The organism is Pseudomonas sp. NPDC089752 (assembly GCF_044748725.1).
Classification (GTDB): domain Bacteria; phylum Pseudomonadota; class Gammaproteobacteria; order Pseudomonadales; family Pseudomonadaceae; genus Aquipseudomonas.
In genome coordinates, this window is sequence record NZ_JBIVGP010000003.1 from 398,615 (window position 1) to 483,713 (window position 85,099).

Sequence of the window (85,099 nt, forward strand, 5' to 3'; positions counted from 1 at the left end):
TTTCCGAAAAGGCCGCGTTCAATCCGAGGACTCAATGGAGTAAGTGATCATGAGCAGCACCCTGATCGTTCAACTGGACATGCGCACCCTCTGCCAGGAGGCCGACATCACCACGGATTACGTGATCGAGATCGTCGAACACGGCATCGTTGAACCGCAGGGGCGAACGCCGGAAGACTGGCTGTTCGACGATCAGGCGCCGCTGCTGGCCAGGCGCGCGGCGAAGCTGCACCAGGAGCTGGAACTGGAATGGGAAGGGGTGGCGCTGGCGCTTGAGCTTTTGCAGGAAGTGCAGCAGTTGCGCAGTGAGAACAGTATGTTGCGCCAGAGGTTGGGCAGGTTCACCCAGCTATGATCGAGCCAGTGCCGGCCTCTTCGCGGGCAAGCCCGCTCCCACAGGTTTTTCACTGCCCTTGAGAACAGTGGTGAGCCTGTGGGAGCGGGCTTGCCCGCGAAGAATCCAACACAGCACTCAGGTGGGTTTGGCGCCGGGATTCAACACCAGTTGCATGAAGGTCAAATCCAGCCACCGCCCAAACTTCACTCCCACCTGCGGCATCTGCCCGGTCACCACGAACCCCAGCCGCTCATGCAGGCGCACCGACGCCTCATTCCCGCTCTCGATGGCCGCCACCATGACATGCTTGCCACACCCCCGCGCCCGCTCGATCAGCGCCACCATCAACTGCGGCCCCAGCCCCTTGCCGCGTTGGTCGCCCCGGATATACACCGAATGCTCCACGGTCTGGCGAAAGCCTTCGAACGGCCGCCAGTCGCCAAACGACGCATAGCCGAGCACGCCGGTGTCATCCACCGCCACCAGGATCGGATATCCCTGTTGCGCCCGAGCCTCGAACCAGGCCTGGCGATTGCCCAGGTCAACGGGGGTTTCGTTCCAGATCGCCGTGGTGTTGCACACCGCGTCGTTGTAGATGTCGAGAATGCCCGGCACGTCGGCGGGCAGGGCGTCGCGGATTTGGTGGCTCATTGCAGCGTCTCACAAGGTCGATGAGTGCAGATTAAATGGTTACCAGCCCGCGTACACCCTCGGCTTGCATGTTCTCGCCACGCCCGCGCTGGATGATTTCGCCACGGGCCATGACCAGGTACTGGTCGGCCAGTTCTTCGGCAAAGTCGTAGAACTGCTCGACCAGCAGGATGGCCATGTCGCCACGCGCGGCCAGGCGCCGGATCACCGCGCCGATTTCCTTGATCACCGAGGGCTGTATGCCTTCGGTGGGCTCGTCGAGGATCAGCAGGCGCGGCCGGCTGGCCAGGGCCCGGCCGATGGCCAGCTGTTGCTGCTGGCCGCCGGACAGGTCGCCGCCGCGGCGCTGCTTCATCTGCTCCAGCACCGGGAACAGCTCGTAGATGAAGGCCGGTACTTCCCGCGCCTCGCGGGCGGAAAAGCGCGACAGGCCCATCAGCAGGTTTTCCTCGACCGTCAGGCGCGGGAAGATCTCGCGGCCCTGGGGGACGTAGGCGATGCCGGCGTGAACCCGTTGCTGCGGTTTGAGCGTGGTGATCGGCTTGCCCTCCCATTCGACGCTGCCTTCGCGGGCCTGCACCAGGCCCATCAGGCAGCGCAGCAAGGTGGTCTTGCCCACGCCGTTGCGCCCCAGCAGGCAGGTGACTTCGCCGACCTTGGCCTCGAAGGACAGGCCGCGCAGGATATGGCTGCCGCCGTAGTACTGGTGCAGGGTGTCGATTTTCAGCATGTGCGCATTCCTGAAAGAGTTGCTGTGCCTGCACCGGCCCTTTCGCGGGGCAAGCCCGCTCCCACAAGTACAGCGCAGAATCTGTGGGAGCGGGCTTGTCCCGCGAAAGGGCCGGCACAGGCAACGAAGATCATCGGCCCAGATAAACCTCTACCACGCGCTCATCCGCCTGCACCTGCGCAAGCGACCCCTCCGCCAGCACACTGCCCTGGTGCAGCACGGTGACATGGTCGGCAATGCTGCCGACAAAACCCATGTCATGCTCCACCACCATCAGCGAATGCGTGCGTGCCAGGCCTTTGAACAGCTCGGCGGTGAACTCGGTCTCGGCGTCGGTCATGCCCGCCACCGGTTCGTCCAGCAACAACAGTTGCGGCTCCTGCACCAGCAGCATGCCGATTTCCAGAAACTGCTTCTGCCCGTGGGACAGCAAGCCCGCCTGGCGCTGGGCCAGGGGCAGCAGGCGCAAGGTGGTCAATACCTCCTCGATGCGCTGGCGTTGCTCGCCGCTCAAACGCGCCGCCAGGCTGGCCCACACCGACTTGTCGGCTTTGAGCGCCAGCTCCAGGTTCTCGAACACCGTCAGCGCCTCGAACACCGTTGGCTTCTGAAACTTGCGGCCAATCCCGGCCTGGGCGATCTGGTATTCGCTCATGCGGGTCAGGTCGAGGGTGTCGCCAAAGAATGCGCTGCCGCTGTCCGGGCGCGTCTTTCCGGTGATCACATCCATCATCGTGGTCTTGCCGGCGCCGTTGGGGCCGATGATGCAACGCAACTCACCGACGCCGATGTACAAGGTCAAGGCATTGAGGGCCTTGAAGCCGTCGAAGCTGACGCTGATGTCTTCCAGGCTCAATACGCCTTTCATGGCTGGCTCCTTTTCTTCAGTAGGCCCACCACGCCTTTGGGCAAGTACAGGGTGACGAGGATGAACAAGGCACCGAGGAAGAACAGCCAGAACTCCGGGAAGGCCACGGTGAACCAGCTTTTCATGCCATTGACCAGGCCGGCGCCGAGCAGCGGGCCGATCAGCGTGCCGCGCCCGCCGAGGGCGACCCACACTGCGGCCTCGATGGAGTTGGTCGGTGACATTTCGCTGGGGTTGATGATGCCCACTTGCGGCACGTACAGCGCACCGGCCAGGCCGCACAGCACGGCGCTGAGCACCCACACCAGCAGCTTGAAGCCGCGCGGGTCGTAGCCGCAGAACATCAGGCGGTTCTCGGCATCGCGCACGGCGGTGAGCAGGCGGCCGAACTTGCTCTGGGTCAGGCGCCAGCACAGGTACAGGCTGGCCAGGAGCAGGCCGACGGTGAGCAGGAACAGCACCGCCCGAGTGCCTTGCGCGGCGATGTCGAAACCGAGGATGGTGCGGAAGCTGGTGAAGCCATTATTGCCGCCAAAGCCGGTCTCGTTGCGGAAGAACAGCAGCATGCCGGCGAAGGTCAGGGCCTGGGTCATGATCGAGAAGTACACGCCCTTGATCCGCGAGCGGAAGGCGAAGAAGCCGAACACCAGCGCCAGCAGGCCGGGCGCCAACACCACCAGGCACATCGCCCAGGCGAAGTGCTGGGTGCCGGCCCAGTACCAGGGCAGTTCGGTCCAGGACAGGAAGGTCATGAACCCTGGCAAGCCGTCACCGGCCGCCTGGCGCATCAGGTACATGCCCATGGCGTAGCCGCCCAGGGCGAAGAACAACCCGTGGCCGAGCGACAGCAGCCCGGCGTAGCCCCAGACCAAGTCCAGGGCCAGGGCAACGATGGCGTAGCAGAGGATCTTGCCGACCAGGGTGAGGGTGTAGGCCGAGACCTGCAATGAATGGTCCGCCGGCAGCAACGAAAGCAGCGGCAGGGCCAACAGCAACAGCACGACGACGGCGCCAATGGCCAGCGTCAGGCGCGGCCCGGCCTTTTGCGAAGCGGTGACAAGCAGTGGCTGGTTCATCAGTCGATTACCCGTCCCTTGAGGGCGAACAGGCCTTGCGGGCGTTTCTGGATGAACAGAATGATCAACGCAAGGATGAGGATCTTGCCAAGCACGGCGCCGATCTGCGGCTCCAGCAGCTTGTTGGCGATGCCCAGGCCAAAGGCGGCCCAGAGGCTGCCGGCCAGTTGCCCGACACCGCCGAGCACCACCACCAGGAACGAGTCGATGATGTAGCTCTGGCCCAGGTCCGGGCCGACGTTGCCGACCTGGCTCAGGGCCACGCCACCCAATCCGGCGATACCCGAGCCAAGGCCGAACGCGAGCATGTCGACGCGCCCGGTGGACACCCCGCAGCAGGCGGCCATGTTGCGGTTCTGGGTTACCGCACGCACGTTCAGGCCCAGCCGTGTGCGGTTGAGCAGCAGCCAGGTCAGCAACACCACCGCCAGGGCGAAGGCGATGATCACCAGGCGGTTGTAGGGCAGTACCAGGTTGGGCAGCAACTGGATGCCACCGGAGAGCCAGGCCGGATTGCTGACCTCGACGTTCTGCGCGCCGAACAGCAGGCGGATGGCCTGGATCAGGATCAGGCTGATGCCCCAGGTCGCCAGCAGGGTTTCCAGCGGGCGCCCGTAAAGGTGGCGGATGATCGTGCGCTCCAGCGCCATGCCGACCCCGGCGCTGACGGCGAACGCCACCGGCAGGGCGATCAGCGGGTAGAACTCGATGGCGCCAGGTGCGTAGCGCTGCAGCAGGACCTGGACCATGTAGGTGCTGTAGGCGCCGAGCATGAGCATCTCGCCGTGGGCCATGTTGATCACCCCGAGCAGGCCGAAGGTGATCGCCAGGCCCAGGGCCGCGAGCAGCAGAATCGAACCCAGCGACAGGCCGCTGAAGGCCTGGCCGAGCAGCTCGCCGACCAGCAGTTTGCGTTTGACCTGGGCCAGGCTGGTTTCAGCGGCCGTGCGCACGGCGGCGTCGGTTTCTGCGTCGGGTTGCAGCAGCGCTTCCAGGCGCGTGCGCGCCACCGGGTCGCCAGTTTCACCGAGCAGGCGCACGGCTGCCAGGCGCACAGTCGGCTCGCTGGCGCCCAGTTGCAGGTTGGCCAGTGCCAGGCCGAGGGCAGCGTGCACGGCGCTATCCGTTTCGCTGGCGAAGCGCCGGTCTAGAAAAGCCATCTGCGCTGGCTGCGCGCTTTTCTGCAGTTGCTGGGCGGCGGCCAGGCGGGTGTCGGTGCTGGCGCTGAGCAACTGGTGGCTGGCCAGCGCGTTGTCGATCAAGCCGCGCAGGCGGTTGTTCAGGCGCACTTTGCGCGTGTCGCCTTCGGCGATGCGGCCTTGGCGCAGGTTTTCCAGCAGCGGCAGGCGCGCGGCGTCGGGCTGCGCCGCCCAGCCTTCGAGCAGGCTTGCTTGTTCGGCGGGCTTGGCGGTGAGGAAGAATTCGCCCTCGCTGGCCTGGGTTGCCAAGGGCAGCAGGAGCAGCAGGGTGAGCAGGAATCTGAGCATGGGGTATCCCTGAAGAACAGAGGTGGCCTTTTCGCGGGCAAGCCCGCTCCCACAGGTACTGCACAGGCCTTAGGGACTACCTGAAACCTGTGGGAGCGGGCTTGCCCGCGAATGGCATCAGTTGCCTTTCACCGCATAATCCGGCCGCTTGTCATTCCCCGGAATGAACGGGCTCCAAGGCTGCGCCCGCAACGGCTGCTCGGTCTCCCAAACCACACTGAACTGCCCATCATCCTGAATCTCGCCAATCATCACCGGCTTGTGCAGATGGTGGTTGGTCTTGTCCATGCTCAAGGTAAAGCCGGACGGTGCTTTGAAACTCTGCCCGGCCAACGCCTCACGCACCTTGTCGACATCGGTGGACTTGGCTTTTTCGGCCGCCTGCGCCCACATGTGGATACCCACGTAGGTGGCTTCCATCGGGTCGTTGGTCACGGCCTTGTCCGCACCCGGCAACCCCTTGGCCTTGGCGTAGGCCTTCCAGTCGGCAACGAACTTCTGGTTGACCGGGTTATCCACCGACTCGAAGTAGTTCCACGCTGCCAGGTGGCCCACCAACGGCTTGGTATCGATGCCGCGCAATTCCTCTTCACCCACCGAGAACGCCACCACCGGCACGTCCGTGGCCTTCAGCCCCTGGTTGGCCAGTTCCTTGTAGAACGGCACGTTGGAGTCGCCGTTGACGGTGGAAATGACCGCCGTCTTGCCGCCCGCAGAGAACTTCTTGATGTTGGCGACGATGGTTTGATAGTCGGCATGGCCGAACGGCGTGTAGACCTCTTCGATGTCCTTGTCGGCCACGCCCTTGCTGTGCAGGAAGGCGCGCAGGATCTTGTTGGTGGTGCGCGGGTAGACGTAGTCGGTACCCAGCAGGAAGAAGCGCCTGGCATTGCCGCCGTCCTCACCCATCAGGTATTCCACCGCAGGAATAGCCTGCTGGTTCGGCGCGGCACCGGTGTAGAACACGTTCGGCGACATCTCTTCACCTTCGTATTGCACCGGGTAGAACAGCAGGCCGTTCAACTCTTCGAACACCGGCAGCACCGATTTGCGCGACACCGAAGTCCAGCAGCCGAACACCACCGCGACCTTGTCCTGGGTCAGCAGCTGGCGGCTCTTTTCGGCGAACAGCGGCCAGTTGGACGCGGGGTCGACCACCACCGGTTCAAGCATCTTGCCGTTGACCCCGCCCTTGGCGTTGATCTCGTCGATGGTCATCAAGGCCATGTCCTTGAGCGACGTTTCGGAAATCGCCATGGTCCCCGACAGCGAATGCAGGATGCCGACCTTGATGGTCTCGGCGGCCTGGATGCTCCAGCTAAGGCCCATCGCCGCAATCGATGCGCTGAGGGTAAAGGCCTTGATCAGACTGCGACGCTTCATGTGCTCTCTCCGCTGAGTTTTTATCGTGTTGGCCAAGCGGGGAGGGCGTTGCAAGGGGTGTGCCGAGTAGCACAAGGGCCGTGATAGAGGGGTTGTGCGAGATATCAGGGCGTAAGGGCGGGCCAGGTTGGTGCCTGCTGAATTTGTGTGCACAGCATTGGGGCTGCAAAGCAGCCCCTGGGTCATCAGCCGTTACGCACAGCCGTGCGCGGATGGCGGCGGCTGCGTACACCTTGGTAGGTCGCTGCCAGCAGCACGAACCAGATCGGCGTGACGATCAAGGCCGAACGGGTATCCGCTTCCAGGCTCAGCAACACCAGGATGAAGGCGAAGAACGCCAGGCACACGTAGCACATGAAACGCCCGCCAGGCATCTTGTAGTTCGAGGCCTGGTGCAGCGCCGCGCGGTTTTTGCGGTACTTGAGGTAGGACAGCAGAATCAGCGTCCAGACGAACATGAACAGCACCGCCGAAACGGTGGTGACCAAGGTAAATGCTTCGACCACATTCGGTACCAGGTAGATCAGCACGGCGCCGAGCAGCAGGCATGCGCAGGAGAAGTACAGGCCGTTGGCCGGCACCGCGCGGCGCGAGAGTTTCTCGAACGCGCGCGGCGCATCGCCTTCCTGGGCCAGGCCGTAAAGCATGCGGCTAGTGGAGAACACGCCGCTGTTGGCCGACGAGGCTGCCGAGGTCAGCACCACGAAGTTGATGATGCTCGCCGCCGCCGGCAGGCCGGCCAGCACGAACAGCTCGACGAACGGGCTCTTGCCCGGCACCACGTCGCGCCATGGGGTCACGGCCATGATCGCGATCAGCGCCAGCACGTAGAACACGATGATGCGGATCGGGATCGAGTTGATCGCCCGTGGCAGGGTGCGCTCGGGGTTCTTCGCTTCGGCGGCGGTGGTGCCGACCAGCTCGATGCCGACGAAGGCGAACACGGCGATCTGGAAACCGGCGAAGAAGCCCATCAGGCCATTGGGGAACATGCCGCCGTCATTCCACAGGTTGGCCAGCTGCGCGGTGCGCCCGCTCGGCGATTCGAAACCGGTGATGACCATGTACAGGCCAGTGGCGACCAGGCCGAGGATGGCGACGATCTTGATCAGGGCGAACCAGAACTCCATTTCGCCGAACATTTTCACGGTCACCAAGTTCAGCGACAGCAGCAGCCCCACGCAGGTCAGCGCGGGTATCCACTGGGGCAGGTCAGGGAACCAGAATTGCGTGTAGGCGGCGATCGCCACCACGTCGGCAATGCCGGTGACCACCCAGCAGAACCAGTAGGTCCAGCCGGTGAAATAGCCAGCCCAGGGGCCGAGCAGGTCGGCGGAGAAGTCGATGAACGACTTGTAGTTGAGGTTCGACAGCAGCAGTTCGCCCATGGCGCGCATGACGAAGAACAGCATGAAGCCGATGATCATGTAGACGAAGATGATCGACGGCCCCGCCAGGCTGATGGTCTTGCCCGAGCCCATGAACAGGCCGGTGCCGATGGCACCACCGATGGCAATCAGCTGGATGTGGCGGTTGGTCAGGTTGCGCTGCAGGTGCTGGTCATCAGCAGGAGGGGAAGAGGTCCGGGTCATTGGCTGCATTCCATTTCGGGTCAGTCTTTTTGTGAAAGCCGACAAGGCTAACACGGGCGTCCCAATTCGTGGCGCGACAGATCGACTCGACATATGTGGAGCAGTTCCGGCCTCTTCGCGGGGCAAGCCCGCTCCCACAGGAACCGCAGCGCTGCGAACTCTGCGGGAGCGGGCTTGCCCCGCGAAGAGGCCGGTAAGGGCAGAGCAGGTGTCAGGCGCTAGCCAGCACGCGGCGCCGCACCACCAGGCTATCCACCACCCACATCACCAGCATCGACACCCCCACCAGCGGGAACATCACGCCCAGCACCAGCATCACCCCGACCGCCGCCTTCCACCGTGGCAGATCATGGCGCAGCGGCGGCACCCCCAGCCCACCGGCCGGCCGGCGCTTCCACCACATCACCAGCCCGCTCACCGAGCCCAGCAGGATCATCAGGCACACCAGCAGAATGATGAGCTGATTGAACGCCCCGAACATCTTGCCTTCATGCAGCATGACGCCCACTTCGGTAGCGCGGGCGACCGGGCTGTAGTCCTGCCAGCGTACGTCGGCCAGGACCTTGCCGGTGTACTGGTCGACATGCAGGGTGGCGTCGTTGCGCGGGTCGTCGGCGAACACGGCGATGGTGTAGACGCCCTCGGCGGTGGTGGGTGCGGTAATGCTGTAACCCGGTTCCACTTGGCGCGCGGTAGCGATGTCTTCGACCTGTTGCAGGCTCACCTGCGGCGCTGCCGGCGCACTGCTCATCATGTGTTGCCCGGCATGTTCGGCATGCGCGCCGGACTGAGGCATCGGCGTGTTTTCCATGGCCCAGGGCACGGTCTGACGATGGGCGCTGTTCAGTTCACCGGCCTGTTGGTCGGACTTGGGCACGTCGTTCCACATGGCGGCCGGAAAGCGGTTCCACAGGTCGGCGTACTGCTTGCCCCAAAGGCCCGTCCAGGTCATGCCGCTGAGCAGCATCAGCAACAGCAGCGCCGAACCCCAGAAGCCGGTCACTGCGTGCAGGTCGCGCCACAACAGGCGACCGCGAGCGTTCATGCGTGGCCACAACACACCGGCACCGTTACGCCCGCGCGGCCACCACAGGTAGAGGCCGGACACCACCAGCACGATGCCCCAGCCCGCGGCCAGTTCCACCAGGCGGTCGCCGAGGGTGCCGACCATCAGCTCGCCGTGCAGGGCGCGCGCCACGGCCTGCAGGTTCTGTTTGGCGTCCTGCTGGCCGAGGATCTTGCCGCTGTACGGGTCGACGAAGACATTCAGCTCGCGTCCGCCGTCATGCACCACGAACTGCGCGCTGCGCTCGGCATCGATGGGCGGCAGGTACTGCGCGACATGGCCCTTGGGGTAGGCCTGGCGCACTTCGTCCAGCATCAGGTCGGCGCCCTGGCGGTGGTGACCGGCTTCGACCACCATCAGGTCACGGTAAAGCAGTGGGTCCAGCTGCGGCTTGAACAGATAGATGATCCCGGTGATTGCCAGCAGGATCATGAATGGGGCGACGAACAGCCCGGCGTAGAAGTGCCAGCGCCAGGCCAGGTTGTAGAAGGACACGCGTGTTCCGCTCATGGGAACCTCCTGTTTGACCAGCTAATGGGCGCGACCGTGGCCGCGCCCGTTGTTGTTGTCAGAAGCTCACATCGACCTTGGTCCAGAAGGTCCTGCCTGGCTCGTTGACCGGCTGTGGATCGCTAGCCGGGTAGCCGAACCCGGCATTCCCGGCCAGGTTCAGGTGCTCGGCGTAGGCCTTGTCGAACAGGTTGTCGACCCCTGCGCTGAGCTTGAGGTTCTTGTTCACCTTGTAGGCACCGTTGAGCGAGAACACGCCGAAACCTGCGCTTTTTTCGTAGTCCTTGCCCACCACGTTGCCCTGGTTCTCGGCAATGCGGTTCTGCGCGGAGACCAGGCGCCACAAGGCACCGGCGCTCCAGGTGTCGCGGCTGTAGGTCAGGCCCAGGCGGCTTTCCAACGGCGGCATCTGCGGCAGCGCCTTGCCGTCGCTGCTGTTCTTGCCCCAGGCGTAGGCCAGCGTCGCGTCGGCTTTCCAGTTTTCCGTCAGCTTGTAGGCGGCGCCCAGTTCGCCACCCATGATGCGGGCGTCGATGTTCTGCGCCTGGGAGGTGCTCATGCCCATCATGCCGGTGCGGTAGTCGAACAGAATGTAGTCGCGAATCTGCCCGACGTAACCCGAGGCCCAGGCTTCCAGGCGCTCGTCGCGGTACTGGATGCCGACGTCGAGCTGGGTGGTCTTCTCGGGCTTGATGCCGTCGAAGGCATTGGCGCTGCCGGGCGGCGCCATTTTCGGCGAGAACAGTTCCCAGTAGTCCGGGAAGCGCTGGGCGTGGCCGAGGCCGATGTAGGTGGTGGCGGGGATGGCCGCCAGGTCGTGCTCGTAACGTACGAAGCCGCTGGGCAGGGTGTCGGCGCGGGTGTCGCCTTCGGTGGCGCTGCCAGCACGGAAGTCGCGGGCCGAGGCACGGTCCAGGCGAGCGCCGGTGATCAGCCGGTCCTCGCCGGTGGCGTACCAGGTCAGCTCGCCAAAGGCGCCGTAATTGTGGAAATCGGCGTCCTTGGTCCACGGCTGGCCCTTGTGCGCGTCCACGCCCATGCCGCCCCGCTGGCGGTGTTCGTTGGTCTGCGCGTCAATGCCGCTGACCAGCTGCACGTCGGCCCAGCGCCAGGTGCCCTTGATGCGCGCGCCCAAGGTGCGGCGGTCGACATTGCTGACCATGGGCATGCCCATCATGCCGCTGCCCGAGGGCGTGCGCAGGCTGTAGTTGTCCATCACGTGGTCGGCGTAGTTGTAGTAGACCTGGGCCTCGACCTTGTCGAGCACCTCGCCGAGGTTGGACTTCTCGAAACGCAGGCCCAGGCTTTCGCGTTTGAATTGCGAGCCGTCCATGCCCCGCCCGGCGTAGCGGGCCTCGCCGTCGCCCTTGCCTGCGCTGAGTTCCAGCAGGGTGTCCTGGTCGGGCGTCCAGCCCAGGGTCACGTCGCCGTTCCATTTGTCCCAGCGCGAGGGCACGGTGTCGCCGTTGCCGTCCTGGTAGTCGTCCGAGCGCGACTGGTTGCCGACGAAGCGGGCGTAGGCCTGGCTGTTGCCGGCGGCGGCGTCGAGCACTTTGTCGAATCGGCCATTGGAACCGGCCAGGAGGCTGGCGTTGACGCGGCTGCCGAGGGTGCCGAACTTCTCCGGTTCACGCTCGAAGAGGATGGTGCCCGCCGAGCCGCCCGGGCCCCAGATCACACTTTGCGGGCCCTTGATCACGGTAAGGCGGTCGTAGGTTTCCGGGGCGATGTACGAGGTCGGTGCGTCCATGCGGTTGGGGCAGGCACCGAGCATCACGCCGCCGTTGGTGAGGATGTTCAGGCGTGAGCCGAACATGCCGCGCAGCACCGGGTCGCCGTTGGTGCCGCCAGCGCGGATGGCCGAGAAGCCGGGGATGGTCTTCAGGTAATCGGCGCCATCGCTGGCCGGTACTGGCTGGCGCGGGTCTTTCGGGTTGGTGACCACGGTCAGCGGCGAACTCGGCGCAATGGCGGTGATCACCGTCGGGCTCAGCTCGGGCGGCGTTGGGTCGTGGCCTTCGTGGCCGGGGTCGGCGGCCAGGGCCATGGGCGCGAGCAGCGAGCCGCACAACGCGGCGAATGTTCCTCGCAGGGAGGTGGCGAAAACAGGGGTGCAGCCAGACATAGTGATTCCAGTCGATCAGTCATGGGTGGGCGCGAAGCGTCCAGGCTCCGTGCAACAAAAGGTGATGTCAGACGCTGATCGAAAGCGGTGGCGCGCGGCTGCGCGCACCGGGGAAGAAGGCCTGCCGGGCATGGCCCTGGTGCGTTGAGAAGGTGTTGAGCGAGGTGGGCGTCAGGTGGCCTGAGCTGAGCGGGCTAAGCGTTTGCGGCAGGGCGGGGCAGTTGAACAGCAAGCTGCAGTAACCGCACTTTTCCCACATCACATGCAGCTGGCCATCGCCTGTGTGGCATTGGGCTGCCTCGCCATGCTGATGTTCCATGGACATTTTCATGTCCATTGGCATGTTCATGCCGGCGTGGTGATCCATCGGCATCGACTGGGAAACCAGTGGGCCGATGAAGATCATCCACATGGCGAACAGGCTCAGCCGGCCGCCACCGACGCGCCTGCGTTCAGGGCGGGTGGTACGGCTGCGGCTGTAACGTGGCAGGGCCATGAGGCGAGCGCCGGTCAGCTAGGGTCAGTGCGCGTGTTCGTGGCCTTGCGGTTGGTCCGCCGGCGGCTGCTTCTGCACGGCGACGTCGACGGTGATGTCGCCGGCCTTTTCGAAATGCAGGGTCAGTGGGAAGCGCTTGCCATCGACCAGCAGGCTGCGGTCCTGGGGTTGCATGAGCATCACGTGGTAGGCGCTGGGGGCGAAGGTCAGGTCCTTGCCGGCCGGTACCGCCACGCTTGGCACTTGCTGCATCTTCATGGCGCCATTGCCGCTCATCACATGCTCGTGCAGCTGTGCATCGGCGGTGATCGGAGTGTCGACGCTCAGCAGGCGGTCATCGGCCTTGCCATTGTTGTGCACGACGAAATAGGCCGCGACGTTGGGCGCGTTTGGCGGCAGCGCCAGCGACCAGGGGTGGGCGATGTGCAGGTCGCCCACGGTGTATTCATGGGCATTGGCGAAGGCGCCGGGCAGCAGCAATGCGGCCACGATAAGAGCTTGCTTGAGCATGGTGTGAATCTCCGTTCGGTTCAGGTTCAGGCAGACAGCGTGATGAACTCAGACCAGCGGAGATGCACGGGGGTTGAGTGCAGGCCATAGTTGGCGCGGCGTTGGTTGATAAGTGGCGAGCGGGGGCGGATGCCCGTGCTGCAGCGTGGGTGGGTTGTGCAGCTGTGGCGGATAGCCCGGCAAGGCCAGCAGCGGGGCGGCGCCGGAACAGCACCAGCAGTGCTGCATGTTGGAATGGTCGTCGCTTTGCGTGCCGAGGTCGATCTTGGCCAGGGCCTGGACATCGACTTTGGCCTTGCCCGCTACGCTCGAACAGAAAGCCCCCCACAGCAGCTGTTCCGCCGGGCCCTTGGGCGCGGCAGAAGACAGCGGCATGGCCAGCAGGTTGAACAGCACTGCAAGGCAGGCTATCCAGGCGATGTGCCGACGTGGGGGCATGGAGAGATCCGGTCAGGAATCGTGGTGGCTATTGTACGGCGGAGTATAGGTAAAAAAGGCGGGGTGCGGTGAAGTGACGCAGGCAGCGAGTGCGCCGCGTACCCAGTGGGAGCGGCTTTAGCCGCGAAGCGAGCGACGCGGTGGATGGTACCGGCATTGCCGGTGTTCGCGGCTGAAGCCGCTCCCACAGGGATCGCGCAGCTTTTTAAGTTTTGTGGAAGACAGTTGCTCCCACTGAGGTTGTGCTTGCCCATAGTTGAGCGCGGCAGTATCAAGCCTTGTTGCGGCCCATCAGGCCTCGGACGGTCTCCTGCAGGTCGGCGGGCAGCACCACCACTTTGGCATTGTTGCTGCTCGCCAGATTCTCCATGGCGCCGACATAACGCTCACCCAGCAGATACATGGCCGGTACCGTTTCGCTGCCCACGGCTTCCTTGACCAGCGAAATTGCCCGCGCCGAAGCCTCGGCCAGGTTGATCTGCGCCTCGGCGTCCAATTTGGCCGATTGCAGGCGCGCCTCGGCTTCGAGGATCGCTGCCTGCTTGGCACCTTCGGCACGGGTCACGTCGGCTTTACGCTCACGCTCGGCGGCGGCCTGGCGCTCCATGGCCATCTGCATGTTCTGGGACGGCTTGATGTCCTGGATCTCCACCGAGCGCACGGTCACGCCCCAGTCTTCGGTCTGCTCGGACATCGCTTCACGCAGGCGCGCCTTGATCTGCTCGCGGCTCGACAGTGCCTCGTCCAGGTCCATGGCGCCGACGATGGCGCGCAGCGAGGTCATGGTCAGGCTGGTGACGGCGAAGGAGAAGTTCTGAACGCCATAGGAGGCCTTCTGCGGGTCGACCACCTTGGCGAAGCACAGGGCATTGGCGACGATCACCGCGTTGTCGCGGGTGATGATTTCCTGCTCCTGCACGTCGAGGATGATGTCTTTGGTTGGCAGGCGGTAGGCGACCACGTCCATGTACGGGATGACGATGTTCAGGCCGGGCTTGAGCGTGCTGTGGTAGCGGCCCAGGCGCTCGACGATCCATTCCTCGCCCTGGGGCACGATGCGCACCCCCTTGAATACGGTGATCAGAACAAACACGGCAAGGGTGCCGACGACGATGAGACTTGTCATGCTGAAAACTTCCTTTTAATGCAGGTCAGGCGCGAATGACCCGGGCGGTATTGCCTTCGATGGCGACGAGACGCACACGCTCGCCGGACGGGATGTCACTGTCGGCCACGCAGACCCATTCCTCGTTGCCGAGGATTGGCTTCTGAAAACGCACGCGGCCTTTCTGGAATTGCGAAACGCTGCTGATCAACAGCCCGACTTCGCCGATCACGCTGTCGGCGGTCCAGCGCACGTCCGGCTGCTTGCGGCGGAACAGCTTGAACCACAGGGCGGTGGTAACGGAGGAAAACAGCACCCACATGAGTACCTGCATATCCAGTTGCAGGTTGGGGGCGGCGAGCGAGATGAGTGAAACCAGCACGGCACCGATGCCGAACCAGATGATGAAGAACGTGGGCAGGACCAGTTCGAGCAGGATCAGCGCGATACCGAAGACCAGCCAGATCCACCATTGCATTTCCATATGAATAAAGCCTTCCAGGGGAGGGGGCTTTGAGTTTAAGGCTGAGGGCGCGTCCATGGCCACCGAGACGTATCTGGCATTAGCGCTAGAAATGTTCAACGGTTGTTGTAGGAAAAGTCAGACTGATTATGTTTGCTGTCCAGGTGTGGACAGCCAATCTTCAACTCGCAAACCGGGAACGCGCATGAACTCACGCAGGTTGTTGGTTATCAGGATGAGCCCCCGCGCACGAGCATGGCCAGCAATCAGCTGATCATAAGGGCCGATCGGTGTTCCAGCCTTTCGATAGGTGTATCGAGCATCTCCTGAGCATTAAAACCCTTCGCGTTCCTGATCGACTGGTTGGTCGCGGCTGGCCACGAAGTCTGGGCTTACATCATCCCCGTCAAACCATGTGTCCCATGATTCTCCGGCGGGCGTAATGATGCGGGCTCGCCCCACTGCAACGATATCCACTCGGGTTACCTCATCGGGAAGGGCGACGGATTTCGGCAAGCGGATGGCCTGGCTGCGGTTGCTTTTGAAGACAGCACCTTGCTCCATGATGGGCCTCCTTGGAAGCGGCAAACTGTGACTGAAATTTAAGCTGAGCGACGTATATGTCAATGGGATATACGCTCGGCCGGCGTGCGATCAGAGGTCAAGGGCGGTGAGCAACTGGCTGGCTTGGGAAAATGCGACGTCAACCTCCGGGAGCATCGGGCGTTGCAAAATCAACACTGGCACTCTACGCTCGCGCGCTATTTCCAGCTTCGGCTCCGTCGCCACGCTGCCGCTGTTCTTGCTCACCAGCACATCGATGTTGCGCCGTGTAAACAGCGCCCGCTCATCTTCGAGATGAAACGGCCCACGCGCACCGATCACTTCGCAGCGATCGGTGCCAGGGCAGGCCTCCAGCGCCCGCAGCGTCCAGAACTGTTCCGGTGGAATCTCCTCGAGGTGCTGCAGCGGTTCGCGCCCGAGGGTGAACAGCGGCCGCCTAAACGGCTTGAGCGCTTCCATCAGCCCGGCCCAGTCGTCCACCTCGCGCCAGTCATCACCTGGTTGCGGCACCCAGGCTGGGCGGCGCAAGGCCCAGCAGGGGATACCGACGGCTTTAGCGGCAACAGCGGCGTTTCGGCTGATCTGAGCCGCATAGGGGTGGGTGGCATCGATCAGCAGCGTGATGCCGGCTTCGCGCAGGTAACTGGCCAGGCCTTCGGCGCCACCATATCCACCAACCCGTACCTGGCACGGCAGGTCCTGCGGCACGCGGCCGATGCCGGCCAGGCTGTAGACATGCTCGGGCCCGAGCTGGCGGGCGATGGCCAGGGCTTCGGTGACCCCACCCAGCAACAGGATGCGCCGGCTCATTGCCAACCCGCCTTGCCGACGATGCCGCCCTGGCGGTCGATGGCGAACACTTCCACCTGGACCTGCGCCGGCACCACGCTGCGGGCGAAGGCCCGGGCATGGGCGCAGACCGCATCACCCAAGGCGATACCGGCAGCGTGGGCCAGCGCCAGGGCTTGCTGGCTGGTGTTGGCGGCGATGATCGCGGCCTGCAGGTCGGCATCGGCGCCGATGTCTGCGGCCCAACCGGCCAGTTGCGGCAGGTCGATGCTGGAATGGCGGCTGTGCAGGTCCATGTGCCCGGCGGCCAGTTTGCTGATCTTGCCGAAACCACCGCACAGGGTCAGGCGGGGGACCGGCACTTTGCGCAGGTGCTTGAGCACGGCGCCGACGAAGTCGCCCATCTCGATCAGCGCGATCTCCGGCAGGCCGTAGACCCGGCGCATGGTGTCTTCGCTGGCATTGCCGGTGCAGGCGGCGATATGGGTGTAGCCATTGGTGTGGGCGACATCGATGCCCTGGTGGATCGAGGCGATGTAGGCCGCGCAGGAGAACGGCCGGACGATGCCGCTGGTGCCCAGGATCGACAACCCGCCGAGGATGCCCAGGCGCGGGTTCATGGTTTTCAGCGCCAGTGCCTCGCCACCCTGTACGTTCACCGTGACCTCGAAGCCGCCCTGGTAGTTGCAGCTGTCGGCCAGCTGCTGCAGGTGCTCGCCGATCATGCGCCGTGGCACCGGGTTGATCGCCGGTTCGCCAACCGCCAGTACCAGCCCCGGGCGGGTGACGGTACCTACGCCAACGCCTGCGACAAAGCGTACGCCTGGCTCATCCAGCAAGCGCACCTGGCTGTAGAGCAGCGCGCCGTGGGTGACATCCGGGTCGTCGCCGGCATCCTTGAGCGTACCGGCCTCGGCGCGCTCGCCGTCGCGGCGGCAGAACTCCAGGCGCATCTGCACCACCTTGCCCTTGGGCAGGGTGATGCTGACGGCGTCGTCGCTCAGTCCGCTCAGCAGCAGGCGCGCGGCCGCAAGGCTGGTGGCAGTGGCGCAGCTGCCGGTGGTCAGGCCGCTGCGCAGGGGGGCGGGTTGTTCGCGGGTTTCCTCACGCATCGAAGGGTTTCACCACGTCGAGCAAGGTGATCGGCAACGCCTGGCGCCAGGTGTCGAAAGCGCCGAGGGGCTGCGCCTGGGCGACATGAATGCGGGTGAGCTCGCCGCCCTGCTGCTCGCGAAAATGCGCCAGGGCCAGTTCGCTTTGCAGGGTCACTGCGTTGGCCACCAGCCGCCCGCCAGGGCGTAGCCGTTCCCAGCACAGCGCCAGCACGCCTTCGCGGGTGACGCCACCGCCGATGAAGATCGCATCCGGGCGCTCCAGCTCGGCCAGCGCCTGTGGCGCCTTGCCGCGCACCAATTGCAGGCCGGGGACGCCAAGGGCATCACGGTTATGTTCGATGAAGCCCTGACGGCCTTCGTCGGCCTCGATCGCCAGCGCTCGGCAGGCCGGATGGGCGCGCATCCATTCGATGCCGATCGAGCCGCAGCCTGCGCCCACGTCCCACAACAATTCGCCGGGCTGAGGGGCAAGACGGGCCAGGGTGATGGCGCGCACGTCACGTTTGGTCAGCTGGCCGTCGTGGCGGAAGGCGTCATCTGGCAGGCCGGGAGTGCGAGCAAGGCGAGGGGCGTCTGCTGTGGCCTGGCATTCGATGGCGACCAGGTTCAGCGCGGCGATCTCGCGGTGAGGCCAGTCATCGGCACTGCCCACCAGCTGGCGTTCGGCTGCACCACCGAGGTGCTCGAACACCTGCAGCCGACTTGGCCCGAAGCCTCGCTCGCAAAGTAGCGCGGCGATGGCGGCAGGGCTGTCGCCATCGTTGCTCAGCACCAGCAGGCGCAGGCCGCTGTACAGGTGGGCATTGAGTGCGGCGATGGGGCGCGCGACCACCGATACCACCTGCACATCCTGCAGCGGCCAGCCCAGACGGGCGGCGGCCAGAGCGCAGGAGGAGGGCATCGACAGCACCTGCATCTCTTCGGCTGGCACCTGCCGCGCCAGGCTGGCGCCGACGCCGAAGAACATCGGGTCACCGCTGGCCAGCACGCACACAGCTTCACCGCGTAGGGCCAGGACCGGGGCCAGGGAGAACGGGCTCGGCCAGTCCTGCTGGGTGGCAGTTACACAGCGGGGCAGCAAGGCGAGCTGGCGCGGGCTGCCGATGATCCGCGAGGCGCCAAGCAACGCGCGGCGGGCCTGTTTGCCCAAGCCGCTGAAGCCGTCTTCGCCGATGCCTACTACTGTCAGCCAGGGTGCCATTTGTTTCTGATCCGCCATTTTTGGGGGGACGCTTCGCGGGACAAGCCCGCTCCCACAGGGTCGATGCAGTACCTGTGGGAGCGGGCTTGCCCCGCGAAAAGGGCGCCGCAGTGATGAATGCTCGACCACCGGTTTTTCATGCCGCCGGACAAAGCAGGCATAATACCGCGCCTTCTACACTCAAGCGCACATTCAGCGATTGCCGGACGCCCCATTGAAGCAGGTCCAAACCCCTACCGTATCGCCCCGTCCCTCGGCCTGCCCGGGGTTGTGGCGCATCGTCGGCGCCCGTGATGGCGGGATCTGCCGGATCAAGCTGCCCGGTGGCCTGCTGCTGGCCGACCAGGCCGATGCGGTGGCAGGCGCTGCCGAGCGATTCGCCACCGGCGTGATCGAGGCGACCAACCGCGGCAACCTGCAGATCCGTGGCATTGGTGACGATCAACAGGGCCTGATCGACAGCCTGCTGGCCGCAGGCCTCGGCCCGCGCGAAGCCGCCAGCGACGATGTGCGCAACCTGATGCTCAGCCCCCTTGCCGGCCTTGACCCGGCGATGGTGCTGGACGTGCGGCCATTGGCCGCACAGGTGCTCGACCTGCTGCAAGGCACCCCGCGCTTTCACCAGTTGTCGGCCAAGTTCGCCCTGCAACTGGACGGTGGCGAAAGCCTTGCGATGCTCGATCACCCCCACGACCTGTGGCTCTCGGCATTGCGCCTGGAGCAGCGCACCTGGCTTGCGTTCGGCCTGGCCGGCTGCCCAGCCGATGGCCAGGTGCTGGGTGCGGTGCCGTTGGAGCAGGGCCTGGCGCTGGTGCGGGCAGTGCTTGAACGCTTTCTCGACCTGGCCAACCCGGAACAGGCGCGTATGCGCCAGCTGCTTGAAGACTGCACGGTGGACAGTTTCATCGAAGGGTTGGGGCTGAGGATCCGCCGCGATGCCGCCGTCCTCGATTGGCGACGGGAAGCCGGCAACAGTCCATGGCTGGGTGCGCTGGAGCAACAGCAGGGCATGGCGCTGGGCGTCGCCCCGCCGCTGGGCCGGCTGACGAGCGACATGCTCCGCGGCGTTGCGCGGGTCGCCCGTGAACAGGGCGATGGCAGCCTGCGGCTGAGCCCTTGGCAGAGCCTGGTCCTGCCCAATATCGCTGGCGCCAGCATTGCCGAGGCGCAACGTGAATTGTCGGCCTTGGGCCTGCTTTGCCACAACCATGAACCCTTGGCCCGCCTGGTCGCCTGCACCGGCAGCAGCGGTTGCGCCAAGGCGCACGGCGAAACCAAGGCCGACGCCGTGACCCTGGCCACCCTGTTGCCCGCTGGCGCCCCTGCCAGCGTGCACCTGTCCGGCTGCCACCGATCCTGCGCCGTGGCCCATGTCGCCCCGGCGACTCTGCTGGCTCGCTCGCCGGGCCGCTATGACCTCTATTTGCGTGACGCGCGCCAGCCGGGCTTCGGAGCCCTGCGCGCCGCCAACCTCACCTTGAAAGAAGCAGGCGCCATGCTCGCCCTGCCGACGGAGCACCTTGATGATTGATTACATCCGCGATGGTCAGGAGATCTATCGCAATTCCTTCCGCATCATCCGTGAGGAAGCGCGACTCGAGCGGATTCCCGCAGACCTCGAGAAACTCGCTGTGCGCGTGATCCACGCCTGCGGCATGGTCGAGGCCATCGATGGCCTGCAGTTCTCCGAAGGCGCTGGTCGCGCTGGGCGTGAAGCCCTGGCCAAGGGTGCGCCGATCCTCTGCGACGCGCACATGGTCGCCGAAGGCATCACCCGCGCACGCCTGCCAGCGGACAACAAAGTCATTTGCACCCTGCGCGACCCGAGCGTGCCTGGCCTGGCCAAGGATGCCGGCAACACGCGCTCGGCCGTAGCGCTTGAGCTATGGCGGCCGCACCTGGAAGGCAGCGTGGTGGTTATCGGCAATGCACCCACTGCGTTGTTCTACCTGCTGGAAATGATCGACGCCGGCGCGCCGAAGCCTGCGCTGATCCTTGGCTTCCCGGTCGGCTTCGTCGGCGCTGCCGAGTCCAAGGCGATGCTTGCCGCCGACAGCCGTGGCGTGCCGTTCGTGATCATGCAGGGCCGTCTGGGTGGCAGCGCGATGGCCGCCGCCGCAGTCAACGCCCTCGCCACGGAGGTGGAATGATGACCCCGCGCGGCCGCTTGCTGGGCCTGGGCGTAGGCCCTGGCGACCCTGAACTGATCACCCTCAAGGCCCTGCGCCTGCTGCGCGAGGCTCCGGTGGTCGCCTACTTCGTGGCCAAGGGCAAGCGTGGCAATGCCTTCGGCATCATCGAGGCGCACCTGCAGCCTGCGCAAACGCTGCTGCCGCTGGTCTACCCGGTGACCACCGAAGCGCTGCCGGCACCTTTGTCGTACGAGCAGGTGATCAGCGACTTCTACGACGAAGCCAGCGTGCAGGTGGCCGAACACCTCGACGCCGGCCGCGATGTGGCGGTGATCTGCGAGGGTGACCCGTTCTTCTATGGCTCCTACATGTACCTGCATGACCGCCTTGCGCAGCGTTACGACGCGCAAGTGATACCCGGTGTCTGCTCGATGCTCGGTGGCGCTTCGGTACTGGGCGCCCCGCTGGTGTACCGCAACCAGAGCCTGTCGGTGCTGTCGGGCGTGCTGCCGGCCGAAGAGCTCAAGCGCCGCCTGGCCGATGCCGATGCGGCGGTGATCATGAAACTTGGCCGCAACTTCCCCAAGGTACGGCAGGTGCTCGGCGAGCTGGGCCTGGACGGGCGTGCGTTGTACGTCGAGCGGGCGACCATGGCCAACCAGAAGATCGTCGCGCTGGACGCGGTCGATCCGCAGTCCTCGCCGTACTTCTCGCTGATCATCGTGCCGGGTGAAAAATGGCAGGGATGAGCATGCACACGGCACCGGCAATCATCGTGCTTGGCGCTGGCAGTCTGGCCACCGCGCAGCGCATCCAGCAGCTGTATCCACAGGCGACCATCCATGGCCTGTCCGGCCGGGTCGAGCAGGCCGACCAGTATTACCAGACGTTCGGCGACACGCTGCGGGCGCTGTACCAGCAGAACACGCCGATCATTGCGCTGTGCGCGGCAGGGATCGTGATCCGCAGCCTGGCCGGCCTGCTCAGCGAGAAAGGCGCAGAGCCGCCGGTGCTGGCGGTGGCCGAGGACGGTAGCGCGGTGGTGCCGCTGCTCGGTGGGTTGAGTGGCGTGAATGTCATGGCCCGCGAGATCGGTGCGGCCCTGGGCGTAGCGGCGGCGATCACCACCAGTGGTGAGCTGCGTTTCGGCACCTGCCTGCTTAACCCGCCCGAGGGTTACGCGCTGGCGGACATCGAGCAGGGCAAGCGTTTCGTTTCCGACCTGCTGGCAGGCGAGGCCGTGCGTATCGAAGGGGATGCACCTTGGCTGGCACAGGCTCAGCTACCGGCCAGTGAATCTGCCCGGCGCACCATTCATGTGGGTTGTGAAGCGCGACCTGGCCGCCGTGACGAGTTGCTGATTCACCCCCGCTCGGTGGTGGTCGCGGTGGATGATTGCAGCACCGGTCTGGTCGAGCGGGTAGGTGATGCACTCTCTGCAGCGGGCATCGCCGAGGCATCGCTGGCCTGCCTGCTGGTCGACGAGCAGGCGATGGCCGAGCCATCTTTGCAGGATGCCGCCCAGGCGCTGGCAGTCGAGCTGCGTTTCGCTGCCAAGGACAGCACGCTAGCCGGCATGGCAGCCGAGGCCATGCCGGATGCCCGGCTGATAGAGCAGCCGGGCCTGGTCATCGCGCTCGCCCCGACCCCGGTCGAGGTCGCGCAGCTTGGGCGCAAGCGCGGTCGCCTCGCCGTGATCGGTCTGGGGCCGGGGGCTGCCGAACTGATGGTGCCGGCAGTCAAGGCGGAGCTTGCGCGGGCGCAGGATATCCTCGGCTATGAAACCTACGTGCGCATGGCCGGCCCGTTCCGCGATGACCAGGTGCAACACTGCACCGACAATCGCGAGGAGATGCAGCGTGCCCGGCATGCCTTCGAGCTGGCGGCTCAAGGGCGTTCGGTGGTGGTGGTCTCGTCGGGTGACCCGGGCGTGTTTGCCATGGCTTCCGCCGTGCTGGAAGCATTGCACGCGTCGACCGACCCGGCCTGGCACCGTGTCGATCTGCAGGTTTTGCCTGGCGTTTCGGCTTCGCTGGCAACGGCCGCGCAGGCCGGTGCGCCGCTGGGGCATGACTTCTGCGTGATGTCGCTGTCCGACAACCTCAAGCCTTGGGCGACCATCGAGCAGCGCCTCGACCTCGCTGCCCAGGCCGATCTGGTGCTGGCCTTCTACAATCCGATCTCACGCGCCAGGCCCTGGCAGTTGGGTGTCGCCCTCGACGTCGTGCGGCGTCACCGCAATGGTGACACGCCTGTAGTCCTTGGCCGTGACATCGGTAGGCCGGGCCAGACGCTGAAGGTGGTCTCTTTAGCCCAACTGCAGCCTGAAATGGTCGATATGCGCACCATGGTATTGGTCGGCTCATCCACCACCTGCGCGTTTGAGCGCGTTGGCGGTGGCACATGGGTTTATACGCCTCGCTGGTATCCGATGCCACGCTGAGCGCGTAGGAAGGGCTTCCCACCAGCCCTGCAGCAGCCCTGAGAGTAGGGTGAAAACGCCTTGATGACTCGCGTCGAGGCCTACTCTCGAGGAGCTGTACATGACGACTGAAATTCGCAGTTCTGGCAACAATACCGCTGCGGTCATCGAGCAATCTTTATTGGCTTTTGGTGCTGGCCTGGACGCAGCGGTGCGGGCGGACATCAAGAACGCGTACCAGTTCGCCTCCCGGGCGGCCAGCCACAGTTTCTCCTCCGAGGGGGAGACCGAGCAGTGGTTCAACCATTTCATAAAGGTGATGCACGATTGCGGTTGGGTGACCTTGATGAAATCGTACGAAATGGAGCGTTCGCAGTCACAATCACTGAAGCTAGGTGCGGTTGTTTACAAAACCATGAAAGTGGTGGGCCAGGCCGTTCTGAGCAATCCATTGACCGACGCGCTGGCCAATCTGGCGGCCGACGCGCTCGAAAGTTTGGGCAAGGTTAACCAGGCCCAGGAAATTTTCACGCGCAACCTCAGGGAGAGAAGGTCGAGCACGGTGGGCTTGGGCGCGTGTATCCAGAACGAGGTTGGGGAAGTCTTCCTGGCCATGAGTGCGATCGACAGCAAGCCGTTTGACGATCATCAGCTCAATAACGTGGTGTTCGAATGGGAAAGCAAGTCGTCGGCGGTCTACAGCGGGGCTGTGGTGTTCGTCTTCAACCGCTTTATTTATGACGTCGTGCGCGACCATATCCGACAGCGGCTGACGGACAGTGCAGTCAGCAACATTCTGGATTACGACATCTGACAAGCCTGCGGGGGAGGCTTGCGGCCTCCTCTCGGACCTGTGTTCCTCGCCCAGGAGGCGTTGATGGATACTGAGAAGTACACGTTATGGCTTGTGTGCGGTGCGGCCCTGTTGATCGATAATTCGCTGACCTTGCAACAGCGTCAAGATGTGCTCGATAGCGTGCTCTATGCGCAACTGCGAGCGGACAAGCGTTCTGCAGGGCGCTGCATCGATCACGGCCAGTGGTTTGCACACTATTGCCGCAGCTTCGACGAGCTGGGGTGGACACGACTGCTCAAGCATCACGAGCGAGCACCCCTCGACACTGCTCCCGCTTCTCTGCCGATGTTGATGCAGCATTGGCTGTTGACGCAGGACGAAACATTGGGGGGCGATATCCACGGCATCGCCCAAGCCTTGGCGGCTGCCTCTGCGCGCAAGCATCTCGCGCGGTTTGTCCAGCCGCTGGAAGTGCGGTTGAACGAGCTGGGTGTGGTATCGAGCGCCGGCGTTCTCGCCTTATGCAGCGCATATTCCAACGCGCGGCCAGCGGCGCAAGCCGACGAGGCTCATGCTGGAACGTGCGAGCTGCGCGGTTGGGTGGGCAGCGTGGACGAAGAAATCTATGCCCTGCAACGGCCAGGTTTGCGTGAATTGATGGAGCGAAGGTGCACCGGTGCGCTGATCACCTATCTTGGCAAGCTGAGTGCGGGAGGTGTGGATGGACAAGCCTAGGGCGTCGGTGGTGGGGGGCAGTCTCGTTTCGTTTCTGCCGGGTATCACTGAGCAGCAGCGTCAGTCCGTGCAGTTGGCCTTGCTGATGGCAGAGCGGGTGACGCGTACCGATCATCGAGATGGATTGGTCCAGGATTGGTATTCCTATTACCGACGGCGTTTACAGTACCTGGGCTGGGATGCTTTGACAGCTGAACAGGTCCATTGGCCGAAGCCTGAGCGCACGGTCATTGTCGACAGGGCCTTGCAAAGGATCGATCAACTCGCAGGGGAGCGGCATACCAGCAGCCTCTCGCTGGCAATTCCAGCGATGTTGGGAAGTGACATTCCGTTGCTGAACTTTGAACAGCGCACCCGCCAGTTGGGCTTGTTCCGACTCATCCCGTGTGCGCCGAGCCGCAATGGCTATGTGGATATGGTTTTGTATCACGAGTCGGGGGAGCGGGAGTTGTTCACCACGGGCTTTCTTGGCAGAGCGGTCGAAACGAAGGTAGTCAAAGCCGAACTGGTACGCTTCAACGTCCGGCTTTTCCAGCAGGAGCATGAAGCCATCGTGCTCGAGAATGTGAAGAGCGTGATGCGAAACGAGATAAGGACGATCCACATCTAGGGTATCAAGTAACCCCTGATCCCGGTGAAGATGATCTGCGCCGCCAGGGCGCAGACGAACAACCCCATCAAGCGGCTGACGATCTGCAGGCCCTGTTCGCCGAGTATCCGCTCGATCCCGTGCGACAAATAGAGGACCAGGCCCACGGTGAAGCTGGCCAGGGCGATGCTGACGATGGCCAGCGCCTTGTCGTCCCAATGCGGCTGGCCTACGCCCATCACCAACAAGGCGCCGATGGTGCCTGGGCCTACCGTCAGTGGGATGGTCAGCGGCACGATGGTAACGTCCTGCTGTACGTTGTCGGCCTGCACCGCGGGCTTGCCCTGGGCCATGCCCAGCGCCGAAATGAACAGCACGCTGCCGGCACCTATGCGGAAGGCGTCGGCGGTAATGCCGAAGATGCCGAAAATCGCTCGCCCGAACAGGTACAGCAGTACGCTGGCGACCAGCGCAGCGAAGGCGACCTTCCAGGCCAGCTGCTTGCGCTCTTTGCTGGAGTAGCCCCGGGTCAGGCTGATGAAGCACGACAGCACGAAGAACGGGCTGAAGAGCACCAGCATCTTCAGGTAGACACTGAACAACTCATGGAGCATGGGCTGGGTCCTTGTAGAAGCAGTACCGGCTACTCGGTATGCAGCGGATCGGTCTTGGCTTCGCGCTGGTTCGCCCAATACTGGATCAACTCGCGCAATTGCGACAACTCCACCGGCTTGGCCATGTGCCCATCCATGCCGGCCAGGCGTGCGCGCTCCTTGTGTTCGGCAAGGATGTGCGCGGTCAGTGCCACCACCGGCGTTCGCTGGCGCTGGTTGGCGATTTCCCAGGCGCGCAGTTGCTGGGTGGCGGAGAAGCCATCGAGCACTGGCATTTCGCAGTCCATCAACACCAGGTCATAGCGCTGGGCTTTCATTGCCTGCAGGGCTTCTTCGCCGTTGCTGGCGGTGTCCGGTTCAAGGTTGAGCTTGCCAAGCATGCCGCGGATGACCTTGGTCGAGATGCTGTTGTCTTCGGCGACCAGTACCCGGAAGTCACCGGGCAGCTCGTGGCTCGGCGCAGGGGCTGGCAAGGACATCGGTATGGTTTGTTCGCGGCCGCGCTGGGCCAGCTCTTCGGCCAGGGTCGTCTTGAGCGTGTAGCCGGCGACCGGTTTGGCCAGGATGCGCTTGACCCCGGCATTGCGCGCGATGACTTTGCTCGGCGCATTACTGATGCCGGTCAGCATCACTACCAGGATGTCGTGATTCAGGCTGGGGTCTTCTTTGATCTTCGCCGCCAGCTGCATGCCGGTCATGCCCGGCATGTTCTGGTCCAGCAGCACTGCATCGAAATAGTCGCGCAGGTGCGCCTTGGTGCGCAGCAGGGCAAGGGCTTCCTTGCCGGAGGGCACCGCGCTGACATTCATGCCCCAGGCGCTGCACTGCTGCACCAGCACCTTGCGGCAGGTGTCGTTGTCGTCCACCACCAACACTCGAGCGTCACGCAGCGGGCCGTCGAGGTCGGCTGGCGGCTGCTCCAGGCGCGATGGGTCGAGCGGGAGGGTGAGCCACAGGGTATTGCCCATGCTGGTGCTGCTCTTGATGCCGAACTCGCCTTGCATGAGGCCGATCAGTTGCTTGGCGATGATCAAGCCCAGGTGGCCGCCGAGCTTGTTGCTGGAAAGGAACTGATGGCTGTGCAACTCGGCCTGCAGCAGTGCTTCGCGCTCGGCGGCGGGCAAGGGCTCGCCGCTGTCCTGGACGGCGATGCGCAAGCGGGGGATTTCACCGCGTTGGTCCAGCGCCACCACCAGCAGGATTTCCCCCTGGTCGGTATTCTTGAGGGCGTTTTCCAGCAAGCTCGAGAGTGCCTGGCGCAGGCGCGTGGGGTCGCCGCTGACGACCCGCGGCACCTGTGGCTGGGTGAAGCTGATCAGTTCGATGTTCTGCTGTTCGGCCTTGGCCCGGAAGATGTTCAGGCAGTCTTCGATCAGGGCGTTGAGGTCGAACTGCACATCGTCCAGTTCGATCTGCCGCGATTCGAGCTTGGAAATGTCGAGGATTTCGTTGATCAGCGTAAGCAGCTCGTTGCCGGCGCTGTGGATGGTCTGCACATAGTCCCGTTGCTTGACCGACAGCGGCGTGCCCAGCAGCAGCTCGGTCATGCCCAGCACGCCGTTCATGGGGGTGCGGATTTCGTGGCTGATCTTGGCCAGGAATTCGGCCTTGGCGTTGATTTCCGCGTCACTGGCGGCCAGCGCGCGGCTGACGCTGAAGCGCTCTTCGCTCATGCGCCGCAGGCGCTCGCTCACTGCAAGGTTGAGCAGCAGGCCGCTGGCCACCGCCAGGCCGAGCAGAATACACAGCAGCCACGGCGTTGAAGTACGGGTCAGGCCGAGCAGCGCGGGCAACAGCAGCAGCCCGCCGAGATTGAACACCATCATCGCCAGGCTGAACAGGCGTGCTGGCGCATAGCCTTTGTACCAGTGGTAGCTGCTGACCAGCAGCATGCTCACGCTGCCCAGGGCCATCAGGGCGTAGGTCATCAGGTTGAGCGGCAGCGTGTCGACGAACAGCAGGATCAACCCGCTGACTGCAGCGACCAGAATCTCGCCCTGCAGCAGGCGGTTGAGCTGTGGCGAATTGCAGGGCGCGAAGAAATGCTGGGTGAAGTACAGCCCGGCCATGCCTGCCAGTACCAGGGTCAAATAGGCTGCCGGGGTTTGCGCACTGTGCCACAGGTGCCACCAGGGCCCGCTGAGGTTGAGCAGGATCAGGCCACTGAGCAGCATCAGGCCATGGTACAGGGCAAGAATCAGAGTGGTGGTGGAGCGGGTATACAGAAAGCGGATCAGGTTGTGCAGGATCAGCATGACCAAGCCGCCGAACAACATGCCGAACAACAGCGGCTGACTATGGTTGGATGCCGCCATGGCTGCGGGTTCAAGGCTGATGGCCGGGCGCAGCTGATGCTCGGAAACCAGGCGCACGTAGATGTCCAGCGTTTGTGGGCTGTTCGGCAGGGGTATCACATGGTCGCTGCCGCGCAGGGTCGGGCTGCCGCCGTCACTGGCTTGGCCGTGGTGCAACTGGCGTAACAGTTTGTCGCCGGCGAGGGCGTAGAGGTCCAGGCGCGAGAGGTCGGGTGCGAAGACCCGCAGCAGTTGCTCCTGATTTCCCGGTTCCAGGCGATAGTGCAGCCAGAGGGCCTGTTCTGCCGGGGCCGCATCGAGGTCGCGCAAGGCGGTCGGGCTGAACTGGCTACGGTAGCGGTCCGAGCGCACATCGCTCAGTTGCAGGTTGGCCTGCTCATCGAGCAAAGCGGACCAGCCTCCGCCTTGATCGGCGTTCGCCGGGAGCAGGCAGAGCATTGTCAGCAAGCTGACGATAAGAGCAGTGGCAATCCGAAGCCGACGCACTACGAGATCCCTTCCAAGCCGATGTGCCATTAACTAACTATGCGCGGCGCGCCAAGTCGAAGGCAAGGCCCCGGTGGGGCCCTGTCGACGAGCCGAATGTCGCATATGCAAGGCGCCGCGGCCATCCGGTAAAGGTTACTTCTGGTGTTCACCGCGCTCGCGAGCGATGGCCCGGTAGCCGATGTCGGTACGGTAGAAGCTACCCTTCCAGCTGACTTCCTTGGCCAGACGGTAAGCCTGCTGCTGAGCGTCGGCAACGGTACTGCCCATGGCGGTGGCGCAGAGCACACGGCCGCCGTTGCTGACGACCTGGCCGTCCTTGAGCGAAGTGCCAGCATGGAACACCTTGCCTTCGATCCTGGCTGCTGCGTCCAGGCCGCTGATCGCGTCGCCCTTGGCGTAGTCGCCTGGGTAACCGCCGGCTGCCAATACCACGCCCAGGCTCGGGCGCGGGTCCCACTGCGCTTCGACCTTGTCCAGGGCCTTGGCGAACGCGGCTTCGATCAGCAGCACCAGGCTCGATTCCAGGCGCAGCATGACCGGTTGGGTTTCCGGGTCGCCGAAGCGGCAGTTGAACTCGATGACCTTGGGGTTGCCCGCCTTGTCGATCATCAGGCCGGCATAGAGGAAGCCGGTGTAGACGTTGCCTTCCTCGGCCATGCCGCGCACGGTTGGCCAGATAACCTGGTCCATCACGCGCTGGTGCACGTCGGCGGTGACCACGGGGGCAGGGGAGTAGGCACCCATGCCGCCGGTGTTCGGGCCGGTGTCCTGGTCGCCGACGCGCTTGTGGTCCTGGCTGGTGGCCATTGGCAGCACGTTGTGGCCGTCGACCATGACGATGAAGCTGGCTTCCTCGCCGTCGAGGAACTCTTCGATGACCACGCGCGAGCCGGCTTCACCGAAGGCATTGCCGGCGAGCATGTCGCGCACGGCGTCTTCGGCTTCCTGCAGGGTCATGGCGACGATCACGCCTTTGCCCGCAGCCAGGCCGTCGGCCTTGATGACGATCGGCGCGCCCTTTTCCTGCAGGTAGGCGAGTGCCGGCTCGATCTCGGTGAAGTTCTGGTAGTCGGCGGTCGGGATCTTGTGGCGAGCCAAGAAATCCTTGGTGAAGGCCTTGGAGCCTTCCAGCTGGGCCGCGCCCTTGGTCGGGCCGAAGCAGTCCAGGCCGCGGCTACGGAACAGGTCGACCACGCCGATGACCAGTGGCGCTTCCGGGCCGACGATGGTCAGGTCGACGTTGTTTTCGGCGAAGTCGGCCAGTTGCTCCAGGGCGGTAACGTCGATGGCGACGTTCTCGCACTTGGGCTCGATGGCGGTGCCGGCGTTGCCTGGGGCAACGAAGACTTTCTCGACGCGTGGGTCCTGGGCGACTTTCCAGGCCAGGGCGTGCTCACGGCCGCCGCTGCCAATGATCAAAACTTTCATGTCAAAACCTCTGTGTGGCGGCGATCCCCGGCCCTTGTAGGAGCGGATTCATCCGCGATTGCGGCGCTGAATCCAGCATCGCAATCGCGGATGAATCCGCTCCTACAGGGCCGGGGATCGGCCTGGTACCTGATTAGTGGCGGAAGTGGCGCATGCCGGTGAACACCATGGCGATGCCGGCTTCATCAGCGGCAGCAATCACCTCGGCATCACGCATCGAGCCACCCGGCTGGATCACGGCGCTGATACCCACTTTAGCCGCATTGTCGATGCCATCACGGAACGGGAAGAACGCGTCCGATGCCATCACCGCACCCTGCACCTGCAGGCCAGCATGCTCGGCCTTGATGGCAGCGATGCGGGCGGAGTTGACGCGGCTCATCTGGCCGGCGCCGACGCCGATGGTCTGGCGCTGCTTGGCGTAGACGATGGCGTTGGACTTGACGAACTTGGCCACTTTCCAGGCGAACACCAGATCGTGTATTTCCTGCTCGGTCGGCGCACGCTTGGTGACGATCTTCAGGTCATCGGCGCTGATCATGCCGATATCGCGGCTCTGCACCAGCAGGCCACCGTTGACGCGCTTGAAATCCCAACCGGCGGTACGCTCGGCTGGCCATTCGCCGCACTCCAGCAGGCGCACGTTCTGCTTGGCCGCAACCACGTCGCGGGCCGCCTGGGAGATTTTCGGGGCGATGATCACTTCGACGAACTGGCGCTCGACGATGGCCTTGGCGGTTTCGCCATCCAGCTCGCGGTTGAAGGCGATGATGCCGCCGAATGCCGACTCGGTGTCGGTGGCGTAGGCCAGGTCGTAGGCCTTGCGGATGCCGCCTTCGTCTTCGGGGACGACGGCCACGCCGCACGGGTTGGCGTGCTTGACGATGACGCAGGCCGGCTTGACGAAGCTCTTCACGCACTCCAGCGCGGCGTCGGTGTCGGCCACGTTGTTGAACGACAGTTCCTTGCCTTGCAGCTGCACGGCGCTGGAGATGCTGGCTTCGCCCTTGTTGGCTTCGACGTAGAACGCCGCGCTCTGGTGCGGGTTCTCGCCGTAGCGCATTTCCTGGGCTTTGACGAACTGGCTGTTGAAGGTGCGCGGGAACTCGCTGCGGCCTTCGGTCGACAGGGTGTCTTTGGCCTGGTCGATGGTGCCCATGTAGTTGGCGATCATGCCGTCGTAGGCGGCGGTGTGCTCGAATGCCTTGAGCATCAGGTCGAAGCGCTGGGCGTAGGTCAGGCCGCCGGCCTTGAGGCCTTCGAGGACGCTGGCATAGTCGCCGGCATTGACCACGATGGCCACGTCCTTGTGGTTCTTGGCAGCCGAACGGACCATGGTCGGGCCGCCGATGTCGATGTTCTCGATGGCGGTCGGCAGGTCACAGCCAGGCTTGGCGATGGTGGCTTCGAACGGGTAGAGGTTGACGGCAACCAGGTCGATCGGCTTGATGCCATGCTCGTTCATGATGGCGTCGTCGGTGCCGCGACGGCCGAGGATGCCACCGTGGATTTTCGGGTGCAGGGTCTTGACCCGGCCGTCCATCATTTCTGCGAAGCCAGTGTAGTCGGCCACTTCCACCGCGTTCACGCCGTTGTCCTTGAGCAGCTTGTAGGTGCCGCCGGTGGACAGGATCTCGACACCGAGCTGCTGCAGCTCACGGGCGAATTCGAGGATACCGGTCTTGTCGGAGACGCTGATCAGGGCGCGGCGGACTGGCAGGCGGGTAGTCTGGTCGGTCATTTCGGGTTCCAATAACGCGGTGGAGTCAGCAAAAAAGGCGTCTCTTCGCAGAGGCCGCCTTTTCTGATTGGGATTCTGGCTTACAACAAGTCGTACTGCTTGAGCTTCTTGCGCAGGGTGCCTCGGTTTAGCCCGAGCATCTCGCTGGCCTTGGTCTGGTTGCCCTTGACGTAATTCATCACGCATTCGAGCAGGGGCGCCTCGACTTCGGAGAGCACCAGGTTGTACACGTCAGTGACGGTCGCGCCTTCCAGGTGTGCGAAGTAGTTGTGCAGCGCCTTCTCGACGCTGTCACGAAGGGTCTGGCCCTCTTCGCTCGGCGTGTTGAGGTGCTGTTTGAGGTTGGCGTTGTCGCTCACGGGCGTTGTTCCACTCACTAATGTCTCGGTCATCATCGTCATGCGGCCACCCCTTGTCCGTCCTCTGTCTCAAGGCTCTGTCGACGTTCGCTGAAATACTCACGAACGTTGGCGCACTGCGCTTGTGTGTCTTCCAAAGCGTTGAACCGGGAGCGAAACTCCTTGCCGCCGGGTCGTGTCGCCAGGTACCAGCCAACGTGCTTGCGGGCGATACGTACGCCCATCACATCGCCATAGAAGGCATGCAGCGCGGCCAGGTGCTCCAGCAGGATGCGTTCCACTTCGTCCAACTGCGGGGCCGGCAAATGCTGGCCGGTCGCTAAAAAATGTTCGATCTCGCGAAAGATCCATGGCCGCCCCTGGGCAGCCCGGCCAATCAGCAGGCCGTCGACCCCGGTGGCGTCCAGCACCGCCCGGGCCTTTTCTGGCGAGGTGATATCGCCGTTGGCGAACACCGGAATGGACACCGCCTGCTTGATGGCAGCGATGGTGTCGTATTCGGCGTCGCCGGTGTACAGGTCGGCGCGTGTGCGGCCATGCACCGCCAGCGCCTGGATGCCGGCCTGTTCGGCGATCTTCGCCACGTTCAGGCCGTTCTTGTTCGCCCGGTCCCAGCCGGTGCGGATCTTCAGGGTCACCGGTACGTCCACCGCGCCGACGACGGCATGGAGGATCTCGTTGACCAATGCTTCATCTCTCAATAAAGCAGAGCCTGCAGCTTTGTTGCAGACTTTTTTTGCCGGGCAACCCATGTTGATATCGATGATCTGGGCGCCCGCTTCGACGTTGGCCCGTGCTGCCGCGGCCATCATCTGCGCATCGCCACCGGCGATCTGTACCGAGCGCGGCTCGGGATCACCTTCGTGGATGCGGCGCAGGCTCGACTTGCGGCTGTTCCACAGGCTCATGTCGCTGCTGACCATCTCCGATACCACCATGCCCGCGCCAAGGCGCTGGCAAAGTGTACGGAAAGGCTGGTCCGTGACCCCGGCCATGGGCGCGAGGATCAGGTTGTTGCGTAGTGTATATGGGCCGATGCGTACCGCCGACATAGGTGTTCCCTGTTGTGGGGCCGAATCATTGGAGTTCGAAAAAGGGTTGGCATGATACCCGCTCTCGGTGACCGGATAAAGATGGATTTGGATAAAATCTGTACAGTTGTCGGCTTATAACCTTTGCGCAGGTTAGCAGGGCCTCTGTGGGAGCGGGCTTGCCCGCGAACACGGGCGAAGCCCGTGCTATCCCGCGCGCTGCCTGCTTCGCGGGCAAGCCCGCTGCCACAAGGTCCGCGGTTATTCCGGCGAGCGGAAGCTGAGGCTGTAGTTCACGGCCTTGGGGCCCGGGTCGAGGATATCCAGGGCAATGTGGATTGGCGTCTGGCTGGGCATTTCGCCGCGCCCGGCCAATTCACCGGAAAGATACTCGCTGGGCTTGAACCGACGGCTGGCGATCAATTGGCCATTGAGGTCGGCGAAGCGCAGCTCCAGCAGCGGGAAGGGTTGAGCGAAGGGTGCGCGGTTGTAGATGATCGCGTCCACGATCAGCGCGCCCTTGAAGTCCGGATGGCTGCGCACCACCAGGTTGCTGCTCTTGATGCGGCCGATGTCGACGCGGGTGGGCACCTCGCAGCCCAGCATCGGGCATAGCTGCTGGAAGATCGGGCGGTACTGGTCCTGGCGGGCCATTTCGTCGAAATGGAACCAGACGTACTGGAACGCCAGCAGGCCAGCGGCCAGCAGAGTCAGCACACCCCATAGCAAACGCTTGGCCCAGTTCGGCTTGGGCTTTTCCCAGTCCAGTTGCAGTGGGTCGTCGACCACGTCGACCAGCGGCTCCTTGCGTGACGGGCGCTCGGCTTTGGCTGCAAGCCCTGGCTCCAGGCGCTCGCCCGGCAGGGGTTCGACAGCGTCATCATCACGCGCCGACAGCTGGATATCGGTTTCGTCGTCATCCCGGGCGCTCAGGCCCTTCTCATGGACGAGTTCGTCGTCCGTTGACAGAGGCTCGTGGAAGTCGTCCGGCTCGTGGTGTTCGGCGGGCCGATGCACGGCAGGTTCTTCATCCAGGTCCAGTTCCAGATTGCCGCCCAGGGTGGGTTCGGTACGATCACCGGGGGCCGGTTCCAGGTCCAGCGGTTCCTGCTCCAGCAGGACTGGTGCAGGTTCGATAACCTCCAGCGGCTCATGATGATCGTCGGTCGCGTTCCCGAACAGCTCCTCACCATGGGAATCGGCGGCGGGCTCGTCGCGTCGTGCCTGCAGCGCATCCGCCGGCGCTACGGGGCGAGGCTCGTCAGGTTTGCCGCGACGTTCGAGGCGGGCCAGCTCCTGGTCCAGGTCGAGCTCATCCAGGGCCTGAGCGGTGGCCGCCCAATCCTCAGGTTCGGCGAGGGGGCGTACGCTGGATGGCGGCTCGGGCACGATGACCGGCTCGACCACCGGTATCGGCGGCACCACAGGCGTCGCGCCCGCGCGGTTTTGCTCAAGCAGCTGCTTCGCCGCATTGAACACCTGCAGGCAATGGCCGCAGCGCACCACGCCGCGTGCCACGCTCAGCTGGTGATGGGTGACGCGAAAGCTGGTCTGGCAATGCGGGCACTGGGTGACGAAACTGTCGGTCATGCGGCGATCCGGGAGCTGTACAGAGAAGTATTCTAGGCCCGCTTAGCGGCGCCGACCACTGATGCGCACCCAGCCGTCGCGCACGACGATAGGGTCCAGCTCGAAGTCGGCGGCGTAGGCAGCGGCCACTTCCTCGCCCTGTTCGGCAAGGATGCCCGAGAGCGCCAGCAGGCCGCCTGGGCGAACCAGGCCGGACAGTTGCGGCGCCAGCGAGACCAGCGGGCCGGCGAGGATGTTGGCGACCAGCACGTCGGCCTGCATGGCCGGCATGTCTTCGGGCAGGTACAGGGCCAGCTTTTCATCGGCGATGCCATTGCGCTGGGCGTTGTCACGCGAGGCCTCGATGGCCTGCACGTCGATGTCGGTACCGACTGCCTCACGCGCACCCAGCAACAGCGCGGCGATGGCGAGGATGCCCGAGCCGCAGCCGAAGTCCAGCACCTGGGTGCCTTCGAGCTGCTGGCCGTCGAGCCACTCCAGGCACAGGGCGGTGGTCGGGTGGGTGCCTGTGCCGAAAGCAAGGCCCGGGTCGAGCAGCAGATTCACCGCGTCTTTCTCGGGCGCTTCGTGCCAGCTTGGCACGATCCACAGGCGCTGGCCGAAACGCATCGGCTGGAAGCCGTCCATCCAGCTGCGTTCCCAGTCCTGATCCTCGATCACCTCGGCCTGGTGCTCAGGCAAATCGGCGCCGGTCAGCAACTGCAGGTGGGCGAATACCGCTTCAGGCTCGGCGTCGGCCTCGAACAGCGCCAGCAGATGAGTATGCGACCACAGTGGGGTGGTGTTGAGGTCGGGTTCGAAGATCGGCTGATCTTCGGCATCCATGAACGTGACCGAGACGGCGCCGACTTCGAGCAGGGCGTCTTCGTAGGTTTCGGCTTGTTCCGGGCTGATGGCCAGGCGTACTTGCAGCCAGGGCATGGCGGGCACCTTTGGTAAATCGACAGGGGCAGCCCGAGGCTGCGCGAAAGGCTGCAAGTTTACGCGAGTGTGGGGGGTTTGTAGAGAAGGGCAGGAGGACCGCGTAGTTCTCATGGCGGGCAAACCCGCCCTCACAGGTTTTCATGCCTGAGCAATATGTATCGCAGTTTGGCGCTTGTTGGTTTCTAGCATGGGATTTCCACGAATTGCTCAGGTGCCCCGCCATGAATGCTGCTGACGCCAATCAATCGCAACAACTGCTGGACCAGTGGAATCAAGTTTTCAAAGCGAACATGCAATCTCAGCCCTCTGTGTTCGAGGTACTGGATGAACAGTTGGCAGTTGAACATCAAACGCTCATCGGCACGCCGATCAACCCAAGCCTGCAGTTAATGTTGCAGGAGGCGGTGTTCGACAGGGCATTCGAAGGATGGCGATCGGGGGCAGATGCCGAGCATCACGAAATGATCGAAATCGTGATCGAGAGTGTTCACGCTCGGCTCATGCATGCCTACGAGGACTATTTGAGGCAGCACTGGATAACCAGGCCATCCGATTTGGCCGAGGGGGCAATTTACGACGCGCGTATTGCTGGCCTGCTGAATGCTCATCTGCAAGATATGCATGAGTTACTGCTTGCCGAGTTGGACAGTGATGCACGACGGATGGGCATTCAGGCACTGGATGAGGCATGGCGCGGTCAGGCGTTGGCTGGCGCCAGGATGCCGTGAAGCGACAGCGTTCGAACTAGCAGGCAATAAAAGAACCCCGGCACATGGCCGGGGTTCTTGTTCATCACGCTAACGCGATCACTCCTGGTTGGCCAGCTTGTGCTCGAGGTAGTGGATGTTGACGCCGCCTTTGCAGAAACCTTCATCACGCACCAGGTCGCGGTGCAGCGGGATGTTGGTCTTGATGCCGTCGACGACGATCTCGTCCAGGGCATTGCGCATGCGCGCCATGGCTTCGTCGCGGTCCTTGCCATAGGTGATCAGCTTGCCGATCAGCGAGTCGTAGTTCGGCGGAACCGAATAACCGCTGTACAGGTGCGAATCGACGCGCACGCCGTTGCCGCCTGGGGCGTGGAAGTGCTTGACCTTGCCTGGGCTCGGGATGAACTTCTTCGGGTCTTCGGCGTTGATCCGGCACTCCAGCGAGTGGCCGCGGATCACCACGTCTTCCTGGCGGATCGACAGCTTGTTGCCAGCGGCGATGCTGAGCATCTCCTTGACGATGTCGATGCCGGTAACCATCTCCGACACCGGGTGCTCGACCTGCACGCGGGTGTTCATTTCGATGAAGTAGAAGCGGCCATTCTCGTACAGGAACTCGAAAGTACCGGCACCGCGGTAGCCGATTTCGACGCACGCATCGACGCAACGCTTGAAGACTTCCTGACGAGCCTTCTCATCGATGCCTGGTGCCGGCGCTTCTTCCAGAACCTTCTGGTGACGACGCTGCAGCGAGCAGTCGCGGTCGCCCAGGTGGATGGCGTTGCCCTGGCCGTCGGACAGTACCTGAACTTCCACGTGACGTGGGTTGGTCAGGAACTTCTCCAGGTAGACCATCGGGTTGCCGAAGGCTGCACCGGCTTCGGTACGGGTGAGCTTGGCCGAGGCGATCAGGTCCTCTTCCTTGTGCACCACGCGCATGCCGCGACCACCGCCGCCGCCAGCGGCCTTGATGATCACCGGGTAGCCGACGTCACGGGCAATCGCCAGAGCGACCTCTTCGTCTTCCGGCAGTGGGCCATCGGAGCCCGGTACGGTAGGTACGCCGGTCTTGATCATCGCGTCCTTGGCCGAAACCTTGTCGCCCATCAGGCGAATGGTGTCGGCTTTCGGGCCGATGAAGGCGAAACCGGATTTCTCCACCTGCTCGGCGAAGTCGGCGTTTTCCGCCAGGAAGCCGTAACCGGGGTGAATGGCGGTGGCGCCTGTCACTTCAGCCGCGGCGATGATCGCCGGGATGTGCAGGTACGAATCTTTGGACGAAGCAGGACCAATGCAGACCGACTCGTCTGCCAGGCCCAGGTGCATCAGTTCGCGGTCGGCCGTGGAGTGCACGGCGACGGTCTTGATGCCCAGCTCTTTGCAGGCACGCAGGATCCGCAGGGCAATTTCCCCGCGGTTGGCGATCAGGACTTTTTCCAGCTTCCCAGTCATCGTTGGCTCTCCGCGAATCAAACGATGGTGAACAGCGGCTGGTCGAACTCAACCGGCTGACCGTCTTCCACCAGGATGGCGTCGATGACACCGCCGACATCGGCTTCGATGTGGTTCATCATCTTCATCGCTTCGACGATGCACAGGGTGTCGCCCTTCTTCACCGACTGGCCAACTTCAGCGAAGTTTGGCGAAGTCGGCGAAGGCTTGCGGTAGAAAGTACCGACCATTGGCGAGCGAACCACGGTGCCTTTCAGGGCAGGTGCAGCAGCGCCAGCTTCGGCAACCGGGGCAGCGGCGGCGGCTGGAGCAGCTACAGGGGCGGCAGCCATCGGCGCCGGTGCGTAGAATTGCTGGGCAGCTGGGGTCTTGCTGTGACGGCTGATACGGACCGACTCTTCGCCTTCCTTGATCTCCAGTTCATCGATGCCAGACTCTTCCAGCAGCTCGATCAGTTTCTTGACTTTACGGATATCCATTAATCATCAACTCCCAAAGGGTTCGGTCAGGGGGCGTAAATTTAAAAACGTATCGATACGTTTCTCTCGAACCCCGGCCCAGGTGGACCAGGGTCTCAATCATCAGGGCTGTGCGTTGGCAGCCAGTTGTTCCAGCGCGGACTCCAGGGCCAGGCGATAACCGCTGGCGCCCAGGCCGCAGATCACCCCTACGGCGACATCGGAGAAGTAGGAGTGGTGACGGAACGGTTCGCGTTTGTGCACGTTGGACAGGTGCACTTCGATGAATGGGATGCTCACCGCAAGCAATGCGTCACGTAATGCGACGCTTGTGTGGGTGAAAGCAGCCGGATTGATCAGGATGAAGTCCACACCCTCGTTGCGTGCGGCATGAATACGGTCGATCAGTTCGTACTCGGCATTGCTCTGCAGGTACTGCAGATGGTGGCCCGCGGCGCGGGCACGTTGCTCCAGGTCCTGGTTGATCTGGGCCAGGGTCATGGCGCCGTAGTGGCCTGGTTCCCGGGTACCGAGCAGGTTCAGGTTGGGGCCATGAAGGACCAGTAGCGTTGCCATCTGCGGATTCCTTGGATTTGTAGGGCAATTCGACACAGCGCGGCGAGTGTGCCGCAAAGCGACGGCAAGTGTCCAGTTCCCGGCAATAGCCAGCACGATGTCCGAGGTTCGCGCGAAAGATGTGACCGAATGATTAATTCCGGTCACTCAAATGGAGAATTTTCCCGGCACGCGGGAAGTTATAGACCGAGTTGGCCGCGCACGCGCGTCAGAATGCTCGCAAAATCGACGGCGTTTATCTCGCCAATCACCCGATCACTGGTCATTTCGCTGCCGTTCGCCGAAAAGAACAGCAGCGCTGGCGGGCCGAACAGTTGATAACGGTCGAGCAGGGTGCGTTGTTCGGCGTTGCTTGCGGTGATGTCGAAACGCAGCAGCTTGAACGCGCCCAGCTGGGGTTGGACCTGCGGTGCGTTGAGCACCTCATGCTCGATGACCTTGCAGCTGATGCACCAGTCAGCGTACCAGTCCAGCAGCACCGGTTGGCCGGCAGCCTTGGCCTGGGCCAGGGCGGCGTCCAGCGCCGCCGGGGTGGTGACGGTCTGCCAGGCATCTGCAGTGGCTGCAGGGCTGGCGCTGCCGGTTGCCAGCGTTGGCGTGGGCAGAGGGCGCAGCGGGTCGCCTTGGCCGTTCAGCGCGCCGTACCAGCAGGCCAGGGCGTAGACCAGCAGCGCCAGGCCGAGCAATTGCGCCAGGCGCTGGCGCGGGGCTTTGACCACGAACTCCAGAGCGCCAAGGAACAGCGCCACACCAGCACTCAGAAAGCCGACCAGCAGCAAGGTCGCCGGCCCCGGCAGCACGCGGCTGAGCAAACCGATCGCCAGGCCCAACAGCAGCACGCCAATGGCGTTCTTCACGGTGTTCATCCACGGGCCGCTTTTCGGCAGCCAGGCCGCGCCGCCCGTGGCCACCAGCAACAGCGGCGCGCCCATGCCCAGGCCCAAGGCAAACAGTTTGAGGGCACCGCCCAGGGCATCGCCGCTGGCGCTGATGTACAGCAGCGCCCCGGCCAACGGGGCCGACACGCAGGGCGACACCAGCAGGCTGGAGAGCACGCCGAGTATCGCCGCACCCAACAGCGAGCCGCCTTTGGTGCGGTGGGCCAGCTTGTCCAGACGACTGTTCAGGGCTTGCGGCAGCTTCAGCTCGAACAGGCCGAACATGGCCAGCGCAAACAGTACGAAGAACAGCGCGAATGGCACCAGCACCCAGGCCGATTGCAGCCGCGCCTGCAGGTTCAGGCCAGCGCCGAACAGGCCCATCAGCGCGCCCAGCACGGCGAAGCTGGCGGCCATCGGAATGACGTAAGCCAGCGACAGAGACAGGCCGCGAAGGCCGCCCACCTGCCCGCGCAGGACCACGCCGGAGAGGATAGGCAGCATCGGCAGCACGCAGGGGGTGAAGGTCAGGCCCAGCCCGGCGAGGAAGAACAGCAACAGCGATTTCCAGTTCCAGCTGGTTGCGCTGTTCGCAACGCCACCCAAGCCATCGATGCTCAGGCGTTGGGTTTCCGGCGGGTAGCACAGGCCCTTGTCGGCGCAGCCCTGATAGCCCACCAGCAAGGTGAAGGCGCGGGCATCGGTACGCGGCAGTTCGATGTCCACTACACCGTGGTACACCTCGACATCGCCGAAGAACTCATCGTGCTTGGCCTCGCCCTTGGGGATGTTCGGCGCGCCGAGGGCGATGTCCGCCGGTTCGGTGCGGAACTGGAAGCGATGGCGGTAGAGGTAATAGCCGTCGGTGGCGACGAAGCGCAGTTTGAGGGTTTGCGCATCGGCCTGGACCAGGCTGAGCTTGAAGGCTTCGTGTACCGGCAGAAAATCTGCGCTGTTGCTCAGCGAGGCGGCGCCCAGGGTGGCGTTGGGGCGGTTGTCGAGCAGGCCGGAGGCGAAGGCAGGGCTGGCCAGCAGCAGGAACAGCAGGAAAAACAGGCGGCGCATGGCGGACTCGCGAGGTGGAACGTGCCGGGCATGATAGCGGAAGTGATGGTCGTTGGGGTTTCGTGTCGGCTGTGCGGGCCTCTTCGCGGGGCAAGCCCGCTCCCACATTTATCGCGTCGGGCACAACATCTGTGGGAGCGGGCTTGCCCCGCGAAGAGGCCCGCACAGGCAACTTCAAACTCTAAAGGCCAGCACCGCTTTTTTCAGTTCACCACCGAGATTCAACAGCTGTTCGCCTTGCTCGCGCCCTTCGCCAATGCGCTGCAAGTTATCTTCACCCAATTCATGAATCCGTTCACTGTGTCCGCGAATTTCACTCACCGCGCCGCTCTGCTGCGCCGTGACATCGGCAATGCGCACCGCCGTCTCGGCAATCGTGCGGATCGCGCTGACGATTTCATCCAGCGCACCATCGGCCGCCTGTGCCTGGTCAGCGGTGGCTTCGGCATGTTCCAGCTGCGCCCGCATACCCGCCACCGACCCGCGCGCCGCCTGCTGCAAACGGTCGATCAACGCCTGGATTTCACCCGTGGCGCCGGTGGTACGTTGTGCCAGTGAGCGGACCTCATCGGCCACAACCGCAAAACCGCGGCCCATCTCACCGGCACGCGCGGCTTCGATGGCGGCATTCAAAGCCAGCAGATTGGTCTGCTCGGCAATCGAGCGGATCACCGTCAGCACTCCGCCGATGGTCGCCGATTCCTCGGCCAACTGTTCGATCATGCGCGCATTGCCCTGCACTTCGTCGACCAGCGCGCGCAGGCCGGACAGGCTCTGGCCGATTACCGTCTGGCCTTGCTCCACGGCGCGGCCGGCGTCGCGGCTGGCGTCGGCGGCGGAACTGGCGTCACCGGCCACTTGCTGGATGGTCGCTTCGAGCTCGCCCAGGGCGTCGCGGATCTGCCCGGTGTCGCCGGCCTGGCGCTCGGCGCCGTCGTGCAGCGCCGCACTCATGCCGGCCAGCGCGTGGCTGCTGCCGGCCACCTGCTCGGCGTTGTGACGGATGGTGCCGACCAGTGCCACCAGGTACTGGCGCAGGCGGTTGAGCGACTCCTGGATGTCGTGCAGCTCGCGGTTGGTCTTGCCCAGGGCGATGGGCGCGGCGAAGTCGCCCTCGGCCCAGCGCGACAAGGCCGGTGCCAGGCCGGTCAGGGTCCGGGTGAGGCGCCGTTGCAAGGTGTCGATGAGCAGGGCGATCAGCAGGATCAGGCCGATCATCAGCCCCTGCATGATGCGCACTTCACCGGCGATCTTGGCGTGCTGGGCCCGCACCTCGGGCTCAAGGCGGGCGATGGCCTGTTGCACGGCGTCGAGACGCTCGCTGGTGCTGGCGGCCAGGGCGGTGCGCCGTTCTATCTGCTCGCGGGTGCGCTGCAACTCGGCGGGGTAGCGGTTGAGCAGGCTCTGAAGCTCGCGCTTGAGGCCCACGGCGACATCTTCCTGCTGTTCGCTGGCCTGGCTTTCCAGGCCCATCATCGCGGCGAAATCGTCGGCGTTGGATTCGGCGGCGCGGGTTACGCCCAGCAGTGGCAGGGCGTCGATGATCTGCGCCTGGGCACGGATAAGCTGCAGTTCGCGTTCAACTTCGTCGGCCAGCTCGGCGCGGCCGCTGCTGATCAGCTTGTCGCGGGCCAGCGACAGCCGGCCCAGGTGCACGCTGGCGTCGAGCAGCGGCAGCAGGTAGCGCGTGGCCTCGGCACTACCGCTGTCGCGGGCATAGCCGGCCAGCTGTTCGAAGTTGGCGCCCAGCTCGCGCTCGGCTTGCAGCAGCAAGGCCTGTGGATCGCCGGCGAGCTTGCCGGCAGCCAGCAGTTCGTTGGCGGTGAAGGCCTGCAGGGTGCCCAGGCTCGGGCGCAGTTTGCCGGCCAGTTCATCCGGCCAGTCGGCCAGCGCCGCCTGCAACTGATTGTTGGCTTCCACTGCCGCCGCGTGACGCAGGGCATCGCCACTGCCCAGGTAAGCCTGGATGTTACGTGCGGCCTGGTTCTGGAACTGCTGCGACAGGCCCAGGTAGCGCTCCATCAATTGATAAGGCCGTTCCAGGGCACGCTGCGACCACCACAGGGTCGCGCCCAAGGCGATACACACGGTCACCAGCAACAGGGTGTTGAAATTGGTCAGCCACTTCAGGCGCATAGCCGCGAACTTCCTGCGGGGGAGTGGAGAGGTAGGTGCCTGAAGTTATTGCGGTTTTGTGACGTGGTGATGACGCCAGTGGCTTGGCGCCATAAAAAAACTGGCAATGTGCCTTCAGTGGGCTAGGGCTCGACTCGCACCACACAGTTGCGCCCGGCATGCTTGGCCCGATACAGCGCCTCATCCGCCGCGCTGGCCATGGTCAAAGCATCGAGTTCCTCGTCCAGCTGCACCACCCCGGCACTGAAGGTGCACTGCAGATCGCCGGGCTGCGCGGGGTAGAGGATTTCGGCAAAGCGCCGACGAATCTCGTCGAGCACCTTGTGCGCGGCGTCCAGCGCCGTATTGGGCATGACGATGGCGAACTCTTCACCGCCGTAACGGCCAATGAAATCGGTCTTGCGCAGGCGCTGCTTGAGGAACAGCGCCAGGCTCTTGATCACCCGGTCGCCCATGGGATGGCCGTGGTGGTCGTTGATTTTCTTGAAATGGTCGATGTCGAGCATGGCGAAGCTCAGGGGCTGGCCCTCCCGGCGCGCACGGAAGCTGCAGTCTTCGAGCAGTTGCAGGATATGGGTGTGGTTGTACAGCCCGGTGAGGCTGTCACGAACCATGCGCGACTTGAGATGGAGGGCGCGGGCGGCACGGTTGCGCACGGTGGTGATCAGATGGCGCGAGCGGATCGGCTTGGTCAGGAAGTCGTCGCCACCTTCGCTCATGGCGTCGAGCTGCTTGTCCAGGTCGTCTTCGGCAGACAGGTAGATGATCGGCACGCTGACGTAGCGGTCGTTGTGGCGGATCACCTTGGCCAGCTCCGGGCCGGAGCAGCCTGGCATGTACATATCGAGGATGATCAGGTCGGGCTGGAATTCGGCCAGTTCCGCCATGGTGGCGATCGGGTCGGTGAGGCTGCGGGTGATCATGCCGGCGCTGCCCAGCACGCGCTCAGCATGCAGCGCCTGGGTGCGCGAGTCGTCGATGATCAACACGCGCAGAGGTTCATGGGCTGTGGTACTGGTGATGGCCTCGAGTTTTTCCAGCAGGCTGGAGGCTTCCAGGGTGCCGGTTAGAAAGGCTTGCCCGCCCGCGCGCACGGCCGCCAGGCGGGTTGGGGTGTCGGTCTCGTGGTGGCTGAAGAACAGCAACGGGATGGGATGCTCACGGCCTTGCTGTGCCCGTGCGGCCAACTGTACGCCGCAGCCAGGCCCGGTGAAATCGACGTCCATGACGATGGCCGACGGCAGTTGCTCGGCCACCGATGCCAGGAACGCGTCGGCACCGCCTAGCGGTTGAACATTCAAGCCAAAGAACTCCAGCTGCTGGGCCAGGCGCTCGGCACGCTCAGGGTCGCGCAGCAGCAGGTACACCGGCTTGCGCGCAGGCCGCAGCGCCACCTGGTCGGGTTGGTCACCCTTGCGCAGGCGGGTTGGCGACAGGCGTTGCAGCAGGTGATCGAGCTCCTGCTTGAGGCGTTCTTGGCTCGGCTCCGCGGCTTGGGTCATGTCCTGACTACTTATTGGTTGGAGATGCAGGTGCAATGATGGCTCTATGCTAGCAGCTCTTTTCCGGGCTGCGCGTGCGCCGTATCAACAAAGCGTTGAAAACGAATATTCAGTTACTGACCGATTGGTCGCTTATGCGTACGGCGGTGTCTGCTTTATAGTGCAGCAACGCGGGCTTGCCGTGGCACCCTGGCGAACGCCTGTGGTCCAAGCCCCTGAACCGTCGTGACTGATTAAGGACAAAGCCATGCTGGACTGGAAAAACCGCGAGGCCAAAGCCGAGCCCCGTGAGCGTGTCGACGGCCGCGGCGCAGCCGCCCGTAGCTACTTGGGCGGCCTTTGGAGCCGTGCCCTGGGGACCCTGATCGGGTTGTACCTGCTGGTCTGTATCGGCCTGGGTTGGTACTGGAGCCAAGAGCCGGAGCTGTTCCCGGTGCAGCAGAGTGCCCAGGCTGCGGCCGAGCGCAATGGCCAGCAGATGGTGATCGGCTACACCACGATCGAAACCCTCAAGACCGTGGCCAATACCCTGCTGAACAAGCCGGGCGGCTACATTTCCAACGACCGCTTCCCGCCGGGCCTGTGGATGGACAACATGCCGAGCTGGGAATATGGCGTGCTGGTCCAGGTGCGCGACCTGTCCCGTGCGCTGCGCAAGGACTTCGCCCGTTCGCAGTCGCAGTCCACCGAAGACGCCGACCTGGCCAAGGCCGAGCCACGCTTCAACTTCGACAACAAGAGCTGGATCCTGCCGTCGAGCGAGTCGGAGTTCGAAGAGGGCATCAAGTCGCTGAGCCGCTACCAGACCCGTCTGGCAGCCGGTGACAAAGGCGCGATCTTCTACACCCGTGCCGACAACCTGAACAACTGGCTGGGTGATGTCGCCACGCGCCTGGGCTCGCTGTCGCAGCGCCTGTCGGCCAGCGTTGGCCGGGTCAAGCTCAACACCAACCTGAAAACCGAGTCGGTGGTTGCTGGCCAGGCGCCGCAGGTGGACGAGGAAGTGGTGGAAACCCCTTGGCTGCAGATCGACAACGTGTTCTACGAAGCCCGTGGCCAGGCTTGGGCGCTGTCGCACCTGCTGCGCGCCATCGAGGTGGACTTCGCCGACGTGCTGGCGAAGAAGAACGCCACCGTCAGCGTGCGCCAGATCATCCGTGAGCTGGAAGCCTCGCAAGAGCCGCTGTGGAGCCCGATGGTGCTCAACGGCAGCGGCTTTGGCATGTGGGCCAACCACTCGCTGGTCATGGCCAACTACATTTCGCGGGCCAATGCTGCGGTGATCGACCTGCGTCAACTGCTGTCGCAGGGTTGAGCATGGCCATCAGCGCCAATGAGGCCGCCCACCGGGCGGCCTCCGACCGTGAACTGGTCGCCTGGGTGGACGCAGCCGATCAGGTACTCGGCGCGCTGCCCAGGGCTGAATTGCGTGAGCGTGGCCTGATCGGCCGTTGTACCTTCATCCTGTTGTTCAACGGCGCCGGCGAGCTGTGCGTGCACCGGCGCACCTTGAGCAAGGCGCTGTATCCAGGCTATTGGGATGTGGCCGCTGGTGGCATGGTGGGGGCGGGCGAGGCGTATGCCGATTCGGCCGCCCGGGAGCTGGCCGAGGAATTGGGGATTGAAGGGGCCGAACTGCGTTTCCATGAGCGGTTTTACTTCGACCAGCCGGACAACCACTTGTGGTGCGCGGTGTATTCGGCGGTGTCCGATGCGCCATTGCGGTTGCAGCCGGAAGAGGTGATCGAGGCCAAGTTCGTCAGCCTTGCCCAGGCTGAAGCAGAGAGCAAGGTATTGCCCTATTGCCCGGACTCGTTGGCGGCATTGCAGCGGTACAAGGCGAGCCTGTAGGAGCGGATTCATCCGCGAGAGGCCGGCCCAGACACCTCCGTTTCATGGCAAGGGCTAGGCCCTTGTTCGCGGATAAATCCGCTCCTACACAACCGCCAGATTTATCGTTACACTGCGCGCCCTTTTCGGGCTGTCGCAGGAACTTGCGGCAGTAGCGCCGCCCCTGCCAGAGTGGGGCTTCGCGGTCGGTCTCCGCACACGGGGTCGACCAGTTTTTGTCCTCAGCACAGAGGAACAAAAGTGGCCAAGAAAGCTTCTTCCTTTTCCGCCCTTGGCGGTCTCGTGTTTTCCACCGATGCCGGTCGGCACTGCCCCGACTGTAGCCAGCCGGTGGATGCCTGCATCTGCAAGCAGCAAACCATCCCCGAAGGCGATGGTATCGCCCGCGTGCGCCGCGAAAGCAAAGGCCGTGGCGGCAAGACCGTGACCACCGTCACCGGCGTGCCGCTGCCGCCCGATCAGCTCAAGGAGCTGGCCGCCACGCTCAAGCGCCGCTGCGGTACCGGTGGTGCCTTGAAGGACGGAGTTATCGAGATCCAGGGCGACCATGTCGAGCTGTTGATCGGCGAGCTGACCAAACAGGGTTTCAAGGCGAAAAAGTCTGGCGGCTGAGGCCGTCGCGCGATTTTTTGCCCAGCGCTTTCTAAACTCGTTCCCGTGGTCAGGGTCTATGCCTGGACACGGATGAATCGTCATTTTCAGCTTTTACACTCGCTCCGCTGCCTGCGGGGCAGTGTCTTCGACTTATCTATAGGGGACTTGAATGTCCGTACGACGCACACGCAAAGACGATGGTAGCCAGTGGACCGTGGCCGACAGCCGCAGTGTTTATGGTATCCGCCATTGGGGCGCTGGTTACTTCGCCATCAATGAAGCCGGGCGCGTCGAAGTGCGCCCCAACGGCCCCCAGAGCGCCCCGATCGACCTGTTCGAACAGGTCGACGAACTGCGCCAGAGCGGCTTGTCGCTGCCGCTGCTGGTGCGCTTCCCCGACATCCTGCAGGACCGCGTGCGCCAGCTGACCGGCGCGTTCGACGCCAACATCGCGCGCCTGGAATACCAGAGCCAGTACACCGCGCTGTACCCGATCAAGGTCAACCAGCAGGAAGCGGTGGTGGAAAACATCATCGCCACCCAGAACGTATCCATCGGCCTGGAAGCCGGCTCCAAGCCTGAGCTGCTGGCGGTGCTGGCACTGGCGCCGAAGGGCGGCACCATCGTCTGCAACGGCTACAAGGACCGCGAGTTCATCCGCCTGGCGCTGATGGGCCAGAAGCTTGGCCACAACGTCTTTATCGTCATCGAGAAAGAGTCCGAAGTGGCGCTGGTGATCGAAGAAGCCGCGGACCTCAAGGTCAAGCCGCAGGTCGGCCTGCGCGTACGCCTGTCGTCGCTGGCGTCGAGCAAGTGGGCCGATACCGGGGGCGAGAAGTCCAAGTTCGGTCTGTCCGCCGCCCAGCTGATTTCCGTGGTGCAGCGCTTTCGCGATGCCGGCCTGGACCAGGGCATCCGCCTGCTGCACTTCCACATGGGGTCGCAGATCGCCAACCTGGCCGACTACCAGCACGGCTTCAAGGAAGCCATCCGTTACTACGGTGAGCTGCGTGCGCTGGGCCTGCCGGTCGACCACATCGACGTCGGTGGTGGCCTGGGTGTCGACTACGACGGTACCCATTCGCGCAACGCCAGCTCGATCAACTACGACATGGATGACTACGCCGGCGTCGTGGTGGGCATGCTCAAGGAGTTCTGCGACGCGCAGGGCCTGCCGCACCCGCACATTTTCTCCGAGAGCGGCCGCTCGCTGACCGCGCACCACGCGATGCTGGTGATTCAGGTCACCGACGTCGAGAAGCACAACGACGACGTGCCGACCATCGAAAACAAGGAAGCGCTGCCCGAGACCGTGCAGTGGCTGGCCGACCTGCTCGGCCCGACCGACATCGAGATGGTCACCGAAACCTACTGGCGCGCGACCCACTACATGGGTGACGTGGCCGCGCAATATGCCGACGGCAAGCTCACCCTGGCCGAGAAAGCCCTGGCCGAGCAGTGCTACTTCGCCGTGTGCCGCCGCCTGCACAACTCGCTGAAGGCCCGCCAGCGCTCGCACCGCCAGGTGCTGGACGAGCTCAACGACAAGCTGGCCGACAAGTACATCTGCAACTTCTCGGTGTTCCAGAGCCTGCCCGATACCTGGGCCATCGGCCAGGTGCTGCCGATCATCCCCCTGCACCGCCTGGACGAAGAACCGCTGCGTCGCGCCGTGCTGCAGGACCTGACCTGCGACTCCGACGGCAAGATCAACCAGTACGTCGACGAGCAGAGCATCGAGACCAGCATGCCGGTGCATGCGCTCAATGAAGGCGAAGACTACTTGCTGGGCGTGTTCCTGGTCGGCGCGTACCAGGAAATTCTCGGCGACATGCACAACCTGTTCGGTGACACCGATTCGGTGAACATCTACCAGAACGCCGATGGCAGCGTTTATCACGCCGGTATCGAGACCCACGACACCATCGAAGACATGCTGCGTTATGTGCACTTGTCGCCGGAGGAGTTGATGACTCATTACCGCGACAAGGTCGCCAGCGCGAAGATCACGGCGCGTGAGCGGACCCAGTTCCTGGATGCGCTGCGGTTGGGGTTGACCCGGTCTTCGTACCTGTCTTCCTGACCGTTCACTAGGGTACAGCGGCGTGTTTACAGACGCCGCTGAACGCTGTGGGAGCGGCTTTAGCCGCGAAGCCGGCCACGCGGTGGATGGCACCGGCTTCGCCGGTGTTCGCGGCTGAAGCCGCTCCCACTGGGGATTTAGCCGATCCAGCGATCCTGTTTTTGCAACCACCACCCCACCCACCCCAACGTCACTGCCCGCAACGCCATGAACCCAAGAAACGCCAACCACAACCCATGGTTGCCAAACCCGCTCATGGCCCACGCCACCGGCAGTGCGATCAGCACTGAAACCAGCATCGCATTGCGCATCTCCCGCGCCCGTGTCGCGCCAATGAACAGCCCGTCGAGCAAGTAACTCCACACCGCCACCAACGGCAACACCGCCAGGTACGGCAGGTACGGGTAGGCCGCCGCACGCACGCTGTCGATATCGGTCTGCAGATCGATGAACAGGTGCCCGCCCAGCAGGAACAATCCGGCAAAGCCCAAGCTTGTAATCAGAGACCAACCACAGGCCACCACCAACGAGCGGCGCAAGGTGTCGCGATCGCGCGCGCCAATGGCGTGACCGCACAGGGCTTCTACGGCATGCGCCAGACCATCGAGGGCGTAGGCGGTAAGCAGCAATCCGTTGAGCAGCAGGGCATTGGCCGCCACGGTGGCTTCGCCGAGGCGCGCGCCCTGCACGGTGATCAGCAGGAACACCAGCTGCAACGCCAGGCTTCGTAGGAAGATGTCGCGGTTGACGGCCAGCAATGGCCGCCAGGCTTGCCAGCGTTTGAGCGCTGCCCAAGCGATCTGCCCAGGGTAAGCGCGCAGAGCGGGACGGGTCAGGGCAAGACCCAGCAGCGCGGCACTCCATTCGGCAATCACCGACGCCCGCGCCGAGCCCAGCACCCCCCAGTCCAGGCCCAGTACGAACCAAAGGTTGAGAACGATGTTCAGCAGGTTGGTGGTCAGCAGAATGGCGAGCGGCGCGCGGGCGTTCTGCGTGCCGAGAAACCAGCCGACCAGCGCGTAGCTGGCCAATGCTGCGGGCAGGCCGAGCAAGCGCGTGTGAAAGAACGCCTCGGTCGATTGCTGCAATGCTTCGCTCGGTTGCATCGCGTGCAGCGCCAGCTGGCTGAAGGGCAGGGCAAGCAGGCCGATGAGCACGGCGAAACCTATTGCCAGCAGCAAGCCTTGCACCAATACCTGGCGCAGCGCGGCACCGTCGGCACGCCCGGCGGCCTGGGCGGCGAAGCCGGTGGAGCCCATGCGCAGGAAGCCCATCAGGCCGACCATGAAAGTGAACAAGGTGGCGCCCACGGCCACAGCGCCAAGCTGGTGGGCGTGGGGCAGGTGGCCGATCACCGTGCTGTCGACCAGCGCCACCAGCGGCACCGAGATATTGGAGAGGATCATCGGCGCCGCCAGCGCCCAGACTTTCCGGTGGGTGAGGCGGTGGCGCCAGTCGGCGGCAATTTGCGACATTTGTGTTCCTGGGATGCGGGTTTCTTACAAACGAATGGCCGCATTGTACCGGCCAGCCAGCGGCCGTTGCGCTATAGTTGCGGCCTCACGTACACGCTGCCAAAGAGTCCCGACTCCATGTTCAACAAAGGATTGTTGCTGGCCTGCGCGCTGGCCCTGCTCAGTGCCTGTGATTCCTCGACGCCGGACAAGCCCGCCGCCACCGAGACACCTGCGGCGAGCGCTGCGGCCGAGGCGCCGGCGCCCAAGCGCGAAGACCCCGCCGTGCTCGCCAAGCGCTACGAGGGGCGCGACCTGAGTGTGCTGGATGTCTCTGAAGTGCAGCTCGACGGTGCCAGCACGCTGTCGGTCAGTTTCTCCGCGCCGCTCGATGCCAAGCAGGACTTCGCCAGCAAGCTGCATTTGGTGGACACCGTCAAAGGCAAGGTCGACGGCGCCTGGGAACTCTCCGACAACCAGATGGAACTGCGCCTGCGCCACCTCGAGCCGCAGCGCAAGCTGGTGCTGACCGTCGACAAAGGCCTGCTGGCGGTCAACGGCAAGCAGCTCGACAGCGAGTCGGTGACCCGCCTGGAAACCCGCGACATGCAACCGACCATCGGCTTCGCCAGCCGTGGTTCGTTGTTGCCCACGCGCCTGGCCGAGGGTCTGCCGGTGATCGCCTTAAACGTCGACAAGGTCGATGTCGAGTTCTTCCGGGTCAAGCCGGAAATGCTCTCGACTTTCCTGGTCAACTGGGGCCGCAACAGCAGCCTGTACTACTACCAGTCCAAGGAAACCCTGGCCCTGGCCGACCTGGTCTACAGCGGCCGCTTCGACCTCAACCCGGCGCGCAACACCTGCGAGACCGTGCTGCTGCCGATCGCCGGGATCAAGCCGCTGCAGGATCCCGGTGTGTACCTGGCGGTGATGCGTGCCTCCGGCACCTACGATTATTCGCAGCCGGCAACGCTGTTCACCCTCAGCGACATCGGCGTGTCCGCGCACCGCTACCGCGATCGCCTCGATGTGTTCGCTCAGGCGCTGGAGGGGGGCAAGGCGCTGAAGGAGGTGAACCTCGAACTGCATGATGACAAAGGCAAGCTGCTGGCCCAGGCCAAGACCGATGGCCAAGGCCATGCCCAACTGCCGATCACGGCCAAGGCCGATACCCTGATCGCGACCCAGGGCGTGCACACCACGCTGCTGCGCCTGAACACCGCTGCACTGGACCTGGCTGAATTCGACATCACCGGCCCGCAGGCCAACCCCTTGCAGTTCTTCATTTTCGGCCCGCGTGACCTCTATCGCCCGGGGGAAACGGTGCTGCTCAACGGCTTGCTGCGCGACCAGGATGGCAAGCCGGTGAAGGCCCAGCCGGTCAGCGTCGAAGTGCGTCGGCCGGATGAACAGGTGAGCCGCAAGTTCGTCTGGGAGGCCGATGCGAACGGCCTCTATCAATACCAACTGCAATTGGCCACTGAAGCGCCGACGGGGGGCTGGCAGCTGCTGCTGGATCTTGGCGGCGGGCGCAAGCAGGTCTACGAATTCCTCGTCGAAGACTTTCTGCCCGAGCGCCTGGCCCTGGAACTCAAGGGCAGCAGCACGCCACTCTCGCCTGAAGAAACCGCTCAGATCCAGGTCAATGGTCGTTACCTCTACGGTGCACCGGCCGCGGGCAACCGCCTGACCGGCCAAGCTTATCTGCGTCCGCTGCGCGAGGCGGTGCCGGCATTGCCTGGCTACCAGTTCGGCTCGGTGACCGAGACTGAACTGAACCAGGACCTGGAGCTGGAGGAAATCACCCTCGACCAGGCCGGCAAGGCCACGCTCGATATCGAAAGCCGTTGGGCCGAGGCCCGTTCGCCACTGCAGCTGACCGTACAGGCCAGCCTGCAGGAATCCGGTGGCCGACCGATCACCCGTCGCCTCGAGCAACCGATCTGGCCCGCCGAGCGCCTGCCCGGATTGCGCGGTTTGTTCGACGGCGAGGAAACCGACAGCGACGGCCCGGTGGAATTCGAGTTCCTGGTCGCCGACCGCGACGGCAACAAGCTCGCGGCTGACGGCCTCAAGGTGCGCTTGGTCCGCGAGCGCCGTGACTACTATTGGAATTACTCGCAGAGCGACGGCTGGAGCTACAACTACAACGAGAAATACCTCACCCAGAGCGAGGAAAACATCAGCGTCAAAGCCGGCTCTACCGCCAAGCTGAGCTTCCAGGTCGAGTGGGGCCCGTACCGGGTCGAGGTGGAAGACCCCGAGACAGGCCTGGTGTCCAGCGAACGCTTCTGGGCAGGTTATCGCGCTCAGGACAATGCCGAAGGCGGCGCGGTGCGACCTGACCAGGTCAAGCTGGCGCTGGACAAACCCGCTTACGCCGACGGCGCGACTGCCAAAGTCACCGTCACCCCGCCGGCCGCTGGCACCGGCTACCTGATGATCGAATCCAGCGATGGCCCGCTGTGGTGGCAGGAAATCGACGTGCCGGCCGAGGGCAAGACCTTCGACGTGCAGCTGGACAAAAAATGGGCACGTCACGACCTGTACATCAGCGCCCTGGTGATCCGCCCGGGTGAGCGCAAGGCCAATGCCACGCCCAAGCGCGCCGTGGGCGTCCTGCACCTGCCGCTGGGCCGCGCGGAGCGCAAGCTTGCGCTCAGCCTGCAGGCACCAGAGAAGATGCGGCCCAAGCAACCGCTGACGGTCAAGTTCAAGGCCGCCAATGCCGACGGCAGCATTCCCAAGCAGGTGCATGTGCTGCTGTCCGCAGTCGACGTGGGCATCCTCAACATCACCGACTTCAAGACTCCCGACCCGTACGCCAGCCTGTTCGGCCGCAAGGCCTACGGCGCTGACCAGCTGGATATCTATGGCCAGCTGATCGAAGCCGGTCAGGGCCGCCTGGCCAGCCTGGCGTTCGGCGGTGACGCGGCCATGGCCAAAGGTGGCAAGCGCCCCAACACCACGGTCACCATCGTCGCCCAGCAGAGTGTGCCGGTGACCCTGAACGAGCAGGGCGAGGGGGAAGCGACGGTCGATATCCCGGACTTCAACGGTGAACTGCGGCTGATGGCCCAGGCCTGGACCGAGGAGCACTTCGGCATGGCCGAAGGCAAGACGGTGGTGGCCGCGCCGCTGATCGCCGAGCTGTCGGCGCCGCGCTTCCTAGCCGGAGGCGATCGCACCAGCCTGGCGCTGGACCTGGCCAACCTGTCTGGCAGCAAACAGCAGCTCAGCGTCGATATCACCACCGAGGGCCAATTGAGCCTGGCGGCGAGCGCACAGCAGGCCGTTGCCCTGGCCGAGGGTCAGCGCACCACGCTGATGATTCCGGTGCAGGCCCAGGGTGGGCTGGGACAGGGCAAGGTACATGTGCGGGTCAATGGCCTGCAGTTGCCCGGCGAAAGCGTGAATGCCTTCGAGCGCGAGTGGACCTTGGGCATCCGCCCGGCCTATCCGGCGATGCTCAAGCACTACCGGGTGGCCCTCAAGGACCAGCCGTGGACCTTGCCGGAAGGCGACCTGGCCGCCTTCGAGCCTGCGGGCCTGGAAGCCAGCCTGGCGCTGTCGAGCCGCCCGCCACTGAACCTGGCCGAGCAGATCCGCGCCCTCGAAGCCTACCCCTACGGTTGCCTGGAACAAACCACCAGCGGCCTCTACCCGTCGCTGTACGCCGATGCCGAAAGCCTCAAGCGCCTGGGCATCAAGGGTGAACCTGCCGACGTGCGCAAGCGCAAGATCGAGATGGGTATCGAACACCTGCTGGGCATGCAGCGCTACAACGGCAGCTTCGGCCTGTGGAGTTCGGACAGCGAAGAGGAATACTGGCTGACCGCCTATGTCACCGACTTCCTGCTGCGTGCCCGTGACCAAGGCTATGGCGTACCTGCCGAAGCGCTGAAGAAGGCCAGCGAAAGGCTGCTGCGTTACCTGCAGGAGCGCAACCTGATCGAAGTCGATTACAGCGAGAACGCCGAGCACACCCGTTTCGCCGTCCAGGCGTATGCCGCGTTAGTGCTGTCGCGCAGCCAGCAGGCGCCGCTGGGCGCGTTGCGCAGCCTGTTCGAACGCCGCGCCGATGCACGCTCCGGTTTGCCGCTGGTGCAACTGGCGGTGGCGCTGGAGAAGATGGGCGACAAGCCGCGTTCGCAGGAGGCGCTGCAGGCGGGGCTGGGCATCAGTCGCAGCAAAGGCTGGATGGCCGATTACGGCAGCAGCCTGCGTGATCAGGCATTGATCCTGGCGCTGCTGCAAGAGAGCAATCTGGCCGGTAACCAAGTCGACCAGCGCCTGTTTGCCCTGTCCGATGAACTGGCGGCCAACCGCTGGCTGTCGACTCAGGAGCGCAACGCGCTGTTCCTCGCCGGTCGTGGCCTGCTTGGCAAGCCGGAGGCACCCTGGAAAGCGCGCCTGGACAGCGCAGGCGAGGTTCGCGAGTTCAACAATGGCGAGTCTGGCATGAAGCTCGAAGGGCCGTTGCTGGCATCGCCGCTGAGCGTACAGAACCAAGGCAGCGAAACCGTTTATCAGCAGCTCACGCTTTCGGGCTACCCACGCCAGGCACCTGCCGCAGGCGGTAACGGCATGGAAATCCGCCGCGAATACCTGGGCATGAATGGCCAGGCCCTGGACCTGCAAAACCTGCGCAGCGGTGACCTGGTCCTGGTGCACCTGGCGCTCAAGGCCAGCGACGCGGTCCCGGATGCCTTGGTCGTCGATTTGCTGCCGGCAGGCCTGGAGCTGGAAAACCAGAACCTGGCGCAGAGCGCCGCCAGCCTGGAAAACGCCAGCAGCGCAGTGAAGCAGTGGCGCGAGTCGATGCAGAACGCCAGTGTGGTGCATCAGGAGTACCGCGATGATCGCTATGTGGCGGCGCTCAAGCTCGACGGCTACGGCACCACCCATCTGCTCTACCTGGCCCGCGCAGTAACCCCGGGTACCTACCGGGTGCCGCCACCGCAGGTCGAGTCGATGTACCGGCCGAACCTGCAGGCGGTGGGCGATGGGCAGGGTGAAATGACGGTCAAGGCACGTTGACCTCGGGCGGGGTGGTCCACTGGGTCAGTGGATCACCCAACTCATCACCCACAGCCCCAGCACCAGCCAGATGATCCCGAGGATGATCGAGGCGCGCATGAAGGCGCGGATCGCCGAGTACAGCAGCATCAGGCCAACGATCAGGGCGAGGATGCTGACCAGCGAGGTGTCCATGCCCAGGGTGCGCGCCAGGCCATCGATGAAGTTGCCGCCGGCGTTGGCCAGCAGGTTGAACAGGCCGCTCAAAGCGTCGACGATGAAGCGGATCAATGAACCCAGTGCCTGGCCCAGCCACTCGAAAAAACCTTCTACATGCATAGTTGCTTCCTGATGAACGAATCGGCGAGTTTGCCGTTCCCAAGCCTTTGGCCATTACCTGGCCAGGTCGGTTCCCGATGCCAAGCTTAGCCCGGCCGCGCACCCGAGCGGGAAGGTTGCTGCGCGCCAGTGTCATCACCCTGGGGGTGATGCTCGGCCTGCTGTGGCTGGCTGACCGCCTCTGGCCACTGCCCCTGCCCACTGACGATCTGGCGCGGGTGGTGCTGGCCGAAGACGGTACCCCGCTGTGGCGCTTTGCCGATGCCGATGGCGTCTGGCGCTATCCGGTCAGCCCGGAACAGGTGTCGCCGCTGTATCTGCAGGCGCTGCTGACTTACGAAGACCGCTGGTTCTACCGCCACCCTGGGGTCAATCCTTTAGCGCTGGTGCGTGCGGCCTGGCTGAACCTGCGCGGCGGCCGGGTGGTGTCGGGCGGCAGTACCCTGTCGATGCAAGTGGCGCGCTTGCTCGACCCTCACGACCGCACCTTGGCCGGCAAACTGCGGCAACTATGGCGTACGGCGCAACTGGAGTGGCACCTGTCCAAGCGCGATATCCTGCAGATCTACCTGAATCGCGCGCCTTTCGGCGGCACCTTGCAGGGTGTGGCAGCCGCCAGCTGGGCCTACCTGGGCAAGTCGCCGCTGCACCTGACGCCGGCCGAAGCGGCGCTGCTGGCAGTGCTGCCGCAGGCGCCCAGCCGCTTGCGACCCGACCGCCACCCGGCGCGCGCCCAGCGTGCCCGCGACAAGGTGTTGCAGCGCCTGGGCGAATATCAGGTGTGGCCCGCTCTGCAGATCAAGGAAGCCGCCGAAGAACCCTTGCTGCTGGCCCCGCGACAGGAGCCGGCCCTGGCGCCGCTGCTGGCGCGCCGGCTGAACACCGCCAACAGCCCGCCGCTGATCCGCACCACCCTCGATGCCTCGTTGCAGCGGCGCCTGGAGGACCTGTTGCTGGGCTGGCGCGCGCGCCTGCCCGAGCGCACATCCGCGGCCGTGCTGGTGGTGGATGCGCAGAGCATGGCCGTGCGCGCCTACCTGGGCTCGATCGACCTGGCCGATGAACGCCGTTTCGGCCATGTCGACATGGTCCGTTCGCTGCGCTCACCGGGCTCGACGCTCAAGCCGTTCCTCTACGGCATGGCCTTGGACGATGGCCTGATTCATTCCGAATCGCTGCTGCAGGACGTGCCGCGCCGCTATGGCGACTACCGCCCCGGCAACTTCTCGATGGGCTTCAGTGGCCCGGTGTCGGCCAGCTCGGCGCTGGCCTTGTCGCTCAACTTGCCGGCGGTGCAACTGCTCGAAGCCTACGGCCCCAAGCGCTTCGCCGCGCAGTTGCGCATGGCTGGCATGCCGCTGGCACTGCCGCCCTTGGCCGAGCCCAACCTGTCGTTGATCCTCGGCGGTGCAGGCAGTCGCCTGGAGGAGCTGGTCGGTGGCTATGCCGCATTGGCGCGGGGCGGCAACAGTGCTCGCATACGCCTGCAACCCCAGGACCCCTTGCTGGAGCGGCGCTTGCTGTCGCCTGGCGCGGCGTGGATCATCCGGCGCATTCTCAGCGGCCAGGCGCGGCCTGATCGTGACCCGCATGCCGAATTGGTGCAGCGCCCGCAACTGGCCTGGAAGACCGGGACCAGCTATGGCTTTCGCGATGCCTGGTCGATCGGCGTCGGGCCGCGTTACCTGATTGGCGTATGGATCGGCCGCCCCGACGGCACGCCGGTGCCTGGGCAGTTCGGCCTGGCTTCAGCGGCGCCGCTGATGCTGCAGGTGCACGACCTGTTGAGCAACCGCGACAGCCAGCGAGGCCTGACCGTCCCGGTCGAGCAGGTCCCGGCCAGCGTCGGCGTTGCCGCGATCTGCTGGCCGCTGGGTCAACCGATGAACCGCCAGGACCCCAACTGCAGGCGCCAGCGTTTTGCCTGGACGCTGGACCGCACCACGCCGCCCACCCTGCAGGCGGCCGATCAACCGCTCGGGCTGGGTTTGCGCGAGAGCGTCTGGGTCAATGCCCAGGGCCTGCGGGTCGACGGCAGTTGCCCAGGTGCCACACCCCGCGACATCGCCTTGTGGCCGGCACCGCTGGAGCCCTGGCTGGGTCGCGTGGAGCGGCGTGCCGCACGCTTGCCGGCGGTGGACCCAAGCTGCCCGCCACAGGTGCCGGCCAGTGCACCACCGCTGTCCATCGTTGGCGTGCGCCCCGGTGACAGCCTGCGGCGCCCCGCCACCAGCAGCGAGCCGCTGCAATTGCACGTGTCGGCACTCGGTGGCGGCGGCCGGCGCTGGTGGTTCCTCAATGGGCAGCCGTTGGGCGAGACCGATGGCCAGGACAGCCTGCTGGTGCGCTTCGACCGCGTCGGGCAGATCGAGCTGAGCGCACTGGATGAAAGCGGAGAAACCGCGCGGGTGGCGTTCCAGGTCAGCGAGTAACCGTTCGACGTTTGCCGGGGCAGCACCTACGCTTGCTGGTGACGGGTGTGACCGGCCGACGCCCCGGCGCCCAAGGGATTGTGGAGCGTCCTATGCGTCCTCTGGTCGTGCCCCTGCTGTTGTTGCTGGCCTGGGCCAGCATGGCCCTTGGCGAGCCGCTGCCCGGCGATACCCGCCTGGTCCTGCACAAAGTGCGCTTCGAGGGTGGCACGGTCTATCCGCTGAGTGAGCTGCGCGAGCATTACCAGCCGCTGATTGGCCACACGATCTCGGTCAATGAGTTGCAGCAGTTTACCGAACGCCTGACCCAACGTTACCAGCGTGACGGCTACCCCCTGTCGTATGCCTACCTGCCGCCACAGGACCTTGCCGATGGCAGGGTGGAGGTGGTGCTGGTGGAAGGGTACGTTCAGGGCTACGAGTTGCTGGGTGATATAGGCCCGGCAGCGAGGTTCATCGAGCAGGTGATGGAGCGTTTGCAAGCTGAGCGGCCAATGACCCGTGAATCGCTGGAGCGCGCCATAGGCTTGCTACAGCGGCTTCCCGGGCTCACCGTGCAGGCTGAGTTGACAGCGGCGCAGGGGCGGGATGAAGCGAACCGCCTCAGGCTCCATGTGCAACGCAAACCGTTCGATGCCGCCTTGGCGTTGAATGAAGGTAGCCGGGATGATCCAGAGGCGCTGTTCACGCTTTCCAGCAATGCCCAGACACGCTATGTCGAACAGTTGACAGCGAGTTTCTTGCTACCCCTCGGTGATGCTCACACGCAATTTCAGCGCCTGGATTACAGCCAGTACCTGGACGCGCAGGGTAGCCAATTGTTGTTATCGGCGGCGCGCTTTCGCAGCGAGTCGGGCACCCGTATTCGGCTGGAAGACGGTACCGATTCGACCGAGCGCCGTAGAGGCGAGCGCTTTTCGCTCGGCCTCGGTCAAGCACTGAGGGTGGCGCCCGATGAGTGGATCAACCTGTCTGGGCGGGTTTACTCGATCACTGAGCATATCCAGTATCGGTCTGGTGCTCTGCGTGACAACGATTCCTATGTTCGCGCGTTGTCGTTCGAGGGCGATTGGCGCCAGGCTGCTGCTCGTCGCCAGCGCATCGTCAGTGCGGGTGTCTACCAGGGCCTGGACTACCTGGGGGCGCGCAGCGATGCCGACTACGACATGGACTTCTTGCGTTTTCGGGTGTCTGGCGTGCAGAGCGATCAGCTGTTCGGCAACTGGCAGGGTGTTGCCTCTGGGGCGCTGTACTGGAGTGACGACAGGCTCCCAGACAGTGAGCGGGCGGTGTTTGGCGGGCAGCAGTTCGGACGAGGTTACCCGCGTGACCAGGCGGCCGGCGACAAGGGCTGGGGGGTGGCTTACGAACTGAACTACAGCATCCAGCGGGGTGGCTGGCTGAAACGGGTGCAGCCTTATGCAGTGCTCGATGCCGCTGAGGCCTGGTACAACGGCGGGCCTTTCGAGGATGCGCACCTCAGTTCGGTGGCGCTGGGGGTGCGGCTGGGCTATGTGGCGCTGGAGGTGGCCAAGCCGCTGGCGGATGTTGCGCTGGATAGCCTGAACCGTGGGCCGCGGGTGATGTTCAGCTTCAGCTATCAACTGGAGTGATATGGCTCATGTCCCCTCGGCGACGCATCTTCTGTGGGAGCGGGCTTGCCCGCGAAGCAGCCGCCGCAGTGGATGGCACGGGCTTCGCCCGTGTTCGCGGGCAAGCCCGCTCCCACAGGGAATAGGCGAGCTTGATAACTTTGCGCAAGTCAGTGGGTGGTGAACCGCTGATGCACGGGCGATGAACTTGGCGTCAGCGCCAGCGCCAGCTGCGTGCGATTGTGCATATGGGTCAGGCGCAGCACTTGCGAGACATAGAGCTTGACCGTGTTCTCGGTAATCCCCAACTCGCAGGCGATCTGGTAGTTGGTCTTGCCCTTGCTCACCAGCCGGGCCACTTCCAGCTGGCGCGGCGACAGTTTCTCGAACGCGGCGGGCAGATCACTTTCGCTTTCTTCGACATCGCCGGCGCGGCGGTGAACGCCTTGGCCGCGGGCTTTTTCCAGGTCCTGATACAGCTCGTCGATGCACCCCGCCAAATCTTGCAGGCGCTGGTTGAGACTGCCCAGATCCCGGAAGTTGGCCTTGCGCTCCAGCAACACCTGCTCTTGACGGCGCACGCCTTCGAGCAGTTCGTCGAGGTCCATGGGTTTCTGGTAGTAGTCGGCAAAGCCCTCGCGCAGGGCGCGGATCACATCCTGCTTCTCCGCACGGCCGGTGAGCATGATCGCTTCGAACATGCGCTGGCGTCCGGCAACGTCCTTCAGCGCGCGGACCAGCTCGATGCCATCGCGCTCGGGCATGTGCAGGTCGCACAGCACCAGGCCAATGGCCTCATCGGCGAGATAGCGTTCAATGGCCTCATCGGTGGAGTGGGCGCGCACGCACGGGTGGCCCTGGCTTTCGAGATACTCGCACAACTGTTCGACGATCAGGGGCTGGTCATCGACCACCAGTACCTTCACCTCTGCGTTTGACTTGTTCACGATCAACTCCCTGTTGTTTGCGGCCCTGCTCCCGGGCCAGACGCTCTGGCAGCTTAACCATAGACGCTGCTGGCCAGCCTGTACAACGCATGTACAAGTTATCGGACAACCGAATTGGTCATTGGATCCATACTGCAGTCAGCAGGAAACCGGCCAGCACGTAGGGAACGAAGGCTTGTTTGTCACCCATTTCTTCGGTCAGCGCCTGCAGGCGCTTCTTTACTTTGGGGTTGGCCAAGGTCCATAGCCGCCGGCGCGTCAGTAACCACAGCAGCACACTGACGCCGGCGCCAATGAAGGTGCCGAGCACGTATTGCGGGCTGGTTGCCAAGGCTAGAGCGCCCATCAGCTTGACGTCATCGGCGCCAAAACGGCCGAGCATGTAGCCGGGCAGGGTCAGCAGCATGACGATCGCCAGTGCCCAGCCAGCATCGCTGGGGTCGGCGCCAATCCAGCTGTGGCCAGTGACGAACAACCAGACCAGGGCTGCTGCGGCGGCGCCCAGGGTCAGCAGGTCGGCGATCTGGCGCTGGCGGATATCTTGTTCAGTGCACAAGGCAAGCCACATCAGGAGAACAATGCTTTGCATTGGCAGGTCGCCATCCCTATTCGTTGAACACGTCTACCCGTTCAGTCAGGTTTCTTTCTCAGGGTAGACGCGATCTGACGAACGGGCTACGCAATGCTACTTGGCCCTGCCTGGTGGGTAATTGGACAGCACCTGGCCTACGGTCTTCTGGATGGCGCTGTTGCGTTCTTCGGGGCTTGGCGGGTAGTTGTTCATGATCTGTTCGGCACTGCCGCGCCAGACCAGCTTGCCATCGCGGCCGTCGAACAGGTCGACCTGGATGGTCGCCACCTTGTAGTCGACGCTACGTGTCTCGTTGTACATCGGCCCGCCCCAGTAGCCGCCCCAATAGCCACCCCAACCACCGCCGTAGTTGGTGGTGATCTGCTGCTGGCGCTGCTCGACGATCAGGTAGGCGCGCACCTTGAGGTCTGCCCTGGCATTGCCCTGGGCCGGGCGCAGGCCGCGCTGGTCGAGCTGGTCGGCGACGGCGGCGCGGATGCGCTGCTCGGTGAGGTCGCTCTTGATGCGTGGATCATCCGGGCGGTATTGCAAGCCCGGCTCTTGCCACGCCCAGCTGCGGTAAGCGGCGAAATCGCGGCTGGCGTCGAAATCCTGCTGGACGTTGTTGCTGGAGCAGGCCGCCAGCAACAACGCGAATGACAGTAGAACGAGGCGACGCAACATGATGGTTCTCCGTGAGTAGTTAACTGGGAGGATAGCCGCTGAGCGCCTTGTTTACCGATTCGCGCAAGGCGCTTTCGCGATCGCGCGGCGAGCCTTTGTCGCTGCCGCTTTCAGCGCTCGCGCTCCACACAGGCTGACCGTTGCGCGCATCGAACAGGTCGATGCGCACCACCATCACTTCAACTTCATAAGTGCGCACGATCGGCACGCTGCCATAGGCGCCGTAGCCGTTACGATAGCCGCCGACACCGACGCCGCCGTAGGGGTACGGGCCGTAGTAGGGATCGTAATAGTCATAGTCGCGCACCTGGCGCAAGCGCCGCTCAAGGCGTATGTCGGCGCTGACCAGCAGGTCGGCGGCGTTGCCCCGGGCCGGGCGCAGGCCATGCTGGTCGAGCGCGCCGCTGACGGCGTCGGCCAGCAGCGCCGGGTCGGCATCGGCCGTGCCGCTGGGCAGTTGGCCGCCACGCCAGCTCCAGCTGCGGTAGCGGCCATAGTCGCGTGGCGCTGCCGGGTAGGCACTGGCGTCAAACGTTGCAGCCGCCTGTGGCGGGGCCGGTGGCAGCGGTCGGCTGCTGGCGACATAGGGATTGCTGCCCTGGCAGGCGCACAGGGCGAGCGGCAACAAGGCCAGGCACAGCAGGCGGTACGGCATGAATTCCTCCCGGCGGGCGGGTCAGCGGGGGCGGCACATCCAGTGCAGGTAGCGGCCGAGCCCGGCAAAGCTTGGGTGACGGCGGTGGGCCAGTTCCATTTCCAGCAGGTCGAGCAACTCGGCCTTGGCCTGGAAGTCCTTGGGCATGTAGTCGTGGAACACCCTCACGCCACTTTCACTTTCGACTTGCCAGATAGGCTCAAGTTGCGCCTTGAGCTCGCGCGGATCAAGCGGTTTCTGTGGCGTGAGGCTCTGCTTTTCACCTTCCAGGCGGTTGCTGCGCAACTTGCGGAAATGGCCCTTGAGCAGGTTGCGATACACCAGCGCATCGCGGTTGTAGAACGCCAGCGACAGCCAGCCGCCGGGTGCGGTCAGCTGGTGCAGCACCGGCAGGATGCTTTCGGGTTCGGCAAGCCATTCGAGCACGGCGTGGCACAGTACCAGATCGTAGGGCTCGGTGAGCTGGCCAAGCAGGTCCTGCCAGGGCGCCTGGATGAACGTGGCCGGCTGGCCGGCTTCGGCGAAGCGCGCCCGGGCACCTTCGAGCATCGGCGCGGCCGGTTCGGCCAGGGTCACATGGTGGCCGCGCTGGGCCAGCCACAGGGCCATGTGGCCAAGCCCGGCGCCGATATCGAGCACACGTAGCGGGCGGTCGGGCAGGGCGTCGGCGAGGTCGGCCTGGAGCACGGCCAGGCGAATGGCACCCTTGGCGCCGCCGTAGATCTTCTCGGCGAAGCGGGTGGCCAGCTCATCGAAGTGACGGTCATTCATTTTGCGAAGCGCCTTTCAGAGTCGGCCAGCTTGGCCCGTACCACTTGCTCCATGTCCAGGCCCAGTTCACTGCACAACAGCAGCAGGTAGAGCACGACGTCGCCCACCTCCTGGCCGGCGTGGGCGAGTTTGTCTGCAGGCAACTGGCGCGATTCGTCCTCGCTGAGCCACTGGAAGATTTCCACCAGCTCGGCCATTTCCACGCTGGCGGCCATGGCCAGGTTCTTCGGGCTGTGGAAGCCGCGCCAGGCGTTGTTGTCACGGATCTGGTGCAGGCGTTGAGTGAGTTCTTGCAGGTTCATCGGGGCTCTCCTAATGCTGCATAGCTTCGGCGGAGGCCTGTTGCAAAGCAAGCGTAATTGGGGCCGCTGCGCGACCCATTCGCGGGGCAAGCCCGCTCCCACAAATACAGCGCGGTCCTTGTGGAAGCCTGTCTTGCTTAAGATTTATAAAGTTGTGCGGTCCCTGTGGGAGCGGGCTTGACCCGCGAAGACGGCCTAAAGCTCAGCCCATCCCCCGACCATGTGCAGCAGTTCGCCGTGCCCATCCAGGCGCAGCTCACCGGCAGGCCCAGCCCCGCTGGCGCTCAGCACCACCTCGGAGGGCAACCGCACCGGCTTGCGGAAATCCACCTCGAAGGCATAGCCACTGTTCGGCAGGTGCCCGCGCAGTGCGGCCAACGCCATGGCCTTGCTCCACATGCCGTGGGCGATCGCCTTGGGGAAGCCGAACAGCCGAGCACTGGCGGCGCTCAGGTGAATCGGGTTGTAGTCGCCGCAGACCTTGGCGTAGCGCCGGCCGACGTCACTGTCGGCGTACCAGCGTGTCGCCTCGGGCAACGGCTCGGGCTCGCGTTCCTCACCTTGTTCGGGCTGGCCGTCGAGCTTCAAGCCGCGCACCAGCATGCGGCTGGTTTCGCGCCACAGCAGACCAAGGCCATCCTCGGCTTCGGTGACCAGGTCAAAGGTCCCGCCCTTGGGATGCGGTTGCAGGTTGTCGGCATGCACCGCGAAGCGCAGCCCATCGATGCCACCCAAGGGGCGCAACACCTCGATGCGGTTGTCCAGGTGCACAAGGCCCAGCAACGGGAACGGGAAGTCGTGGGCCGTCAAAAGCTGCAACTGCAAGGTGAAGGCCATGACGTGCGGATAGGTGCCCGGCAGGCGGCCATCTTCGGTGAAGTGGCAAAGCCGCCGGTACGCGGCGAGGTTGTCGGACTGTACGCGAATGAAGCAGCGCAGACCGTCTGCGGGTAGCGTGTCGCCGCTGATCTTGCGCTTGCTGGCCGCGCGCAGGTAAAGGCTGGCGCGCGAGTCGGGGCTGTGCAGGTCGTGCCAGTGCCGATTCATGTTCATGCCCCCATCAATGCCTGGCCACACACGCGCAGCACCTGGCCGCTGACCGCGCCGGAACCTGGCTGGCTGAGCCAGGCGATGGCCTCGGCGACATCTTGTGGCCGCCCGCCCTGGCCCAGCGAGCTCAAACGCCGTCCGGCTTCGCGCAGGCCCATGGGCATGGCGGCGGTCATGTGGGTCTCGATGAAGCCGGGCGCTACGGCATTGATGCTGCCGCCGCGTTCGGCGAGCTTCGGTGCCCACGCCTGGGCGAAGCCGATCAACCCGGCCTTGCTCGCGGCATAGTTGGCCTGGCCGCGGTTGCCGGCGATGCCGCTGACCGAGGCCAGCAGGGTGATGCGTGCGTCCTCGCCCAGCGCGCCCGCGTCGAACAAAGCCTGGGTGAGCACCTGTGGCGCCTTGAGGTTGACCGCCATCACGGCGTCCCAGTAGTCCGGGGTCATGTTGGCGAGGGTCTTGTCACGCGTGATGCCGGCATTGTGTACGACGATGTCGATGTCGTCGGGCAAGGCTTGCAGCAACTGTGCAGCGGCATCGCCCGCGCAGATGTCCAGCGCCAATGCTTTACCGCCCAGGCGCGCGGCGAGAGCGTCGAGGTCTTGTTGTGCTTGAGGCACGTCCAGCAGCATCACCTCGGCACCATCGCGGGCCAGGGTTTCGCCGATGGCGGCGCCAATGCCGCGCGCGGCGCCGGTCACCAGCGCGCGTCGGCCGGCGAGTGGGCGGGTCCAGTCCTCGACCTGACTGGCGCAGGCTTGCAGGCGCAGGACCTGGCCAGAAATGAACGCACTCTTGGGCGACAGGAAGAAGCGCAAGGCGCCCTCCAGCTGATCATCGGCACCCTCGTCGACATACAGCAGCTGGGCCGTCGCGCCGTTGCGCAGCTCTTTGGCCAAGGAACGGCTGAAGCCCTCCAGCGCACGTTGGGCGACGCTGGCCAATAGGTCGTCGATACCTTCGGGCGCACGGCCGAGAATCACGATATGCGCGCAGGGCGCCAGGCTGCGCAGCAAGGGCTGGAAGAATTCGCGCAACTGCTTGAGCTCGTCGCTGTCGGACAGATGACTGGCATCGAACACCACGGCCTTGAGCTTCGGGCCTAAACCTGCGACCCAGGCGGGCGCCTGCAGGCCGTCACCATTGAAACTGTAGAGTTCGTCGGTCAGGCGCGCAGCAATGGTTTCGACTGTGCGCGCCAGCGGCCCGCCGCCCATGACCAGCGCGCCCTCCACCGGACGCAGACGGCCTGCCTGCCAGCGCTCCAGCGGTGCCGGGCTTGGCAGCCCGAGGGCATCGACGAGGCGGCGGCCGAGGTTGGAGTTGGCAAAGCCGAGATAGCGGTCGCTCATGTGCGGGTCTCCCTGTAGGCAAGCATGCAGTGTGGACCAACTTTGTGGCAGGGTCGTTCGAATGCGGTAAAAACACCTAGGCTGTTCGGATCTAATTGTTTCAGGAGGAAGCCACGCATGCGTTCACTTCGCCGGGTCGCGATTCTGGGCGGCAATCGAATTCCCTTCGCCCGCTCCAACGGCGCTTACGCCACTGCCAGCAACCAGGCGATGCTCACGATCACCCTGGAAGGTCTTGTCGAGCGTTATCGTCTGCACGGGCTGCGCTTGGGAGAAGTGGTGGCAGGCGCGGTGCTCAAGCACTCGCGTGACATGAGCCTCACTCGCGAATGCGTGCTCGGTTCGCGCCTGTCGCCGCAAACGCCGGCCTACGACATCCAGCAGGCCTGCGGAACGGGCCTGGAAGCGGCGCTGTTGGTGGCCAACAAGATTGCCCTGGGGCAGATCGACAGCGGCATTGCCGGCGGCGTCGACACCACGTCCGATGCGCCGATCGCGGTCAACGAGGGGCTGCGGCGCATCCTCCTGCAGGCCAACCGTGGCAAGACGTTGGGCGAGCGGCTCACGCCCTTTGCGCAACTGCGCCCCGGCCACCTGAAGCCTGAGTTGCCACGCAATGGCGAGCCACGCACCGGTCTGTCGATGGGTGAGCACTGCGAGCGCATGGCGCAAACCTGGAAGATCGGCCGCGCCGAGCAGGACGAACTGGCACTGCTCAGCCATCAGCACCTGGCGGCGTCGTATGTCGAAGGCTGGCAGGACGACCTGCTCACGCCGTTTCTAGGCCTGAGCCGCGACAACAACCTGCGGCCAGACCTGACCCTGGAGCAGTTGAGCAAGCTCAAACCGTCCTTCGACCGCAGTGGTCAGGGCACGCTGACGCCAGGCAACTCCACACCGTTGACCGATGGTGCGTCATTGGTGCTGCTGGCCAGCGAGGAGTGGGCTGAGGCCCAGGGATTGCCGGTGCTGGCCTACCTGGTCGATGGCGAAACCGCTGCAGTGGATTTCGTCAGAGGCCAGGAGGGCCTGCTGATGGCGCCGGTGTACGCCGTGCCGCGGCTGCTGGCTCGCAATGGCCTGAGCCTGCAGGACTTCGACTACTACGAAATCCACGAGGCCTTCGCCGCCCAGGTGCTGTGCACGCTCAAGGCCTGGGAGGATGCCGACTACTGCCGTGAGCGCCTGGGGCTGGAGGCACCGCTGGGTGCCATCGATCGCAGCAAGCTCAACGTCAAGGGCAGTTCGTTGGCGGCCGGGCACCCGTTTGCGGCGACCGGGGGGCGGATTCTGGCCAACCTGGCCAAGCTGCTGGCCACGGCGGGGAAGGGCCGAGGGCTGATTTCGATTTGCGCGGCGGGTGGGCAAGGGGTGACGGTTATCGTCGAGCGCTGAGAAACCCAAGCAGCGCGGTGGTAGTCTTGTCTGCTGAAAACTACAAGAAACCACTATGTCGACTGTCGGACATCCCCGCGCCATCCCCGCTCTGGACCATCTGCCCAGGCCGCTGTATGCCCGCGCAGAAAGCCTTGGTGCGGGATCCTGGACCACTCGCCATTGCCATGACTGGGTGCAGTTCTCGTATGCCATCAGTGGCGTATTGGGTGTGTATACCCGCGACGGCAGTTATTTCGCGCCGCCGCAGTGGGGGGTGTGGATACCGGCGGATGCCGAACACGAAGTGGTCACCTCCGGGCAAGCCGAGATGCGTAGCCTGTACGTGCGTCGCGATGCCTGCCCATGGGCTTCGGCGCATTGCCGGGTGCTTGAGGTGACGCCGCTGGCACGCGAGCTGATCAAGGCGTTCTGCCTGTTCCCGGTGGATTACCCGGAAGGCGACAGCAACGAAGCCCGTCTGGTCGGCGTGCTGCTCGATCAGTTGCGAACCTTGCCTGAGGTAGGTTTTTCTCTGCCGCTGCCACGCCACCCAGGTTTGCTGGCATTGTGCAACGGCCTGATTGCCGAGCCGGATCAGCAGCAGACGCTGCAGCAGTGGGCATTGGAGCTGGGTTGCTCGGAGAAGACCCTGATGCGCTTGTTCCAGCGTGAAACCGGGCTGAGCTTCCGCAACTGGCGCCAGCGCATGCGACTGTTGTCGTCGCTGGCATTGCTTGAGGCGGGGGAAAGTGTGACAGAGGCGGCGTTGGGCTGTGGTTATGATTCGACCTCAGCTTACATCGCCGCCTTCAAGCAGTTGTTTGGCTCAACTCCAGGTGAGCTGAGGCTGTAGTCAGTGCCGGCCTCTTCGCGGGGCAAGCCCGCTCCCACAGGTATATGCAAAACCCTTGTGGGAGCGGGCTTGCCGAGACGTCGGACCGCCCGCGAAGAGGCCGGCGCGTAAAACATCAGGTCCGGAAGCGCCGCACCAGCGCATCCAGCTCGTTGGACAACCCGGCCAGGCTCTGCGAATCCTGTCGCGCCGCCTGAGCAAGATCGGCCACCAGCTGTGCATCGCCGTGAATCTGGCTGATATGGCGGTTGATGTCCTCGGCCACCTGATGCTGCTCTTCCGCCGCAGTGGCGATCTGCGTGTTCATGTCGCGGATGATGTCCACCGACTCGCGGATCTGGCCAAAGCTGTCGCGTGCCAGGCCAATGCGGCTGACCGACTGCTGCGACACTTCAAGGCTGGCATGCATCTGCTCGGCCACTTCCGCCGTGCGGCTGGCCAGGTTGCCGAGCAGGCCATCGATCTCGGCGGTGGAGTCGGCGGTGCGTTTGGCCAGGGCCCGCACCTCGTCGGCAACCACGGCAAAGCCCCGGCCCTGTTCGCCTGCGCGGGCGGCTTCGATCGCCGCGTTCAGGGCCAGCAGGTTGGTCTGTTCGGCAATCGAGCGAATGGTGCCGAGGATCGACTGGATGGCGTTGCTGTCGCGCTCCAGTTGCTGGATCGACTGCGCCGACTGTTCGATTTCCTGGCTCAGCCGGTCGACGCTGTTCACCGCCGCATCGATCTGCTGCTGGCCTTCACGGGCCTGCTGCTGGCCGCTGTCGGCCGACTGCGCGGCCTGGCTGCAGGAGCGGGCGACCTCGTTGGCGGTGGCGACCATTTCGTGAAACGCAGTAGAGACCATGTCCACGGCCTCCCGCTGGCGCCCGGCGGCCTCGGCCATATCGCCGGAAACCTGGGTCGAGCGGGTGGAGGTGGCGAGGATGTTGCCGGCAGCCGCGCCGATGTGCTGGATCAGGCTGCGGATGGCACCGAGGAACTGGTTGAACCAGCTGGCCAGTTGCGCGGTTTCGTCGCGGCCACGCACGTCGAGGTTGCGGGTCAGGTCGCCTTCGCCCTGGGCGATGTCTTCCAGGCCGCTGGAGACGCTGTTGATCGGGCGCACGATGTGCTTGGCGAAAGCGGCGCCAACCACGGCGAACAAGGCGGCGAGAATCAGCGCGATGCTGCCCACCAGCCAGGTCAGGCGGATGGTGGTCTGCATCACTTCGCTTTGCTGGATCAGGCCGATGAAGGTCCAACCGAGCTTCTCGTCGGGATAGATGTTGGCCATGTAGCGCACGCCGCCGAGCTCGACTTCGACCAACCCTTTGCCGGCCTTGGCCAGCTCTGCGTAGCCGTCACCGAAGCTGGCCAGCTGCTTGAAGTTGTGGCTGGCATCGCGTGGGTCGACCATCACGTTGCCGTTGTTTTCCATGAGCATCAGGTAGCCGCTTTCGCCCAGTTTGATCTGCTTGACGATTTCGGTCAGGCCCTTGAGGGAAACGTCGATGTTCACCACACCACCTGGGTTACCCAATTGGTTGGCCACGGCGCGCACGGTGCTGACCAGCACGGCGTCGTCGGCGGCCCAGTAGTAGGCGCCGGTGCGCAGCGTCTTGCCGGGGTTGGCCATGGCCAGCTGATACCAGGGGCGCGGGCGCGGGTCGTAATTGGTGAACTTCTGGCCGGCGGGCCAGCCGACGTAGCCACCGTCACTGACTCCGTAGGAAACGTAGGCATAGCCAGGGTGGGATTCTGCCAGGCGGGTGAAGAATTCCAGCAGTTGCTTGTCCTGCTCGCCCAGCTCGTAGGAAGGGTTGGCGCTCATGAACTTGTTCAGGTTGCTGCCCGTGGCGGCGACCATCGGTTGGGAGGCCAGGTAGGCGACATTCTGGTCGATGCCCTGGAAGAAAATGTCCATCGCGTTGCTGACCTGGCGAATTTCCCGGCTGCTGCTGTCGAGAAAGCCTTCGCGGGCTTCACCCCGCAAGTTGATGACCACCAGCGTGGCCACAAGGACGATGGGCAACGCGGCGATCACCGCGAAGGCCCAGGTCAGTTTCTGTTTGATATTCATCGACGCTCCCGGAATTATTTTTTTCGATACGCGAGGCAGGTACATCTGCATCGGCATCGGCCGGGATTTTTTGAGCGAAAATGCCCATATTCATTGAGCGAAGTCGCATTTGGTGACTATTCGGTCGGGTTTAGGCTAATACGGCATACCAAAGGGTTGTCGGCGTGTTCGACTGCGTCAGTGACAGCACTCGCCGCCGTTCGCCAGGTCTTTGAGAATCGGGCAGTCGGGCCGGTCGTTGCCCTTGCAGTGGGCAACCAGTTCGCCCAGCGTGTCCCGCAGGCTGACCAGTTCCTCGATGCGCCGGTTCAGCTCATCGATGTGCTGCAAGGCCAGCGCCTTGACGTCGGCACTGGCGCGTTTCCGGTCCTGCCAGAGGGTCAGCAGCTTGCCCACTTCCTCCAGAGAAAACCCCAAATCGCGCGAGCGCTTGATGAAGGCCAGGCTGTGCAGGTCTTCCGGCTGGTACAGGCGGTAGCCGCTGTCGCTGCGGGTGGCCGGCTTGAGCAGGCCGATGGACTCGTAATAGCGGATCATCTTGGTGCTGAGCCCGCTGCGGCGGGCGGCTTGGCCGATGTTCATCGGGCCTCCTGCGAGGTGCTGGTGGGTTGCCAGGTTTTCAGCCACAGGGCATTGCTCACCACGCTGACGCTGGACAGCGCCATGGCGGCGCCGGCGAGCACTGGGTTGAGATAGCCCAGCGCGGCCAGAGGGATGCCGACGAGGTTGAAGATAAAGGCCCAGAACAGGTTCTGGCGAATTTTCGCATAGGTCTTGCGGCTGATTTCCAGGGCGGCCGGTACCAGACGCGGGTCGCCGCGCATCAAGGTGATGCCAGCGGCCTGCATGGCCACATCGGTGCCGCCGCCCATGGCGATGCCGATGTCGGCGGCGGCCAGGGCCGGGGCATCGTTGATGCCGTCGCCGACCATCGCCACCACGCCGTGCTTTTTCAGCTCGGCCACGGTGGCGGCCTTGTCGGCGGGCAGCACTTCGGCGTGTACGTCGTCGATGCCGAGGGCCTCGGCCACCACCTTGGCGCTGCCACGGTTGTCACCGGTCAGCAGGTGGCTGCTGATGCGTTGCTGGTGCAGGGCGGTGATCGCCTGTCCGGCACCGGGCTTGAGGCTGTCACCGAAGGCGAACAGGCCAATGACTCGGGGCTGCGCGCCACGCTCGATGAGCCATGACAGGGTACGGCCTTCGGCCTCCCATTCCTGGGCTCTGCCTGCCAGCTCGCCGGGATGCAGGCCGCTTTCGTCGAGCAGGCGGCGGTTGCCCAGCGCCAGGTCGCGGCCTTCCACAAGGCCTGCGATACCCCGCCCAGTCAGCGACTGGCTGTTGGCCACTTCGGGAACAATCAGGCCTTGCTCGCTGCAGGCATCCAGTACGGCCTTGGCCAATGGATGTTCGCTGCCGCGTTGCAAGGCACCGGCGAGGCGATGCAGTTCGCCGGTATCACCCGTCACCGCTTGGCTATGCAACACACGTGGGCTGCCAGAGGTGAGCGTGCCGGTCTTGTCGAACACCACACGGTTCACCGCATGGGCGCGCTCCAGTGCTTCTGCGTCTTTGATCAGAATACCGTGACGTGCCGCGACACCGGTTCCGGCCATGATCGCTGCTGGCGTGGCCAGGCCCAGGGCACAAGGGCAGGCAATCACCAATACGGCAACGGCGTTGATCAGCGCGGTCTCCAGCGGCGCGCCGGCCAGCCACCAACCGACGAGGGTGATCAAGGCGATGACCAGCACGGCGGGGACGAATACGTGGCTGACCCGGTCCACCAGTTTCTGGATCGGCGCCTTGGCCGCCTGGGCGTCTTCGACCAGGCGGATGATCCGGGCCAGCACGGTTTCGGTGCCCAGCGCCCGTGTGCGAACCAGCAACCGACCTTCGCCGTTGATGGCGCCACCGGTCACGCTGTCGCCGGGCTGCTTGGGCACCGGCAGGCTCTCGCCGCTGATCAGGGCTTCGTCGGCGTGGCTGCTGCCTTCTTCCACTTCGCCATCGACCGGGAAGCGCTCACCAGGCTTGACCAGCACCAGGTCACCAAGCCGCAGTTGGGCAATTGCGACATCTTCCTCACGGCCATCGACCAGTCTGACCGCGCGCTCGGGGCGCAACGCTTCGAGCGCGCGGATGGCACTGGCGGTCTGGCGTTTGGCGCGGCTTTCCAGGTATTTGCCCAGCAACACCAGGGCGATGACCACCGCCGACGCTTCGAAGTACAGGTGCGGGGCTGTGCCGGCCGGGGCCTGGGCCCATTGGTACAGGCTCAGGCCATAACCGGCACTGGTGCCCAGCGCCACCAGCAGGTCCATGTTGCCGGCACCGGCGCGCACGGCCTTGTAGGCCGCCACATAGAAGCGTGCGCCAAGAATGAACTGCACCGGTGTGGCCAGCAGGAATTGCGCCCAGGCCGGCAACATCCAGTGAAGGCCGAACGGTTGTACGACCATCGGCAGCACCAGTGGCAGGGCCAGCAACAGGGCAGCAGCGACCGCCAGGCGCTCTTTACGCAGGCGGCGCTGAGCTTCTTGTTGGTCGTCGTTGGCTGACTGCGGCAGGCTGGCGCTGTAGCCGGCTTTCTCGACAGCTTCGATCAGCGTGCTGTCATCCAGCGCTTGCAATACCTCCAGATGGGCGCGTTCGCTAGCCAGGTTGACGCTGACTTGCTCGACGCCTGGCAGTTTGCCGAGGGCGCGTTCGACACGGCCGACGCAGCTGGCGCAGGTCATGCCGCCGACCTGCAACTCCACGGTGCGGGTCGGCACGCCGTAACCCGCGTCACGCACGGCGTCGACCAGGGCGGGCAGGCTGTCGGCCGGGGCCTGGACCCGGGCCTGTTCGGTGGCGAGATTGACGCTGACGTTGTCAGCGCCGCTGACCTTGCGCAGGGCGCGCTCGACACGGCCAGCACAGCTGGCGCAGGTCATGCCGGAGATCGGCAGGTCGAAAGTGGTGGATGCAGGCATGGGCTCTCCTCCTTGGACAGGCCTTCAGCATCAACCTTGCCATGTGGGGAAGGTCAATACTCCAGATTGGCGCGTCTGAGCTCCAGCCCATTGTGGCCCATGGCAATGCGGTATTTGTTGATCTGCCCCGCCTGCAGGTTCAGCCGGGTGCTGCGCTGGTCCTCGATGCCGGGAGCGCAGCCGGGCATCTGCCCCGGCAGCAGGCGCAAGCGCACGTCGACCGGGCCGGGCGGCAGGTTGAACGAAGTCGACTGTTCCTGAAACACGCGCCCGGAAAGCTGATCGTTGAGGTACACGCCGATTTCACAACTGGTGGCTACTTCCAGGCGCTCCCGCGAAATGATCAGCACGCTGTAGTCCGAGTTGCCCTCGGCGCTGGCCGGCGGCACAACGGCCAGTGCGGCCAATAGCCCGACAACGCTCACTGCTGCCCTGAACATGAAGTATCTCCTGCTTGCCAAATCGTCAAAGGCGCAGCTTGGCCGAGGTTTGCCTGGATTTCCAGCCCGGCCGTTGCAGGCAGAACTTGACCTTGCCCCGATGGCAAGCTTGAAACTGCGCAAAACCCTGAATGAGGTGCTACCGATGCAAGTGTTCAATGTACAAGGCATGACCTGTGGCCATTGCGTGAAAGCGGTGACGCGCGCGGTGCAGGAGCAGGACGCAACGGCTCTAATTGAAGTCGACCTGGCGGGCAAACAGGTGCGCGTGCAAAGCGCGCTGGCTGCCGAGCAACTGTTGGCGGCGATACGTGAAGAGGGTTATCAGGCCGAAGTGGCGTGAGGCCAGGGGTCGCTTGGCGGCCCTGTTTTGTTGCAAATGTTTTCATACTGATGGCGTCCACTGCAGGTAAACTTATGCGCTTGCTTAGCCTGCTATGGATTCCTGATGAACCTGAGAATGGTGCTGATCCTGGGTGCACTCAGTGCGTTCGGGCCCTTGGCGATCGACTTCTACCTGCCCGCCTTCCCGGCAATGGCGCAGGCGTTCGCCACTGATGAAAAACATGTCCAGACCACTCTGGCCGCTTACTTCCTTGGCCTTTCGCTAGGGCAACTGGCCTATGGTCCGGTGGCAGACCGCTTTGGCCGGCGTAAACCGCTGCTGTTTGGCGTTGGGCTGTTTACCTTGGCCTCGCTGGCCTGTGCCTACGCGCCCAACCTCGACACACTGATCCTGGCGCGCTTCGTTCAGGCCCTGGGTGGCTGTGCCGGCATGGTGCTGTCGCGGGCGATCGTCAGCGACAAGTGCGACCCGGTAGCCTCGGCCAAGGTGTTCTCGCAGTTGATGCTGGTGATGGGGCTGGCGCCGATCCTCGCGCCGATGCTCGGTGGCGTGCTGGTGAACCTGGCCGGGTGGCAGTCGATCTTCCTGGCCTTGAGCCTGTTCAGCGCTGCCTGCCTGGTCGCAGTCGGGCTTGGGCTACCGGAGAGCTTGCCCACCCATATGCCACGCCAACCGCTCTCGGGTGCAGTGCGCCAGTATCTGCGGCTTTTCGCCGATCGCGTGTTCGTAGGGCATGCGCTGACGGGGGGGATTGCCATTGCCGGGATGTTTGCCTACATCGCCGGGTCGCCTTTCGTTTTCATCAAGCTCTATGGCGTCCCAGCCGAGCATTACGGCTGGTTGTTTGGCACCAACGCAGCGGGCTTCATTCTCGTGGCGCAAATCAATGCACGCCTACTGGCCAAACGCGGTCCTGCCTTCCTGCTGGTGCGCGCAGTCTGGTTGTATCTGGCAGCAGGGCTGGTGCTGCTCGGGGTGGCTGCCCTGCGGCCGGCGCAACTGTGGCCATTGCTGGTGCCGCTGTTCGTCTGCATAGCCAGCCTGGGCTGCATCATTCCCAATGCATCGGCCTGTGCCATGAGCGGCCAGGGCGCACGGGCCGGCAGCGCCTCGGCGCTGATGGGCTGCCTGCAGTTCAGCGTTGCCGCGGGTGCGGCGGCGTTGGTGGGCCTGCTGCACGATGGCAGTGCCGTGCCAATGACCTTGGTGATCAGTTTGTGTGGGGCACTGGTGGTCAGTGTCGCGCTGCTGACCCGGCGCTTGCAGGCCAGGCGTTCGGCATGAGCGAGTGAGGGGCCTGCAGGCGGGTTTCCAGGGTAGCGACGAAGGCGCGTGCTTCGGCCTCGCTGCGGAAACTCACCACGTGCTGGTCGAGCTGCACTTGCCAAGGGCATTTGGGATTACGGTTCGACGCACTGACGACAATCTTCATCGCGGCATACCTCCGAAGGGTGGGGTGAGCGGATCAAGTGTAGCGCTGTGCGATCCCTGCGCCACGGCCTGAAGCGGAGTTCTGACTGACGGTTGCGACACCGCTTGACGGCCTGTTCGAAACATTCAGATGCAATGTCTGAGGGGTAAGGAAGAGTCTGCTTCTTTTGCGCGAATTTTGGTGCAGTGCTGCCGGTAGAGTCTCTGGCAGCCCTGGGTAACGCTTCCTAGTACGTTGCCGCTTCCCGCTTGCTTACAGCCGTTTTGCCTTTCATCGCCCCTGCAGCCTACATCTGCAAATGGTGCGAGGGTGGCCCTACCCAAGTGCTTTTTGCAGGCGTGCGGCTGCCTGCGCGGCTGCCGGAGAAGGCGATAGTGCGGCTTATACTGGCCCGTGACAGGCCGGCAGCTGCTTGGCTGGCAAGCGCTATTGCCAAGGTTGGCCAGTGAAAATCACATGGGGTTTTGCAGGGAGTGGAAGGGACATGAATACAGTCAGCAGTATCAGTCAAATCGCCGGCCTGATGGCCGACCCCAAGCGCAGTGCAATGTTATGGGCGTTGATCGATGGCATCCCACGACCGACCGATGAGCTGGCAGTGATGGCCGGGTTGACCTCATCCTCGGCCTGCGCACATCTGTCATTGCTGTCCTCGGCAGGTCTGCTCAGGCTGGAAGCGCGTGGGCGAAAACGCTACTTCAGGCTGGCGACGCCCCAGGTAGGTGCGGCGGTTGAAGCCTTGGCCAGCGTACAGCTCGGGCGTGACAAGGGTGGGCGGACGGCACCTTTGCAACTGCCGATGTCGATGCGTCGGGCACGTCGTTGTGGGGATCATCTGGGGGGAGAGCTGGCAGGTGAGCTGTATCACCGGTTAGTGGTTGCAGGTTGGCTGGAAGGTAACGAACAGCAACTGATGGTCAGCGAAGAGGGGCGCATGCAGTTGGCGAATATTGGCGTCTACATCGATGCGCTGGCACCGCGTCAGAAGCGCAGCTGCGTCATTTGCCATTGCAATGAGTGGAGCGATCAAGGGCCGCATCTGGGTGGCAGCCTGGGGCGGGCCTTGCTCAGCCTGTTTCTGCAGTCAGGCTGGATTCGCGAAGCCGAAGACACGCGGGCGTTGCAGATCACTGCGCTGGGAGTACAGCAGATCAATCGCATTGCCCGCGTGCAGACGTTGCAGGTGGGTTAACCGCTACGCCGTTACGGCTTGACTAGGCGTGCGTCCAGGCTGTTCTGCGCCAGTCTGCGAGCCTGGTCTTCGGTCATGCCCAGGTGGGTGTGCAGGGCATGGAAGTTCTCGGTCACATAGCCGCCGAAGTAGGCCGGGTCGTCAGAGTTCACCGTTACCTTCACGCCACGCTCGAGCATGTCGAGGATGTTGTGCTGGCTCATGTGGTCGAACACGCAGAGCTTGGTATTGGACAACGGGCATACGGTCAGCGGGATCTGCTCATCGATGATGCGCTGCATCAGGCGCTCGTCTTCAATGGCACGTACGCCGTGGTCGATGCGCTTGATCTTGAGCAGGTCGAGGGCTTCCCAGATGTATTCGGGTGGGCCTTCCTCGCCGGCATGGGCTACCGCTACGAAGCCTTCGTTGCGGGCACGGTCGAAGACGCGTTGGAATTTGCTAGGCGGGTGGCCTTTTTCCGAACTGTCCAGGCCGACTGCGATGAACGCGTCGCGGAAAGGCAATGCCTGATCGAGGGTTTTCTGAGCCTCGTCTTCGCTCAGGTGGCGCAGAAAGCTAAGGATCAGCCCGCTGCTGATACCCAGTTGTTCGCGGCCATCCTTGAGTGCCTTGTCGATGCCGTTGAGCACGACTTCAAATGGGATGCCGCGGTCGGTGTGAGTTTGCGGGTCGAAGAATGGCTCGGTGTGGATGACGTTCTGCGCCTTGCAGCGCTGCAGGTAGGCCCAGGTCAGGTCGTAGAAATCCTGCTCCGTGCGCAACACGTCCGCGCCCTGATAATAGAGGTCGAGAAACTCCTGCAGATTGTTGAAGGCGTAGGCGCTGCGCAGGGCTTCGACGTCGTTCCAGGGGAGGGCGATCTTGTTGCGCTCGGCCAGGGCGAACAGCAACTCGGGTTCCAGCGAACCCTCGAGGTGCAGGTGCAGTTCGGCCTTGGGCAGGGCATTGAGCCAGTCATACATAGGGGGATGTCTCGAATCAGGTACGGTTGCCGGCATTCTACAGCGCCTGGCCGGGCATTGCGCCCGGCTGGTCGCCAATCGGCTCACCAAGTGAGCGATTCGCCCTTGTAGTTGATAAAGTGCAGGCCGCCGTTGCCGCTCTGCGCCTTGATCTGATCGAGCATGCCGCGGGTGCTGGTGAGCACGTCGATTTCGGCGTTTTCACCACCCATGTCGGTCTTCACCCAACCTGGGTGCATGGCCAGCACGCAGAGATCGGGGCGCTGCAGGCCGACGATGAAGCTGTTGACCATCGAATTCAGTGCCGCCTTGCTGGCTTTGTACAAGGGGATTTCGCCGCCGTCGGGGATGGTGACGCTGCCCAGGATCGAGCTCATGAACGCCAGCACGCCACTGCCTTCACGTATCTGACCGGCCAGGCGCTGGGCTACGCGGATCGGTGCCACGGCGTTGGTCATGAACAGGCTGCCGATGTCTTCGGGCTTTACGGTTTCAATGTCTTGCGGCAGTGGGCCCATGATTCCGGCATTGACGAACACCAGGTCGAAAACCTGGCCGTTCAAGCGCTGCTTCAGTCCGTCGAGTTGCGCGGTGTCATTCATTTCCAGCTGTTCGATGTGGACACCCGGCACATCCTTCAGGCCGCCGGGGTTCTTCGGGTCACGAACCGTGGCAGTGATGTTCCAGCCGTCTTCCTGCAGGCGTTGCACCAAACCCAAGCCAAGCCCGCGAGAGGCGCCGATGATGAGGGCAGTTCTTGAAGTTGCCATTGGAACATTCCTTTATCGGTGTTGAGAAAAGGAAGCCAGCATACTGCAGGTCATGGAAGTACGCCCAGATCGCACCTGCCTAAAAAATGATCACTGGCGTTTGGCCTTGCGAAGACGGGCGCTTGGCTGGGTGGCTAACGGGTTATCCACAGGGTGGTCCACAGTTAATGTGTGCAAGGTACTTCTTGGCTGCGGTGACTTCTGCTTGACACATTGGGGATAACTCCCCATGACTCAGTGCTTTACGCTTGTCATCAAACAGTGATCAAAATATGCTCAATGCTCTGGAGGCCTTGATGAGCTTGGGCTACACAAGATTGCCCCAAGCTTATCCACAGGCAGGCCCACAGTACCTGTGAGCAACCGTCAGCAGGCTTCGAGGAGAATGCGGCCGCGGCTGAGGTCCGCCAGTTGCTGCTGCAACACGCCAATATGCGCGAGACCAACAGCGATCTGCAGGTCAACGCCATTGGCGGTGAACTGTTCATCCAGCACCAGGCCATCGACCTCTGCCAAACGCAATTTCACCAGCGCCAATTCGCTGAAGCTGCAACTGCAGCAATACTCGCTGCGTTGCACCAACAGCCTTTTCGGCGCCTGCTGCAGGCACTTGTTGGCACCGCCGCCATACGCCCGAGCCAAACCACCAGTGCCCAGCTGGATGCCGCCGTACCAGCGAATCACCAGCACCACCACCTGGTCGCAGTCCTGGGCTTCGATGGCTGCCAGGATCGGCCTGCCGGCCGTGCCGCCAGGCTCGCCGTCATCGTTGCTGCGATATTGTCCGCCCAGCTTCCATGCCCAGCAGTTGTGCGTGGCCGCCAGGTCGCTATGGCGTTCGATGAAGCTCATCGCTTCGGCGGCGCTGGTGATCGGGCCCGCAAACGTGATGAAGCGGCTCTTGCGGATGTCCTCGCGAAACTCGCAGAGGTCGAGCAGGGTAGAGGGCATAAATAGATGTCAGGCGATCGGCTTGATGCCGCACCCCTTGAGAATGATGTGGATAAGGTTGTTGCTCGCGTCCTCCATGTCCTGCTTGGTCAGACGACTGCGGCCGGTCACCTGGCAGATCTGGGTAGCGAAGTCGGCGTAGTGCTGGGTGCTGCCCCACAACAGGAAGATCAGGTGCACCGGGTCGACCGGGTCCATCTTGCCCGCTTCGATCCAGGCCTGGAATACCGCGGCCCGGCCACGGAACCACTCGCGGTAGTCGGCGCTGAAGTACTCGGTCAGGCAGGTACCGCCGCTGATCACCTCCATGGCGAAGATGCGTGAGGCCTGCGGATTGCGCCGGGAAAATTCCATTTTAGTGCGGATGTACTGGCTCAGCGCCGCAGCGGGGTCGTCCTCGACGCTCAAGGCGTTGAAGGTGCTGTCCCACAGTTCGATGATGTTGCTGAGCACGGCGATGTAGAGGCCGAGCTTGTTGGTGAAGTAGTAGTGCAGGTTGGCCTTGGGTAAACCTGCTTTAAGCGCAATGGTATTCATGCTGGTGCCCTTGAAGCCATGGCGGGCGAATTCGTCTTCGGCGGCCTGGATGATGGCCTGCTCGTTCTTCTGGCGAATGCGGCCGGCGGGCTTGCCCGAGGCGGGAGGGCGATGCGCAGGGACTTCTAGGGTCATGGACGGTTCCGTACGGGTCTGTGGCAACGGATGTCGGACAAGATTACCTGCCTGTGCACAAGTGACAAGCATTAGCGTCACAAGCAGGCATCAGCGTGTCGCAGCCAGGCTATCTAGAAAGCTTTCCAGCACCAGATTCGGCCGTCGGCCTTTGCGTGTTACCCAGCTCAGGCTCAGGTCGTAGAAGCGCTGGTCGGGTTTGAGTGCGCGCAGGCGGCCTTGCTGAACCCAAAAGCTCGCATAGTGGTCCGGCAGATAGCCGATATAGCGGCCGGTCAGGATCAGAAACGCCATGCCTTCACGGTCAGAGGCACTGGCGGTGCAGTTCAGTACCTGATAGTGGGCCTGGATATCGGCCGGCAAACGGAAGGTCGGCGCAATCGCTTCCTGGCCGTTGAGGCGTTCATCGATGATCTGCTGGTCATCGGCGTAGAACAGCGGGTGGCCGACCGCGCAGTAGAGCAGCGAGCGTTCGCTGTACAGCGGCTGGTATTCCAGGCCAGAGAGTGGGCTGGTCTGTGGCACCACGCCGACATGCAGGCTACCGTCGAGCACGCCTTGCTCGACCTGGCTGGGCGCGATCATGCGGATCTGGATGCGCACCTCAGGGCCGCGGTCCTTGAGCTCGGCCAGGGCATGGGTGATGCGCATGTGGGGGAGGGTCACCAGGTTGTCGGTCAGGCCGATATTCAGCTCGCCGCGCAAATGCTGATGCAGGCCGTTGACTTCGGTGCGAAAGGTTTCCAGCGCACTGAGCAGTTGCAGCGCCGAGTGATAGACCTCGCGGCCTTCTTCTGTCAGCGAAAAGCCGGCGCGCCCGCGCTGGCACAGACGCAGGCCGAGGCGCTGTTCAAGGTCGTTCATTTGCTGACTGATGGCCGAGCGACCGATGCCCAGCACGTTTTCAGCGGCCGAGAAACCGCCGCATTCAACTACGCTTCGGTAGATTTTCAGCAGGCGGATGTCGAAATCGCTGACTTGTGCCAGAGGGTCGGGGCGTCGGCTCATAAGTTTAGTCTTGTACTACCTGAAGATTAGAAATGCAGGCTTTTCCAGACTTTATCCGCATGCCAACTTAGCTGCAACAACAGCCATCGTTGCCTAATCGTCTTTCGAGGAACCGCCGATGAACATGCCCGAAACCGCCACCGCCGGTATCGCCAGCCAGCTCAAGCTGGATGCGCACTGGATGCCCTACACCGCCAACCGCAACTTCCATCGCGACCCACGCCTGATCGTGGCAGCCGAAGGCAATTACCTGGTCGACGACAAAGGGCGCAAGATCTTCGATGCCCTGTCCGGTCTGTGGACCTGCGGCGCCGGGCATACTCGCAAGGAGATTGCCGACGCAGTCACGCGTCAGCTCAATACCCTCGACTACTCCCCAGCTTTTCAGTTCGGCCACCCGCTGTCGTTCCAGCTGGCCGAAAAGATCACCGAGCTGACACCGGGCGATCTGAACCATGTCTTCTATACCAACTCCGGTTCCGAGTGCGCCGACACCGCGCTGAAAATGGTCCGTGCCTACTGGCGCCTTAAAGGTCAGGCCACCAAGACGAAGATTATCGGCCGCGCGCGTGGTTATCACGGTGTGAACATCGCCGGCACCAGCCTGGGCGGCGTCAACGGCAACCGCAAGATGTTCGGTCAGTTGCTCGACGTCGACCATCTTCCGCACACCGTGTTGCCGGTGAACGCCTTCTCCAAGGGCCTGCCGGAAGAGGGCGGTATTGCTTTGGCAGACGAGATGCTGAAGCTGATCGAACTGCACGATGCCTCGAACATCGCCGCAGTGATCGTCGAGCCGCTGGCGGGTTCTGCCGGTGTACTGCCTCCGCCGAAGGGTTATCTGAAACGCCTGCGTGAAATCTGCACCCAGCACAACATCCTGCTGATCTTCGACGAAGTGATCACCGGTTTCGGCCGGATGGGCGCCATGACCGGCGCCGAAGCCTTCGGCGTCACCCCGGACCTGATGTGTATCGCCAAGCAGGTCACCAACGGCGCCATCCCGATGGGCGCGGTGATCGCCAGCAGTGAGATCTACCAGACCTTCATGAACCAGCCGACCCCGGAATATGCCGTGGAATTCCCACACGGCTATACCTACTCGGCGCACCCGGTCGCCTGCGCCGCCGGTATCGCCGCGCTCGACCTGCTGCAGAAGGAAAACCTGGTGCAATCGGCTGCCGAACTGGCACCTCACTTCGAGAAGCTGCTACACGGCGTCAAGGGCACCAAGAACGTCGTCGACATCCGCAACTACGGCCTGGCCGGGGCGATCCAGATCGCTGCCCGCGACGGTGATGCCATCGTCCGTCCATACGAGGCTGCGATGAAACTGTGGCAAGCCGGCTTCTATGTTCGCTTCGGTGGCGACACCCTGCAATTCGGCCCAACCTTCAATACCCAGCCGCAGGAACTGGACCGCCTGTTCGACGCGGTCGGTGAAGCGCTGAACAAGGTCGACTGATCTTTCCGAATTTGACGTAAGGCGCGTGAGCCGATTGCGCGCCGGTATCAACCTTCTTTATCTGGAGTTTTCATGAGCATTGTTCAGCACCTGATTCACGGCGAGCTGGTTACCAAGGGCGAGCGCACCGCCGATGTCTTCAACCCATCGACGGGCCAGGCGATACGCAAGGTCGAGCTGGCCAGCCGTGCGACCGTGCAGGAAGCGATCGACTCGGCCAAGGCTGCCTTCCCGGCCTGGCGCAATACCCCACCGGCCAAGCGCGCCCAGGTGATGTTCCGCTTCAAGCAACTGCTGGAGCAGAACGAAGCGCGCATCTCGCAGATGATCAGCGAAGAGCATGGCAAGACCCTGGAAGACGCCGCCGGAGAACTGAAACGTGGCATCGAGAACGTCGAATTCGCCTGCGCGGCGCCGGAAGTGCTGAAGGGCGAGTACAGCCGCAACGTCGGCCCGAACATCGACGCCTGGTCCGACTTCCAGCCGCTGGGCGTGGTGGCCGGTATCACCCCGTTCAACTTCCCGGCCATGGTCCCGCTGTGGATGTACCCGCTGGCCATTGCCTGCGGTAACGCCTTTATCCTGAAACCGTCCGAGCGTGACCCTAGCTCGACCTTGTTCATCGCCCAATTGCTGCTGGAAGCCGGCCTGCCGAAAGGCATCCTCAACGTCGTGCATGGCGACAAGGAAGCCGTGGACGCGCTGATCGAGGCGCCAGAAGTGAAGGCGCTGAGCTTCGTCGGCTCGACCCCGATCGCCGAGTACATCTATGCCGAAGGTACCAAGCGCGGCAAGCGCGTGCAGGCCCTGGGCGGCGCGAAGAACCATGCGGTGCTGATGCCGGATGCCGATCTGGACAACGCCGTCAGCGCGCTGATGGGGGCGGCATACGGCTCGTGTGGCGAGCGTTGCATGGCGATTTCCGTGGCGGTGTGCGTGGGTGACCAGGTTGCCGATGCACTGATTGCCAAGCTGGAGCCGCAGATCAAGGGGCTGAAGATCGGCGCTGGCACTTCTTGTGGCCTGGACATGGGGCCGCTGGTAACCGCCGCAGCCCGGGACAAGGTGGTCGGTTACATCGAAGACGGTGTTGCGGCTGGTGCCAGGCTGGTGGTGGATGGCCGTGGCTTGCGCGTAGCGGGTAATGAAGATGGTTACTTCGTCGGTGGCACCTTGTTCGATAAGGTGACCCCTGAAATGCGTATATATAAAGAAGAGATCTTCGGCCCCGTGTTGTGCGTGGTGCGTGTGAACAGCCTGGAGCAGGCCATGCAACTGATCAACGATCACGAGTATGGCAACGGCACCTGTATCTTCACCCGTGACGGTGAGGCCGCGCGGTTGTTCTGTGACGAGATCGAAGTGGGCATGGTTGGCGTCAACGTGCCGTTGCCGGTGCCGGTGGCGTACCACAGCTTTGGTGGGTGGAAGCGCTCGCTGTTTGGTGACCTGCATGCATATGGTCCGGATGGGGTACGTTTCTATACTCGTCGCAAGGCGATTACCCAGCGCTGGCCGCAGCGTGCGAGCCATGAGGCGTCGCAGTTTGCATTCCCTAGCCTTTAAGGGATGAAGTGAAGAGGGGAGGCCGAAAGGCCTCCCCGCTTTGTTTTTTTTGGGCGTTGCTGGCGGGTGCTTGTCTTGAGGTTTTTTTCGTTCTTGAGATCGAGCGCCGCCCGCGCGGCGCATCGCGGATAAAATCCGCTCCTACGTTTGTTTCCGGCCAATTATGTCTGTGAGATTTGCGCGCGGCCGCCTTGGTGCCCCACGCGATACCGAGTCGTACAAACAAGGCGGTCGCGCGCGTCTGTCACTGACGTTACTGGCCGGAAACAAACGTAGGAGCGAGCGTTGCTCGCGATGCGCCGCGCGGGCGGCGCTCGATCTCATGGACGCAGATGGCGCCACGGCGAGCGAGAAATATTTCAATCAAATGAAATTAACCCTTGACCCCCTCTCGATTCCCCTTATAATGCGCCCCACTTCCAGCGACATCGGAACAACAAACTCCTTGAGATTCAATGAGTTAGATGATCCAAACGATGCTGAAAGGGCTACGATCGAATGATCGCAAGCGGTTGAAAAGGTGGTTGACAGCGCTTCTAAACGCTGTAGAATTCGCCTCCCGCTACGAGAGATCGCAGCGAGCCAAGTGTTTGAAGCTAAACGAGTTTCTCGCAAAAAACTTCAAAATAAACGCTTGACAGGCTCTGAGGAAAGCGTAGAATGCGCGCCTCGGTTGAGACGAAAAGCTCTTAACCAAACGCTCTTTAACAAATTGAATCAAGCAATTCGTGTGGGTGCTTGTGAGTACGGACTGATAGTCAAAAAGATTATCAGCATCACAAGTGGCCATGCGAGAAATCACATAGTCATTTGAGATTGCTGAGCCAAGTTTAGGGTTTCTTAAAAACCCAAGCAGTATTGAACTGAAGAGTTTGATCATG

The 85,099-nt window shown here is 63.8% G+C and carries 75 protein-coding genes and 4 pseudogenes (1 of these 79 only partly in view); 24 read left to right on the top strand and 55 right to left on the bottom strand.

All coding sequences use genetic code 11. The features are described 5' to 3' along the window. Both cbpA and ACIPZF_RS07065 read left to right on the top strand, forming a co-directional pair. Window positions 1–47 carry the final stretch of a curved DNA-binding protein gene (cbpA, locus tag ACIPZF_RS07060; RefSeq protein ID WP_400796916.1) on the top strand. 919 nt of this gene lie to the left of the window's left edge, so the window shows 47 of its 966 coding nt (coding positions 920–966); its start codon lies beyond the left edge, outside the window; its stop codon occupies window positions 45–47. A 2-nt stretch (window positions 48–49) separates the two neighbouring features. After that, complete coding sequence (locus ACIPZF_RS07065) at window positions 50–355, top strand: chaperone modulator CbpM (protein ID WP_400796919.1); 306 nt, start codon at window positions 50–52, stop codon at window positions 353–355. Between the two features lie 117 nt (window positions 356–472). On the opposite strand, the gene ACIPZF_RS07070 is transcribed toward ACIPZF_RS07065, so the two are convergent. The 19 genes and pseudogenes from ACIPZF_RS07070 to cbiE all read right to left on the bottom strand — a co-directional run bounded on the left by ACIPZF_RS07070 (window position 473) and on the right by cbiE (window position 18,506). Further along, complete coding sequence (locus ACIPZF_RS07070; RefSeq protein ID WP_400796922.1) at window positions 473–988, bottom strand: GNAT family N-acetyltransferase; 516 nt, start codon at window positions 986–988, stop codon at window positions 473–475. Between the two features lie 31 nt (window positions 989–1,019). Further along, window positions 1,020–1,718: an urea ABC transporter ATP-binding subunit UrtE gene (urtE, locus tag ACIPZF_RS07075; RefSeq protein WP_400796925.1), complete on the bottom strand. Its 699-nt coding sequence runs from the start codon at window positions 1,716–1,718 to the stop codon at window positions 1,020–1,022. A 130-nt stretch (window positions 1,719–1,848) separates the two neighbouring features. Next, a pseudogene (urtD, locus tag ACIPZF_RS07080) lies at window positions 1,849–2,580 on the bottom strand (urea ABC transporter ATP-binding protein UrtD); the annotation flags it as partial. Between the two features lie 2 nt (window positions 2,581–2,582). Next, a complete protein-coding gene (urtC, locus tag ACIPZF_RS07085) occupies window positions 2,583–3,662 on the bottom strand; it encodes an urea ABC transporter permease subunit UrtC (protein WP_400796928.1) in 1,080 nt (359 codons plus the stop codon). Further along, entirely contained in the window at window positions 3,662–5,149 is a 1,488-nt protein-coding gene (gene urtB, locus ACIPZF_RS07090; protein WP_400796930.1) for an urea ABC transporter permease subunit UrtB, read from the bottom strand. Before urtB ends, urtC begins: the two co-directional genes overlap by 1 nt. A 117-nt stretch (window positions 5,150–5,266) precedes the next feature. Beyond that, a complete protein-coding gene (gene urtA / locus ACIPZF_RS07095; RefSeq protein WP_400796932.1) occupies window positions 5,267–6,532 on the bottom strand; it encodes an urea ABC transporter substrate-binding protein in 1,266 nt (421 codons plus the stop codon). A 185-nt stretch (window positions 6,533–6,717) separates the two neighbouring features. Further along, window positions 6,718–8,124: a D-serine/D-alanine/glycine transporter gene (gene cycA, locus ACIPZF_RS07100; protein WP_400796935.1), complete on the bottom strand. Its 1,407-nt coding sequence runs from the start codon at window positions 8,122–8,124 to the stop codon at window positions 6,718–6,720. Between the two features lie 211 nt (window positions 8,125–8,335). After that, complete coding sequence (locus ACIPZF_RS07105; protein ID WP_400796938.1) at window positions 8,336–9,700, bottom strand: PepSY-associated TM helix domain-containing protein; 1,365 nt, start codon at window positions 9,698–9,700, stop codon at window positions 8,336–8,338. 58 nt (window positions 9,701–9,758) lie between these two features. Continuing rightward, window positions 9,759–11,825: a TonB-dependent copper receptor gene (locus ACIPZF_RS07110; RefSeq protein WP_400796941.1), complete on the bottom strand. Its 2,067-nt coding sequence runs from the start codon at window positions 11,823–11,825 to the stop codon at window positions 9,759–9,761. 67 nt (window positions 11,826–11,892) lie between these two features. After that, window positions 11,893–12,321 (bottom strand): DUF2946 domain-containing protein, encoded by a 429-nt coding sequence (locus tag ACIPZF_RS07115; RefSeq protein ID WP_400796944.1) that lies wholly within the window; start codon window positions 12,319–12,321, stop codon window positions 11,893–11,895. A 24-nt stretch (window positions 12,322–12,345) separates the two neighbouring features. Continuing rightward, entirely contained in the window at window positions 12,346–12,831 is a 486-nt protein-coding gene (locus ACIPZF_RS07120) for a copper chaperone PCu(A)C (RefSeq protein ID WP_400796946.1), read from the bottom strand. A 48-nt stretch (window positions 12,832–12,879) separates the two neighbouring features. Beyond that, window positions 12,880–13,269 (bottom strand): DUF2946 domain-containing protein, encoded by a 390-nt coding sequence (locus ACIPZF_RS07125; RefSeq protein WP_400796949.1) that lies wholly within the window; start codon window positions 13,267–13,269, stop codon window positions 12,880–12,882. Window positions 13,270–13,540: 271 nt separating this feature from the next. Further along, the gene (locus ACIPZF_RS07130; RefSeq protein ID WP_400796952.1) at window positions 13,541–14,395 is read right to left on the bottom strand and encodes an SPFH domain-containing protein; all 855 of its coding nucleotides are present in this window, start codon (window positions 14,393–14,395) and stop codon (window positions 13,541–13,543) included. A 25-nt stretch (window positions 14,396–14,420) separates the two neighbouring features. Further along, on the bottom strand, window positions 14,421–14,858 hold the full coding sequence (locus tag ACIPZF_RS07135; protein WP_400796955.1) for an NfeD family protein: 438 nt from the start codon (window positions 14,856–14,858) through the stop codon (window positions 14,421–14,423). 126 nt (window positions 14,859–14,984) lie between these two features. Continuing rightward, a pseudogene (locus ACIPZF_RS07140) lies at window positions 14,985–15,140 on the bottom strand (VapC toxin family PIN domain ribonuclease); the annotation flags it as partial. A 30-nt stretch (window positions 15,141–15,170) separates the two neighbouring features. Then, entirely contained in the window at window positions 15,171–15,401 is a 231-nt protein-coding gene (vapB, locus tag ACIPZF_RS07145) for a type II toxin-antitoxin system VapB family antitoxin (RefSeq protein ID WP_400796958.1), read from the bottom strand. Between the two features lie 90 nt (window positions 15,402–15,491). Next, on the bottom strand, window positions 15,492–16,211 hold the full coding sequence (locus tag ACIPZF_RS07150; RefSeq protein WP_400796960.1) for a cobalt-precorrin-6A reductase: 720 nt from the start codon (window positions 16,209–16,211) through the stop codon (window positions 15,492–15,494). After that, window positions 16,208–17,302, bottom strand: coding sequence for a cobalt-precorrin-5B (C(1))-methyltransferase (locus tag ACIPZF_RS07155; protein WP_400796963.1), 1,095 nt, complete (start codon window positions 17,300–17,302; stop codon window positions 16,208–16,210). The genes ACIPZF_RS07150 and ACIPZF_RS07155 overlap by 4 nt, the downstream gene beginning before the upstream one ends. After that, window positions 17,295–18,506, bottom strand: coding sequence for a precorrin-6y C5,15-methyltransferase (decarboxylating) subunit CbiE (cbiE, locus tag ACIPZF_RS07160; RefSeq protein WP_400796965.1), 1,212 nt, complete (start codon window positions 18,504–18,506; stop codon window positions 17,295–17,297). The genes ACIPZF_RS07155 and cbiE overlap by 8 nt, the downstream gene beginning before the upstream one ends. Window positions 18,507–18,705: 199 nt before the next feature. Between cbiE and cobG the strand changes: the two genes are divergently transcribed. The 7 genes from cobG (at window position 18,706) to ACIPZF_RS07195 (ending at window position 25,201) form a co-directional block, all read left to right on the top strand. Next, the gene (gene cobG, locus ACIPZF_RS07165) at window positions 18,706–20,037 is read left to right on the top strand and encodes a precorrin-3B synthase (RefSeq protein ID WP_400796968.1); all 1,332 of its coding nucleotides are present in this window, start codon (window positions 18,706–18,708) and stop codon (window positions 20,035–20,037) included. Further along, entirely contained in the window at window positions 20,030–20,656 is a 627-nt protein-coding gene (locus ACIPZF_RS07170; RefSeq protein WP_400687210.1) for a precorrin-8X methylmutase, read from the top strand. Before cobG ends, ACIPZF_RS07170 begins: the two co-directional genes overlap by 8 nt. Then, complete coding sequence (locus ACIPZF_RS07175) at window positions 20,653–21,387, top strand: precorrin-2 C(20)-methyltransferase (RefSeq protein WP_400796970.1); 735 nt, start codon at window positions 20,653–20,655, stop codon at window positions 21,385–21,387. The genes ACIPZF_RS07170 and ACIPZF_RS07175 overlap by 4 nt, the downstream gene beginning before the upstream one ends. Before the next feature lie 2 nt (window positions 21,388–21,389). Then, window positions 21,390–23,081, top strand: coding sequence for a precorrin-3B C(17)-methyltransferase (cobJ, locus tag ACIPZF_RS07180; protein WP_400796972.1), 1,692 nt, complete (start codon window positions 21,390–21,392; stop codon window positions 23,079–23,081). A gap of 100 nt (window positions 23,082–23,181) precedes the next feature. Continuing rightward, a complete protein-coding gene (locus ACIPZF_RS07185; protein ID WP_400796975.1) occupies window positions 23,182–23,874 on the top strand; it encodes a hypothetical protein in 693 nt (230 codons plus the stop codon). Window positions 23,875–23,937: 63 nt separating this feature from the next. Beyond that, window positions 23,938–24,591 (top strand): hypothetical protein, encoded by a 654-nt coding sequence (locus ACIPZF_RS07190; protein WP_400796977.1) that lies wholly within the window; start codon window positions 23,938–23,940, stop codon window positions 24,589–24,591. Beyond that, entirely contained in the window at window positions 24,578–25,201 is a 624-nt protein-coding gene (locus ACIPZF_RS07195) for a hypothetical protein (protein WP_400796979.1), read from the top strand. The genes ACIPZF_RS07190 and ACIPZF_RS07195 overlap by 14 nt, the downstream gene beginning before the upstream one ends. On the opposite strand, the gene ACIPZF_RS07200 is transcribed toward ACIPZF_RS07195, so the two are convergent. The 8 genes from ACIPZF_RS07200 to prmA form a co-directional block, all read right to left on the bottom strand. Then, complete coding sequence (locus ACIPZF_RS07200; RefSeq protein WP_400796982.1) at window positions 25,198–25,794, bottom strand: MarC family protein; 597 nt, start codon at window positions 25,792–25,794, stop codon at window positions 25,198–25,200. The genes ACIPZF_RS07195 and ACIPZF_RS07200 overlap by 4 nt on opposite strands. Before the next feature lie 29 nt (window positions 25,795–25,823). Beyond that, a complete protein-coding gene (locus ACIPZF_RS07205) occupies window positions 25,824–28,595 on the bottom strand; it encodes a response regulator (RefSeq protein WP_400796985.1) in 2,772 nt (923 codons plus the stop codon). Window positions 28,596–28,730: 135 nt separating this feature from the next. After that, window positions 28,731–30,026: a phosphoribosylamine--glycine ligase gene (gene purD, locus ACIPZF_RS07210; protein WP_400796988.1), complete on the bottom strand. Its 1,296-nt coding sequence runs from the start codon at window positions 30,024–30,026 to the stop codon at window positions 28,731–28,733. 133 nt (window positions 30,027–30,159) lie between these two features. Beyond that, window positions 30,160–31,767 carry a bifunctional phosphoribosylaminoimidazolecarboxamide formyltransferase/IMP cyclohydrolase gene (gene purH / locus ACIPZF_RS07215; RefSeq protein ID WP_400796990.1) on the bottom strand — a complete coding sequence of 536 codons (1,608 nt, stop codon included), beginning with the start codon at window positions 31,765–31,767 and terminating at the stop codon, window positions 30,160–30,162. An 80-nt stretch (window positions 31,768–31,847) separates the two neighbouring features. Then, window positions 31,848–32,168 carry a DNA-binding transcriptional regulator Fis gene (gene fis / locus ACIPZF_RS07220; RefSeq protein ID WP_011535876.1) on the bottom strand — a complete coding sequence of 107 codons (321 nt, stop codon included), beginning with the start codon at window positions 32,166–32,168 and terminating at the stop codon, window positions 31,848–31,850. After that, window positions 32,165–33,178, bottom strand: coding sequence for a tRNA dihydrouridine synthase DusB (gene dusB, locus ACIPZF_RS07225; protein WP_400796993.1), 1,014 nt, complete (start codon window positions 33,176–33,178; stop codon window positions 32,165–32,167). Before dusB ends, fis begins: the two co-directional genes overlap by 4 nt. A gap of 240 nt (window positions 33,179–33,418) precedes the next feature. Beyond that, entirely contained in the window at window positions 33,419–34,747 is a 1,329-nt protein-coding gene (locus tag ACIPZF_RS07230) for a DUF3426 domain-containing protein (RefSeq protein WP_400796995.1), read from the bottom strand. A gap of 42 nt (window positions 34,748–34,789) precedes the next feature. Then, on the bottom strand, window positions 34,790–35,668 hold the full coding sequence (gene prmA / locus ACIPZF_RS07235; RefSeq protein ID WP_400796998.1) for a 50S ribosomal protein L11 methyltransferase: 879 nt from the start codon (window positions 35,666–35,668) through the stop codon (window positions 34,790–34,792). A gap of 224 nt (window positions 35,669–35,892) precedes the next feature. Here prmA and ACIPZF_RS07240 point away from each other — a divergent pair, with 224 nt between their 5' ends. Beyond that, window positions 35,893–36,399, top strand: coding sequence for a hypothetical protein (locus ACIPZF_RS07240; protein ID WP_400797001.1), 507 nt, complete (start codon window positions 35,893–35,895; stop codon window positions 36,397–36,399). A gap of 78 nt (window positions 36,400–36,477) precedes the next feature. Here ACIPZF_RS07240 and accC read toward each other — a convergent pair whose 3' ends face one another. The 6 genes from accC to ACIPZF_RS07270 all read right to left on the bottom strand — a co-directional run bounded on the left by accC (window position 36,478) and on the right by ACIPZF_RS07270 (window position 44,448). Next, window positions 36,478–37,833 (bottom strand): acetyl-CoA carboxylase biotin carboxylase subunit, encoded by a 1,356-nt coding sequence (gene accC, locus ACIPZF_RS07245; RefSeq protein ID WP_400797003.1) that lies wholly within the window; start codon window positions 37,831–37,833, stop codon window positions 36,478–36,480. A 17-nt stretch (window positions 37,834–37,850) separates the two neighbouring features. After that, window positions 37,851–38,312, bottom strand: coding sequence for an acetyl-CoA carboxylase biotin carboxyl carrier protein (accB, locus tag ACIPZF_RS07250; protein ID WP_400797006.1), 462 nt, complete (start codon window positions 38,310–38,312; stop codon window positions 37,851–37,853). 102 nt (window positions 38,313–38,414) lie between these two features. Continuing rightward, window positions 38,415–38,867 (bottom strand): type II 3-dehydroquinate dehydratase, encoded by a 453-nt coding sequence (aroQ, locus tag ACIPZF_RS07255; RefSeq protein ID WP_176518061.1) that lies wholly within the window; start codon window positions 38,865–38,867, stop codon window positions 38,415–38,417. A gap of 179 nt (window positions 38,868–39,046) precedes the next feature. Then, complete coding sequence (locus ACIPZF_RS07260) at window positions 39,047–40,810, bottom strand: protein-disulfide reductase DsbD (protein WP_400797009.1); 1,764 nt, start codon at window positions 40,808–40,810, stop codon at window positions 39,047–39,049. A 174-nt stretch (window positions 40,811–40,984) separates the two neighbouring features. Continuing rightward, on the bottom strand, window positions 40,985–42,946 hold the full coding sequence (locus ACIPZF_RS07265; protein WP_400797011.1) for a methyl-accepting chemotaxis protein: 1,962 nt from the start codon (window positions 42,944–42,946) through the stop codon (window positions 40,985–40,987). Between the two features lie 122 nt (window positions 42,947–43,068). Beyond that, a complete protein-coding gene (locus ACIPZF_RS07270; protein ID WP_400797014.1) occupies window positions 43,069–44,448 on the bottom strand; it encodes a diguanylate cyclase in 1,380 nt (459 codons plus the stop codon). 247 nt (window positions 44,449–44,695) lie between these two features. On the opposite strand from ACIPZF_RS07270, the gene ACIPZF_RS07275 reads away from it, so the two are divergent. The 4 genes from ACIPZF_RS07275 to speA all read left to right on the top strand — a co-directional run bounded on the left by ACIPZF_RS07275 (window position 44,696) and on the right by speA (window position 48,976). Then, window positions 44,696–45,763: a DUF2333 family protein gene (locus ACIPZF_RS07275; protein ID WP_400797017.1), complete on the top strand. Its 1,068-nt coding sequence runs from the start codon at window positions 44,696–44,698 to the stop codon at window positions 45,761–45,763. A 2-nt stretch (window positions 45,764–45,765) separates the two neighbouring features. Then, on the top strand, window positions 45,766–46,299 hold the full coding sequence (locus tag ACIPZF_RS07280) for an NUDIX hydrolase (RefSeq protein ID WP_400797020.1): 534 nt from the start codon (window positions 45,766–45,768) through the stop codon (window positions 46,297–46,299). 240 nt (window positions 46,300–46,539) lie between these two features. After that, entirely contained in the window at window positions 46,540–46,911 is a 372-nt protein-coding gene (locus ACIPZF_RS07285) for a translation initiation factor Sui1 (protein WP_400797023.1), read from the top strand. Between the two features lie 151 nt (window positions 46,912–47,062). Then, entirely contained in the window at window positions 47,063–48,976 is a 1,914-nt protein-coding gene (speA, locus tag ACIPZF_RS07290; RefSeq protein WP_400797026.1) for an arginine decarboxylase, read from the top strand. A gap of 137 nt (window positions 48,977–49,113) precedes the next feature. Here speA and ACIPZF_RS07295 read toward each other — a convergent pair whose 3' ends face one another. Next, on the bottom strand, window positions 49,114–50,451 hold the full coding sequence (locus ACIPZF_RS07295) for an MATE family efflux transporter (RefSeq protein WP_400797029.1): 1,338 nt from the start codon (window positions 50,449–50,451) through the stop codon (window positions 49,114–49,116). Between the two features lie 117 nt (window positions 50,452–50,568). Between ACIPZF_RS07295 and ACIPZF_RS07300 the strand changes: the two genes are divergently transcribed. Continuing rightward, the gene (locus ACIPZF_RS07300; protein WP_400797031.1) at window positions 50,569–55,470 is read left to right on the top strand and encodes an alpha-2-macroglobulin family protein; all 4,902 of its coding nucleotides are present in this window, start codon (window positions 50,569–50,571) and stop codon (window positions 55,468–55,470) included. 24 nt (window positions 55,471–55,494) lie between these two features. Here the strand turns inward: ACIPZF_RS07300 and ACIPZF_RS07305 are convergent, their stop codons facing one another. Beyond that, complete coding sequence (locus tag ACIPZF_RS07305) at window positions 55,495–55,788, bottom strand: hypothetical protein (protein WP_054913171.1); 294 nt, start codon at window positions 55,786–55,788, stop codon at window positions 55,495–55,497. 77 nt (window positions 55,789–55,865) lie between these two features. On the opposite strand from ACIPZF_RS07305, the gene pbpC reads away from it, so the two are divergent. Both pbpC and ACIPZF_RS07315 read left to right on the top strand, forming a co-directional pair. Then, complete coding sequence (gene pbpC, locus ACIPZF_RS07310; RefSeq protein ID WP_400797034.1) at window positions 55,866–58,220, top strand: peptidoglycan glycosyltransferase PbpC; 2,355 nt, start codon at window positions 55,866–55,868, stop codon at window positions 58,218–58,220. Window positions 58,221–58,312: 92 nt separating this feature from the next. Further along, window positions 58,313–59,833 (top strand): ShlB/FhaC/HecB family hemolysin secretion/activation protein, encoded by a 1,521-nt coding sequence (locus ACIPZF_RS07315; RefSeq protein WP_400797037.1) that lies wholly within the window; start codon window positions 58,313–58,315, stop codon window positions 59,831–59,833. A gap of 149 nt (window positions 59,834–59,982) precedes the next feature. On the opposite strand, the gene ACIPZF_RS07320 is transcribed toward ACIPZF_RS07315, so the two are convergent. From ACIPZF_RS07320 to ACIPZF_RS07355, 8 genes are all read right to left on the bottom strand, one after another. Next, entirely contained in the window at window positions 59,983–60,765 is a 783-nt protein-coding gene (locus tag ACIPZF_RS07320) for a response regulator (RefSeq protein ID WP_400797039.1), read from the bottom strand. Window positions 60,766–60,877: 112 nt separating this feature from the next. Further along, window positions 60,878–61,348 (bottom strand): A24 family peptidase, encoded by a 471-nt coding sequence (locus ACIPZF_RS07325; RefSeq protein WP_400797042.1) that lies wholly within the window; start codon window positions 61,346–61,348, stop codon window positions 60,878–60,880. Between the two features lie 96 nt (window positions 61,349–61,444). Further along, window positions 61,445–62,014 (bottom strand): DUF4136 domain-containing protein, encoded by a 570-nt coding sequence (locus ACIPZF_RS07330; RefSeq protein WP_400797045.1) that lies wholly within the window; start codon window positions 62,012–62,014, stop codon window positions 61,445–61,447. Window positions 62,015–62,033: 19 nt separating this feature from the next. Then, window positions 62,034–62,669 carry a DUF4136 domain-containing protein gene (locus ACIPZF_RS07335; protein ID WP_400797048.1) on the bottom strand — a complete coding sequence of 212 codons (636 nt, stop codon included), beginning with the start codon at window positions 62,667–62,669 and terminating at the stop codon, window positions 62,034–62,036. Window positions 62,670–62,690: 21 nt separating this feature from the next. Next, window positions 62,691–63,440, bottom strand: a complete 750-nt coding sequence (locus ACIPZF_RS07340; protein WP_400797050.1) for a methyltransferase — start codon at window positions 63,438–63,440, stop codon at window positions 62,691–62,693. Continuing rightward, window positions 63,437–63,742 carry a MazG-like family protein gene (locus ACIPZF_RS07345; protein WP_400797053.1) on the bottom strand — a complete coding sequence of 102 codons (306 nt, stop codon included), beginning with the start codon at window positions 63,740–63,742 and terminating at the stop codon, window positions 63,437–63,439. Before ACIPZF_RS07345 ends, ACIPZF_RS07340 begins: the two co-directional genes overlap by 4 nt. A 195-nt stretch (window positions 63,743–63,937) precedes the next feature. Continuing rightward, the gene (locus ACIPZF_RS07350) at window positions 63,938–64,789 is read right to left on the bottom strand and encodes a MaoC family dehydratase (RefSeq protein ID WP_400797147.1); all 852 of its coding nucleotides are present in this window, start codon (window positions 64,787–64,789) and stop codon (window positions 63,938–63,940) included. A gap of 2 nt (window positions 64,790–64,791) precedes the next feature. Beyond that, window positions 64,792–66,144, bottom strand: a complete 1,353-nt coding sequence (locus ACIPZF_RS07355) for a 3-oxoacyl-ACP reductase (protein WP_400797056.1) — start codon at window positions 66,142–66,144, stop codon at window positions 64,792–64,794. 117 nt (window positions 66,145–66,261) lie between these two features. Here ACIPZF_RS07355 and ACIPZF_RS07360 point away from each other — a divergent pair, with 117 nt between their 5' ends. Next, window positions 66,262–67,539 carry an acetyl-CoA C-acetyltransferase gene (locus ACIPZF_RS07360; protein WP_400797059.1) on the top strand — a complete coding sequence of 426 codons (1,278 nt, stop codon included), beginning with the start codon at window positions 66,262–66,264 and terminating at the stop codon, window positions 67,537–67,539. A gap of 55 nt (window positions 67,540–67,594) precedes the next feature. Beyond that, window positions 67,595–68,374: an AraC family transcriptional regulator gene (locus ACIPZF_RS07365; RefSeq protein WP_400797062.1), complete on the top strand. Its 780-nt coding sequence runs from the start codon at window positions 67,595–67,597 to the stop codon at window positions 68,372–68,374. A gap of 115 nt (window positions 68,375–68,489) precedes the next feature. Here the strand turns inward: ACIPZF_RS07365 and ACIPZF_RS07370 are convergent, their stop codons facing one another. The 5 genes and pseudogenes from ACIPZF_RS07370 to ACIPZF_RS07390 form a co-directional block, all read right to left on the bottom strand. Then, entirely contained in the window at window positions 68,490–69,257 is a 768-nt protein-coding gene (locus ACIPZF_RS07370) for a methyl-accepting chemotaxis protein (RefSeq protein ID WP_400797150.1), read from the bottom strand. 90 nt (window positions 69,258–69,347) lie between these two features. Continuing rightward, window positions 69,348–70,490 (bottom strand): annotated as a pseudogene (locus tag ACIPZF_RS07375) (cache domain-containing protein); the annotation flags it as partial. A gap of 120 nt (window positions 70,491–70,610) precedes the next feature. Beyond that, complete coding sequence (gene cueR / locus ACIPZF_RS07380; RefSeq protein WP_400797065.1) at window positions 70,611–71,015, bottom strand: Cu(I)-responsive transcriptional regulator; 405 nt, start codon at window positions 71,013–71,015, stop codon at window positions 70,611–70,613. Further along, window positions 71,012–73,411 (bottom strand): heavy metal translocating P-type ATPase, encoded by a 2,400-nt coding sequence (locus ACIPZF_RS07385; RefSeq protein WP_400797068.1) that lies wholly within the window; start codon window positions 73,409–73,411, stop codon window positions 71,012–71,014. Before ACIPZF_RS07385 ends, cueR begins: the two co-directional genes overlap by 4 nt. A 53-nt stretch (window positions 73,412–73,464) precedes the next feature. Continuing rightward, complete coding sequence (locus ACIPZF_RS07390; protein ID WP_400797071.1) at window positions 73,465–73,851, bottom strand: hypothetical protein; 387 nt, start codon at window positions 73,849–73,851, stop codon at window positions 73,465–73,467. A 145-nt stretch (window positions 73,852–73,996) separates the two neighbouring features. Here ACIPZF_RS07390 and ACIPZF_RS07395 point away from each other — a divergent pair, with 145 nt between their 5' ends. Continuing rightward, on the top strand, window positions 73,997–74,194 hold the full coding sequence (locus tag ACIPZF_RS07395; RefSeq protein ID WP_400797074.1) for a heavy-metal-associated domain-containing protein: 198 nt from the start codon (window positions 73,997–73,999) through the stop codon (window positions 74,192–74,194). Window positions 74,195–74,299: 105 nt separating this feature from the next. Further along, window positions 74,300–75,481, top strand: coding sequence for a multidrug effflux MFS transporter (locus ACIPZF_RS07400; RefSeq protein ID WP_400797076.1), 1,182 nt, complete (start codon window positions 74,300–74,302; stop codon window positions 75,479–75,481). Here the strand turns inward: ACIPZF_RS07400 and ACIPZF_RS07405 are convergent. Further along, a complete protein-coding gene (locus tag ACIPZF_RS07405) occupies window positions 75,432–75,629 on the bottom strand; it encodes a hypothetical protein (protein ID WP_400797079.1) in 198 nt (65 codons plus the stop codon). The genes ACIPZF_RS07400 and ACIPZF_RS07405 overlap by 50 nt on opposite strands. 484 nt (window positions 75,630–76,113) lie before the next feature. Here ACIPZF_RS07405 and ACIPZF_RS07410 point away from each other — a divergent pair, with 484 nt between their 5' ends. Beyond that, the gene (locus ACIPZF_RS07410; protein ID WP_400797081.1) at window positions 76,114–76,821 is read left to right on the top strand and encodes a transcriptional regulator; all 708 of its coding nucleotides are present in this window, start codon (window positions 76,114–76,116) and stop codon (window positions 76,819–76,821) included. Window positions 76,822–76,832: 11 nt separating this feature from the next. Here the strand turns inward: ACIPZF_RS07410 and ACIPZF_RS07415 are convergent, their stop codons facing one another. The 5 genes from ACIPZF_RS07415 to ACIPZF_RS07435 all read right to left on the bottom strand — a co-directional run bounded on the left by ACIPZF_RS07415 (window position 76,833) and on the right by ACIPZF_RS07435 (window position 81,187). Next, on the bottom strand, window positions 76,833–77,786 hold the full coding sequence (locus tag ACIPZF_RS07415) for an adenosine deaminase (RefSeq protein WP_400797083.1): 954 nt from the start codon (window positions 77,784–77,786) through the stop codon (window positions 76,833–76,835). Window positions 77,787–77,869: 83 nt separating this feature from the next. Further along, window positions 77,870–78,556 carry an SDR family oxidoreductase gene (locus ACIPZF_RS07420; RefSeq protein ID WP_400797086.1) on the bottom strand — a complete coding sequence of 229 codons (687 nt, stop codon included), beginning with the start codon at window positions 78,554–78,556 and terminating at the stop codon, window positions 77,870–77,872. Between the two features lie 366 nt (window positions 78,557–78,922). Further along, a complete protein-coding gene (locus ACIPZF_RS07425; RefSeq protein ID WP_400797089.1) occupies window positions 78,923–79,507 on the bottom strand; it encodes an IMPACT family protein in 585 nt (194 codons plus the stop codon). 9 nt (window positions 79,508–79,516) lie between these two features. Then, on the bottom strand, window positions 79,517–80,179 hold the full coding sequence (locus tag ACIPZF_RS07430; RefSeq protein WP_400797092.1) for a TetR/AcrR family transcriptional regulator: 663 nt from the start codon (window positions 80,177–80,179) through the stop codon (window positions 79,517–79,519). A 90-nt stretch (window positions 80,180–80,269) separates the two neighbouring features. Next, window positions 80,270–81,187, bottom strand: coding sequence for a LysR family transcriptional regulator (locus ACIPZF_RS07435; RefSeq protein ID WP_400797095.1), 918 nt, complete (start codon window positions 81,185–81,187; stop codon window positions 80,270–80,272). Between the two features lie 118 nt (window positions 81,188–81,305). On the opposite strand from ACIPZF_RS07435, the gene ACIPZF_RS07440 reads away from it, so the two are divergent. Next, window positions 81,306–82,652: an aspartate aminotransferase family protein gene (locus ACIPZF_RS07440; protein WP_400797097.1), complete on the top strand. Its 1,347-nt coding sequence runs from the start codon at window positions 81,306–81,308 to the stop codon at window positions 82,650–82,652. Window positions 82,653–82,724: 72 nt separating this feature from the next. Then, the gene (locus ACIPZF_RS07445) at window positions 82,725–84,218 is read left to right on the top strand and encodes a CoA-acylating methylmalonate-semialdehyde dehydrogenase (protein ID WP_400797100.1); all 1,494 of its coding nucleotides are present in this window, start codon (window positions 82,725–82,727) and stop codon (window positions 84,216–84,218) included. Window positions 84,219–84,780: 562 nt separating this feature from the next. Here the strand turns inward: ACIPZF_RS07445 and ACIPZF_RS07450 are convergent. Continuing rightward, a pseudogene (locus tag ACIPZF_RS07450) lies at window positions 84,781–85,099 on the bottom strand (hypothetical protein); the annotation flags it as partial.

Coding starts and splice junctions, on each gene's coding strand:
- ACIPZF_RS07360 (WP_400797059.1), top strand. CDS start 66,262: ATGCGTTCACTTCGCCGGGTCGCGATTCTGGGCGGCAATCGAATTCCC.
- ACIPZF_RS07185 (WP_400796975.1), top strand. CDS start 23,182: ATGACGACTGAAATTCGCAGTTCTGGCAACAATACCGCTGCGGTCATC.
- urtB (WP_400796930.1), bottom strand. CDS start 5,149: ATGCTCAGATTCCTGCTCACCCTGCTGCTCCTGCTGCCCTTGGCAACC.
- ACIPZF_RS07200 (WP_400796982.1), bottom strand. CDS start 25,794: ATGCTCCATGAGTTGTTCAGTGTCTACCTGAAGATGCTGGTGCTCTTC.
- ACIPZF_RS07170 (WP_400687210.1), top strand. CDS start 20,030: ATGATTGATTACATCCGCGATGGTCAGGAGATCTATCGCAATTCCTTC.
- ACIPZF_RS07415 (WP_400797083.1), bottom strand. CDS start 77,786: ATGTATGACTGGCTCAATGCCCTGCCCAAGGCCGAACTGCACCTGCAC.
- ACIPZF_RS07190 (WP_400796977.1), top strand. CDS start 23,938: ATGGATACTGAGAAGTACACGTTATGGCTTGTGTGCGGTGCGGCCCTG.
- aroQ (WP_176518061.1), bottom strand. CDS start 38,867: ATGGCAACGCTACTGGTCCTTCATGGCCCCAACCTGAACCTGCTCGGT.
- ACIPZF_RS07350 (WP_400797147.1), bottom strand. CDS start 64,789: ATGAATCGGCACTGGCACGACCTGCACAGCCCCGACTCGCGCGCCAGC.
- ACIPZF_RS07345 (WP_400797053.1), bottom strand. CDS start 63,742: ATGAACCTGCAAGAACTCACTCAACGCCTGCACCAGATCCGTGACAAC.
- accC (WP_400797003.1), bottom strand. CDS start 37,833: ATGACTGGGAAGCTGGAAAAAGTCCTGATCGCCAACCGCGGGGAAATT.
- ACIPZF_RS07125 (WP_400796949.1), bottom strand. CDS start 13,269: ATGCCCCCACGTCGGCACATCGCCTGGATAGCCTGCCTTGCAGTGCTG.
- ACIPZF_RS07175 (WP_400796970.1), top strand. CDS start 20,653: ATGATGACCCCGCGCGGCCGCTTGCTGGGCCTGGGCGTAGGCCCTGGC.
- ACIPZF_RS07195 (WP_400796979.1), top strand. CDS start 24,578: ATGGACAAGCCTAGGGCGTCGGTGGTGGGGGGCAGTCTCGTTTCGTTT.
- ACIPZF_RS07330 (WP_400797045.1), bottom strand. CDS start 62,014: ATGTTGCGTCGCCTCGTTCTACTGTCATTCGCGTTGTTGCTGGCGGCC.
- ACIPZF_RS07355 (WP_400797056.1), bottom strand. CDS start 66,144: ATGAGCGACCGCTATCTCGGCTTTGCCAACTCCAACCTCGGCCGCCGC.
- ACIPZF_RS07340 (WP_400797050.1), bottom strand. CDS start 63,440: ATGAATGACCGTCACTTCGATGAGCTGGCCACCCGCTTCGCCGAGAAG.
- ACIPZF_RS07155 (WP_400796963.1), bottom strand. CDS start 17,302: ATGCGTGAGGAAACCCGCGAACAACCCGCCCCCCTGCGCAGCGGCCTG.
- ACIPZF_RS07130 (WP_400796952.1), bottom strand. CDS start 14,395: ATGACAAGTCTCATCGTCGTCGGCACCCTTGCCGTGTTTGTTCTGATC.
- ACIPZF_RS07110 (WP_400796941.1), bottom strand. CDS start 11,825: ATGTCTGGCTGCACCCCTGTTTTCGCCACCTCCCTGCGAGGAACATTC.
- ACIPZF_RS07120 (WP_400796946.1), bottom strand. CDS start 12,831: ATGCTCAAGCAAGCTCTTATCGTGGCCGCATTGCTGCTGCCCGGCGCC.
- ACIPZF_RS07280 (WP_400797020.1), top strand. CDS start 45,766: ATGGCCATCAGCGCCAATGAGGCCGCCCACCGGGCGGCCTCCGACCGT.
- ACIPZF_RS07420 (WP_400797086.1), bottom strand. CDS start 78,556: ATGGCAACTTCAAGAACTGCCCTCATCATCGGCGCCTCTCGCGGGCTT.
- ACIPZF_RS07065 (WP_400796919.1), top strand. CDS start 50: ATGAGCAGCACCCTGATCGTTCAACTGGACATGCGCACCCTCTGCCAG.
- ACIPZF_RS07230 (WP_400796995.1), bottom strand. CDS start 34,747: ATGACCGACAGTTTCGTCACCCAGTGCCCGCATTGCCAGACCAGCTTT.
- urtE (WP_400796925.1), bottom strand. CDS start 1,718: ATGCTGAAAATCGACACCCTGCACCAGTACTACGGCGGCAGCCATATC.
- ACIPZF_RS07315 (WP_400797037.1), top strand. CDS start 58,313: ATGCGTCCTCTGGTCGTGCCCCTGCTGTTGTTGCTGGCCTGGGCCAGC.
- ACIPZF_RS07435 (WP_400797095.1), bottom strand. CDS start 81,187: ATGAGCCGACGCCCCGACCCTCTGGCACAAGTCAGCGATTTCGACATC.
- ACIPZF_RS07270 (WP_400797014.1), bottom strand. CDS start 44,448: ATGACCCAAGCCGCGGAGCCGAGCCAAGAACGCCTCAAGCAGGAGCTC.
- ACIPZF_RS07405 (WP_400797079.1), bottom strand. CDS start 75,629: ATGAAGATTGTCGTCAGTGCGTCGAACCGTAATCCCAAATGCCCTTGG.
- ACIPZF_RS07265 (WP_400797011.1), bottom strand. CDS start 42,946: ATGCGCCTGAAGTGGCTGACCAATTTCAACACCCTGTTGCTGGTGACC.
- ACIPZF_RS07370 (WP_400797150.1), bottom strand. CDS start 69,257: ATGGCCGAGGCCGCCGGGCGCCAGCGGGAGGCCGTGGACATGGTCTCT.
- urtA (WP_400796932.1), bottom strand. CDS start 6,532: ATGAAGCGTCGCAGTCTGATCAAGGCCTTTACCCTCAGCGCATCGATT.
- ACIPZF_RS07425 (WP_400797089.1), bottom strand. CDS start 79,507: ATGCCCTCTACCCTGCTCGACCTCTGCGAGTTTCGCGAGGACATCCGC.
- accB (WP_400797006.1), bottom strand. CDS start 38,312: ATGGATATCCGTAAAGTCAAGAAACTGATCGAGCTGCTGGAAGAGTCT.
- ACIPZF_RS07365 (WP_400797062.1), top strand. CDS start 67,595: ATGTCGACTGTCGGACATCCCCGCGCCATCCCCGCTCTGGACCATCTG.
- prmA (WP_400796998.1), bottom strand. CDS start 35,668: ATGCCCTGGCTGCAAGTACGCCTGGCCATCAGCCCGGAACAAGCCGAA.
- cycA (WP_400796935.1), bottom strand. CDS start 8,124: ATGACCCGGACCTCTTCCCCTCCTGCTGATGACCAGCACCTGCAGCGC.
- vapB (WP_400796958.1), bottom strand. CDS start 15,401: ATGGAGCAAGGTGCTGTCTTCAAAAGCAACCGCAGCCAGGCCATCCGC.
- speA (WP_400797026.1), top strand. CDS start 47,063: ATGTCCGTACGACGCACACGCAAAGACGATGGTAGCCAGTGGACCGTG.
- ACIPZF_RS07135 (WP_400796955.1), bottom strand. CDS start 14,858: ATGGAAATGCAATGGTGGATCTGGCTGGTCTTCGGTATCGCGCTGATC.
- ACIPZF_RS07395 (WP_400797074.1), top strand. CDS start 73,997: ATGCAAGTGTTCAATGTACAAGGCATGACCTGTGGCCATTGCGTGAAA.
- ACIPZF_RS07335 (WP_400797048.1), bottom strand. CDS start 62,669: ATGCCGTACCGCCTGCTGTGCCTGGCCTTGTTGCCGCTCGCCCTGTGC.
- purH (WP_400796990.1), bottom strand. CDS start 31,767: ATGACCGACCAGACTACCCGCCTGCCAGTCCGCCGCGCCCTGATCAGC.
- cueR (WP_400797065.1), bottom strand. CDS start 71,015: ATGAACATCGGCCAAGCCGCCCGCCGCAGCGGGCTCAGCACCAAGATG.
- ACIPZF_RS07445 (WP_400797100.1), top strand. CDS start 82,725: ATGAGCATTGTTCAGCACCTGATTCACGGCGAGCTGGTTACCAAGGGC.
- pbpC (WP_400797034.1), top strand. CDS start 55,866: ATGCCAAGCTTAGCCCGGCCGCGCACCCGAGCGGGAAGGTTGCTGCGC.
- ACIPZF_RS07115 (WP_400796944.1), bottom strand. CDS start 12,321: ATGGCCCTGCCACGTTACAGCCGCAGCCGTACCACCCGCCCTGAACGC.
- ACIPZF_RS07325 (WP_400797042.1), bottom strand. CDS start 61,348: ATGCAAAGCATTGTTCTCCTGATGTGGCTTGCCTTGTGCACTGAACAA.
- dusB (WP_400796993.1), bottom strand. CDS start 33,178: ATGTCGGCGGTACGCATCGGCCCATATACACTACGCAACAACCTGATC.
- ACIPZF_RS07300 (WP_400797031.1), top strand. CDS start 50,569: ATGTTCAACAAAGGATTGTTGCTGGCCTGCGCGCTGGCCCTGCTCAGT.
- fis (WP_011535876.1), bottom strand. CDS start 32,168: ATGACGATGATGACCGAGACATTAGTGAGTGGAACAACGCCCGTGAGC.
- ACIPZF_RS07410 (WP_400797081.1), top strand. CDS start 76,114: ATGAATACAGTCAGCAGTATCAGTCAAATCGCCGGCCTGATGGCCGAC.
- ACIPZF_RS07275 (WP_400797017.1), top strand. CDS start 44,696: ATGCTGGACTGGAAAAACCGCGAGGCCAAAGCCGAGCCCCGTGAGCGT.
- ACIPZF_RS07150 (WP_400796960.1), bottom strand. CDS start 16,211: ATGAGCCGGCGCATCCTGTTGCTGGGTGGGGTCACCGAAGCCCTGGCC.
- ACIPZF_RS07295 (WP_400797029.1), bottom strand. CDS start 50,451: ATGTCGCAAATTGCCGCCGACTGGCGCCACCGCCTCACCCACCGGAAA.
- ACIPZF_RS07260 (WP_400797009.1), bottom strand. CDS start 40,810: ATGCGCCGCCTGTTTTTCCTGCTGTTCCTGCTGCTGGCCAGCCCTGCC.
- ACIPZF_RS07305 (WP_054913171.1), bottom strand. CDS start 55,788: ATGCATGTAGAAGGTTTTTTCGAGTGGCTGGGCCAGGCACTGGGTTCA.
- purD (WP_400796988.1), bottom strand. CDS start 30,026: ATGAAAGTTTTGATCATTGGCAGCGGCGGCCGTGAGCACGCCCTGGCC.
- ACIPZF_RS07105 (WP_400796938.1), bottom strand. CDS start 9,700: ATGAGCGGAACACGCGTGTCCTTCTACAACCTGGCCTGGCGCTGGCAC.
- urtC (WP_400796928.1), bottom strand. CDS start 3,662: ATGAACCAGCCACTGCTTGTCACCGCTTCGCAAAAGGCCGGGCCGCGC.
- ACIPZF_RS07240 (WP_400797001.1), top strand. CDS start 35,893: ATGAATGCTGCTGACGCCAATCAATCGCAACAACTGCTGGACCAGTGG.
- ACIPZF_RS07390 (WP_400797071.1), bottom strand. CDS start 73,851: ATGTTCAGGGCAGCAGTGAGCGTTGTCGGGCTATTGGCCGCACTGGCC.
- ACIPZF_RS07430 (WP_400797092.1), bottom strand. CDS start 80,179: ATGACCCTAGAAGTCCCTGCGCATCGCCCTCCCGCCTCGGGCAAGCCC.
- ACIPZF_RS07440 (WP_400797097.1), top strand. CDS start 81,306: ATGAACATGCCCGAAACCGCCACCGCCGGTATCGCCAGCCAGCTCAAG.
- ACIPZF_RS07400 (WP_400797076.1), top strand. CDS start 74,300: ATGAACCTGAGAATGGTGCTGATCCTGGGTGCACTCAGTGCGTTCGGG.
- ACIPZF_RS07070 (WP_400796922.1), bottom strand. CDS start 988: ATGAGCCACCAAATCCGCGACGCCCTGCCCGCCGACGTGCCGGGCATT.
- cbiE (WP_400796965.1), bottom strand. CDS start 18,506: ATGGCACCCTGGCTGACAGTAGTAGGCATCGGCGAAGACGGCTTCAGC.
- ACIPZF_RS07385 (WP_400797068.1), bottom strand. CDS start 73,411: ATGCCTGCATCCACCACTTTCGACCTGCCGATCTCCGGCATGACCTGC.
- cobJ (WP_400796972.1), top strand. CDS start 21,390: ATGCACACGGCACCGGCAATCATCGTGCTTGGCGCTGGCAGTCTGGCC.